We start from the raw sequence: 115,343 nt of genomic DNA on the forward strand, positions 1-115,343 counted from the left end.
GCTGGCGACAATAGCAAGAGTGAACCACCTGATCCCTTCCCGAACTCAGAAGTGAAACCTCTTAGCGCTGATGGTAGTGTGGGGTTACCCATGTGAGAGTAAGTCATCGCCAGCTCATTATTCGAAACACCCCCTGACTAGTCAGGGGGTGTTTTTTTATGTGTGGAGAAAAGGGGCGAAGGAAGAAAACAAAGAATTCTTCATTCATTTTTATGTGATTTTTAAATTAAAGGCTGAAAGGCGTATACTATCCTTGTCATTGATGGAAAGCTCATGTCTGATTTAGCCTCAAATTCTCCTTATATTGAATATGGCACACGGCCATTTCTTGCCATTTTATTTTCTTTATTTTTAGCAGGCTTCGCAATTTTTTCATCGTTGTATTGTGTACAACCGATGATGCCCATCCTTGCGGATTATTTTCATGTCAGTCCGACACATAGCAGTTTTCCTTTATCTTTTTCTACCATTGCCTTAGCAATAGGGCTGCTTTTCACCGGTTTGATTTCAGATCGATTCGGCCGCAAGCCTGTGATGGTCACTGCTTTATTTTTGGCGGCGTCACTTTCAATTATCAGTTCCATATTTCCGCTTTGGGAAATATTTTTATTGAATCGCGTGCTGATCGGATTAAGTGTGAGTGGCGTTGCTGCAGTTGCAATGACTTATATAGGTGAAGAAATTGCGCAAAAAGATATAGGCTTTGCAATGGGCCTGTATATTTCAGGTACCGCAATAGGCGGAATGGGTGGTCGTCTCATTGCAGGGGTATTGATTGACTATATTAGTTGGCAAAATGCCATGATGATTATCGGTATCATTAATCTATGTATAGCCACAGCGTTCTTTTTATTACTTCCAGCATCTCAACATTTTCAAGCTTATCCCATTCGTTTCAACCGATTTTATGAATCTTTCGTTAAAAATTTAGTAGATCCTAAGCTTAGAATCTTATTCCTTCAAGGTTTTATCCTCATGGGATGTTTTGTCTCTATATTTAATTATATGAGCTACCACCTATTAGAAGAACCTTATCAACTTTCTCAAACTTGGATTGGGCTAATCTCCATAGCATATTTGGCAGGAATATATAGTTCACCTCGTGCTGCAAGTTGGGGAAAACGCTTTGGACGGGCAAAAGTTTTACCTGCGATGCTGATCATGATGTTGTTGGGACTGTTGATTATGCTCATTCCGGCATTTTGGTCAGTCATTTTGGGGCTGATTGTATTCACTTTCGCTTTTTTTGCAGCGCATTCCACGGCAAGTAGTTGGGTTTCGGTTCAATCCCTGCAGTACCGTGCCGTAGGTTCATCTCTGTATTTATTTTGCTACTACTTAGGTTCTAGTATTTTGGGTAGTAGTAGTGGTTTGGTTTGGGAGATGTCTGGTTGGATTGGGTTGACGAGCTTTATTGCTGTTATCTTGATGATCGGTTTATTTTTAGCAATACAATTGAATAAATTAAAATAGAAATATGTGAATAAGCTATTATTTAATATTCGTTTTACATCTATTTTTTAATATAAATAACGCTATAAAAATGGCGGAATTTACTATTTTTATGATTATACAACTTTGGTCTAATATGCCTTTTAAAAGGTGCCTCATAATAATGAAACGCATCACAATATAATAAATAAAATATTTTTGGTTATCATTTTTTAAAATATAATATATTTTCAAGTTTTTGATATTTATCATTTATATATATTTTTCGTATTTTTTTTCATTTATTTTTAGTTGGAATTATATATAGATCATCATTGGTTTTAAACTGAAGGTGATTATGAGAAATATAACTATTTTAATGATGGCTTTGGTTTTTATCTTAATCTCAGCTTATGCAAATACCACGAATTTAGGGACAGCAGGTGCAGAGCGTAAACAGTTTTTTATCGTTCCTCAAAAGTTATTAACTAAACAGGCGGATAGATCGTATCAACAATTTATTCATCAAGCGAAAGACAAACAACTTTTGATCATTGATCCGAAATTGGATCAGGTTTTAAATAAACTCAAAAAAAATGCGGAGTTTTACCGTCAAGGTTCGAGTCAATGGGATTGGCAAGTCAGTGGGAATTTAAATAAAGATTTAAATGCACATGGTTTTCCAAGTGGGAAAATTGTCATTAACACGGGTTTGTATTGGAGTTTAAAGCTGAATGAAGATGAATTGGCATTTGTGATGGCGCATGAAATGGCACATGCTCTGCGTGATCATCATCGTGAGAAGATTTCCCTGCTGTTTGCAAGTCAGGTGGCGATGATTTCTTCAACTGCGGGTATCGGTACGCTTGCTACTGCGGCCAGTAGTGTGACTGGGCAAGCTGTTTTTTTGCCTAAAGTTTCAAATTTTGAACTAGAAGCTGATGTCCTTGCACTTGATCTGATGTCGAAAGCGGGCTTTGACCCAAATGCAGCATTGAGTTTTTGGCAAAAATATCAGCAGGAAATGACACGCCGTCAAATGCTTGATGTAAAACCATTGATGAATCAAGACAGTATAGATAAGCGTAAGATTTATATTGAAAAATATTTACCTGAAATGCACATTCAATTTCAACAGGTGCAGGCTTTAATGTTGAATAAAAATGCGATAACTCATGGCACATTCTAGGTTGATTTAAACTAAAGCAAAGTTACAAATGATTTATTTAAATCTTGTTTTATAGTCGTGCTACAGCACTATTACATCTGATGTCTATATAAAACAATTCAATGATTCTGTAGCTATTGTATAAATTATAATCAAGCATGATGAATGGAATTCATGGTAAAATGATCGGCTTTCATCTTCTTTGATCTTTTTTCAGATCATTCCATCTGCCAGCCGAGAATTGCTAGCCATGTCTACTGCTTATACTATGCAGACTGCGCCAAAAGCGTTGTTTGATTACGACAAATATTGGGCGTCTTGTTTTGACCCTGCGCCATTTTTGCCGATGTCACGCGAAGAAATGGATCAACTCGGTTGGGACAGCTGCGACTTTATTTTAGTTTGTGGTGATGCGTATATCGATCATCCATCATTCTGTTCAGGGATCATCGGCCGTACCCTTGAAGCACAAGGTTTCCGTGTCGGGATTATTGCTCAGCCAGACTGGACCAATGTAGAAGCCTTCCGTGTATTGGGTAAACCAAATATTGCTTGGGGCGTTACTGCCGGTAACATGGATTCAATGATCAACCGTTATACGGCTGACCGTAAAATCCGTTCAGATGATGCGTATTCTCCTGATAATCAACCGAATAAACGCCCAGACCGTGCAGCAACCGTGTACTGCCAACGTGTACGTGAAGCTTATCCTGATGTGCCGGTATTGCTCGGTGGTATTGAAGCATCACTACGTCGTATTGCACATTATGACTATTGGTCAGACAAAGTTCGCCGTTCCGTATTGATGGACTCAAAAGCTGATTTATTAATGTATGGTAACGGTGAGCGTTCGATCACTGAAATTATGCATCGTTTGGCGCGTGGCGAAAAAATTCACGAAATTACCGATGTTCGTGGTACAGCATTTATTGTGAATAAAAATAACCGGGCTTCAAAAGCGAAGTTTGTTGAAATTGCATCGAATGATGTCGATGCAATTGGCCGTGTCGATCCGATCATTAACCCTTATGTGATGACCGAAGACCTTGAAGGCTGTGAAATCGAAAAAGGCAAAGACAGCGTTACGCAATATCAAGGCTTCCAAAAAGAAGCGGTAGCAAATCCGATTGTTCGTGAAGGTGATAACTTAGACGCCGACACGCAAATCGTGCAGCTGCAGCCTGCATCAAAAGCCATTAAGCATAAATTGCCGCCGCGTGAATTGGCGGTGATTCGTTTGCCTGCCTATGAAGATGTGGCGAATGATCCTGTGCTGTATGCACATGCCAACCGTATTTTGCATTTGGAAACTAATCCGGGCAATGCGCGCGCGATGGTGCAAAAGCATGGTGAACGTGATGTTTGGCTGAATGCGCCGCCGATTCCCTTGACTACAGAAGAAATGGATTATGTGTTTGACTTGCCGTATGCACGTCTGCCACATCCTGCGTATGGTGAAGCGCGTTTTCCTGCTTTTGACATGATTAAGTTCTCTGTAAACATTATGCGTGGCTGTTTTGGCGGCTGTACCTTCTGCTCAATTACAGAGCATGAAGGGCGTATCATTCAAAACCGTTCTGAAGAATCGATTTTGCGTGAAGTTGAAAAAATTCGTGATACCGCACCGGGTTTTACTGGGATCATTTCTGACTTAGGCGGTCCAACGGCCAATATGTACCGTTTGGCATGTAAAGATCCTGAGATTGAAAAGAACTGCCGTAAGCCGTCGTGTGTATTCCCGGGTGTATGTCAAAACTTACATACCGATCATGCGCCTTTAACCCAGTTATACCGTAAAGCGCGTTCATTGCCGGGGATTAAAAAGATTCTGATCGGTTCTGGTTTACGCTATGACCTTGCCGTGTTAAACCCAGAATATGTCAAAGAATTGGTGACACATCACGTTGGTGGTTACCTGAAGATTGCGCCTGAACATACCGAAAAAGGTCCATTATCGAAGATGATGAAACCGGGGATCGGGACCTATGACCGTTTCAAACAAATGTTTGATCGTTTCAGTAAGGAAGCAGGGAAAGAGCAGTATCTCATTCCTTACTTTATTGCAGCGCATCCGGGTACGACTGACTATGACATGATGAACTTGGCGATTTGGCTGAAGAGGAATGGGTTCCGTGCCGATCAGGTGCAAACCTTCTATCCATCACCAATGGCGACCGCAACAACCATGTACTACACCGGTAAAAACCCGCTGGCTAAAGTGGCGCGTTATACCGAAAATGTCGATATCGTGAAAGGTGAAAAACGCCGCCGTTTGCATAAAGCCTTCTTGCGTTATCATGATCCAAACAACTGGCCATTGCTACGTGAAGCGCTCAAAGAAATGGGGCGTCAGGATCTGATCGGGAACTCCAAACAGCATTTGATTCCGACGTATCAGCCTGCGGGTAGTGCTGAGGGCCAATACCAATCTGCACGTAAAAAGAACTCAAGCATTGCGGGTGATTCACAAAAACGTACAGGCGAACAAGGTAATCGGACTAAGGCTGCTCAATCGCGTCCTTCAAATACCAAGAAGCGTCCTGAGCGCGGTCAAATCTTGACGCAGCATACTGGTCTGCCGCCGCGTGAAACGGGTGATGCGAAAAAACCTTTTGGCGGTCCGAAACCCAAAGGAAAATCGAAGCCTAAATCACGCGCTTAAAATGATTAAATAAAAAAAGACACTTCGGTGTCTTTTTTTATGGCTGATATGCTCGGCAGTCTCAGACAATTTGCATTTTTATATGTTGTTACAAGCTCAATGCTATCTGTGCGTCGGTTATCTCAATGAAATACGAGCAAAATTTGACAGCTTATCGGAATTGTCTGACAGTGAGAGGAAATGCACTTGCTGTCGTTTTAGCGAATGATCTAAAGTATCCGTATATAGCAATGGATGCTATTACTCTGAACGAAGTGGCATGTGATGTTTAACGCTTTAAGTTTGCAACTTTTGGTCAGTTTAAATACGTATTGTGTGAAAGTTAGAGTTATTTTTTTTAATAGGAAATTAAAAAAATAATACTGGTTGTATACTTCGTCTTCATAAGAAGTATGTCAAAAACCAAAAATATAAGAAATATAAAGGATTATGAGATGACTATATACATAGTAATAGGGAGTATTTTACTCTTCTGTGTGCTCATAATGGCTTGGAAAAGTTTAGAAGGTGATTCTAAGCAACAAGATAGCGCATTGAAACAACGTGCTATTTTCAACATTAATGAGCAATTAACCTACACGCGTTTAAAAGAAATTTTGCCTAAGCATACGATCCTCGCGCATGTGTCTTTTGATGCACTGTTGACCACGAAATATTATCGTACGCGGAACAAGTATCGAAATATGGTGGCGGACTTTGTCGTCTTAGATGAACAGCATCAGATCTTGGCGATCGTCGCTTTAGATGATCCGATGGTGCTAAAACGGATGCAGCAGTCGCAATATCAAGATGCTTTGCTCGCTTTGGCAGGCTATCGGGTCATTCGTTATGATGATGTGCCTGAGTACGTTCAATTACGCGAAGATTTCTTAAATGAGCAGCGTGTACAAGCGCCATTTGTACCGGTTAATGATCTGAAAAAATATCATTTATATTCAGATTTGGAACGTAAAAAGATCAAAATTATTGGATCTTAGGGATTCAAAGAGCAAAATCTTTTGCAAAAAAAGCATGTCTTTATACATGCTTTTTTTAATGATTATTCAGGCTTAACGGCTACGACGGTTAATTCTACCAGTACACGCGGGTCGTATAATTTGGCTTCAACACAAGTTCTGGGTAATGCTTCAATGTCTGACACCCACGTATCCCATACCTCATTGAATGCGGCATAATCCTGTTCAATATCTTTAAGATAAATGGTCACTGACATAATGTGGCTTTTATCTGTACCGGCATCTGCAAGAAATTGATCAATGATCTCAAATGTTTGCTGTGTTTGTCCTTTGATGTCTAAATCAAGGTCTGTTGCCAATTGACCTGCCAAATGAACCAAATGACCAGAAATAGCGATTTCGGAAAAGCGTTTTGAAACATGCAGGCGTTGGATGGTCATGCGGAATATCCTGAAAGCAAAAAGAGCACTTAATCTTGAGTTTTAGGCATCGTAGCTGCAACTAAGGCCGTCAATAAACAGCCGACAGCAAGGTAGATTGCCACATAATGCCATGAACCATCACCCCAAATCACCAAAGCTGCCGCAATCATTGGGGTAAAGCCACCACCGATAATACTGGCCACTTGATAGCCGACACCTGCGCCACTGTAGCGATAGGCGGTACCAAACAAGGAGGTAAAAATCGGTTGGTGTACACTCACCACCATATCATGGGCAATATTGGCAAGGAAAATTGCACCGACAATAATCAGCCAAGTATTTTGAGCATCAAGGGCCATGAAGAAGGGAAAGGCCGATAGCGCACCAATTAAGCCACCCAATACACACATCTTACGATGATCAAATCGATCTGCTAGCCACGCAAAGAGGGGAATGCTGAAGCAGCTAATGGCACCAACCATTAAGGTGATATTCAGGAAGAACTGTTTGTCCATGCCCAATTGAGCGGTGGAATAATTCAGTGCAAAGTTCGTCACCAAATACATGGTGAGTAACTCGGTCAGGCGCAGCGCAATAATGTAGAAAAAGGCTTTTGGGTGTTGGCTAATCGCTTGCAGAATCGGTAATTTTTGTGGCGTTTGTTGAGCTTTGACCACATGGTCGACAAATTCTTGAGATTCGTCTTGATCACGTCGAATCCACATTGCGATAGCCAGCAAGACAATACTGGCAATAAAGGGAATTCGCCACGCCCAATCAGCAAAAGCATCTTCACCCAAAGTGGCAATAATCAAAGACACAGCGCCTGTTGCCAGAACGAGTCCGACGCCATAGCCAATTTGTACACCACTGCTGTAAAAGGCTTTTTTGCCTTTCGGGGCATTTTCAACTGCCATCAGAGCAGCGCCGCCCCATTCTCCACCGACCGCAAAACCTTGTATTGCCCGAAGTGTCACGAGCAGGATCGGGGCCCACCAACCGATGGCCGCAAAATTGGGTAATAAACCAATGCCGATCGTCGAAATGCCCATCAGGATGACGGTGAGCACCAACATTTTCTTACGACCCAGCTTGTCACCAAAATGTCCAAACACAATGCCGCCTAAGGGGCGGAACAAGAAGCCAACGCCAAAGGTCGCCAAGGCTGCCAAGGTTCCCATATTGTTGCCAATACTGGGGAAAAACTGATCTTTGAAAATGAGTGCGGCAACAATGCCATAAAGTAAAAAATCGTACCAATCGACTACGGCACCAATGAAGCTACTTAATGCGGCTTTACGCGCACGTTGTTCTTGATTTTGTGAAATATTTTGAATATTTGGAGCAGTTTTTGCAGAAGGCATACAGCGGGGTATTCCATGATTGACAACAGAGTTGCCCTGTAATATTCGGATTTGATCGTCACGCCAATCACAGGACAGCATGCTGAAAGTAAAGGTGATTTTCAGCATCTCAGCGCATACACGGATAATGTAGTGCGCTGATAGAGTACTCTAATTTTAGGCTTTGTGAATAGCAAATTGCTTTAATTTTGTTCTTCTGCCTAAATCTTAAGCAAATACGATCTTCTTGAAGTTTTTAGAGCAGCGAAAGTTGTGCTTCTTGGTTTTGCGCACTTAATTGATAGACACCTACGCCAATCAGACGAAATTGATCGTCCTCAGAAATATGCATTTCATGAAGTAGTTGCTGCAACACCTGCGCAAGGTCTTCACGCTGATTCAGCGATGTTTTAAAACTTTTACTGTGCTGTAGCACTTGGAAATTCTTCAGTTTTAATTTGGCCGATACACCACGTGCGCTTAACTGCTTTTTTTCTAAACTAGACCAAACTTGGTCAATCAGTTTGGGCCAATAGGGCTGACATTGGCTCAGGGTGAGATCATCATCAAAAGTGGTTTCTTTGGAAATCTGCTGACGCTCGCGGCTAGATTGGACCGGTCGTTCATCAATCCCTTGTGCATACAGATAAAGTTGTCGTCCATATTTACCGAAATGATGAATCAGAACGGCTTCTTCAATTTGTTGTAAATCACCCAATGTATTGAGTTGCATGGCTTTTAATTTTTCTTGAGTCACTTTTCCCACACCAGGAATTTTTTTCAGTGCCAAGTCATGGATGAAATGCAGAACTTGTGAAGGTTTGATAATACAAATGCCATTGGGTTTGTTCCAATCAGAAGCGACTTTAGCCAAAAATTTATTGGGCGCGACACCTGCGGAGGCAGTTAGACCAGTGCTTTGTAAAATCTCTGCCTGAATTCGCATAGCGACTTCGGTGGCGCTCGGAATGTGTTGTAAATTTTCTGTGACATCCAAATAAGCTTCATCTAAAGATAGCGGTTCAATCAGCGACGTATAGCGTTGAAAAATGGCATGAATTTGCGCCGAAACGGCACGATATTTTTCAAAATTAGGTTCGATCACCACGACCTGTGGGCAGAGTTTACGGGCCTGTGCCATCGACATTGCTGAGCGTAAACCAAACTCACGTGCAGGATAGGATGCGGCACAGATGACTGCACGAGGGTGATGTGAAGACACAACAACAGGAAGCTGCTTGAGTTCTGGATGTTCCCGCAGCTCTACTGATGCAAAGAATGCATCCATGTCGATATGTATGATTTTCCTCATGCCTAGTTAGATCAGTGCCTGAAAATTGAATGTCAGTATCGCACAGTCAATCTAGCGCTTTCCTCAATTTTTTAACTCAAACGACACAGGTTGACTGAGTAAAACCACCTTGGTGTTTTGAGCTGCTGCCGACTGTATCAATAGATTTAGGCTTTGAGGGGTGTCATCGGCAAAGCGAGGTAAAAATTCGAGCTCTGGATTCAGTGGTTTGAAAAAATTATCCCAATGAATTGGAATCACGGTACTAGGTTGAAGAGTCGCTAAGGTTTCTTTGAAATATTGCTGTTGAAACGCTGCCGTTTGCTTGGAAAGCTGAGCGATGCCTAAAAATAAGGTATCGACTTTTAGTTTTTGCAACTGTTTGGGCACAGCACCTGTACTGGCTTTGACTAAACTGTAATGCGGCCCATGTTGGATGAGATAATCATATGATCCACCTTCTTTAAACTGATTAAAATGTGCAGGGAGTTGCAATGGCTGCGAAATTTCTTCCCCCAAATCATCATTAACGGCCGTTGGCGGAGTATGTTGCGAGGGGATCGCAGTAATGGTGAATTTACCGATTTGCATCGGTTGCCAAGCTTGAACTTCGTGCAATTGTGATTCAGCGATTGGCATCGCCCGTGCAATATTTAAGGTGCTTTTAGAGCCGACAATCATGGCCTTGGGGAGCTGGTGGGCCAACATTGGAATATCAAGCGCATGATCATAATGTGAATGAGTTACGAAAATAGCACGTGTGCGTTTTAAGTCGTATTGGTCGATATAGCTGTGTAATAAAGGTCGATCACTTTGAATCTGAGTGAATATGGTCCGACTGAGCGATGGACGAGTAAAGAAGCCATCGATGAGGATTTGCTCTTGGCCATCGTCAAACAGTAAAGTCGAAACGCCAAAGAATTTGACGTGATAGGGCGCCGCTGAGTGAGTATCTGCAGTGCTTTGTGCGGGAAGTTGATAATGCCATGTTTTAAACGCTGCCAAGGTCCCTGAAGGTTGGATCAAATATGCCAATATCCCGATGGCGAGGATCATAAAGACTGAAAATATAATAAGAAAAGTTTTTAAAATACGCATCCTTCGACTCAGTTTTCATGGATTATTTGCTTCGATGTTGTCCTGAGTCGGTGAATAAATCAACGGGGTTTGATCGGGGAAACGCCATTTTTGTCTAAAAAATCAGTCCATGCCTTGGCATCACCTGAAAATACATTTAAATCGACGGTGGTCGAGATGCCTTGAATTTGTCCTTGATTGGTATGTTGCCAAATCAGCCATTTCGGATTGTTTTTTAGATCGGGTAGGCCTTTATATTCGCGGACCCACAGCGGCGTCTGTTTAAACTCGCCAGCTAAGACAATATTATAAAAAGACTTCGAAGTATAAAAAATCGGTTGTTTGCCATAATGGCGGTGTAAGCGATCATGCATATAAGTGATTTCTTTGAGTAACTGCTCTTTGCTATAGGTGTTAATGCAGTTGGTGTCATATTCCAAATCAATCACGGGAGGAAGGGCATCGGCTTTTTTCGGCACGGAAGCAATAAAATTTTCCGCCTGAATCTTGCCATCACGGCACAGACGGTAAAAATGATAGGCCCCAACTAAAAAGCCGTTTTCCCGTGCTTGTAACCAGTTATCTTGAAATTTTCGATCTTTAAAATCACCACCCTCTGTGGCTTTAAGATAAACAAATTGGTATTTTTTAGGTGAAATTTTTGACCATTGAATATCTTTTTGATGATGGGAAACATCAAAGCCTTTGACGGGATATTCTTCTGCAGATGCAGGGCGATGCGGCATCACGGCTAAATAACCTAATCCAGCCACCACCATGACGCCGCTGATAGCGCTGAGTGCAATAATCGGGCTGTATTTTTTGAGTGAACTTTTAGAGGTACGTGATTTGGCTTTTTTAGGCATGAAAATGTATCCAAGTATCTATTTTATCATAACCCTTTAAGGGCTGATCTGTCATAGATTTGCCCGATGACACAGGTTTAGACATCCACATGTTTAGGAATCTGCCAAAAAATCGCTGCGGTAATCAGGTTAATACAGCCGAGTAAAATCAAGGTGCTATGGAATGCCGTTTCGATTTGTGCAGGACCATAATAGGCCGTAAACACGTTGACTAAAGTCCCTGCCAAAGCCACACCAATACTCATGGATACCATCATAATCATCGACAAGAAACTGTTGCCACTGCTGGCATCTTGTTGGGGTAAATCTTTGAGGGTTAAGGTATTCATCGAAACGAATTGCAGCGAGTTTAAAATACCAAAAATAAAAAAGTGTAAGGCACGTAACCAAGTGGGGGTTTCAGCCGTAGAGAGTGCAAAACTGCAAATACAGGCGCCGACCAAGAAAGTATTTACCAATAACACTTTGCGATAGCCAAAGCGTTGAATAATTTGACGAATAATCGGTTTTGATGCCAATGAACCGAGTACAGTCGGTATCATCAATAAACCTGTGATAAAGGGCTCAAAGCCAAAAGCCACTTGTAGCATTAAGGGAATCAAAAATGGCATGGCATTGCCGCCAAGGCGGGCAAAGAAGTTGCCGATAATGCCGATGGCATAGATCCGATTTTGAAATAATTTACTGCGAAACAGCGCATTGGCGTGGGTATGTGCATGAACGGCATAGATCAAACTGGCGATGATGCCTGCAGCGACCAAAAGCAGGCTCCACCATAGCGGAAGATGCGGGCTGGCAAAGTTTTCAATGCCTAACGATAAACCCACCATGGCGACGACCAATAAGAAAAAACCCATAAAGTCGAAGCGTTGTACGCTCGGTTCGGTCACATTGGGCATGGCTTTAAAGGTAATAAGAACCCCTAACAGCCCCATTGGAATGTTTATTAAAAAGATCCAATGCCATGTTGCGACTTCCACCATCCAACCGCCAAGGGTAGGGCCAATTAAGGGGCCCATCAAACCGGCAAGGCTCATCAGACTCATAGCCGATAAAAACTGTGTCCGAGGAATCACTTTGAGCATTGCCAAACGCCCAACAGGTAGCAGTAATGCGCCACCTATGCCTTGAATTACCCGATAAACCAGCAGCTCATTCAGGCTATTGGCCATGCCGCAGCCTAGCGATGCTAACGTAAAAATAATAATGGCTGTGAAATACGTATTTCGTACACCAAAGCGATCGGCCAACCAACCACTTAAGGGAATACACGCCGCAACGGACAAGACATAGGCCACGACCACACTATGCATTTGTAGCGGGTCTTCGCCCAAACTTCTTGCCATAGCAGGGATTGCTGTATTGACGATGGTCGTATCCAGGCCTTGCATAAAAAAGCCAATAGAGACCAATAGCACTAGAAGTCTAAATTCGGGTTGTAAAGCCTGATGCGTTGGCGTGCTATTCATAAGTCAATAAAGCTGAGATTTTTAAACAGTTTAAATGAATATTGCCATTCGGATGTAGTAAAAGCTTTGCATAATTGAGCCAAAAAATTGCAAGAAAAATGCAATGAAAGTTTAATCTCTATGCAATCTAATGTTTATAACTTGGTCATATTTTAATAAAAGACGAATGAAAACATGAAACTACAAATTTTGGCACTGATGTGGTTAAACAAGGCGATGTGGGACCTGAAGGTCTGATTTTTATTGCCGCCAAAGATTCGCCCAATGCTCAACCTTTGTTGGTGGTTGGAAATGAAGTGAACGGTAGCACTGCGGTTTATCAGATTAAATTGAAATAATTAAATTTTAAATTGTTGTTTTATCTAAATTTTTATTTTAATGTCGAGAAAAGCACGGCACAAAATTGTATGAACGCCAGATAAACTGTCATAATGCGCTCAAGTCCTTCATTTATTGGAGGGCTTTTTCTTTATGGCAAAGGTGTTTTGTTTTCATGACAATCGAAATTCTGATGGTCATAGGCTTCTGTCTCGCGGCCTATTCTATTGTCGGTAATGATGTGCCACAGACATTGGGAACCTTTATTTCATCCAATGCGCATCGCCCTTGGTGGCTGTTGTGGATCTATGTCAGCAGTATTTTAGCCATTGTATTGGTTTATGGTTGGTACAGTTCTGGTGTGGGGGATGCATCTTATGGTCGTTTAGAAACGATTCCATTTCCCGCAGAAGGGGTCACGTGGCTCTATATTGTGCCACCGATCTTACTGATCATTTTGACTCGCTACGGAATTCCGGTCAGCACCACATTCTTAGTGTTAACGATTTTCTCTCCGAGTAGTCTTGGGTCGATGTTAACTAAGTCGATGATGGGTTATGCGGTAGCTTTTGTTGTCGCGATTATTGTTTATCGTTTTGTGATTAAAGGCATCTCGGTTTATTTCAGTAAAACACGTGATGAAACCCCCTCGAATATTTGGGTGGGACTACAGTGGGTTTCGACTGCATTTCTATGGAGTCAGTGGCTGATTCAGGATTTGGCCAATATTTTTGTCTACGTCCCTCGTCAGGTGCCGCTGGAGTTCCTGATTTTTGCAATTGTGGTGTTTATCGTACTGCTTGGGATCATTTTGTACCAACGTGGCGGGGCGATTCAGGGCATTATCGACACCAAAACGGGTGTGGCTGATATCCGCTCGGCAACCATTATCGACTTTATGTATGCTTTGATTTTATTGGTGTTCAAAGAGTGGAGTAATATTCCAATGAGTACCACTTGGGTATTCTTGGGCTTACTTGCAGGACGTGAATTTGCTATGTCCATGCATTTACATGAAGTGAATAAATATCGAACTTCACGAAATGTCAGCAAAGATGCGATGAAGTTGATGCTTGGTTTACTGATGAGTATTTTCTTAGCGACAACCTTGCCATGGTTCTATCGTGTGGTGTCGGGTTAAGTCGGCACGATCTTGATTTGAAGTAGGACATCGAGTAATAAAAAAGGGGGAATGATTTATTCCCCTTTTTGACATCTAAAATACAGTTAGACCACGAAATTTTTCGGGCAATCTAAATTTTTCAGTGCACTAAAGATCTGCTTAGAAGAATTACATACGATCAATTTGGCACGATGCTGCGGCGGCAAGAAACCTTCAGCGACCGCATGGTCTAATTGTGCAATTAGTGCATCATAGAAGCCATTGACGTTATAAAGCATCATCGGTTTTTGGTGTTGATTCAACTGTCCCCAAGTAGCGATTTCTAGAATTTCTTCGAATGTACCGAGACCACCGGGCAGAGCAACAAAGGCACTTGCACGTTCTGCCATCATGGCTTTACGCTCATGCATACTGCGCACGACGTGTAGTTCAGTCAAATGATTATGTGCAATTTCATAATCCAACATAAACTCAGGAATCACACCCACGGCTTCGCCGCCATGTTCGACCACAGCGTCAGCAACTTGACCCATCAGGCCAATACTGGCGCCACCATAGACCAGACCAAAACCATGTTCAGCCAAGCCTTGCGCTAATGCGATGGCTTTTTCTTGATAAATTGGATTGTTACCAGAGCGGGAGCCGCAATACAGTGCGATTAAAGGTTGTGTTGTAGCAGGAGAAGGATTACCACGTTTTTCTGTCATTTTTAATCCGCTATTCATTACGTTTTAATTTTACCTTAGCATGTTATTTTTTATGACACTACATTGGCAGCTAAATATGACAATTTAATGTCATCACTGGGTTTAAATTCTTCCATACTGAGATTGTACTTTGGTAAAAAAGGGTGAATTTTTACCTTAACTTGCTATACTTAAAACTTCATTTCAAGCTAAAGAACCGTCATGGGTAGTGGTTGTTGTCACTCAGCACACATCAAAATATTAGAAAGAACGCCATTAAAAGCGTTTGCGCATGTCCAATGCATTTCATCTTCAAATCAGCATGATCTACGTGTGAATAACATTCAGGAGATACAATTATGATCTTTGAATGGATGTCCGACCCATCTGCATGGGTGGGTTTATTGACACTGGTGGTGCTTGAGATTGTTTTAGGTATCGATAACCTGGTATTTATTGCGATTCTTGCGGAAAAATTACCGCCAGAACAGCGTAATACTGCACGGATTGTCGGCTTATTGCTTGCATTGTGTATGCGATTGGTCTTACTGGCCTCGATTGCATGGGTGGTGACTCTAACCAATCCACTGTTCCATATTTTTGACCATCCATTTTCCGGTCGAGATCTAATTTTACTGTTTGGTGGGGTGTTCTTACTGTTTAAAGGCACCATGGAACTGCGTGAACGTCTTGAAAACAAGCCTATGCTAAAGGAAGAAAATCCTGTGCATGCGACGTTTTGGATGGTGATTGTGCAGATTGTGGTGCTCGATGCCGTGTTCTCGCTCGATAGCGTGATTACCGCTGTCGGGATGGTGAAACACCTTTCTGTCATGATGATGGCGGTCATTATTGCTGTCGGCATTATGCTGTGGGCATCTAAACCACTGATGAACTTCGTGAACCGTCACCCAACGGTGGTGATTCTGTGCCTGTGCTTCTTAATGATGATCGGTTTCTCGCTCTTGGTCGAAGGCTTTGGTTTCCATATTCCAAAAGGTTACTTATACGCGGCCATTGGTTTCTCTGTCATGATTGAGTTCTTGAACCAAACCATGCGTCATAATCAGGAAAAAATGGTGACAACCACAGACTTACGTTATCGCACAGCCTCAGCAGTGATGCGTATGCTCGGTGGGAAAAATGTTGCAGACAATCAAAATGAAAATGAAGATGTGCTTGCAACACGTGCTTTTGCTGATGAAGTCTTTGATGAAGACAATGGGGTTTACCACAGTGTCATGGTACAAGGGGTACTGGGTTTATCTGAGCGTCCAGTAAAGTCCGTGATGACACCTCGTCCTGAACTGGAATGGATTGATTTAGATGAAGAACCTGAGGCGATTCGTGCTCAATTACTCAGTACCACGCATTCACGTTTAATTGTGGCACATGGTGAGCTTGACAATATTGCGGGTGCGGTACTGACTCATAAAGTCATGAATGACTATATTGAAACGGGCGTACTCGATTTCGAAAAACATCTCCGTGAGCCAGTGGTGGTGCATGAAAATGCTCAAGTTTTGATGGTGATGGAACAGCTACGTCAAGCGCCGTTGCAAATGGCCTTGGTGTTAAACGAATACGGTTCAATTGAAGGGATTGCAACACCGATCGATGTCTTAGAAGCGATTGCAGGTGAGTTCCCTGATGAAGATGAACCAGAGACGGCAGCAGAAAGTCTCGATGATGGTTCATTGTTACTCGATGGCTCAACTGACATTCGTCACGTGTCTTTATTGTTGGGTCGTGATTTGGTGGATGATGCTGAACAGTATTCGACACTGTCTGGATATATCTTATTCCATTTGGGCCGTTTACCAGCCAATGGTGAAAAATTCAAAGCAGATGAACACATCTTTGAAGTGGTCACGATGGATGGCCATAAGATCGAAAAAGTGCATGTCATTCCCATCCCAACTGAAGATTAAGCTGAGGTCAAGAGAACATTCAGCTTAATCTATATAGATCAATATTGATTCACATACTGCTGATGAAAATTGTGTGGAAAGATCCGTTAAAATAGCCTGCATTGTCAGGCTATTTTTTATGGAAACAAATATGTCACAAGTCCAGTGTCCATGTGGCAAAGGTGAGTATGCTAGCTGTTGTCAGCCCTTACATGCGGGGCGTGAAAATGCACAAACTGCAGAGCAATTGATGCGTTCACGTTATAGTGCATTTGCACAACATGAGATTGATTATATTGTACAAACAACTGCGCTTGGACAGCAGCAAGCCTTGGATGTGAGTGCCATTGCAGCGTGGAGTCAGGCCAATCAATGGTTAAAGCTCGAGGTGGTACAGGCTCAAGAAAAGCTCGATAAAAATCATGCTCAAGTTGAATTTAAAGCCCATTATCACGATGGGCAGCAAGCGCAGGTACATCATGAAATTTCACACTTTGTGAAGTTCGAGCAGCGCTGGTATTTCCTTGATCCGACCGCAGAGATGCAAATCACCATGAAGCAGCCGTGTATTTGTGGTTCTGGACGAAAATTTAAACAATGTTGTGCGCAATTTTTATAACATTTGAGCAGATTTAGCTTAGAATAGCGCGCATCTCAACCCTCAGTGGAAGAAGGGCGATGTTACTTACCGTTATTTATATTATCGCAATCACGGCAGAAGCAATGACAGGTGCATTGTCTGCGGGTCGGCGGAGTATGGACTGGTTTGGGGTAACATTGATTGCCTGTGTCACGGCACTGGGGGGCGGTTCGGTTCGTGATGTGCTGCTTGGGCACTATCCACTGACGTGGGTTAAGCATCCTGAATATCTCATGCTGACCTGCTTTGCTGCATTTGTCACCATCCTGATTGCAAAGTGGATGCGTCATCTTCGTAATATTTTCTTGGTTCTCGATGCCTTGGGTCTCATTGGTTTTACCATTATTGGCTGTCAAATCGCTTTAGAAATGGGACATGGTTTTGTCGTTTCTGCGGTAGCAGGGGTGTTAACTGGGGTCTCTGGCGGTATTTTACGAGACATTCTATGTAACGATGTCCCGCTGGTGTTCCGTCGTGAACTTTATGCCAGTATTTCTTTTGTGTCCGTGATTTGTTATTGGCTCTGTATTGAGATTGGCTTATCGCTAGAATTAACCGTCATTGCGACGCTCATTTTCGGTTTCACCTTACGTCTGATCGCCATTTACTTTGGCTTAGAAATGCCTAAATTTATTTATAAAGATGATGATGATCAGTCAGTATCTTCAAAAGATTTGTCGTAGCCGCGTTGCTATAACATCACATTAAAATGCTAAAAAGACGGATCAATGGTCGGTCTTTTGCATGGATCTATACTAAAAAACGCAAAATCATACATCCTGTTGGGAAAGCAGTGTTCATCCTTCCACCAGTTCAGAGATCTTGTTATGGACTTAGTCTCACGTATACAACGCTTACCCATCGGTAAGTTTCACTACACTTTACTTTGGGTTATTGGCCTTGGCTGGATGTTTGACGCCATGGATACGGGACTCATTTCCTTCATCTTAGCGAAAATGGCTGAAGATTGGGCCATGACGCCAAATGATAAAAGTTGGGTGGTCTCGATTGGTTTTGTTGGGATGGCGATTGGTGCGGTGTTTTCTGGTGGACTAGCAGACCGCTTCGGTCGAAAAACAATCTTTGCATGGACATTGGTAATTTATAGCTTAGCTACCGCTGCATGTGCATTTGCACCTAATCTAACTTGGTTGTTGGTATTTCGTTTTATTGTTGGCCTAGGTTTAGGTGGACAACTCCCAGTCGCGGTGACTTTGGTCAGTGAATATATTCCGGCTCATGTACGTGGACGTTTTATTGTCTTACTAGAAAGTTTTTGGGGGCTGGGCTGGTTGGTTGCTGCATTGGTATCACGCTTTATTATTCCGGATTTTGGTTGGCATGCAGCGTTCCTGATTGGCGGTATTCCTGCGTTATATGCAATCGTGATTTGGAAAATGGTGCCCGAATCGGTGCCTTATTTAATCAACCGTGGACGTTTTGATGAAGCGCATGCATTGGTGAAAAAGATTGAAGCCAAATGTGGTGTGGAAGTTGTTGAAATCTTTGAAGTCAAACCGGTTGCAGAAAAGCACAACATCAGTTTTTCACAGTTATGGTCAGGGATTTTTGCACGTCGTACTTTAATGCTGTGGCTCATTTGGTTCGGTATCGTCTTTTCTTATTACGGTATTTTTACATGGTTACCAAGCTTATTGGTCAAAGAAGGCTACACCATTGTTCAATCCTTTGAATATGTTTTGGTCATGATTTTGGCACAATTACCGGGTTATATTGCAGCTGCATGGTTGGTCGAAAAATTAGGTCGTAAAGCTACGTTGGCGGGCTTCATTGGGATGTGTGCCATTTCGGCATATTTCTTCGGTCAGTCTGGCAGTGTGACAGAGATTGTGATTTGGGGCTGTTTAATGTCCTTCTTTAATCTCGGTGCTTGGGGCGTACTTTACACCTATACACCAGAACAATACCCGGCCAATATTCGTGCCTTTGGTTCGGGCTGGGCGGGTGCCATTGGTCGGATCGGGGGCATTGCCGCGCCTTTTGCTGTGACACATATGATGGATATGGATCATGGTTTTAGCTATGTATTTATGATGTTTACTGCAGTCTTAATTGCAGTTGCCGTGGTGATTCTGGTTTTAGGTGAAGAAACCAAGGGTAAAACTTTAGAATCCATCGGTCTATAGAGACTGTTGAATTTTTAGTTGATCATGGTGAATAAAATGGATATTTTTACGCCATAAGACACAATTTGTCGCAGAGTGTTAGATCATCCCCTTGTATAGGGGACACCTGCGACATAGCATAAGAACCCAATAAAGAACGAACAATTTAGGATTACAGGTTGTTATGACAAGCCTTGCGCATCATGCGACAGAAAACCGTTCCGTAGCAGAATTTACCGAACAAGCATATCTCAACTACGCCATGTACGTGATTATGGATCGTGCATTGCCACATATCAGTGATGGTCTAAAACCCGTTCAGCGTCGTATCGTCTATGCGATGAGCGAGCTCGGGTTAAAGCCAACGGGTAAGCCAAAAAAATCTGCACGTACGGTTGGTGATGTACTGGGTAAATACCATCCTCACGGTGACTCAGCTTGTTATGAAGCCATGGTCCTCATGGCGCAGCCGTTTAGTTATCGCTATCCATTTATTGAAGGTCAGGGAAACTGGGGCTCACCAGATGATCCGAAATCCTTCGCAGCGATGCGATATACCGAAGCAAAACTGTCTGCATATAGTGATTTATTATTGTCTGAGTTAGGACAAGGAACCTGTGATTGGCAGGATAACTTTGATGGTTCGATGAAAGAGCCAGTGAATTTACCAGCACGTGTTCCAAATATTTTACTCAACGGCACAACGGGTATTGCTGTGGGTATGGCAACGGATATTCCACCGCATAACTTACGTGAAGTGGTGAAGGGCACCATCGCCTTAATTCGCAATCCAAACTTAACCGATGAAAAAGTCGCAGAATATATTCCTGCACCTGATTTGCCTACACGTGCGGAAATTATTACTTCTCCAGAAGAATTACTCAAAATTCAAACCACGGGTCGCGGTAGTTATCGAACTCGTGCGGTGTACAGTATTGAGAAAAATGAAATCGTGATTACGGAGCTGCCGTATCAGGTTTCAGGTTCGAAAGTGATCACGCAGATTGCAGATCAAATGCAGGCGAAGAAGTTGCCATTGGTCACGGACTTACGTGATGAGTCAGATCATAAAAACCCAACACGTTTAGTGATTGTCCTGCGCTCAAACCGTATTGATGCTGAATCAGTGATGAGTCATCTATTTGCAACCACTGACTTAGAGTCGAGCTATCGTGTCAATATGAACATGATTGGCGCTGACGGTCGTCCGCAAGTGAAATCGATCCGCCGTATTTTGTTGGAATGGATTGAAATCCGTAAAAATACCGTAACACGTCGTTTGACTTATCATCTGAATAAAATTGAAAAACGATTACATATACTTGCAGGCTTGATCATTGCCTATCTGAATATTGATGAAGTGATTCGTATTATTCGCGAAGAAGATCAGCCTAAACCGGTGTTAATGACACATTTTAATATCGATGAAATTCAAGCCGAAGCCATTTTAGAACTCAAGTTACGTCATTTGGCAAAACTTGAAGAAATGGAAATGCGCCGTGAACAAGAAGAATTGGAAGCCAAAGCTGCCATTATTCGTGAACAATTGGCGAATCCTGAATCATTAAAAGCATTGATCATTAATGAACTTAAAGAAGATGCGAAGAAATTTGGTGATGACCGCCGTTCTCCAATTGTGAAACGTGCAGAAGCCCATGCGATTAATGAACAAGATATGCTTCCTGCAGATCCTGTGACTGTGGTGTTGTCTGAAGCGGGTTGGATTCGCTCGGCGAAAGGTCATGAAGTCGATGCTGAGAACTTAAATTTCCGTGCAGGTGACCAATATCTCAGCCATGCGCAAGGTAAATCAAATCAACGCGTTTATGTCTTAGATGATGCCGGTCGTAGCTATGCTTTGGGCATCAATACTTTACCATCCGCGCGTGGTTTAGGTGAGCCTCTGAGTTCTAAACTTGCACCTGCAAGTGGTGTCGGCTTTAAACAAGTATTTATTGCTGAAGATGAAACAGAAGTCTTGGCGATGAGTAGTAAAGGCTATGGCTTTAAAACCCAAGCCAAAAACCTCGATACCAATGCAAAAGCAGGTAAAGCCTTCCTTACCTTATCTGAAGGCGCGGCGGTCATGAATTTAACGGCGATTGAGAATGCAACACATCTTGCACTCCTCAGTTCTGCGGGTCGTTTGCTGTTGGTTGAACTTGATGAATTACCAGTATTGAATAAGGGTAAAGGTAATAAATTGATACAACTTGAGGCAAAAGATCAAATTGTATCCATGACAACTTTGAATTTAGATGAAATAATTCAAGTGCTTGCAGGAAATCAACAATTAAAGCTTAAAGGCGACGATCTGCAAAAATATGTGGGTAAACGTGCATCGAAAGGCGTGTTGTTACCACGTGGATATCAAAAAGCAAATAAACTGTTCATTCAAAGATAATACTAGCATCCATGGAACGAAATACGTTATATATGCTGTTATTCGTGAAATGGATGCAATATTAAGCACAAACAAGTTAAATAATGACCGCTTAATATTGAAAAAAAACAGTTGGATTATTAAGGATTACGACAGGAGAATTGGGCGTTATGGAAAAGATTTGGTTCGCTGAATACCAAAAGACAGGGATTCCACAAACTGTAGAATTACCCGCAGAAAATACCTCATTGGTCGATATTTTTGAGCGTAATTTCCAGAAGTTTGGCTCAAGAGATGCCTTTATCTTCATGGATAAAGTCTTAACTTTTAAAGAACTTGATGAAGCAAGCCGTAAATTTGCAACCTATTTGCAAAGTTTAGGTTTGGCACAAGGTTCACGCGTTGCAGTTATGATGCCGAACGTTCTTCAATATCCTGTTGTTGCATTAGGTGTATTCCGTGCTGGACTGGTATTGGTCAACGTGAATCCACTGTATACCTCTCGTGAGCTTGAACATCAATTAAATGACTCTGGTTCAGAGGCATTGGTTATCATTGAAAACTTTGCATCTGTTTACCAAGCGATTATTGGTAAAACCCCAGTAAAACACGTGATCGTGGCATCTGTGGGTGACATGCTCGGTACACTGAAAGGTACATTGGTTAACTTTGTATTACGTTCAGTACGTAAACAAATTCCAGCTTGGAACATTCCAGGTCATATTCGCTTTAATGCAGCAATGTCTAAAGTGAGTGCAAACAATTACAAACGTCCAAACTTAACTCTAAGTGATACTGCAGTACTTCAATATACTGGTGGTACAACTGGCGTATCTAAAGGCGCAGAATTGACACATCGTAACCTTGTGTCAAACATGTTGCAGTGTGATGGTATTTTCCAAAGTAAATTTGGTCAGCAAGATGGTCAGCCAGATGATCGTATCTTCTGTGCATTACCGCTGTATCACATCTTTGCATTTATGGTGTGTGCACTTTACGGCATGTACAAAGGTCAGGCGAACGTATTGATTCCTAACCCGCGTGACCTACCTGCGGTAATGAAAGAATTACGTAAATACCAACCTTCATTCTTTCCAGCAGTGAACACTTTGTTTAATGCTTTGGTGAACAATGAAGAGTTCAAGCAACTTGACCACAGCAAGCTAAAAATGGCGATGGGTGGTGGTATGGCAGTACTTCCTTCGACTGCAGAAGCGTGGAAGAAAGTTACCGGTACCAATATCATCGAAGGTTATGGTTTATCAGAAACTTCACCTGTTGCAACTGCAAACCCTCCAGCATCAATGGAATTCAGCGGTACGATTGGTATTCCATTACCACTGACTGAAGTTGCTATTTTAGATGATGATGGCAATGAAGTTGCTCAAGGTGAGCAAGGTGAAATTTCGATTCGCGGTCCTCAGGTTATGAAAGGCTATTGGAACCGTCCAGATGAAACTGCCAAAGTAATGACGGCGGACGGTTTCTTCCGTACTGGTGACATTGGTGTCATGGATCCACGCGGTTATGTGAAGATTGTAGACCGTAAAAAAGACATGATTTTGGTATCGGGTTTCAACGTTTATCCTTCTGAAATTGAAGAAGTTGTTGCAAAACATCCAAAAGTACTAGAAGTTGCTGCGATTGGTGTTCCTGATGAAAAATCAGGTGAAGTACCTAAATTATTCGTTGTGAAAAAAGATCCATCTTTAACGACTGAAGAAGTTTTGGCATTCGCAAAAGAAAACTTAACTGGCTATAAACGCCCACGTTATGTTGAATTTATGGATGAATTACCAAAATCGAATGTTGGTAAGATTCTACGTAAAGATTTGCGTAAAACAGCATAATATAATGCATAAAAAAAGCGCCTTCGGGCGCTTTTTTATCGCTTTTAATTTAGATCATTAAAGCTTGCCTTTATTCATCGACCAGCGATCAAAGTAGCGACGTCCTACACCAAAAACACCTAAGAAAATAAACATCGCGCCGAACTGACGACTAAAGCCAGATTGGTTATAGCTGCCATAGGTTAAAATATTGTCGACTAAACAATATAGTGCAATGACAATGACCCAATGCCAAAGGGGAAGTTGCTTGATGGAAACTGCATAGAATGCAATCCACATGATGACAAAGCTGAAAACAGTCGACCATACATTTAAGTTGGCACAAATCACAGCAAGTAAAAATGCAGTCACAGGAATGACAATTTTTAAAACACGATCGACGCGAAGCTGATGGCGTTTTTGCTCTTCAAGAACTTCAAATAATTGATCTTGATCAGAAGTGCTCATAGAGGATCCTTTCATCTGCCGATTATAAAAACACTATATTTAACAAAAATTATTCACGAAATGCCATGTTATTATAGCAGCCATAAAATCTTCCTGAGAAAAAACACATGCACAGCATCAGTGGGATCATCTATCTCATTTTGGCCGCTTGTTTATTGCCATATGTATTTACATTTATTGCGAAGCGAGCTGCAGGTTTTAAGTCGAGTGATAATCAAAATCCACGTGAAGTTTTAGCGCGCTCAACAGGATTGGCGAGCCGCGCACATGCAGTGCAGCAAAATAGTTTTGAAAGTTTACCTTTATTTATTGCGGCTATTCTAATGGCCGAATACATGGTGATTCATCAACAATACATCATGACCTTTGGGATTGCCTATCTCGTTTTACGTGTCATTTATGGGCTATGTTATTTAGCCAATTGGGCAACTTTACGTTCAATCATTTGGACCTTGTCGATGTTATGCCCAATTTGCCTGATGTTATTGGTCATTAAATTAAGCTAAATGTTCTGCTTGATGATTAAATTATCAGCATGATCGCTAAAATCACAAAAAAAGCGATAAAACCGTTATAATTGTGCCGGATTAAAAGATTTAACTTTGTTTAAAGAGTGATGCTATGAGCTACAGCAATATCCCAGCGGGTAAAGATGCACCAAACGACATCTATGTCATTATTGAAATTCCTGCAAATGCAGCACCAATCAAATACGAAATCGATAAAGATTCTGATGCGTTATTTGTAGACCGTTTCATGGGTACTGCAATGTTCTACCCAGCGAACTATGGTTATGTTCCAAATACATTATCTTTGGATGGTGACCCACTAGACGTACTTGTGGTTACTCCACATCCAGTAGAGCCAGGTTCTGTAATTCGTTGCCGTCCTGTTGGTAAATTGAACATGGAAGATGACGGTGGTGTTGACGCAAAACTCGTTGCTGTTCCACACGACAAATTGACTCCGCTTTATAAAGATGTTCAAGAATATACCGATCTTCCTGCATTATTGATCAATCAAATTGAACATTTCTTCCAACACTACAAAGACTTAGAACCTGGTAAATGGGTTAAGTTAAGTGGTTGGGAAGGTGCTGATGTTGCGAAACAAGAAGTACTTAGCTCAATTGAAGCTTACAAAGCTGCGAACAAATAATATTGTTTTAAGCTGAGCATCGTTGTTATATGAAAACGATGCTCATAAAAAAACCTGCACACTGTGCAGGTTTTTTTTTCGCTATCTTAGAGTAGCTGCGAAATTAAAATAATTTCACAGGAATGTCTAAGAATAAACGCCATTCGTTTGTATCACCGATATAAGCATTTGTTTGGTAATCATCGCTAGCACGGTAGTATGAGTGACGAACACGTAAGCTTGCATCTTTGGCAAAACCAGATTGAACAGTATATTTCACTTGGTTAAAGAATTCGCGTTCTTGTGCATCGTCAGTTAAGCCAGCAACTTTGATGTCCCAACCATATACAAATGCAGTTGTCCAAGTTAAACCAGGAACATTCATACCCGCAAAGTTATATGTGTATTGAACCTGAGCAGATTTTTCATCATTACCGATGAAGTCAGATAGATAAGAGTTTGGTAGGTAGATACTTTGACCGCCATCAGCATTTTCGCCATAGTCATAACCAGTGTTGCCACTGTTTTGTTGGTAAGCCAACATTACGTTATGGTTACCCGTGTTATACGTACCTGAAACCGCCCAAATCGAGTTTTGACGATCTGAGTCATCTGCAACGATTTGTGAATAAGTACTACCTTCTTTGTCCCATTCTGTATGGTAACCACTAAAGTCAAAAGTTAATGTATCTTTGTTTGCTAATGGGTAGGTATAGTTCACATTTGCATAATGGCGCTCAAGCGCTTCTTTGCTGTCTAAACCGTAGTATGACGCATTAAGCTGATCATTAAATTTGTATTTAGCACCCCAAACAATTGCGCGGTCTAATTTACGACCATCTGTATCAATTTGGTCTGAGTATTGGTTTTTAGTGAATTTACCAGCTGTCAGTTCTAAACCATTAATTTCACGGCTTGTTGCTAACACACCTTCAAAATATTCAGGAACCAAACGAGCTGTATTACTTGCAAGTACAGGTAGATCTAGAACTTGAGTACCATAAGTCACAGTTGTATTTGAAATACGTGCTTTTACGTTCGCGCCACCACGAGCCCAATGATCATAAGTATCACCAGAGTTTTCTTTGCCATTCAACGTTTCACGAGGAATCATGTTGTTGCCGGCATTGTTGTTGTCACCGATTTTAAATGAACCATCACCAACAACACCTACACCAAAGCCAACAACACCTTGAGTGAAGCCTGAATCTAATTTCACAATCGCAGTTTGTGCCAGTGAGCTAGTGTCATCTACACCATTTTTCTTATCACGTTTGATGTAACCTGTACGGAACAATACAGAGCCTTCGGCATCTTCCACAAAGCCTTTAGATTCACTTTGTTCGCTAGCAAAAGCAGTAGAAATAAGAGCAGCGTTTACTAAGACTGCAAGTGTTAGTTGTTGAGCTTTAAGCATTGGGAGAGAGCCTCATGCAAATTTGGTTAATATGTAGTGCGATTGTATATTTTTTCTTAAAAAAATCACTATTTTTAATGCGCTTATTACACTAAAGTTAGAAAACATTCAGATCATCGGTCAATCTGTAATAAGCAAATGTTTCGTATGTTATTGTTGTTTAACAAATAGTTTATTTAAATTGAATATATATTAAGCTAAAGAGAAGTTTATTCATTGCTTATCATAAAAAAATATAAAAAATGGTAAAAACTTTCATTTAACTTTCTGATTTATCATCATTCTTCGCGACAAATTGTGCTGAATCTAAATTCGTATTTTGATCAAAAAGTATAACAATGGCTGAGGTGCATGGCATCACTGTTCAGGCACAGTAAGCACCGTTGGCGTGTTTTTTGTAAATAGAGAATGACTTTTAGCGAAGTCGTCAGAAATTTTTCCTTAAAAAAACAGTTCAATAAAAGATGATAATATTCGTGATAAATACATATAAATGAATGCATTAAATCATTGTTAAAGACTAGAACAAGATAAAAGATATTTTATGAATCAAAAGCTTGGTTTTTACTGTTTTATATAATCTTACCTTTGTTTTTAAATGATTTAATTTATCAAAATAAGAAAAAAGGGGCTATACAGGGCGGTAAAATCGATTAAAATCGGCGCTAAATTTTACTCAACCCAATCCACGATCGATCCGATGTGGGGACTAAACATGATTCAATTTTATAAAAAAGCAATTTTAAGTATTTTAGTGATCCTAGCTACAGTCCCTGCATTTGCAGAACAAACTGAGCAAGCTACAACGGCACAAGGGAATTGGTCTGGAAGTCTGGGCGTGGTAAACAAATATGTGTACCGTGCGAGTGAAGAAAATGATCAAGCGGCTTTACAAGCCGGACTTGAATATGCACACAACAGTGGGCTGTTCGCGGGTTATTGGGGTTCTACACTCAACTATGACCCTACGGACGATAGTCAGTCACATGGTTTTGAACATGATTTCTATGTCGGATATGGACGTGAAGTGAATGAAGATTGGAGCTATAAGTCACAAGTGATGGCCTATGTCTATCAAGGTGGCGGTTCAGTTTATAACGATGACCGCTCTGAAAAGCGTCGCACAACGGGCGTCGAATTTATTCAGGACATAAGTTATAAAGATTTAACTGCAAGCATGGCTGTATTGTTGTCTGATGTTAATTATGGCAACGCAGGAGATGTATATCTGAATGCTGCTTATAGCTATGCATTACCTTATGATGTTTCATTAAATTCATCGCTCGGCGTTTCTGTTTTTAATGACAGTCGTGATGACAGCCTATTAACAACCACAGAAGATGTGGTGTTCACTGAAGCACGTTTAGGCTTGAGTAAGCCGATTGCTGATACTGGATTTGAAATTGCTGCTGACTATGTATGGGGCGGTAAAGATCGTGAAGGTGAGCAATTAGACGATAACGTTGTGGTTGGATTGACCTATTCTTTCTAACATTAACGAGTTGATCGTATTCGGTCATATTCTTGAAAGTGCATAATGGTGATTGTGCACTTTTTTTATGCATTTTTGAGATCGGTGTTGAAAAAATATACTCAAAAAAGCGCATTTTTAAAATCCTGTTACAACTATCAACCCGAAGATTTAAATAATCTGAATAGTTGACAATCTACATTCTAAAAAAATTGTAGAGAAAAAAGTTTAAATAGGATAATTAAAAAATAATTAATAAAAACAGTAATATATTGGTTTTTCATAAACCAAAATGGTGACTTTTATAAAAAAATATGCGCTTATTTTTTAAACATGGCACAGCGCTTGCTAATACCTCATTGAGTTCAACGAAATAACCAAAAAATACGTCGTCGCACGATGTGGGGGAACAAACCATGAAATTTGCACTTAAAGCTTTATCAATCGCTGTACTAGGAGCAGCATCGACGTTTACTTTTGCTGAAGCACCTGCTTCTGAGCATTCTGTATCCGGAAATATCGGCGTACTGTCTAGCTATAATTTACGTGGTATTACCAATGTGCCTGAAAATAGCGGCGCAACTATTCAAGGTGGTTTGGACTATAGCCATGCGTCAGGCTTCTATGCTGGGTACTGGGGTTCAACTTTAGATTATGCACTTGGTGAAGAAGGACGTGATTCTTTTGAACATGACTTTTATGCAGGTTATAACGGCAAAATTACTGAAGATTTAGGTTATACCGTCGGTGGTACGTATTATTACTACTATGAATCGGATGTTGATTCAGATGGTTTCGAAACACTCTTAGGATTGAACTACAAAGACTTTAGCGTAACTGCGCAAACCTTAACGCAAAATACGACTTGGGGTAACAAGGGCGATACGTATATCTTAGGTAGCTACAGCTATGCATTGCCAAAAGATTTCACCCTAAATACTTCATTGGGCCTATATGCATATGGTGATGATGACGAATTTGTAGAAACCACTGAAGACTTTGGCTTCCGTCATTTTACAGCAGGTTTAAGCCATCCATTGGGTGACACAGGCGCGAGCGTAAATATGGATTATATCGTGGGTGGTTATGACCGTCTGGATGAAAAACAAAAGAATAAAGTCGTATTTGGCTTGAAATACGAATTCTAATTTTAAAAAGCATTAAAAATGGCGACCTAGGGTCGCCATTTTTTTAAGTATTGAGCTGGCTTCGATAGGACAGTGCTTCAGAAACGTGTTGAGCTTGAATGTGTTCACTTTGAGCCAAGTCGGCAATGGTTCTAGCCACACGTAAGACGCGATGGTAAGCACGTGCAGATAAATTCATTCGCTGCTGGGCTAACTGTAAAATATTCTGTGCAGTAGCATCCAAAACTGCCTGTTGCTCCAATTGCGTCGGCGTGAGTGCCATATTGGATTTTTGCTGACGCTCTATTTGTAATTCATAGGCACGAATGACACGTTGCCTAACCGTACTTGAACTTTCAACCTCTTGTGAACTTTGTAATTCATGTGCTGCCAGTGGCGGGACATCTATATGTAAGTCAATACGATCTAATAATGGACCTGAAATACGGTTTTGATAGCGTTTAATACTTTCAGCACTACATTGACAGCGGCTGTCTTGGTTAAAGGCATAGCCGCATGGACAAGGATTCATTGCCGCAATCAGTTGAAAATTTGCAGGGAAGGTGATTTGACGAGAAGCCCGTGAAATCACAATTTCTTTGGATTCGAGTGGTTGCCGTAACACCTCCAATACCTTTCGATCAAATTCAGGCAGCTCATCTAAAAATAAAACTCCTAAATGTGCCAAGGTGATTTCACCCGGTTTAGGATTTGATCCGCCTCCGACGAGGGCGATCGCAGACGCAGTATGGTGCGGCGCACGAAATGGACGCTGCCCAAAATGATGATTTGCACCTGCAATGGAATAAATACTCGCGACTTGCAAATTTTCTTGCATATCTAAGGGCGGAAGAATGCTGGCTAAACGCGAGGCGAGTAGCGTTTTGCCTGTGCCCGGTGGGCCACGAAATAGTAGGGAATGACCGCCTGCAGCTGCAATTTCTAAAGCACGACGTGGTCTGAGTTGACCTTTCACATCAGATAAATCAAAAGGATAACTGTGTTGATTGGCTGACGATGTCGAGGGATGGCTACTGATTAAGGCTGAACGACTTAAATGTTCACACACATCCTTAAGATGCTGCGCAGGAAAGACTTGGAACTCCGGCAGTTGCGCCGCTTCATCGGCATTGAGTGCCGGTAGAATCAGATGATGCCCGATATGCTGACAGGCAATGGCTATACTTAAGATGCCACTGACAGGTCGTAAATAACCATCAAGTGCTAATTCTCCAATAAATTCAAAACCATCTGCTGCATTTTCAGGAAGTTGTCCCGACGCGATCAGAATCCCTAAAGCTATGGCTAGATCTAAACGTGAACCATCTTTCGGTAAATCTGCGGGTGCAAGATTAATGGTCAGACGTTTGGTTGGGAACTGAAAGCCGCTATTAATAATCGCAGAGCGAACACGGTCTTTACTTTCACGGACGGCGGCCTCAGGTAGGCCAACAATGGTCAATGAAGGCAGACCTTGGCTGACATGGACTTCAACTTCAATTTGGGGTGCATTTAAGCCGAGCAAACCCCGAGTATAGATTTTGGCAAAAGACATATTATTGTTCCGTTATGGTGCATTATTTTTAATCGTTATGCGTCTTTTGTTGCACTAAAAAGGTGCTTATTTTTTGTTCTGAATTTTTTGTTCGAGTTCTTCGACGTGTTTCAACAATTCATTTAAACGTAAATTGGCATTATTCAGTGCAGTACGTTGGCGTTCGATTTCTTCTTTCGACACGAGATCCATTTTGCTCACAGCTTCATTGAGTAAGCTGCGAAGATTATGTTCGACGTCTTTTTTCGGCTGATCGATTTGTTCTAATATCGCTTGTAATAAGGTTTCAATCATTGTTGTGACCATCCTCAGTGATTTGGTGGCAGCAGTTTAACATCGCCACATTCATGACCATAGTGCTTTCATTTAAATATGCGTTTAATCGATCAGTAAAATCGTAATTCTTCTAGTAAAAACGTCTATTTTTATAAGCATACGCAAGATTATCCGTATAAAATAGGTTATAAAGAAATCTCATGCTGGGCTGACTATTTTCCCCCGACTGTAGTCATATTGGCATGAAAATTGAACATAAAACCTTACAGGTGAAATAAGCCGAAGGAAAACAAAACATGAAGCTCGTAACTGCAATTGTAAAACCTTTTAAATTAGATGACGTGCGTGAAGCACTCTCTGAAAATGGTGTTCAAGGGATCACTGTCACTGAAGTTAAAGGCTTCGGTCGCCAGAAAGGTCACACTGAACTTTATCGTGGTGCTGAATATGTGGTTGATTTCTTACCAAAAGTAAAAATCGAAATCGCAATCAGTGATGAAATGGTCGATACCGTAATTGAATCAATTACTCGTGTTGCAAGCACAGGAAAAATTGGCGACGGTAAAATTTTTGTAAGCAATCTGGAACAAGTCATCCGTATCCGTACTGGTGAAACAGGTGCAGATGCCGTTTAAAAAATTGGCATGAAGTTTGCTGAGTAGCTAATAACTCAGAAAATCAGGTCGGGGGATACGAATGAAAAAGATGCTAATTGCACTCGGCTTGTCCAGTGCACTTTTAGGTGGTTCTGTTGCGTGGGCTGAAGAAAGCGCAACAGCACCTACAGAAGAAGTCACAGTAGTTGATACTGCAAATACAACAACGCTAAATACAATAGAAGCTGCAGTTCCAGTTGAAGCAGCGCCAGCACCTGCAGAAGAAGAGCCTAAGCTCGATACAGGTGATACAGCATGGATTTTAGTGTCCACTGCACTTGTTTTACTCATGACAATTCCCGGTTTAGCATTATTTTACGGTGGTATGGTCCGTAAGAAAAATGTACTCAGCACGATGGCACACAGTTTCGTTGCGGCAGGTGTCGTGAGCTTAACGTGGGTGATTGTGGGTTATACCTTAGCATTTGGTGAAGGTAATGCCTTTATCGGTAGCTTAGACAAATTTATGTTGTCGGGTATCACCACAGAAGCCTTGTCCGGTACGATTCCAGAAATTCTTTTTGTTATTTTCCAAATGACATTTGCCATCATTACCGTTGCCATTATTAGCGGTTCGATTGCAGAACGTATGAAATTCGGTGCTTTCGTTGCGTTCATCGCAATTTGGAGTGTTGTGGTTTATGCACCAATTACCCACTGGGTATGGGGCGGTGGTTGGTTAGGAAACGACGGTGCGCTTGATTTTGCGGGTGGTACGGTTGTTCACATCAACTCGGGTGTTGCGGGTCTTGTTGCAGCGTACATGCTTGGTAAACGTATGGGGCTTGGCCGTGAATCTATGGCGCCACATAACCTAACTTTAACTGTCATCGGTGCAAGCCTTGTATGGGTAGGTTGGTTCGGTTTCAACGGTGGTTCTGCACTGGGTGCAAATGGTTCAGCTGGTTATGCATTGGTGGTAACACAAGTTGCAGCAGCGGCAGCAGCAGTGGCATGGTTAATTACTGAAAAAGTGGTTCGTGGTAAAGCGTCTGTCTTGGGCGGTGCTTCTGGTGCGGTAGCTGGTCTTGTGGTGATTACACCTGCGGCAGGTTTCGTAACAGTTGGCGGCGCTCTAGCGATGGGTCTGATCGGTGGTGTGGTTTGCTTCTGGGGTATTACTGCGCTGAAACGTGCGTTGAAAGCGGATGACTCTTTGGATGCGTTTGGTTTACATGGTGTCGGTGGTATCGTGGGTGCGATCCTTACAGCATTCTTTGCCAGCGAATTCATCATGGGTGATAAAGCACCGAGCAACTTAATGCATCAATTATGGGTTCAAGTCGAAGGTGTACTAGCGACTATTGCTTACTCAGCTGTGATGACATTCATTATCTTGAAAGTGATTGATCTAGTGATTGGCATCCGTGTTGAAGCTGATGACGAACGTATGGGTCTAGACTTAAGTCAACATGGTGAACGTGTAGAATAATAAGATCACAGTAAATCAATATATTGTGTAAAACAGCCCGAAAGGGCTGTTTTTTTTCCATATCTAGCGTAAAGCTCTACAAATTTCAAAATTTTTGCTACACTCTAAATCCATTCGGATTTGTTCAATTTAACCGCTATGCATTGTCCATTTTGCAACGCTGAAGACAGTAAAGTGATTGACTCACGTCTTGCTGCTGAAGGCTGTCAGATACGCCGCCGCCGTGAATGTATTAGTTGCGGTGAACGTTTTACAACTTTTGAAAGCTATGAAGTGGTGATGCCGCGTGTCATCAAGTCGGATTCAAAGAGCGAACCTTTTGATGAAGCCAAGCTCCGCCGCTCGCTGATGCATGCCTTGCAAAAGCGTCCAGTAACGCAAGAGCAAATTGAAACAGTACTCAGTGATATTCAATTGCAAATTCGCCGTTTGGGTGAACGTGATGTGAAATCACGCACCATTGGTGAAATTGTCATGCAGTCATTGTTCGCTTTAGATCATGTGGCTTATGTACGTTTTGCTTCTGTGTATCAAGACTTTCAAGATGTAGAAGCTTTTCGTCGTCAAATTGAGCAAATGCAGCAGCGTGAGCACTAATGTACATCTGCTTCCATTTTTATCATGAGTGATTACATGTCTGAGTTAGATCAAGTGACTTTGCAGCAGCATCAACAGTGGATGCGGCGTGCAATTGCATTGGCACAGCAGGGGCAATACAGCACTCGTCCCAATCCCAATGTGGGCTGTGTAATTGTCAAAGATGGTCAATTGGTTGGTGAAGGCTTTCATCCCAAAGCGGGTCAGCCGCATGCAGAAGTCTTTGCAATGCGTGATGCAGGTGAGGCCGCACGTGGCGCAACCGCTTATGTGACTTTGGAGCCTTGTGCACACTATGGACGTACGCCACCTTGTGCCAAAGGTTTGGTGGAAGCAGGTGTTGCTCAAGTCGTTGTGGCCTGTCCTGATCCCAATCCATTGGTTGCGGGTAAAGGTGTACAAATCCTACGTGATGCTGGCATTGACGTGATCACAGGTATTTGTGAAGCAGAAGCGCATCAATTGAACTCGGGCTTTTTAAAAGCCATGGCGACGGGCATGCCTTATGTCCGCCTCAAAGTTGCATCAAGCCTTGATGGGCGTACGGCCATGGCCTCGGGTGAGTCTAAGTGGATTACTGGTGCAATGGCGCGACAAGATGTACAACATTGGCGTGCGATATCAGGTGCCGTAATCACTGGGATTGAGACTGTATTAGCCGATGATTGCTTACTCAACGTACGTCAGCTCGATGAGGCTGTTGACATGCATAACGTGGTTCAGCCGCAACGTATCGTGCTAGATCGCCAAGGCCGCTTGCCATTAACTGCAAAAATATTGCAGCAACCTGAAACCGTGATGGTCATGGGGCCATATCGTCAGGAACTTGCTGACTTGGGCGTGGTACAATTTGAAATTCAGCCATTGGCCGATCTGTTAGCAGTCTGTGTTCAACAGTTCCAAATTTATGATGTCCTTGTGGAAGCTGGTGCGACACTTTCGACCGCTTTCTTACAAGAACATTTGATCGATGAAATGATCAGTTATGTTGCACCGACCTTGTTGGGTCAGTCAGCACGTGCGATGTTTAATGCGGAATTTGACCGCATGGCAGAGCAGCTTCGATTTAAGCTGAAAGATGTCACTCAATTGGGTGATGACATCCGCTTAAGGTTAATCCCTTCTCAAGAGACGCTATGAATTCAGAGTCTACGGTTTATCACAAACGTCGTCATGCGGCTCGTACCACAGACGAATATCTTTTCCATCAGTTGGTTCCTTATTTGGGAAACAAACGCCGTCTATTACATCTGATTTTAGAAGCACTTGAGCAAACGGGAACCTTAAAACGCGAAGATGGTCGTGCGCCGATATTTGCTGACTTTTTTGCAGGTTCGGGTGTGGTGTCACGGTTGGCACGTCAAAACGGCTATCGTGTTATTGCCAATGACTGGGAACCCTACAGCCATGCCTTGAACAGCGCGATTCTCTCTTGTGTTGAAGCACCAGCGTTTAAAGAGTTGGGTGGCTATCAGAAAGCCATCGATTATCTGAACCGTTTGCCAGAAGTGAAAGGTTGGGTGACCCATAACTTGTGTCCACGTAATGATGAAATCTACGATCCGGCACGTGACCGTTTATTCTTTAAACGCCGTAACGGTATGCGTATCGATGCGATTCGTCAGCAAATTGCAACTTGGCAGGCTCAAGGCGCGATTGATGATGTGGAAATGAGTGCTTTATTAGCGCCGTTATTGTATTCAGCAAGTTTTGTCAGTAATACCAGCGGTGTATTTAAAAGCTTCCATCATGGTTGGGGCGGTAAAACCCAAGCGGCATTAGATCGTATCGGTTCTTTGTTATGGCTGACTCCAAGTCGTTTTTGTGAAATTGGTGATCCGAAAAAACCCGCCGCTGAAATGTGGTGTGTCGACGCACAGCATTTGGCTAATCAAATGAGTGGCTTTGAAGTGGATGTGGCTTATCTCGATCCACCATATAACCAGCACGCTTACAGCAGTAACTACCATGTGTTGAATGCTTTAACGTTATGGGATCAGGTGGATTTACCAACACCAGACACCAAGGGTTTTAAGAGCGGAATCGATCGTGCATGGCGTAAAGAACGTCCAAGTCCATATAATTCTTCGAAGCATGCGAAAGAAGCTTATGAAAAATTATTAGAAACCATCAATGCACGTTACATCCTGACGAGCTATTCAACCGATGGTAATATCAGCGCCACAGATTTGTTACAAGCCAATTTAAAACGTGGTCGAGTAAGCTTATTGACGCAAGATGTACCACGTTACCGTGTGAGCAAGCAGCGTCAGTCTGAACGTGCGCGCGTACTAGAGTTTATTGTCATCACGGATACGCATGCCAAATCAGGTCCACCAATCCGTCAGTTGTTGAGTCAATTGCACCATTTTGCAGAATTAGGTGGTGTCGATACCTCTGGCGTGAGCACGCAACTTGATTTGTGGTAAAAATCATCGCCCCATATTTTTCAGGGATTGAACATGTTTACAGGCATTATTGAAAGTCTAGGTAAAGTTGAAAGCATTCAAAACGTGGGTGGCGATGTCCGCTTGCGTATCCAGACAGATTTAGACATGTCGGATGTGCATTTGGGGGATTCTATTGCCACCAATGGCATTTGCTTAACCGTGATTGACTTTGGTAGCAATTGGTATGCAGCTGATGTATCACGTGAAAGTTTAAATCGGACCACTTTGGAACACTGGAAAGCAGGGCAGGCAGTAAATGTGGAAAAAGCCATGTTGCCGACCACGCGTTTTGGTGGACATATTGTCAGTGGTCATGTCGATGCAGTGGGTGAAATCACTCAAGTTCGTTCAGATGCACGTTCAATTTATTTTGAAGTGACCGCACCGAAAGAAATTGCACGCTATTTAGCAGAAAAAGGCTCTGTGACCGTAGACGGTATTAGCCTGACGATTAACCATTTACGTGGCAATGTGCTAAGCTTAAATTTAATTCCGCATACGGCGGAACGAACCAATATTGGCACATGGAAGGCTGGGGCTAAAGTGAACTTAGAAGTGGATGTTTTAGCACGTTATATTGAGCGTTTATTGCTCGGCGATAAAGCCGCTGAGACCACAGCGCAATCGAAAATTAGCTTAGATTTTCTCGCTGAAAATGGCTTCTTGAAATAAGTTGATACCGAAGAAAACCAAACAGTCTGATTGAAAAATTAGACTGTTTTTTTATTTTTGGTGATAATGCGTCGCGGAATGACATATATGATGAATAATCAGACAGGTGATAATGATTGATTTCTTACTGAATCTGGAACAGTGGTTACCCATGTTATTGGAAAATTATGGTGTGTGGATTTATGCCATTTTATTTCTGGTGATATTTTCAGAAACGGGTTCAGTATTTATGTTCTTCCTGCCAGGAGACAGCCTGTTGCTTGCCATCGGCGCATTATGCTCAACAACGGAAGTGGTGCATTTACACACCATGGGGCTGATGTTATTTGTCGCATCGGTCTTGGGCTACTGCGTCAATTACTATATGGGCAGCGTGTTAGGCATTAAGTACTTTAATAAGCACACACGTTACTTTAAGCCCGAATATATGGTCAAAACCAATAAATATTTTATGAAGCATGGCGGTAAAACGATTTTAGTCGCACGCTTTGTACCTTTTGTACGTTCTTTTGCGCCTTTTGCCGCTGGGTCTGCGCGCATGAGCCTCGGTACATTTATGTTCTATAACGTGCTGGGTGGTTTCATCTGGATTGGATTATTACTTGGTATTGGTTATTTCCTAGGACATACCGTTTCTGCAGTTGCAGATTTGGTCTAAGCCAAACTTAGACTGAGAAAAAGCCCACTGTTGTGGGCTTTTTTTATGGAGTCGATGACAACTTAGTGTTTTGTAACGGTCACCACATCAAGGGTTTGAAAAATCGAGCTGCGGGGCAGTTGCTGAATGCTAAAACCACCTTTTTCTGATTCACGGCTGAGATACACCGAAATACTATGAAAGTCTGAATGACTCAGCCAAAGATCTTTGGCACGAATGTCCCATTGTTCTCCAGCAGATAGAGAGGATATTTTCTGGGTAATCTGGTGAATGATGTCCATATTGAATTCCCATCTGGATGCATGATTATATCTTTAGGATGCCTGAAGCATTGTGTTTTGAGGGACAATGCTTCAGCCATATGAACATCATGTTGCAAATACATGTCAGTTTAATGACAGTGACCAGATTTCGATGGACGGCTTAAGATGCTTGGGACGATGTAGATTCTGTCGAAAAATTGGAGTTTTCTAAGATATAGTTAATTTCTTCTTGTGCAGCAGCTTTCAATTTTGCACGGAAATCACTGACGGCTATTTCGATTTGCGTTTCTGCCTCAAGTTCCAAACGCACGCGTACACTTTCAAGTTCTGACAACATTTGTCCTTCGCTAACCGATAAGCTTTGGCTTAATCCCGCTAAACCCGTTTCAGGGTTTTTATGATAGCGAGCGGCATAGTGTTGTACTTCACGATCAAGATTATGCTGCATCATGGTGAGCGCTTGCGTTTGTGCAGCAAAGCGTAACTCTTCGTCACGTTTCAGTTGTTCTGCATAGGCTTGTTCAGCTTCACGTTTTTCTTCTAAGGCTTTTTCTAAAGCCAATTGTTTACGAATGCGAGCATCTTCAATCAGCTGTGCTTTCAAATCTGCATAGGCAGACTCAATTTTGTCAAAAGACACTTGCTGCTGCTGTTGGTCATTGACCAGCCATTGTTGAATGTCTGTACTGGGATTGAGTACATCGCAAACGCGACCAAGGTCATCAATAAAGGTCTGACGAATAGCTTCAGGTACTTTTAACCAGCGCTGTTTAAAGTCTGGACCGACATTCAATGCCATGGTGCATCTCCTTGCAAATAGGGTAAAACCAATATCACGTTAAAGTTTGTGGGTCTGTGGTTGAACGCCCAAACGTCGATATTGTTTATATTTTTCACGCCCGATAATTTTAGCGGGTTCGTTATTTTCAATAATTTCGATAATGTGACTAAAACTTGCGAACTGTTCAAGTGCTTGATCGTTAAAATTAAACACAATCCAGTCGGCTTGCTCAGGCAATTGGGCAGAAATACAGACCGTTGCCTCGGCTTGATCGATACCATGGGGAATGAAACCTGTGTGATCGAAACTCCACAGGCGTTCATCAAGTTGTTGCTGTAAGTCTGGGTCAGCACAATGTAGCCAAATACGTACAGGCTGACGCAGAATCTTACGGCATAAACGACAAGTGCTTTCGACTTGTCGTTCAGGACTTTTTTCAAATAAATAAAAGCTAACTTTAGCCATTCGCTTGAGCACGATTCGCTAAGAATTGCATTAATAATGGCACAGGACGACCTGTTGCGCCTTTATTTGCACCTGAGTTCCATGCAGTCCCAGCAATGTCTAAATGCGCCCAACGATATTCACGCGTAAAGCGTTGAAGGAAACATGCAGCGGTCACAGAGCCTGCTTTTGGACCACCAATGTTGGCAATATCTGCAAATGGAGAATCAAGTTGTTCTTGATAATCTTCAATCACGGGCATACGCCATACGCGGTCAAAGCTGTGTTGACCCGCAGCAGTCAATTCAGCCGCAAGTTCATCATCCGGAGTGAACATACCAGTAAGGACTGAACCCAGTGCTACGACACATGCACCAGTGAGGGTTGCAATATCAATCACCAGTGCAGGATTAAAGCGTTTTACATAGGTCAAGGTATCGCACAGAACCAAACGACCTTCGGCATCAGTATTTAAAATTTCAACGGTTTGACCGCTCATGGTGGTTACGATGTCGCCCGGGCGAGTGGCATGACCAGACGGCATGTTTTCTGCAGCAGCAATTGCGCCGACCACATGAATCGGTAATTTCGCTTCACATAACGCACGGATAGTACCCAAAACTGATGCAGAGCCGCACATGTCGAATTTCATTTCGTCCATGCCCGCACCCGGTTTAAGTGAGATACCACCCGTATCAAAAGTCACGCCTTTACCAACAAGCACTACAGGGGCTTCTTCACGATTTGAAAGGTATTCGATGGTAATAATACGGCCTGGACGGTCAGAACCTTTGCTCACAGCAAGGAAAGCACCCATACCGAGATCAGCCATTTGCTGTTCATCGAGTACAGTCACTTTGAGTTGATCCGGAAATTCAGCTGCAAGCGCTTGAGCTTGTTCGGCTAAATATTCAGGGAAGCAGATATTGCCCGGACGGTTACCTAGGTCACGGGTAAAACTTTGACCTGATTGAACTGCAGAAATTAAGTCAAGCTGTGCAGTGGTTAATGGACTTTCAGCAGCGATTAAATGGATCTGCTCCAAAACAAATTCATTTTTCTTTGATTTGTATTCATCAAATGCATAAGCCGCTTGCGTCAGGCTAAGTGCGAATAAATAATGTTGTTCTTGTGGTAGGGCAGAGATATCCACACTGATCTGTTTGAATTTTTTTTGTGACGCTTTAATAATGGTTTGTGCAATTTTTGCAAATTTATTGACCTGTAATTCAGCAACTTTGCCAAGGCCTAAAAGAGCGCTATTGCGACAAGCGGCAATGTTCGCCACCAAAGGCAGGCTTTCATTGAGTGCTGCTTTAAATTGAGTCGCGTCAATTAAATTATCTAAATCATTGATTTGATATGAAGTAGCTGCATTTGTAACGTGCTCAGAATCTACTAATATCAACAAATATTGGCTGGACGCATTCGCTTGGAATGACGTATTAATAGAAAGTTTCATGTGCGGTATTTATGCCTTGTTAAATTTATAAACCATTAAACCATTGAAACATTTATATGAATAGAGTTTCAATGAGCAACAAGGGTATAGGTTTTATATTTTCTACATTCGGGTAAACTAACGCTAGTTTTTATTGGCCCTATTTTTGGAAGAATTAATTTGATTATTCGGCGTTATCTGGTCAAGCAAGTGGTGTCGACATCACTGGTTGTGATTGCCTTATTGACCTTGATCATGATGGGTGGTCGTTTGATCAAGTACTTTGGTGTGGCGGCGCAGGGTCGTTTAGATGCAAGTATTTTATTTAGCATCATTGGCTACCGTTTGCCTGAGTTTTTAACTTTAATTCTTCCGCTCGGTTTCTTTATTGGTCTGATGTTGGTCTTTGGTCGTCTGTATGTCGATCATGAAATGGCTGTGCTCAATGGTAGTGGTGTCAGTCGCAATCAATTGTCACGTTTATTGGTGCCGATGACCGTGGTTTTTATGGCTGTTCAAGCATTTTTGATGTTGTGGGCGTCGCCTTGGGGCATCCGTCAGTTTGAAGCATTAACGACTTCACAAGCTGTACGAACAGGCTTTGACTTGGTTCGACCGAAAGAGTTTATTTCCTCTGGGCCCTATACTATTTATGCAGGCGACTTGTCAGAAGACCGTAAAAACTTAAAAGATATTTTCTTCTATCAACGTGCAGAAAAAGAGGGTAAACCCGATGTCATTATTTTGGCGAAAGAAGCCACGCGTGTTGAAGTGCCCGATGACAATGCCAATGTGGTTGACCTAGTTGAAGGTCGCCGTTACGAAATTTATCCGGGGCAACCGCGTTATTCTCAAGCAGAATTCCAAAGTTATCGTTTACGTTTAGAAAATGATAAAGAAGCAAAATTTGAAAGTACTGAAGTAGAAGCTTTACCAACCTCGAAGTTATGGGATAACCGTCATGATCCTGTGGTTGCCAGTGAACTTGGTTGGCGAATCTTTGTGCCGTTCGCTATTTTGGTGGCGTTATTGCTTGCCACCGCTTTGTCTGAGGTCAGTCCTCGTCAAGGGCGTTACCTAAAACTGTTCCCCGCCTTACTTATTTTTGCCAGTTTAATCGTGGCTTTAATGGCGATCAAAACGCGGATCAGTAAAGATGAAATGGGTATCTGGGCTTATCCACTGGTCTTAGTGATTTACAGCATTGCAGCAGCATTGTTCTCGCGTAAACAAAAATTAGCGCCCAAAATTAAGAAACAAATTCAGCGAGTGAGGTCTTAAAATGTTGGCACGTCGTATAGTTGCAAAACATGTGACCAAAACTACTGCTTTAGCCATGCTTGGTGCGACCGCGGTATTGGCTGGCTTACAAGTGCTTTTTACTTATTTAGGTGAATTGGGCTCGCTGAAAGAAGGTTATAACGCATGGAATGCTTTGCAGTATGTGTTATGGAGTTCACCGAATTATTTATATGAAATTTTACCGATTTCAGCCTTGATTGGCGCGGTATTGGGTTTAGGGACTCTAGCTTCAAACAGTGAATTGATTGTCATGCGTTCGGTCGGCATCAGCCTTTGGCGGATTGTGGGCTGGGTGATTCGTTCGGCACTCATTTTGGTGGTTTTATCCTTTGCATTAAGCGAATGGGTCATTCCCTATACCAATGAACAAGCCAAAAGCGTCAAAAGTCACCGCACTGCGGCTGAGTTGGGTGAAGTCAAAGGCTATTGGTCGCGTGAAGGCCAGCGCTTTATTTATATTGACTATGCCAATTCGCAAGGTCAAATTAAAGATGTTCAGGTTATTGATTTTGATGAAAAATATCGTTTGCGAGGCACTTTGGATGCGGAGCAAGGGAATTTTGTCAAAAATGGCTCTTGGTCGCTACAAAATTCAACCCAAGTGGATCTATTAGCGACGGGTGATGCTGTAGCGAAGCAAAATGCTGAACAGCCGCTTTCATTGGCGTTGCAACCTAAATATGTGCATATGGTTACCATTGACCCTGAAGATTTATCACCGAGTCAATTGGTGAGCTTTATGAGCTATATGCATGAATATAGCCAAGTCCCGAAAACTTACCAATTGGCGTTTTGGCAAAAGTTTGGTTCGCCCTTTGCTTTAATTGCCTTGGTGGTAATTGCGTGTTCATTTATTTTTGGACCTTTACGTCAACAGTCGATGGGTTTCCGCTTGGTGATTGCCTTATTTGCTGGACTGGGCTTTTACTACTTACAAGATTTCTTGGGTTATGCAAGTTTGGTGTACGCTCCATCGCCTGCATGGTTCGTCTTTATACCAATTATTTTGATGTTTGTAGCGGGTGGCTATCTGCTGCACCGCGCACGTTAAGTGCATGCAAGATTGAGTAAAACAATGTTGATGACCTAGATAAACCATGGTTGTCACATAGAGTCTTCACCGAAAATTCGGTAAGATAGTATGATTAATTTATAAACGAAAGAGTGTTCATTATGACGGATGCAACTGCTGGCAAAATCCCACACGTATTGGTAATTATGGATGGTGTGGGTCATCGCGAAGCGGTCGAGGACAATGCCTTTTTAGCAGCAAAACGACCTAACTTGACTGCAATGCAGGAAAAGCATCCGCATGGATTGATTTCAGGCTCTGGCGAAGACGTTGGTTTACCTGATGGTCAAATGGGTAACTCTGAAGTGGGTCACATGAACCTTGGTGCAGGACGTGTGCTGTATCAAGACTTTACTCGTATTACCAAAGATATTCGTACCGGTGCCTTCTTTGAACATGACGTATTAGTCGATGCGGTTGAAAAAGCCAAAGCTGCAAACCGTGCTGTACATATTATGGGCTTGTTGTCTGAAGGTGGTGTGCATTCACATGAAGATCACATTGTGGCGATGGCTGAATTGGCATTAAAACGTGGTGCAAAAGTTTATCTTCATGCATTCCTTGATGGTCGTGATACGCCACCAAAAAGCGCACAACCTTCGCTTGAAAAATTAGATGCGCTGTTTGCTCAGTATCCGGGTCAAGGTCGTATTGCTACCATGATTGGTCGTTACTTTGCGATGGACCGTGACAACCGTTGGGATCGTGTTGAGCAAGCCTATCGTCTTTTAACTGAAGGTGAAGCGGTGCGCACTGCAGCGACCGCTGTTGAAGGTCTAGAGCAAGCTTATGCTGCTGAAGAATCAGATGAATTTGTGAAAGCGACGCGTATTGGTGATTTAGCACCGATCCAAGATGGTGATAGCGTTGTCTTTATGAACTTCCGTGCTGACCGTGCGCGTGAAATTACCAAAGCTTTTGTGGAAAAAGATTTTGCAGGTTTTGAACGTAAAGTGGTTCCCGCTTTATCAAAATTTGTCATGTTGACACGTTACCAAGCGACAATTGATGCACCTGTGGCTTATATGCCAGAAGCGTTGCATAACTCGATTGGTGAATACCTGTCTAATTTGGGTAAAACACAACTTCGTATTGCTGAAACTGAAAAATATGCACACGTGACCTTCTTCTTCAGTGGTGGTCGTGAAGATGAATATCCGGGTGAAAAACGTATTTTGATTCCATCACCAAACGTTGCGACCTATGATTTAAAACCAGAAATGAGCGCTTATGAAGTCACTGATGAATTGGTTGCCGCAATTAATTCAGGTGAGTACGACTTACTGGTTGTGAACTATGCCAATGGTGATATGGTTGGTCATACTGGTGTGTTTGATGCAGCAGTCAAAGCAGTAGAGGCCGTAGACACGTGCTTAGGTCGTGTATATGAAGCTGTGATGGCAAATAAAGGTCACATGCTCGTGACTGCCGATCATGGTAACGTAGAGCAAATGCAGGATTACCAAAGTGGTCAGGTGCATACTCAACATACCACTGAACTTGTACCGTTTATCTATGTTGGTCCGACCAATGCAACAATTGCAGAAGGTGGTGTTTTGGCTGACGTAGCGCCGACACTGTTAACGCTTATGCACATTCCTGTACCAACAGAAATGCAAGGTCGTAACTTGATTACTCTTGAAGCTTAAAATGTAAGGAAGCATGAATGACTAAAGCACACTGGACGTCAGTTGTAAGCCTTACAGCCTTGCTGCTGTGTTCTAGTCATTCGACATGGGGAGCCGACAAAGCAAAGTCGGCTTTCGATGAATTTGATGGCAGCTATGAACAAAGTTATGCCGAAGTACCTGTCGAATCGATCCAACAATTTGTTCAGATCTATGGCATTGTCAAAGAAAATTATGTAGTTGAAAAAAATGACGATGCATTATTCCAACAAGCCATCAAAGGCATGGTCAGTGGTTTAGACCGTTATTCACGATATCTTTCACCTGAAGACTATAAGCAGCTTTTGCAATACACCGAAGGGGATATTGCGAGTGTCGATTTCAATTTGCGCTTTGATGTAGGTTTGCAGCAATGGGTCATCACCAATTTAAAACCTGATGCCGATTCAGCAAAGCTAGGTCTGAAAAATGGCGCGGCGGTGTTTAAAATTGATGATCAAGAACTCAAAAAACTTAATCAAGATCAAGTACGACACCTGCTCACCGGCAGTATCGGCTCTACGCTGAATCTACAATTGATAACTGCAAGTCAACCGATTAATTTGGTCAGAAACACTAAAGTTGAAACAGATATTGAATCTAAATTATTAAATAATCAGGTTTTAGTTTTACACGTTAAAGTTTTTCAACAAGATACAGCCAATGAAATTAAGCGTTTAATTGAAAGTCATGGTTCACGTGTCAAAGCCGTATTGTTTGATTTAAGAAATAATCCCGGGGGGTTATTGTCCGCAGCAGTGGAGTCTGCCGATTTATTTTTGAATCAGGGCATTATTGTGTCGACTCGAAGTCGATCTGAGGGTGACCAACAGTTTCAGGCTTTACCGAGTTTTGAATTTCAAAATATGAAAGTCGGCATTTTAATCAACAATCGTTCCGCTTCTGCCGCAGAGGTCTTTACCGCAGCATTAAAAGAGCATAAACGTGCATGGGTAGCGGGTGAGAAAAGTTATGGTAAAGGTGTGGTTCAAAAGCTATTTCCATTGAGTAATGGTGCGGCTTTACAAATGACTGTGTCGCAATATCTGACCCCGAATGGCAAAATGATTGAAGGAATTGGGGTGCAGCCAGACTATAACTATCCGCTGCAACATGATGCACGTGAAGATCACTATGTCGATCATGTTGCAGAGTTATTGCTGAATCAAAAATAAATAGCAATACGCTGGAAAGCTTTTACTCTTCGTCTTCGGTATCTAAGCCGAATTTTTTCAAACGATAGCGCAATGAGCGGAATGACATGCCTAATTTTTTTGCGGCAAGGGTTCGGTTCCAGTGGGTGATGTTCAACGCATTCATGAGCACTTCTTTTTCGATATTTTCTAAAAAGAGTTCTAAACCTTCTTCAGGTATTTTACGAGGAACCACACTCTGTTCGTTGCTGTTTGCAGCAAGCTGTGCAGAATCATTCGTTGTTGGAGCGGAATTGAACTGAGCACTCGGTTGTCTTAATGGCGCACTTTGCAGATGTTGAAGATCAATTTGCTCATCATCGCAGAGGGTCATGGCACGTTCGATAATATTGCGGAGTTCACGGACATTACCCGGATAGTATTGGCTGAGTAGGAAGTTTTTCGCTCGTTCAGTCAGAGGCTTAGTGGCAATTTCCCATTCATGGCTAATTTTTTGAATAAAATGTTGTGCCAATAAGAGGATGTCGTCGCCACGTTCACGTAAGGCAGGCAACACTAAATCCATCACATGGATACGGAAGAATAAATCTTGGCGGAATCGACCTTGTTGGACAAGAGCTTCTAAGTCCTGATGACTGGCACTGATCACACGGAAATCAACATCAATTTCACAGTCTGAACCTACGGGGCGAATACGTTTTTCCTGTACCGCACGTAGCAGTTTAACTTGCATGGCTAAAGGTAATTCGGCAATTTCATCCAGAAATAAGCTACCACCATGTGCAGATTGAATCAGACCTTGCTTGTCTTGGGTGGCACCACTAAAGCTGCCTTTTTTATGGCCAAAAAGTTCACTTTCCATTAACTCTGTGGGAATTGCCCCACAGTTAATAGCAATAAAGGGCCCTTCATTACGGTTGCTTAAACGGTGAACCAGATTGGCCACGACCTCTTTACCCGTACCAGATTCACCCGTAATAAAAACAGGTGCTTGTGAACGTGCAATTTTCTTTAGAGTTCGACGCAATTGCTGGATTGGAAGCGATTCACCAATCAACATTTTATGTTCTAAAGCATCTTGCGAAGTAATGTCTTCGGCCAATGGCTTATTCAGGGCTTTTTGTAGCAGTTGTTCAAGATGTTTTGGATTGATCGGTTTGCTGACAAAATCGAATGCTCCCGCCTTTAATGCGGCAATGGCAATGTCCATGTTGCCATAGGCTGTGAGCACAGCAACGGGCAGGGCAGGACAGTGTTCATTCATCCAATCTAAGAGCTGTAGACCATTACCATCGGGTAAGTTGAGATCGGTTAGACAGGCATCGTAGCTATAGGTAGACAAGGCTTTTTTAGCTTCATCGAGGCGATGTGCAACATGCGTTTTAACCCCCATCCTTGATAAAGACATTTGCATTAGCATACATAAGTCTTCTTCGTCATCAACTAATAATACCAGTGGTTGTGAATCCACAGTTTTCCCCTAAAAACAATTAAATAACAGCTTGTAAGCACTCAATCCTAAAGCAAGCTCCCTGTTTTTGTTCTACATAGGAAAGCTGTGCTTGATTCGCTTCACAGAAGCTATGAGCAAGATATAATCCTAAACCAGTTCCGGTAATTTCGGTACTAAAAAATGGTTGAAATAACTGTGCGCGGTTTTGTAAAGCAACCCCATTACCGAAATCTCGGACATCGATCTGGACTTTTTTCTGATCCGTACGCGCCACCACTTCGATATACGACATGTCCGGATTGTTATGGCGAATCGCATTACGAATCAGGTTGATTAAAATTTGTCTGAATTGTGCCTCATCAAAATCGATCAAGGTTTTGGCTTGCACATTGAGCCGAATGTTCTGTTGAATGTCTGCCAGATCTTCTTGTAGGAACAGCGGTAAAAATTGTTCTAGATTCAGACGAGTAGGGTGGGTTTCCTTATTACGCACCATATTTAGGGTATCTTGAATAATTCGGTCAATCCGCACCGCTTGACGTGAAATCATATGATTCAACATGTGCTGTTGTTCGGTATCACTTTGCGGATATAAATCATTGGCATGCACAATTGCGGCTAAAGGATTGCGAATTTCATGTGCAATACTGGCGGAGAGTTGCCCTAAAGCAGCTAATTTTAATTGTTGCACTTGCTGATTGAGTTTTTGTGCATCTTGTAAAATCAGCAAGGTCAGCATTTGATGCGGCACAACGAGTTTTTGTACGAGTACCTGAATGTGGTATTGGCTTTGTTGGGATTCAAATTGGAATTTTTCACCGCTTTTTAAATCTTCAAATTTGAGTAATTCAAATAAGTCTGGCTGCGTGGTATACAGTGGATATTGGTCATGATGATAAGAATTCGGCATGCCGAGTAAATGACAAGCAGCAGGATTACTCAGTACCACATGACAGTTTTCATCTAACACCAAATAGCCCGTATCAATCTGCTCCAAGATATAGCGGTTAATGTTTTGTAGTCGATGGAGTTCTAAGGATTGCGAAAAATTCAGATTTTCTAGTAACTGAAAACGTTTCACGGCAATTTGCGCACTGCCATACACCACACAAAATAAAAAAGCCAAAATCGCACTGTTGGTTAAATTTTTGAGTGAAGTAAATTCAAGAATTGAACCTAAAAACAGTTGATACACCACGCAGATCACAGCGATGAGGGTGATGACCAAAGCTTTTTGGGCATCTAATAACAGGGATGCTGCAAAAATCGTAATCACAAACAGCAAACTCAAATGTAAATTGGGTCCATCGATGGCTAAGGTCAGTAAGCTCAGCGAAATCACATCTACGATGAATAACAGCAGTAGCTGGTTTGGAATACGGACTTTGAAGCGTCCAAGCGACATGAATTGAATGCTGGTAAACAGCAAATAAATCGTCAATACATATAGGTATAAACGTGGGTATTCATAATCTGAAGTGAATTGAGTGTAGGTCAGTAAAAAGACCAGTAACAGACAGGCACTGATGATAAAGCGATAAGCACTGTACCAAAGGCCTAAATGATACTGGTTCAATTCACTATGAATTGAACGCTGTGTCATAAGTAACAGGATGTACGTTGTGTTAAGGTTTGATTAACCCGTAGCGAATCGCCAAGTGAGTTAGTTTGACATCACTATCAATATTCAGTTTTTCAAAAATGCGGTAACGGTAGGTATTCACTGTTTTAACACTAACGAATAATTTATCAGAAATTTCTTGCGCACTAATACAATTGACCACCATCATGGCAACTTGCATTTCACGCTCAGACAGGGCGTCAAAAGGTGATTGTTGTGTATCAGACAAATATGAGCTGGCCAGTTGTTCTGCAATGTCTGCACTGAAATATTTGCCGCCTTGCATCACTTTATTAATCGCACGGACCATTTCAGTAACTGGTGCACCTTTGGTGATATAGCCTTTGGCACCTGCTTTTAACAATAAAGACGGGTAGGGTTCTTCAGCAAGTCCACTGACTGCGAGGACTTTTGTATCTGGCGCTGTTTGAAGTAGGCGACGTGTGGTTTCTACACCTCCGATCCCCGGCATATTGACATCTAATAAAACGACATTTGGATGGTGTTGGCGAACAAGTGTAATCGCATCTTCACCAGATTCGGCTTGTCCAATGACTTGGACATCTGCATGGTCTTCGAGCATACGGCAAATACCAGTACGGACTAATTCATGGTCATCTACCACCAAAACTGTGATCACCTACACTCTCCCTCAAATCAAAATCTGTTTTTTTTGTTACATAAAGCAAAATAAGCTTGCAATGAAACGACAAAATTAGCAATCCTATTCTTATATGAAATGAAAAACTTCATACACAATGTGTGAGCAAAAAATGTTCGTAGTTGTGACCAATGTACGGCATATTGCTGGTCTTGCGCAAATGTTTAGTATCCTGAGTTGAGTGAGCAATGGTGAAAAAATTAAATAAATCCTTCATGCACGTTTTGGGCATGTCAATTTTATTCAGTATGAGCAGTTTCAGTTCTGCTGAAATTGTGATGAATAGTGCTGCAAATCAGCAGTCAAATATTAGCTGGTCATCTGAAGATGCAAACCAGTTACTCAACGGTGACGTGTCTTATAGCGCTGAAGAGCCATCTCCTCAAGGGTCAACTAAAGTGACTACTTCTGTACGTAGTACAGGCGGTGTGGTACAGACAGCACCATCGAAAACGGTCCGTATCATTGATACCAATCAATACGCAGGTCAGCCTTCTGTAAATGCACGTGCGGCATTGGTTATGGATGGGCAAACCGGTGAGGTGCTGTATAGCAAAAATAGCAATACCGCTTTACCGATTGCATCGATTACCAAACTCATGACAGCAGTAGTGATTTCAGATGCCCGATTAAACATGTCTGAAAAGATTACCTTACAACAGTCTGATTTCTCATGTTCAGGTTGTAAAAGCTCAAGTTCAACACTTCGTGCTGGCGACAGTATGAACCGCGCAGAAGCATTGCTGTTTGCTTTAATGAAGTCTGAAAATCCAGCGGCTTCGGCATTAGCACGTACTTATCCAGGTGGTCGTTCTGCATTTATTGCAGCGATGAATGCGAAAGCACGCTCATTGGGGATGAACTCGACTCATTATATGGAATCGACTGGCTTGCATCCAGGCAATGTCGCTTCGGCACGTGACTTAGGTATTTTGGTGAATACCGCTTCGCAGTATGGTTTGATTCGTCAATTTTCAACCACACCAAGTTATGACTTTAATTTGGGCTACCGCGTATTGAAATCAAACAATACTAATGCTTTAGTGCGTAATGGTGGTTGGAATATTAATATTTCAAAAACTGGATTTATTAATGAAGCAGGGCGCTGTGTAGTGATGCATACCACATTGAATAACCGTCCAGCGGTAGTGGTGTTATTGGGTGCGGATTCTTCAGTTGCACGAACCAATGATGCGACACGTTTAATGAATTGGGCGAGCCAGTTACCAAAACGTATTTAATAAGATTTCAGATTTTTCATTCTTTCAGTATTTGGATTTACTCAACGTTTAAATGCTGAAGTGGATGCAAGATATAAAAAAGCCCTGCAAGAGCAGGGCTTTTTTATTTAGTCAGCATATGAATTACATATTTGACAGAATTGAATCGCGAACTTGATCCATAGTTGCATCAATCGACAACATCACGGCGTCTTGGCATTGCTTGATGGCAGTGTCAGGATCTTTTAAACCGTTACCTGTTACAGTACATACGATCACAGAACCTTCAGCAATTTTACCTGCTTTAATGTCACGAATCGCACCACCGATAGACGCTGCAGAAGCAGGTTCTACGAATACACCTTCGTACATAGACAGTAGACGCTGTGCTTCTAAGATTTCAGCATCTTGAAGTTCATCGAACCAGCCTTCTGAGTCGCGGACTACGGCTTTAGCATGGTTCCAGCTTTGTGGATTACCAATACGGATTGCAGTTGCTACTGTTTCAGGGTTTTCTACAGGTGCGCCGCGTAGGAATGGTGCCGCGCCAGCAGCTTGGTAACCCACCATTGTTGGTAGACCCGCAGGTTTTGGACCTGTGAATTGATCAGTTTCAGGATCATAAACGACTTGTACAAATTCTTCTTTAGGCTGATTCGCCACAGCTTCGGTATAACCCATCCAATGTGCTGTGATGTTACCCGCATTACCTACAGGTAGGCAGTGGTAATCTGGCGCACGACCTAATTCGTCAACGATTTCGTAAGCAATGGTTTTTTGACCTTGCAGACGGTATGGGTTGATTGAGTTTACAATCGTAACTGGTGCTTGATCTGCAACTTCTTTTACAAGACGCATACCGTCATCGAAGTTACCGTGGATTTGCATCGTTACCGCACCGTACATCATCGCTTGCGCCATTTTACCCATGGCAATTTTGCCTTCTGGGATGAGCACAAATGCTTTAATGCCTGCACGTGCAGCATAAGCAGCCGCTGCAGCAGATGTATTACCTGTAGATGCACAGATAATTGCTTTAGAGCCTTCTTCAACTGCTTTTGTTACAGCCATGGTCATACCACGGTCTTTAAATGAACCAGTCGGGTTTAAGCCCTCGTACTTCACATAAATTTCAACATTTTTGCCAATAATGCGTGGAATATTCTCAAGCTTAATCAGTGGCGTATTACCTTCGCCCAAAGAAATTGCGCGAGTAGTTGCAGATACGGGTAAACGGTCGCGATAGCGGTCAACTAAACCAGTATAACGATTGGCATTAGACATGATGATGTTCCAATTGTGTGTAGAGCTTGGCGAGAGGAACTGAAATATTCCCCTCGACCCGATTAATTATCAAGCGATTCTAAACGAATTCGTACAATTTCGCCATGAATGACAGGCAATGCTTGAATTTGTTGAAGGGCTTCATCCATTTTAGATTCTTTAACTGGATCAGTCAGAATCACGATAGGAATAAGGTCTTTTAAGCGCGGCTGTTGCATGATCGCATCGATGCTGATTCCTGCACGGCTTAAAATCGTAGTGACATCAGCAAGAACGCCAGTTTGATCTTCGGCATTAATACGGATGTAGTATCCAGTGGTCATTTCTTCACGTGGAAGAATTGGTAAATCAGTTAGAGCTTCAAACGCAAGCTGTGGAATTGTACCTGCACCATCTTCGGTATATGAGATGTCACGGACAATATCGACAACGTCGGCAACCACTGCTGATGCTGTCGGGCCTGCACCTGCACCTGCGCCATAGTAAAGCGTTGGACCAACGGCATTGGCTTGAACCAACACAGCATTTTTAACGCCATTTACATTGGCAATCAGTTGGTCTTCAGGGATCAGCGTTGGATGAACACGAAGTTCAATGCCCGTTGCAGCACGACGTGCAATACCTAAATGTTTAATACGGAAACCAAGGTCTTCAGCATATTTCACATCTTGCGCAGTAACTTTGCTGATGCCTTCAGTGAATACTTTGTCAAACTGGAGTGGGATACCAAAAGCAATAGAAGCCAGCAATGTTAACTTGTGCGCTGCATCGATCCCTTCGACGTCGAAGGTTGGATCTGCTTCGGCATAACCGAGTTCTTGCGCTTCTTTGAGAACATCTGCAAAGGCACGACCTTTTTCACGCATTTCAGTCAGGATAAAGTTCCCTGTACCGTTAATAATACCAGCCAGCCAGTCAATTTTATTGGCTGCCAAACCCTCACGGAGGACTTTAATAATTGGGATACCACCTGCGACAGCTGCTTCATAAGCAATCTGAACGTGATGATCATCGGCCAATTTAAATAATTCATTACCGTGTTCAGCTAATAACGCCTTGTTGGCGGTCACTACTTGTTTGCCATGAACGATTGCTTCACGAATCACTTCATACGCAGGGTGAATGCCGCCCATAACTTCAACCACAACGTCTACATCGGGTTGACGGACGATATCCAATAAATCAGCACTTTGCTTCACTGAAGCAGGCAGTTCTAAATCAGGACGAGGGCGACGCGTACCCACATGGGTAATTTCAATTTCACGACCGGTGCGACGTTTAATCTCAGCAGCATTTTCTTTTAGTAGTTTAAGGGCACCACCACCCACAGTACCAAGACCGAGGATTGCCAGACGAACTGGTTTCACGTCACACTCCATTTATTTCATCATTGCTTTAAGTGAGTTTAGATCATAGCTAAAAAAACGTTCGGACTCTAGGGTAGAAATCACTTTATTCCCACCCATAAAAAACATTCATTTAGCCTATAAAAATTAGTTATTTAAGCGCACTTTCAAGTTCGGAAGCCGACATGTAAGCACCGATGTGTTTGCCTTCTGCGTTATAGATCGCTGGCGTACCATTCACACCAATATTTAGACCCATTTCATACATGCTGCGCACAGGGTTTTGACATGATGCAGGCTCGATTTGCTCACCGGCAATGGCTTTATCAAATGCGGCACGACGGTCTTTGCTACACCAGATAGTTTCCATCATTGGCATGTGTTGTTCACCACGTGGCCAAGCGATATAACGGACTTCAATGCCACGGGCATTAATATCATCCATTTGTTCATGTAATTTATGGCAATAAGGACAGCTAACATCGGTAAACACATAAACCACGTGTTTGGTTTTACCTTTGGCTTTATAGATCAGTAGGTCTTCAGTTTTTAATTGATCAAATAATTTTTTGTTGGCTGCTGCTTGTAGGGTATCGCCTACATTAAAGAGTTGCTTTTCACCTAAACGAACCACGTCGCCTTGGAAAATGTATTTACCATCAGATGTAGCATAGACCGCAGGCATGCCTTCAAAGCTTACCCAAAACAAATTAGGAACTTCAGTCGCTTTCACCCCAGTGACTTTGGCATTGATATTGGCTTTTTGCAGATTAGATTGCAAAGTATCAATTAAACGCTGCTGAGCATTACGTTCAGATAAATTCGAAGCTTCACCAGTTGCAGGCGTACTTGCCGTTAATGTCGCATCTTTCTTTTCGTCATTATTTGAATTAGAACAAGCCACTAACGCCATACTGGCAACAAGTGTCGATGCGAGAAAAATTTTTGAACGGGTAAATAACATAAACAACCCTTTTCTTTTAGCTTTATCAAACAGGTGAGTAAGCATAGCAAAAAATATCGGGCACAATAGAACTTCTTGGTCTGATATTTCCTGCCGTTAAGCTCTCGGATGATAGTCTGCATGTAATTTTTGCATACGAATCTGCGCGACATGGGTATAAATTTGCGTGGTAGACAAGTCACTGTGGCCGAGCAGCATCTGCACGACACGTAAGTCGGCACCGTGGTTGAGCAAATGCGTGGCAAAGGCGTGGCGTAAGGTATGTGGTGATAATTCGGCTTGAATGCCTGCAATGAGCGCATAGCGTTTAATCGCGTACCAAAAGTTTTGGCGACTCATCATTCCACCGAGTTGAGTGAGAAATAAAGCATCGGTTGCGCTTTTGTATAAGACGGGACGTGCTTCAGCTAAATACTTCTCGATCCATTCCACCGCCATTTGACCTAAAGGAACTAAGCGTTCTTTATTGCCTTTACCGGTAATTCGTAAATAGCCTTGTTTAAGATTGATCAGTTCTAATCTTAAATTTAATAACTCAGAGACACGTAAACCACAGGCATACAGCACTTCGAGCATGGCACGATCACGTAGACCCAATGCGGTGTTGAGGTCTGGGGCATTAATCAGGGCTTCGACATCTGCTTCAGATAAATCCTTTGGTAGGGCACGACCCAATTTGGGTGTTTTATGGATTGCAACAGGATTGTCACTGCGTATTTTTTGTTCACGCAAGAACTTGAAAAATGAACGCAGTGCAGAAAGTGAGCGGGCGATCGAGCGAGGGCTTTTTCCTTGTTTAGTCAGACTAAGCAAGACATCTGAAATGTCGTCACTGCTCCAATCAGTCATGACATGCGTATGACACTCACTGCATTGAATTAAATCAGATAAATATGCATTTCGAGTGTGTGGACTGACGGTTTGAGCTATTAAATGATCACGATATCCGTGTAAAAAACTGAGTGATTCTGGAATTTGGACTGGGGTTGGAATACGTGGTTTTTTATTTAACATGTGCCGCTCATTTTCGAAATTAAACCAAGAAATCACAATGGTTTAATGCAATGTAATTTAAAAAAATAGTCGTGTCGATGCTAGATTGTTAAATGAGAATTGAAATCGAATCCGATTTGTTAATTATTCTCATTTGTTTGTATAATGTTCAAAATTTTTTAGGGTTAGTTGCGTGCGATTATCTGATTTGAAAGTGAAACAAAGCGCAGTCATTCATAAGGTACATCGTAACCAGAATGGCAACAATGCTCCGGCTGATTTAGTCGCTAGCCGTTTAGAGACTTTGGGTTTTGTTCCCGGAACAAAAGTACAGGTGATTACCAAAGGTATTTTTGGTGGTGACCCGATTTTAATTCAAGTTGGGTTTACTCGTTTCGCACTGCGAAAAGTAGAAGCTGAAAAAGTGGAAATAGCAATGGAAGGGGCATCAGCATGAGTGATGCGTTACGTATTGCCCTCGTTGGTAATCCAAACTGTGGTAAAACTTCATTATTCAATCATTTAACGGGCACACGTCAGAAAGTTGCAAACTATGCTGGGGTAACGGTTGAGCGTAAAGTTGGTCAATTTACGTTGCCATCGGGTAAATCTGTTCGAGTTTTGGATTTGCCGGGGACATATAGCTTAGAAGCGACGAGTCCTGATGAAGCCATTACGCGTGATGTTGTGCAAGGTAAAATTGCAGAAGAAGGGCATCAAGATGTCTTTTTATGTGTAGTTGATGCGACAAACTTAAAATTGCACCTCGGTTTGGTCATGGAAATGATCGATTTGGGTCGTCCAATTTTACTTGTCCTCAATATGATGGATGAAGCACGTCGTCGTGGCATGCAAATCAATACCCAAAAGCTGTCTCAGCGTTTGGGGGTGCCTGTCGTAGAAACCGTTGCTGTACGTAATGCAGGTATTGAAAACTTAATGGGCGCTTTGGATGCCGAAGGCTTCAGAAAACCAGATGCGTCATTAAGTGATACCAATCTTTCTGGGACTAACCACGAAAAAATTGAACAAATTTTAAAAGACGTGGTGGTGTTTGTTGATCATGAAGATAAACGCTCAGACTTCCTCGATAAAATTTTTCTACATCCAGTCTTTGGTTTAATTACCTTAGCGGTGATGATGTTTATTATCTTCCAAGCGGTGTTTGCGTGGGCTGCGCCGTTTATGGATGGTATTGAAACCTTCTTCGGTTGGTTCGGTGAATTAGTCGGTGAACACATTTCACATCCACTCCTGAACAGCTTGGTGGTTGATGGGATCATTGCGGGTGCAGGCGGTGTGGTGGTGTTCTTGCCGCAGATTTTAATTTTATTCTTCTTTATCTTGGTTTTAGAAGAATCAGGTTATTTACCACGTGCAGCATTCTTGCTAGATAAGCTGATGTTTAAAGCGGGTTTGAGTGGACGTGCTTTTATTCCTTTGCTGTCGAGCTTTGCCTGTGCTGTACCGGGCATTATGGCAACCCGGAGTATTCAAGACCCTCGAGATCGTCTGGTAACGATTTTAGTTGCGCCGTTGATGACGTGTTCGGCACGTTTACCGGTTTATGCCTTGCTGATCTCAGCATTTATTCCACAGCAAATGGTCTGGGGCGTCTTTAACTTACAAGGCTTGGTGTTATTTGCATTATATGCAGCAGGGATTGTGAGTGCCTTAATTGTGGCAACAGTGCTGAAATTCTTCCAAAAAGATAAATCACAGCATGCCTTATTGATGGAACTTCCAAGCTACCGTTTCCCAGATATTAAGAGTGTTTGGATTGGTTTACTGGACCGTGCCAAGATCTTCTTGAAACGTGTCGGTGGCATCATCTTCGCTTTATCGATTTTGTTATGGTTCTTGTGTACTTTCCCGCAACCGCCAGAAGGCGCAACTTTGCCGGATATTGATTATTCATTGGCAGGTATGCTTGGGCATGTATTACAACCGATTTTTGCACCATTAGGTTTTAACTGGCAGATCTGTATTGCCTTAATTCCAGCGATGGCTGCACGTGAAGTCGTTGTAGCGGCATTGGGTACGGTGTATGCCTTGTCTGCAACAGATGAAGATGCCATGTCTCAAGGTCTGGCAAATTTAATTAGTAGCGATGGGTCATTGGGTTGGTCATTGGCAACCGGTCTATCATTATTGGTATGGTTTATTTATGCGCCACATTGCTTGGCGACATTGGCGACAGTTAAACGTGAAACTGGCTCCTTGAAAACGGTGAGTTTCATGACTATCTATTTATTTGGTTTGGCTTATCTAATGGCATTCATCACGTATCAAATTGCAACACGCTATTTTGGATCGTGAATTGTGAATGGCAAAAGCTGAACAAAGGAGAGAGACATGCTTGAATCAATAATTATTGCGGTATTGGTGATTTGGAGTGCTGTCGTGGTGTTTAAGAAGGTATTTCCAAAAACATCAAACTCAGTCTTCACAACTTTATCTGAGCACTGTGCAAACCGTGGTTGGAACAGTTTGGCCAAATGGTTAAAGCCCAAAATGGTCGCAGGCTGTGCGGGCGGTTGTGGATGTTCAGCTTCGGATAATCCATCTGCAAAAAAAGCTGAAGTACAAGCGGTGAAATGGAAATAAACTCACCGTCAATTGCTTGAAGAAACCGCCCAAGATGGGCGGTTTTTTTACGAGCGGACACAAAAAAACTGCGAGAAAGTGAAAACATAAAAAGCATTCAAAACAGCAAAATGCTAACATTTTGTCAGATTTAAAAACTGACCAAAAAATGGGGCGAAAATGTTAATACAGCGTGGTGGATTGAAGGTTGTTGCCGGATTAGGGATTTCTGGTGTTTCCGCAGTGAATTTCTTACATAGCCATGGCTACCGCGTTGCAGTCACCGATTCACGAGCAGTCCCACCGGGTCATGATCAAATTCCAAGTGATGTACAAACCAGTTTTGGTCAGTTGGATCAAGATTTATTACTTCAAGCAGAAGAAATTATTATCAGCCCGGGGCTAGATCCAAAATTACCGCAAATTCAGGCGGCCATTGCAGCCAACATTCCTGTGGTTTCAGAAATTCAAATTTTACGTCGTGCGACAGTTAAGCCGATTGTCGCGATTACAGGTTCGAATGCGAAAAGTACCGTAACGACTTTATTTGGTCTTATGGCAGCAGATGCAGGCAAAAAAGTGGCAGTGGGTGGCAACTTGGGTCGTCCAGCTTTGGATCTCACCAAAGATGATCCTGAACTTTATGTTTTAGAGCTTTCAAGTTTTCAATTAGAAACCACGTCGAACTTGGCCGCAGAAGTGGCTGTGGTGTTGAACATGAGTGAAGACCATTTGGACCGTCATGGCGATATGATGGGCTATCACACTGCGAAGCATCGTATTTTCCAAGCGGTGAAAAAAGTGGTGTATAACCGTGATGACTCATTAACACGTCCATTGGTTCCAGATGTCACCCCAATGCAAAGCTTTGGCTTAAATGCACCAGATATGAATCAGTTCGGTATTTTACGTGATACTGATGGCACAATTTGGTTGGCACGTGGTCGTGAGCGTTTACTGAAAAGTGCAGATATGTATATCCAAGGGACACATAATGTGGCAAACGCCTTGGCATGTTTAGCTTTGGGTGAAGCGATTGGTTTGCCACTAGAGGGCATGTTGGAAACTTTGAAAACATTTAAAGGTTTAGAGCACCGCTGTGAATTTGTCAAAGAAGTGCATGGTGTTCGTTATTATAATGACTCTAAAGGCACCAATATTGGTGCGACTTTAGCTGCGATTGATGGCCTAGGTGCTGCGATTGAAGCCAAAGGCGGTAAAGTGGCGATTATTTTAGGTGGTCAAGGCAAAGGGCAGGACTTTACTGCGCTGCGTGATTCACTTTCAAAATATGCCAAAGTTGCGGTATTGATTGGTGAAGATCGTCCAATTATTGAAAAAGCGATTGAAGGGACAACCACGCTGATTCATGCTGAAAGTTTGAAACAAGCGGTTGAGCTGTGCCAACAAAATGCGGTAGCCAATGATGTGGTGTTATTGTCTCCAGCGTGCGCAAGTTTTGATATGTTTAAAGGCTACAGTGAGCGTGGACACCAATTTGTTGATTGTGTGAATGCACTCGTTTAAAAGAATGATAAGGAAAGTTGTATGGCTGGGTTAGCTCAGGCGACCATAAATAGAATAAATGAAGTTGTAGAGCGTTGGATTCCTCGGTTACCTGCCGAGGTCAACGTGCGCAATGTTTTAATGTTCTGTGTTTTGGCATTGTTGTGTATTGGGTCGATCATGGTGGCATCTGCTTCGATGCCTTATGCAGAGCGCATGCATGAAAATGCCTTCCATTACATTTCACGACACGGGATTTCGATTGCCGCTGCCGCCATGGCTGCGTATATCGCCTATAAAGTGCCGTTAAATGTCTGGTTTAACAACACCTTCTTTTTATGGATTGTGACCATTGTCCTGTTAGCTGCCGTTTTGGCGGTAGGTACTGAAGTCAACGGTTCTAAGCGTTGGATTCGGATCGCTGGTTTTACCTTACAGGCTTCGGAAGTCGCCAAAGTCATGATGGCGATATTTACCGCAGACTATGTGGTACGGCGTGCCGAAGAAGTCCGTAATAACATCAAAGGCTTGGTGCGATTGGCAGTGATTATGGCTGCAACTGTCGGTTTGGTCATGGCTGAGCCCGATTTAGGGGCGACGGTGGTGATTGCCTTAACCATGCTAGGGGTATTCTTCCTCGCAGGAGCACCGTTGATTCAGTTCGCAATTGCCTTTGGTGCGATCATCATGGCTTTTGTGTTCTTGATTTTATTTGAACCCTACCGTTTAGAACGTTTGATGTCGTTCTCAAATCCGTGGAATGATCCATTAGGTGCAGGCTACCAGTTGTCTAATGCATTAATGGCTTTTGGTCGTGGTGAATGGTTTGGTGTCGGCTTAGGTCATAGTATTCAAAAAATGTCGTATTTACCTGAGGCACATACCGACTTCATGTTGGCGGTTTTGGGTGAAGAATTTGGCTTCTTTGGGATTTTGACGGTATTGACACTGTCATTTGTGATGTTGGTCTGCTGTATTCGCATTGGTCATCGTGCATTACGTCATCAGTATTTACGTGCAGGCTACTTGGCTTATGGCATCAGTATTATTTTCTTGCTGCAAATTTTGGTGAATGCCGGCATGAACATGGGCATGCTTCCAACCAAGGGTTTGACCTTACCGTTTATTAGTTATGGGGGATCTTCTCTGATTATCTGTGCGGTAATGGTGAGTCTGATCTTAAAGATCGATGCGACGACCAAAGAAGTAAACCCAAGTAAAGAAGAATCAAGCTTCTAAATTCGTATCTCGTTGCGGATCAGGAGATGCATGGTGGAGTACACTGGCCGGCATCTCTGTTCCACAATGGAGACATTTGACCAAGCTCGCCTTGGCTTTAGATAGTGGAATCAATGGAATAAAAAATAAAGAAAAATAATTACGTTGCTGTTTCAACTCATACTGAGTTCTGCTGCGGCAGACAGGGCAAGTAAATTGGCTCTTTTCAATGACTTTGGTTTTCGGACCAACTCCAAAAATAAAAAACATTAGGCTCTCCAATGGTCGATTGATCACTTTATTAAAGCATAATTCAATTGAATATCGAGTGATTGGCTCAGATAGGGATGTGGGTTTATTGATAGATTTGAGGCAATGCTGTGCCATGGGGAATATGTTGAATATCCCACTGCGCAATCGCCTGTTGCAGCATAATACGCGGCGTGTCTAAGTCGACTGGCGGTTGGTGTAGGGCCTGCAATGCTTGTTGCAATAAAGGTGCTGCTTGGTTTAAATCAAGAGCTTGAGCCATATTCTGTTTTGACAGTTTTTGTCCCTGATTATTCATTGCCAATGGCAAGTGCATGTATTCAAGGCGTGGATAACCCAAAACCTGTCCGAGCCAAATTTGACGTTCGGTATTGTCCAAAAGATCAGCTCCACGTACGACATGGGTCATCCCTTGTAGGTAGTCATCCACCACGACAGCAAGTTGATAATTGATAATGCCATCACGGCGTTTTAAGACGAAGTCGCCCAAATCTTGTTGCAGATTGGAGCAATGCGTCCCTTGTAAGCGGTCGGTAAAACAAATGTTCTGTGCATCGACTTTGATTCGAATGGCCTGATCCTGAAGGGGAAGGCCCAGATTGCGACATGTACCTTGATAGATATGATTCGAACCGAGCATTTTTCGGGTGCATTGACAAGCATAGACCAAGTCTTGGGCATGCAAATGCGCAATGACTTGCTCATAGATTTCGAGGCGGTCTTTTTGGAAAATGATCTCGGTATCTGGTTCGAATTGAAATGCATCAATACAACGTAAGATGTGTTCTTCGCTGCCGGGGAATATACGTGGAATGTCGGTATCTTCGATACGAACGACCCATTGCCCCTGATGGGCACGGGCATCGCAGTAGCTTGCGACTGCTGTAATTAAAGAGCCAAAATGCAAAGGGCCGGTTGGCGATGGCGCAAACCGACCCACGTAATGCTCTGCAACTTTCCCTCCCTTTTTTAAAGGGAGGGCTAGAGAGGAATTACTCAACACAGAATTAACCGTTATTTTGCTTCTCTTTGATCTCTGCAAGTGTTTTGCAGTCGATACATAAAGTTGCTGTTGGACGTGCTTCTAGGCGACGTAAGCCAATTTCGATACCACACGTTTCACAGAAGCCGTAGTCATCATTTTTGATCGCTTCAATTGATTGTTCAATTTTACGGATCAGTTTACGTTCACGGTCACGTGTACGAAGTTCAATCGCAAATTCTTCTTCTTGCGTTGCACGGTCGTTCACATCTGGAAGCGCAGTATTTTCGTCTTGCATGGTATTCAAAGTACGGTCTACTTCAGACATTAACTCAGCTTTCCACGCCAATAAGATGTGACGGAAATGCTCAAGTTGCCCTTCAGACATGTATTCTTCATTCTTTTTAGGCTGATAAGGTTCAATACCAAATAAGCTTGCAGTAGAACCACCTTCAGTCGCCTTTGGCTTTGATTTGCGCACGCGTTTGGTAGACTTTTCGTCTACTACATCAGTTTGTTCGTCTAAGACTTGATTTTGGTTGTCATTCGCCATGTAGGGCATTCCTCATCATATGCATATATCTATACGCAAAAAATATGGTGATATGCAAGTTTTTTATCCACCCAACACAGAGTTTCCTTCTGTGGGGGTCGTCATCATATAGACTTTTTCTGCTTATTGATAGTCTTTGATGTTTGGATTCTAACTATCACTTTTCCTTTAGATGCCATAAAGTAAAGCAAAAAAATCAAATTGAAAAGTTAATAACCTGAAATTTCAACATTAATTTGAGGTTGTTTCAATTTGACCCGAACAACTTCAGTTTTAAATTCACCATTATCATTCAGATAGAGTGCACGATACCCTGGTAAAGCCTCATCTAAGGCAAAATTTTCACTATGTGGTTTGAACTGAACACTGGTCGAAGGCGTCGATAAAAACTGAATATTGCGCCATTGATTAGACGAGTCTTGATGTACGTGTCCGCATAGTACAATTTTGACATTGTCATGGCGTGAAAGCACATCTATGAGATGTTCAGCGTTCTTTAGTTTATGCTGATCTATCCAATGCGATTGCATGGCAAAAGGGTGGTGGTGGCATGCCACAATGATGTGTTGCTGTGGGTGTGCTGTGAGTAACTGATCTAATTGTTCCAACTGCTGTTGTGATACCCAACCATCCACTTTTCCTTTAACCGCACTGTTCAGTAAAATCAGACACCAATTGCCTAATGCGATGCAGTGAGCACGATCTTCCTGTTGATGAAATGGGAAGCAAGACGCTTCGTCATGGTTCCCCGGAATCTGATAAAACGGAAACGGCTGCTGTTGCATATATTCGAGATAACGCGCATAGGTACGCTCTACCGGCACTTGTGCAAGATCGCCAGTATGGACAAGCGTATCGATGTGATGATGGTTCAACTGAATTTGTTGAATCACATCGTGAAAACTCTGTTCTGGATTCATGCGGACAAATTCAAGATCTTCCTGATCCATTAAATGTGTGTCCGAGATCTGGATCAGTGTCCAGTCGTATTGTGGTGTATCCCTTAAAGTCATGTCCTTCCCCTTAGACATTCCTTGTAGTATGTATTTGTTGTTGTAACCATTGCAAGGCCATAATGACAGGTGCGTTTTTTAGCCGACCATTGGTTAATAATTCAGGAATATCAGCATAATCTAAGATATGCAATTGAATATTCTCTCCTTCATCAGGCATGCCAAAGACTCCGCCATGTTCAGGAAGTTCAGCTTCAGCACTATAAAGGTGGAATAATTCCGCGCAGGCACCCGCAGAGGGATAAAAACTAAATAAATGCTGTAGTGCATCTAATTCACAGCCTGATTCTTCCAAACTTTCACGGCGGATGCAGCTTTCAGCAGATTCATCACCATCGAGCACGCCGGCAATAATCTCTAGTTGCCATGGCGAAGTTTCATCATCAATCGCCCCAATGCGGAATTGTTCAATTAAGGCAAATTTTTGTTGTTGATGACTATAGATCAGCACACCTGCTGCTTCAGGACGATGAATCAATTCACGCTGAATGGTTGGAATCATGCTGTCTTGATGGAATAAGCGGTGTCGAAGCTGAACTTTTTCAACTTGAATAAAGCCTTTATAAAGATGTTCACGCCCTTCAATGCTGTAATCTTTTTTGTTATATGTGGCCTGTTTAATAATATTCATAAGCGCTAATTAGGATGAAATCTTCCATTTCATCCTAACCGAGATTTTGTTGAATACAAAAGATTTTTTTTAAGCTTTACACTTTGTGGTACAACTTTTGACCATGTTCATGATAGGCCGCTTTCATGCTTTGTAAACCTGTTTCAATTTCAGGATTAGATTCTGAAGAAAGCTGCATATCTTGCTGATTTTTTGCATAATCTCTCACATTTTGTGTGATTTTCATCGAGCAAAATTTAGGTCCACACATCGAACAAAAATGGGCTGATTTATGTGCTTCTTTCGGCATAGTTTCATCATGCATGCTACGCGCTGTATCAGGGTCTAAGCTCAGATTAAATTGGTCTTCCCAGCGGAATTCAAAGCGTGCTTTGGATAATGCATTATCACGAGCCTGCGCACCGGGATGACCTTTGGCAAGGTCTGCGGCATGGGCTGCAATTTTGTAGGTGATAATGCCATCTTTGACGTCTTTTTTATCTGGTAGACCAAGGTGCTCTTTCGGGGTCACATAACACAGCATGGCGGTGCCATACCAACCAATCATTGCCGCACCAATGGCAGAGGTAATGTGGTCATAGCCCGGGGCAATATCGGTGGTGAGTGGTCCAAGGGTATAGAAAGGTGCTTCTTTGCAAACCTCGAGTTGTAGATCCATATTTTCTTTGATCATGTGCATTGGTACATGGCCTGGGCCTTCAATCATGACTTGTACATCATGCTCCCATGCCCGGTGAGTCAATTCACCTAAGGTGCGTAATTCACTAAATTGGGCTTCATCGTTGGCATCTTGAATACATCCCGGACGTAAACCATCACCTAAACTGAATGACACATCATAGGCTTTCATGATTTCGCAGATTTCATCAAAATGCGTATACAGGAAGTTTTCTTCATGATGCGCTAAGCACCACTGCGCCATGATGGATCCGCCACGTGACACAATACCAGTTAAACGGTTGGCGGTGAGTGGAACATAACGAAGCAACACGCCTGCGTGAATCGTAAAGTAATCGACACCTTGCTCGGCTTGTTCAATCAGTGTGTCTTTGAAAATTTCCCAGGTTAAGTCCTCTGCGACACCATCAACTTTTTCTAAAGCTTGGTAAATCGGCACGGTGCCAATCGGTACAGGGGAGTTGCGAATAATCCATTCGCGGGTTTCATGGATATTTTTACCTGTCGATAAATCCATAATGGTGTCAGCGCCCCAACGAGTTGCCCACGTCATTTTTGCCACTTCTTCATCAATGCTTGAACCAAGTGCTGAGTTACCAATATTGGCATTGATTTTCACCAAGAAGTTACGACCAATAATCATCGGTTCACATTCAGGGTGGTTAATGTTGGCAGGGATAATGGCACGACCTTCAGCCACTTCTTGACGTACAAATTCGGGGGTGATTTCAGTTAAATTACGTGCGCCAAAATTTTGACCGGCATGTTGGCGCATATCGACACCTTCACGCTGACGCTGATTTTCACGAATCGCAATGTATTCCATTTCAGGGGTGATGATGCCTTGTTTGGCATAGTGCATTTGAGAGACATTGTGCCCACGACGAGCGCGACGGGGTTTTGAAATATGCGCAAAACGAATCTCTGCAGTACGAATATCTCGAAGACGCTCTTGTCCAAATTTTGAAGTTAAGGTATCGAGTATTTCCGTATCATTTCGAGACTCGATCCAAGATTCACGGACATTAGGTAGACCTTGATTCAGGTCAATTTGAATATTGGGGTCTGTATAAGCACCAGAGGTGTCATAAACCATGATCGGCAGATTTTTTTCTCCACCCATACCTGTAGGCGTATCTGTAAGGCTAATTTCACGCATTGGTACACGAATATCTGGACGTGAGCCTTGGATATAGACTTTTTTTGACGCGGGGAGAATACGAGTGAGATCTTTAGCATCTTGTTCATGTTGAGCAGCGCGATCTGAAGCGGTGAGATTCGTTAATTGGTTCATTGCAATGATCCTTATGAATGACATCAACGAATCAAGCACGACCAAAAACGTGGCAGTTTATCTGATGGATTCACCTGATAATAAAGGCGTAAAACCAAGAGATAAGAAGGGCTTAAGTTTTTAGATGGCTTGATTCCTACGCAGGTATTAACCTGATCAGGTTCAACGGTACTCATCCTTAAATTTAGCGAACTAAATTTAGATGATCTCAGCAGGAAATTACCTGCGCTCCGTCAAGCTTTGTACGGATATTAGCATGAAGGCTGTTTTAAAACAGTGTTATTTTTCATCGATTTTGCAGTGCAGAATTTTGGCTAGGCCCGTGTGCAATTGAACTTGCATTGGCTAAGTAGAGGACTGATTTACACAGATGGCGTCACTAAAACAGTCTTTCTTATAATGCGGATCAGGATTGCGGACACCAATGAAATTCAACAGCTGCGCTTCTGATCGCTGATTAGATGCAGCAGTATTTTGATCTAATAATTTTAAAAATAAACGCGCCTGATCTGCCAATATGGAGTTTTTTAATTGAGCCAAGCGTTCAATTTCTTCTAAAGAACTGGCTTGAATACTGAGGCGGTCTGAAAAGTCATTGGAAACTGGGCTATGCGCTGAACCAATAAATAACAACTGGCTATATTGATATAGCAATTGTTGTGCATCTTTTTTGTATGGGCTATCTGGATATTGTTTGAGATAGTCTTCCCAAAAAATTGCACGTGTCGCAATCTCTTGTGGCTCAATGGCTAAACTTTGTTGCAGCAAGGCAGGTTGTGCATTTTGTTCAGCCAGTTTTTCAATAAAGATTTGCTCAGATTCTTCCATATAAGGCGCAAAAATTTTGGCTAAATATTCAGGACTGCGGCGATAGCGTAATTGTCCTTCACCTGCATCGAACAACTCCACATAAGCTTGGCCTTTATGTTTCAGTAAATACTGATCTCGGGGAGTGAGCTGCTCATAATGATTTTGTTGAATGGTGGGATGCTGAGCCATATCAAAGGCAAATTGTTCGAACGCCATTTGCTGTTGAGCTGTACGTTCAACATGTAAAAAGTTGCGATACATTTGATTGGACAAACGCAGTAATTTTTTTTGTTCGTCCGCTTTTAACAGCGGTAAGCAGACTTTGAGATCTTGGTTGATTTGTTCTAAAGCGAAAGTTGTTCGTTGATCGTCTATTTCCAGCATGTTTTTTTCAAGTTTTTTGCACAGCAAAGACAAATCGACTGCTTCTTTTTGAACAGTCTTATTGTTGGGAAACTCTGGTGCAGGTTGAGGTTCAGGCTGTTGTTGGCATCCATTTAACATACTGAAACATAAAAACATTGCACTAAACTTTGCAGGCAGCTGAAAAAATTTTGACACAGGAACTCGATGCGCTATAGAAGTGGTATTGTCCGATGGAATGTCGACTATTTTATAGATGAAACACGTGCAATATGTGTACTATTGTACAGTTCTTTGTTATAGCGTTGTGAGTAGTGTCTGAAAACGACTGAAATTATCCGGTTTTGTCGCATTTGATATAAAAAATTAATAAAAATCATACGGAAATTTGCAAGGATATGATTAGTATTTGCTTAGTTTTAGGCTTGAATATTCAATCTCGGGTATTTGAATATTAGGAATTTACAAAAAAAATGAACAAAAAAGTTGTGGTGGGTCTTTGTTTGCTTTTCACGAGTCAATGGGCGTGTGCGCTAGATCTTGTGCAAGCTTATGAACGTGCAAAACAAGAAGACCCCAATTGGCAAGCCAATAAACTACAATATGAAGCGGATAAATTGAATTTGGGGATTGCCAATGGGAACTTACTCCCGACGGTAACAATCTCCGGAAATGTGACCCGAAAAAATCAAAATTCCAACCAAAGCGGCGCTCAAGCCGGGCTGATCATGCCAGACAGCACCACAACAAGACAAATTGCGCTCACTGCCCGTCAGCCCATTTTTCGTTGGGATGCATGGGAAGGGCTGAAGCAAGTCAAGACCTCGATTAATTTAAGTGAAATTAATCTGCGGATTCAAAAACAAGATCATATTTTAAATGTCTCTGAAGCTTATTTTAATGTCCTACGTCAGCAAGCATTGACGGTTGCCAACTTACAAGAAGAACAGGCGCTATCTGAACAGCTGCGCATGATGAATGCTAAATTAAAAGAAGGCTTGGTGGCAAAAAGTGATGTCAGCGAAGCCAATGCTCAATATCAAAATGCTCGGGCCAACCGCATGGCAACCAATGTTCAATTGGTTTTGGCGCAGGAACAATTACAACAGTTGATTGGGCCATATCGAGAAAATTTGGCGGTGTTACGTGAAGATTTTCAGTTTGAAAAACCGATTCCAAACAATGTACAAGCGTGGGAAGAACTGGCTCAGGAGCAGAACCTAGGCATTTTACAAGCGCGTATGCAACAACGTTATGCGGAAGATGGTAAACGTGTCGAAAAAGCCGCCTTATATCCTCAGATTGAAGCGGTAGGGACCTATGGGTATAACAAGCAAAGTCCACAATCCATCATGTCGCAAGATGGTCAATTTGATCAGGTGGGGATTGAAATGAACTGGAATGTGTTTAATGGCGGACGGACACAGAAATCCATTAAGCAAGCGTCGATCAATGTTGAGAAAAGCCAAGCTCAGGTGGATGCAGCAATTCGAAAAGCACAAACCGATGTAAAAAAATCTTATATGCAAGTCGAAACGGATCAAAGTAAATTACAGGCACGTAAAGCCGCGATGGATTCTTCCGCGCAAGTGTCTTTGGCCTCACAAGCCCAGTACCAAGAAGGTCTGAAAACTATGGTTGATGTGCTACTGGCACAGCGTAATGCCTTTTCAGCCCGTCAAGATTATCTGAATTCTAAGTACGATTATTTAATACATGTACTGCAACTCAAAGCCTCAGTTGGGAAATTAACGGAAGCTGATTTAGTGGAAATGAATGCGTGGTTGGTCGATCAGAAAAATCAGCCATCGATCTTACTAAAGAAATAGGCCATGGTCATAAAAGTTTCACAATCAATATGCTTTAATATGGCACTAAAATCTGCCGATTCACGTTGTAGTGGAGACTCGCTTTGCCTAATAATCCTGTTTTAAACCATCACATTTCTTCGCAATTCAATGAAGAGTTGCAGGATGTGCATACCAAATTTATGACCATGGGTGGTTTGGTGGAGCAGCAGGTTGCAAATGCCATTCATGCCTTATTGGATACGGATGCAACGATGGCGATCGATGTTCAATTTCAAGACAATACGGTGAACCGTATGGAAACTGAAATTGATGAAGCGCTTACCCTAATTTTGGCGCGTCGTCATCCTGCTGCGATTGATCTACGCATGGTGATTGCGATGTCGAAAGCCAACACCGATTTAGAACGGATTGGTGATGAAGCGGCAAAAATTGCCCGTATTGCACAAAGCTTGTGTGAAGAGGGTGGTTCACCGCGGGGTTATATGGAAACACGTCATATTGGCAACCAAGTCCGCGTGATGATTCATGATGCGCTTGATGCCTTTGCACGTTTGGATGTAGATCAGGCTTTACGTGTCCTTTTGGCCGATGCTGATATTGACCGCGAGTACCAATCGGCAACCCGTACCCTCATGACGTATATGATAGAAGATCCACGGCACATTACTCGGGTCATGAATGTACTTTGGGTGCTGCGTTCACTTGAACGTATTGGTGACCATGCTCGAAATATCTCTGAACAAGTGATTTATATGGTGAAAGGTCTAGATGTCCGTCACACCAGTGTTGAAGAAATTGAGCAAAAAGTTCAGCGTTAATTGAATAAAACAAATATGAACGAAGCCCATCAAACGATGGGCTTTTTTCGGTCTAAAATTAACTATGTGTTTCTTCGTCTTCCTCAAAAGTACGGGCAATTTTGTCAATATTTAAACTTTTCGCCATCGCATCGAAGATTTGCTTATAAGCACCTTCTTGATGGTACAAATCATGATGCTCCCCGTGTTCTACGATTTGTCCATCTTTCATGACGTAGGTGTAATCGGCATCGATAATTTGCGACAAACTATGCGAAATCATGATGACGGTACGCCCTTGCTTAATTTGATCCAGACTATTTTTAATTTGTTCAGCAGCGATCGCATCTAAACTAGCCGTCGGTTCGTCCAAGAAAATAATCGGCGGATTTTTTAGAAACATGCGTGCCAAGGCAATGCGCTGTTGCTGTCCACCTGAGAGCAGTAAAGCATCGGCTTCATAGGCATGCGGAAGTTTTAAGATCTGATCATGGATCGAGGCTTTCCGTGCTGCATCAAAGACTTCTTGCTCTGTAGCTGTACTTTTGCCATAGCGAATATTTTCAAAAATTGAACCTGGGAAAATATGATTTTTTTGCAATACCAAACCAATATTTTCACGTAAATACTGTGTATCAATCTGTTCTAAATCGATGCCATCGAGTTTGATATTGCCCGCTTGAGGATGATAAAACTTATCCAGTAAGCTAATTAATGTCGATTTTCCAGCCCCAGATAAACCAACCAAGGCGGTGATTTTGTTCGGTTGGATGGTCATGTTGATGCGGTGCAATGCCTGAAAACCATTGGGATAGCTAAAGTCGACATTGCTTAATTCAAACTGACCTTGAATCGGAGGCTGGGCAGTGCCACTGGTTTCAATTTCATGATCCGCTTCTAAGATGTTAAAGAAGCTTTCCGAATAAATCATCGCAGAGTTAATTTCATCATAGATACGATGTAGCGAGCGAATCGGGGCAGAGACATTATTAAATAACAACACGTGATACATAATCATCCCGATACTCATTTGCCCATCCAAAACAAAATAGGCTGTCAGAATGATGATCAGTACCACACCGACCTGTTCAATAAAGGTTTTGAGTCCGTCAAAGATATAACTGGTTTGCCGTGTCTGCATCTGGTTTTCAGTCAGCGACTTTTGCAGATTTAATTGTTTTTTCGATTCGACGGCTTCTTTGTTAAAAGATTTAATGACCGTTATCGAATTGATAATACTCAGAATACCCTGATTTTTCTTTTCAAAATTATCGCGTAGGGCACGGCGTTTGCCTGCTAGTTTTTGTGATTGTTTAAAGGTCAGCCAAAAATAAATCGGCACGATAATTGTGGCCACCACGCCAACCCAAACATTGGCATAATACATTAAGCCCAGTGCAATAATCGCACTGGTAAAAAGCGGTAAAATATCAATAAAAAAGATTTGAACCAGTCGTGTGAGCGAGCTGACACCCCGATCAATTCGAGTTTGGAGCTTACCTGCTTGGTTGTCTTGTTGATCGAAGAATGCCAATCGATAGGTGATAAATTTTTCAATAATGCCTTGGGACAAATCCTGAGAAATTAAAATACGTAACTTTTCACCAAACGATTTTTGTCCAAATTGCACTATGGCATTGATGACTTCTTTTCCCAGTAAGACCACGCTGATGGTGATTAATATATGCCAACCATTGGCTAGACCGAGACCTTGTTGCAAAAGCTGATTGATGCTGTCTACGGCATATTTGAGTGTCAGGGCATTCACCTGTGCTGTAAGTGAGCCAATTAAGGTCAAGATCAGCGTCACGACCACCAGCCAGCGGTATGGCTGTACGAATGGACGTAATTTTTGGAAAAGCTGCCACAGGTTCATAAGCAATTATTTTTATTGTGAATATGAGCTTTAGTCTAAGACTGAAAATTCTATGCGACAAGTAATGACAATGTTTTGATTTGTGACGAGAGTTTTTCGGCTAAGATATTTTTTAAATGTGCTCACGACATCAGCATCACGCTGCTGTGCCAAACAGTGTTGAGTTGAACCGATGAATTTTGAATTATTTACGCCTGAACCGCATGCAAATCTGTTGCCCTATGATGGTGAAGTTGAAGATTATGGATTGATCTTCAATGCTGAAGACAGTGAAAAATATTTACGCTATTTCCTCACGCAGTTGGCTTGGCAGCATGATGAAGTCATTTTGCATGGACAGTATTTTCAAACGGAACGAAAAGTGGTTTGGTATGGAGATGCTCATTATGAGTATCACTATTCAGGCATGCAAAAGCAGGCATTGATCTGGAATCCAGCTTTACTGCGCTTAAAGCAACATATTGAGCAACGGGTGGGTCAGACGTTTAATTCCTGTTTGGCCAATTTATACGAAAATGGTACGCAAGCGGTGGGGTGGCATAGTGATGATGAGCCATCTTTGCTTTCACCCACACAGCAGGTGGTGATCGCATCTTTGAGTTTTGGCGCAAGCCGAAAGTTTTGCTTTAAACATAAAAGCACTCAAGAGAAAGTACAGCTTTTACTGCAAAGTGGACAGTTGATTGTGATGCGTGGGAAAACCCAACGGTATTGGAAACATGCCCTAATGAAGTCGATGAAAGTGACCGAGCCGAGGGTGAATTTAACCTTTCGTTATTTCTATGATCAACAGCCGTAAAAAAAGCCCATATCTAGATGAGCTTTTTTCTTTCTCTGAGGAAGAGTATAGCGCCAATCAACTGAAATCATGGAACACATGATTGAGATGACTGCTAAAGAACAATAATCATATTATGATAATCTATCTGGAATTTATAATTAATAAATTCAATTAATAATATAAATTTATCAGATTAATTAAATATCATCTTTACAACATCGCATCAGTTGTGCGCAAACTGATCAGATTTAAATGGCGTCCGATTCTTCCATCATACTGCTGTATTTTTTCTCAATACGCGCTGTACAGTCTTGCATCATTTCTACGACTTTTTGAAAATTCATAAATTCAAAACGATTTTTAGACGCCAATAGGGTCAAAGCAAGTGGGGGTTCTTTACTGGAAAATTTAATCGGAATCGATAGGCTCGACATATTCGGGTCAACTTCACCATTGGAAAAATAATAACCCTGCTTTTTAATCTTTTTCATTTGCAGCATAAATTCTTCTTCATTATGCGCAAAACCAACTTGAGATAACTCGTCCGCAAAACGGTGGTAATAATCTAAAATCCGTTGCTTAGGTAACTGCGACAAAATCACTTTAGACGATGAGCCTTTGTACATCGGACGCGGGCTACCTCGACCATAAGCCAAGGCTGCATAGTCTTTATAAAGTTCATGATGTACATCAATACATGAGTCGATATTCAGATGCGTCAATAAGCAACAAGACTCTGTGCGTTCCACAATTTCTTTCATGAAGGGAATGCTAATTTGCACCAATGGATCGGTGGTGCGAGAAATAAAATCAAGCACAGCAATTTTTGAACCCAGTGTGTAGTCGCCAGAAGTCCCACTAAGGCGCTGCAATAATTCAGCAGAAACCAGTTCTTTTAAATAGCGATAGCTCGTTGGTTTAGATAAGCCTAATTCTTCACTAATAATGTCGACATTGATGATGGGACGAGCAACTGAAAATAAGTCGAGTACGGTGAGAATTTTACCAAAACTGGAAAGCGCCATAAGAACCTGCTTGGTCACAATAAAAATGAATCGTTAAGTTACTTTATAACAAATTGCTCGGCCTGATGTTGCGCTTTTCTACATTGAAAATGAAACAAATCTGAAATATCACAGGGTTTCTTGGGTTATTCTGATAAAAGCATAATAAAAAATTGAAATACGCATTTAAAATATAGGTAAATTATCAAAATAAGATATTAATATTGACTTTAATTTGTTTTTTTAGCAAAATTGTTGTGAAAATATCCTATATTGAATAAATATTGCCCATTCTTTCGATGCGCAGGCAATGTTGCACATTACTTTTTGTATTCAAATGGTTTGAAACACGATTTGAATCGCTTCTTTACTTATTGAAATTTCTAGTCATTCCTGTGCCGTGATACAGGTTGTACTGTCGAATGTTTAAGCATTCGATACGAGGCCGTTTTCACTAAAAAGAAGCAAACCGACGAGATCAATCATGTTGCTGACGAAACAAATACTCGCTTTTCGGCTCAATAAAATGGACTGGATTTTTGCGACCAAAACGTTCATCGCGGGCATGTTGGCATTGTATGTGGCCTTTGTACTGAATTTAGCTTATCCGATTTGGGCGATTGGCACAGTATTCGTGATCGCGAATCCATATTCAGGCATGACGTCTTCAAAAAGTTTGTATCGTGTATTAGGGACGTTCTTAGGGGCGGCAGTGTCGGTGGTGGCACTGCCACATCTCATCCATATGCCAGTACTGTTTACAGTGTTTTTGGCGGTTTGGGTTGGGTTTTGTCTGTATTTGTCACTACTAGACCGTACGCCTCGTAGTTATGTTTCCATGTTGGCGGGTTATACCACGGTCATCATCTGTTTTAACGTGGTGTATTTTATTGATACCGCTTCGATTTTTGATATGGCCTTGGGGCGTTTTCTCGAAATTACGGTGGGTGTGGTCTGTAGTGCCATCGTGACCACGACGTTATTTCCAATGCATATTGGTCCTGCGGTTGAAACACGCGTGAGCAAAACCTTTGCCGATACCAAAGAAATATTTGATCAGATTTTATTAGAGCCTGCCGAACTAGAAAATTATTCAAAAAATCTCGGCAATATTGCACGAGATATCGCGGATATACATGTCATGGCGGTGCATTTGTCATATGAAAAATCCACCTTAAAAGGCATGACACGTCCGTTGCAGGAAATCTTGCATCAGTTGAGTTTGTTGGTCAGTAACTTGGTGGCCATGTCTGAACGGATGAAACAATTAGACGCTCTGGACACACATTATCGGACGGCACTCAAGCAAGCCCATGAACATATTGCCGCGTTTTTATTAGATCAACATCAGATTGAGGAAAGTAAACTTAATCAATTGCCTGAACAGTTTGAGCAAGATTTTCAACACATTCAGACACAGGCATTGCCAACACAGCAGGTGATTTTGGGTAGTCTAAAAATGGATATTCGCCATTTTATTCAGAATATCCGTGCGATTCGCTTGCTTTGGCAGCGGGTACAGCAAGGCGACTCCACTTTACCAACCACACTGACCGCCTTGAGCAATAGTCATTATCCGACTTTGCACCGAGATGCGGGGGTTGCTATTCGTGGCGGAGTGTCTGCGTGTCTGATTATTTTAATTTCCACGGGTTTTTGGATCGTTAGTGGGTGGAAAGCTGGATTTATGATGGCTGAAATGGCTGCGATCAGTGCTTGTATTTTAACGGCAATGGATAATCCTGTTCCTGCATTGAAAATGTTTATTCGCGCCAATATGTATGCGGCGTTCATGGTGTTCATCTACGCCTATGGCATTTTCCCGCATGTGACCGCTTTTTGGCAGTTGATCGTGGTATTAGCACCGTTTGTGATGTTCTGTCTGATGCTATTTTTACATCCGCCTTTGATTGGGATCAGCTTGCCGCTTTTGATGGGGACCATCATGGGGCTGAATTTTCAAAACCGCTTTAGCCTTGATCAGGTGTTTTTCTTTGATGCATCGATTGGGACGGTTTTGGGACCCATTATTTCGGTGTTTATTATTCATTTAGTGCGTGCGATGTCACCAGATATGACGGCCCAACGCATACTTTCACAGCATTACAAGGCACTGCGTCAGGCTTTATATCTGCCGTACGGCTTACCGTTTCGGGTGCATTTACGCAGTATGTTGGACCGAATCGGCATCCTAAATAGCAAAATGGTGCAATCAGGGAACTTGAAACAACAGATCGAGTGGGCTTTGGTGGAAGCCAGTGCGGTGATTGATTTGACCCGCTTGCAAGAACTCATGAATAAACTCGATCCGAATGATGCACTAGTCAGCGAACTCGAAGAGTTACAACAAGATTTAGATGACTATTTTCGTGCCATGGAACAAGGGCAAAATAATGTGTATATGAGCTTGAAACAGCAAATTGTAGAACGAATTCAACGATTGAATCAGGCCGTTCAGGGTGTGGAAAACGACGATGTTATGCATCGAATTCAGTATTCACTGAACAATATTCAAAGCAGTTTGTGTCATGTTCTAACACAGCAGACTCCAAATCATTTACAGATCGAGGCACAACATGGGTGAGCTAAATATATATGGCGTCTATGTGCCCATTCTATTGATTCAAGCGGTATTGGCCTATCTGTTATTGCGGATCATCGTGCGTTTGCTTGACCGATGGATGGCGCAAGATTGGGTGCCGATGCCCAATATTTTTTATTTGGGTGTATTTGTGATGTTGCTTTGGCTGGTGCATGAAATCTTTATTTTCTGCCAGTTCTAAGCCCCTAAAAAATGAAATGATTGAGGTAATCGTATGACCAATTTGAATGTCCGAAAATATGTTCGGCCTGTATTGTTGATAATCGTGCTATGCGGCGCATTACTTGCGCTGAAACATATTTGGGACTATTACAATTCGGAACCATGGACGCGAGATGGACGGGTACGTGGTGACGTGATTCAAGTGTCATCGGATGTTTCGGGTTTAGTCACAGACGTTTTGGTTCAAGACAACCAACAAGTGAAAAAAGGCCAAGTGTTATTTCGTATAGATGTGGCACGTCAAGCGTTGGATGTTGAGCAAGCCAAATCTGACTTGGCGAAAGCCAAAGCAGGACTAGCAGGGGCTGAAGCACAGCTTTCTGAAGCCAAAGCAAATCTAGTGAAGTCACAAGCCAATATCAATCTTGCAGATAAAAATGCAAATCGTTATGCAAGTTTGATGGACGGTGCGATTTCAAAACAAGAACAAGATCAAATGTTTGCAGTACGTGATCAATCACATGCAGAACATGAGCAAACTCAGGCCGCGATTGAACAAGCCAAAGCCAGTGTGGTGCAGCAAAAAGCCCTAATTGAAGCAGCGAATAGCAGTTTGCATTTGGCTGAGTTGAATTTAAAACGTTCGGAAGTGGTTGCCCCAACAGATGGAACTTTGTCTAACTTTGAACTCAAAGCGGGGAATTATGTCAAAGTAGGCCAAGCCGTAGCGGCCTTAATTGACCGTCAACAATTGTATGTTGTGGGATATTTTGAAGAAACCAAACTGGATAAAATCTATGTTGGCGCACCTACAACAATCCAACTGATGGGAAGTTCTGAAGTTTATAAAGGCCATGTACAAGGCGTTGCAACAGGGATTGAAGACCGTGAACGTACATCGACTGATGGTTTGCTTGCTAATGTTAATCCAACCTTTAGTTGGGTCCGTTTGGCACAGCGTGTACCAGTGAAAATTGTACTGGATGAAGTGCCGCATGATCAGTTGGCTTTTGTCGCGGGTCGAACCACCACGATTCATATTGTGGATAAAAACTAAGTTATCCCCAATCATTTCATTTGCGCAGCATTGAGTGATCAATCTTGCGCATAAAAAAGCATCCTCTTTTGGATGCTTTTTTATTTGCCTGTTTGTTGAAAGCGCTTAAGGTTTTAGCCCGACTGGATTTCGATACCAACTTTCAATAAACAATGCTGCAGCAAGGCTGTCGGCAGAAAGATTCTTCGCACGGCCTTGGGCTTGATAATGATCTAATTCATCACGCGCTTCACGTGTCGTTAAGCGTTCATCGACCATCAAGGTTTCAATATTGGTTTGGTGGCGAAGGCGTCGTGCAAATTTACGCGCACGTGTGGAGAGTTCAGACTCGCTATCATCCATATTGAGCGGTAGACCCACGATGAACAAATCCGGCTGATACTGTTTCACAATATTGAGTAGATTATCCCAATTGGGAATGCCATCTTTCATGGGAAAGAGTGGCAGGGGATTTGCACTTTCAATCAAGGCTTGTCCCACAGCCATTCCTGTTTTTTGTGTGCCAAAGTCAAAGGCCATAATCATTTGATATTGTGGTAAATCAGGCATGTCCAATCTCAGATGATAACCACGCGCGGTCTACGCCCATTTTTTTATAGGCAGCGTCCCAGCGGTCGTCATAAGGTAAGTTAAATATTAAATCCATGTCTGAGTCACAAATGAGCCAATCACCCCGAGCAATTTCTTCTTCTAATTGGCTTTTACCCCAACTGGCATAGCCTAGAGCCACCTGATAACGACCCACACCTTCATTGTGTGCAATCGCATCTAAAATATCTTTAGACGTGGTAATACAGACATTTTCACCTACAGCAATAGACGAATGCCATGTCGGTTGACCAGTATGAAGAACAAAACCTGCCTCTGGGCGCAAAGGTCCACCTTGCAACACTTCATGAGGATGCACATTATCTGCCTCAATTTCCAAATCATTCAAGAGTTCTTTGATCTGCAAGCCCGAAGGACGATTAATAATGATGCCTTGAGCGCCATCTTCATCATGTCGCGCTAAATAAATCACCGTATTGGCAAAGAATTCATCGTTCATTTCGGGTGGAGCAATCAGGCAGCGGTGTGTGAGGTATTGTTTAGTCACCTAATGGCTTCTCCTTATTGGGGTAAGTTTCATTCTTGGGGTGAATTGCATTCGAATAACGTTGTATTTATCAACATACTAGACTCACAAGTTTTCAACAATGAGTTTTTCTGCAAATTCAATATTTGTCATGCTCGACCAGTGAGGGACATGCTAAAAATGTTCATCGTGCAGGCAGGTCTACAGTACGGTGAATTGTAAAGCGATGATTGGTGATTTGAACAACAGCAGTACAAAAGTGAGGAGAAGATATACGTGATGGATGACTGAGATTGCTTAAAATAGCAGGATAAACTGAGGGTAAAACAATGACACATTATTCAAAAATAATAGGGATGGCACTCTGTGCAAGCCTACCTATTTCAGGCTTTGCAGGAAGCGCTGACTTACAAAAACATGAATCTCAGGTGATTAAAAAATATAAAAACTTAAATTTTTATGAGGTCAATGAAGCGATAGAACGTGAAATTGTGGATGTCATTGCGGCAGATCCGAGCAGTTTTCACTACGGATTTACGCAACTCGAAAAGCAAGGTTTTGTTCATGTGCAATATTCACCAGATAAAAAACTTAAATTTTATAGTTTTGATGTGTCTGGCGGAGGCACCATGGGGGAGTGGAGCAGCTATGTGCAATATGCAACGGGAAAAACGCAACATTTAGATCAATTTGACTCAGGCTATATCAATCAAATTTTGCCGGTCAACATCCAAAATAAAACCGTATATTTGGTGAAGAGTTATTATAAAGGTGATAATTGCAGTGGACTACATCATCTAAGAGCTGTTGAAGTTGGACCAAAACAGTTACTTAAATCTTATGTATTTCAAACTAAGCAAAAGAAACTAGATCAAATCTCGGTAGATTATGACTGCCATTATGAAACCGATCGTCGTAGCGGTAATGAATATCTCAAAATCAGTCCGAAACACGTGGATGTTATGTTACTCAATCAACAACATCAGCCGCAGTATAAATATTTACGCTATAGCTTAGGCTCGAAAGCCTTTGTGTATCAGGGGATTGTCAAATAGTGTATTTAAGAAAAAAGCCTGTCTACTTTGAATACACAGGCTTTTTTGAAAGCATCAAAAATTAACTATGTTGAAATTTTAATTGTCGTAATTGTTTTGCGTGTTGTAAGGTCGTTTGACTAATCTCCACACCACCGGTCATTCGAGCCAGCTCTTGAATCCGATCATCTTCTTCGAGCTCGATAATCGTACTGCTAGCAGGGTCGGTTTGACGTTTTTTTACCAACAAGTGCTGATCCGATTGTGCTGCAACTTGCGCTTGATGCGTGATACATAGAATTTGCACATGTTGCGCAAGGTCTGCCAATAAACGCCCGACAATTTCTGCCGTTCCGCCACTGATCCCGACATCAATTTCATCAAAGACTAACACTTCGGATTCGGTTTTTTCAGCATTCATCACTTGCATGACTAAGGCAATACGTGACAATTCCCCCCCCGATGCCACGCGTGCTAGAGGCTGAGCAGGAATCCCTTTGTTGGCTGTGAATAACAGCTGAATAAAGCTTAAACCTTCACTCGAAACATGTTCAAGCGGTTCAAATTTAAATTCAAAATGCGCTTCAGGCAGAGCCAGTTGTTTGACTTGTTCAGTTAATTGTTTAGCCAATGGCGTAGCAGCATCTCGGCGTATTTGATCCAAGTGCTCGGCTTTGGAAATGAAGTCTTGATGAGAAACCTCAACTTGTTCTGCCAACGTTTCAGGATCTTCCAGCTGATGCAGTTGCTCTAACTCAAGTTGCCACGCTTCGTATTCTTGTTTTAAATCTTCAGGCTGAGTACGATATTTACGCGCTAAGCGATGAAAAACTTCCAGTTTGGTATTTAATTCGTCCATACGTTCAGGATCAAAACTTTGACGATCAATAAACTGACGTAAATTTGTGGTGGCATCTTCAATTTCACTTTGAGCGTTCAGTAGCGACGTATAAATTTCAGAAAGTTGTTCACTACGTCCTGCATGCGATTCAATTCGACGAATGATCGCGCCCATTTCTTGATTGATATTTTGCTCGGCATCATCGAGGGCATTTAGACCATAGCTACAATCCTGCATGATATGTTCATGATGACTGAGACGGTCAAATTCTTGCTCGATTTCTTTGTAGTCCGTTTGCACAACGTCTTCAAGTTCTTCTAATTGAAGTTCAAGCGTTTCTATCCGTTGCTTACGTGTGGCTTGGGCATCGAGTGCTGCTTGGTGCTGTCGAATATCCTTTTGCCACTTGCTATAGGCATCACGAACGGCTTGAGCCGGCTGATAGAAATTATAATAACGATCCAGCCAATGCTTTGGGTAGGGTGGTTCTAAAAGTTGTTGTTGGCTGTGTTGGCTATAGAGTTGAACCAATAAGCGGCCAATTTCTTTTAATTCGGATAAGCTGCTCGGACGTCCATTAATCCATGCCTTACTACGACCTGTTGCAAAAATCACGCGACGTAAATGGATTTCGCCAGACTCATCATCTAGTTCGTGTTCTTTGAGCCAAAGCGCTTCAGGGCTGTGCTCTTGATAGCTAAAGGTCGCTGTCACATCGGCTTTGTCTGATCCATAGCGCACGTAGTTGGTGTCTGTACGTTCACCTAAGCAAGCTGATAATGCGTCTAGAAGTAAAGATTTACCTGCACCCGTTTCACCCGTCAGGACATTAAAGCCTTGTTCAATGTCGATGGCTAAATGGTCGGCTAATGCAAAATTGATCAGAGTTAAATGTGTCAGCATAAACGCATCCGAGCTGCGAAAAGTTCTAGTTAAAGATAATTAAGTTTTGTTTTGGTCACAAGACAAGTTTTATTTTAAGATGACGAAAAACCTCATAATTCTATCTTAAATTTCAGTTTAACAAGAAATTAGTTTCTTATCCGCTGTATCCATGCAGTGTTGTGATGTTAAAGAGTAGGTGATCTTGCATAACGTGAGCTGAAACCATCAAATGTCCTGCCAAGTCCTCACAAAACACGTTTGTGTATGTATTCTTGTATTTAATCTAGCGTGTTATTGCCATAAAACGTCATGATTTGGTCACTCAAATCCACCAATATGATTCATCACGCTGCTATTTTTTTGAAATGAGTTTGCAGCGTTTCAATTAACCCTAACTAGGACTTTAGTGGATGAAACAAAAAAGTATTTTGTACAACAGCACAGCTTGTTTTAGACTCTAAATGTTGAGGTGGTGGGATGAAATAGGGGCACATCCAGTACTCAGATTTTTGTAATTATCTATCGCACAGTTTTCAACACAGATTGATTAGTTTTTGCAGCACAATTAAACTACATCGATCAAAATATTATAAATATGCTTTATCTGGAGAAAACGCATGTCAGCACAGTTTGATCATGTATCGGTAATCAAAAAATCAAATGTTTATTTTGGCGGTCTATGCATCAGCCATACTGTGCAATTTGAAGATGGAACAAAGAAAACACTGGGTGTGTTGCTTCCAACTGAACAAGCGCTGACTTTTGAAACCCATGTACCTGAACGTATGGAAATTATTTCAGGTGAATGTCGTGTTCAAATTGCAGATAGCGAAGAAAGCGAATTATTCCGTGCGGGTCAATCATTCTACGTGCCAGGTAATAGCCGATTTAAAATTGAAACAGACGAAGTGTTGGATTATGTGTGCCACTTAGAAGGCTAATGATTCAATCAATTTAGGCACAGTTTTTTAACCTCAAATCGGTTAAACTATGTGTCATAGCATAAATCCTGTAAAGCTTGCTTTGCAGGATTTTTCTTTTTGATAACCTAAGCTGTGCGCTGGGTGATCATACCCTGTTTAAAAGTTTATCGAAGTTTGCAAATTAGAGGTCGTTCATGGCGAAACAGGAATATTATTATGGCGTTCATTCAGTGGAGTCATTACTGGAACTTGAGCCAGAACGCGTATTAACTTTATTTGCGTTAAAAGGACGTGATGATCAGCGTTTAAAACGTATTTTTGAGTTGGCAGAACCGTTTGGTGTCAGCATTCAAAAAGCTAGCCGTGATAGTTTGGAAAAACTTGCGGGACAACCGTTCCATCAAGGTGTGGTCGCGGCTGTACGCCCCCATCCAGTCTTAAACGAAAAAGATTTAGAGGCTTTATTACAAGCCAATCCCAATGCGTTGCTATTGGCTTTAGATCATATTACAGACCCACATAACCTTGGTGCATGTATCCGTACAGCGGCAGCTATGGGCGTTGAAGCCGTGATTGCACCGCGTGATCGTTCAGCGACACTTACCCCAACAGCCCGTAAAGTTGCTGCTGGTGGTGCTGAAAAAGTGAAGTTTATTCAGGTGACCAACTTGGCACGTACATTGGCTCAAATCAAAGAAGATTTTAACGTGCGTGTGATCGGCACCATGCTAGATGAAAAAGCGTTGCCGATTCAAAAATTTGACTTCACTGGTACGGGTGTATGTGTGGTGATGGGCGCTGAAGATACAGGTTTGCGTCCTATTACGCAGGCGCAATGTGATCAAACTGTTTATATTCCAATGGCTGGTAACTTGCAAAGCTTAAATGTCAGTGTCGCAACCGGTATGGCATTGTATGAAGCATGTCGTCAACGTAATAATGAATTGAAATAGAAGTGATGATGTCTCCCCAAAAGCAAGGTTATTTATATGTTTTCATTACCATGTGTATTTGGGGGGGATTCACCTTAACGGCGCGTTTAAGCGCCAATTGGGGAATCAGTGCTTGGGACATTACCGCACTTCGGTTTGCTTTGGCATTTTGTATATTAATGCCAATTTTGATTTATAAAAAAGATACGGCTTTTTTATGGAAGAAAGAGCCTTTTATCCTTGCCATGCTCGGCGGGATGACCTATTGCTTAACGGCCTATAGTGCGTTTCATTATGCTCCTGCGGCCCATGCTGCAATTTTTCTCAATGGTTGTATTCCCTTATGTACAGCCATAGCCGCGTTTCTGATCTTCAAACAGCCGATCGATAAGCATACATGGATTAGTGTGGTCATTATGGTTTCTGCTATTAGCTTAATGAGCTATTTAATGTACGTCGAGACTGGTGTGGCGTTTGGTTTAGGTGATTTGCTGTTTTTTATCAGTGCCATTTGGTGGGGAATATTTACGGTATTGCTTAAGCAATGGAAGCTCTCTGCTTGGCATGCCATGGCGGGGGTTGCGGTTTGGTCTGCCGTGGTATTCGTGCCTATTTATCTACTATTTTTCCCTAAACATTGGTCTGACCCAAAGCCATTGCAACTCATTGGACAAGTTATCTTTCACGGTATTTTTGTGGTGATTATTGCGACTTTAACGTATGTAGAGGCGATCAAGCGTCTGGGTGCATTTAAAGCCGGAAGTATTGTAACTTTGGCACCTTTTATTGCTGCAATTTTAGCGGTACCGCTGCTGAATGAACCATTAAGTTTTGCAATTGTGTGTGGATTGGTCGGGATGGGGATTGGAGCGATTCAACCGTGGAAATGGTTCGGACGAAAGGACAGTCTAGAGCAGCAACTCGAACAACAAAAAAAGCTGTCTGAGTAAGACTGCTTTTTTATTTAGCTTTTTTCAGCGTGCGCTAAGTACTTGAGATGCAACGGCCGAAGCTGTGCATAAAGATGATCTAAATGACCATCATTCAGCACGATATCATCTGCAATTTTTTGCTTTTCCTGACGCGACATTTGCACTTGAATGATTTTTTGGATTTGCTCGATATTTTGACCATCGCGCTGTGATGCACGCTGAATTTGCAATTGTTCCGTGGCATCAATAAGCAAGGTGTGATTGGTTAATTCATGTTGATTGGTTTCAAATAACAGCGGCGAAACCAAGATGACATAGGGGCTGGTGGCTTCATTTAACTGTTGGATAATGGACTGACGTATTGCAGGATGGGTAATGGCTTCAAGTGTTTGACGTGCTGTAGGATCTTTAAAGATATATTCACGTAAAGCGCGCCGATTTAACTCACCATTCGCAAGTAAAACCCAATCACCAAATTGTTGTTGAATCTGAATCAGTGCGGGTTGGCCCGGTTCGACAACCTCGCGAGCAACGATATCAGCATCGACGACTTGAATGCCTTGGAGTTCAAACCAATTGCTTGCAGCAGATTTTCCGCTACCGATACCACCTGTTAAACCCAAGACAAATGTCATACAACGACCTTACTGACCCAAATAAATTTTCATAATTTGATCACCCCATAAAAAGGCGATCCATCCAGCGATGGCAATATAGGGACCAAATGCAAAAGGTTGGTTTTCTTTACGAACTTTGAGCAAAATAATGCCAATGATTGCACCTACCAGTGAAGAGAGTAATACAATCAGTGGGAGCAGGAAAGGGCCCATCCATGCACCCAACGCAGCTAAAAGTTTAAAGTCACCATAGCCCATGCCTTCTTTGCCAGTGATGATTTTAAATAAATAGTAAACAATCCATAGGCATAAGAACCCGATGATATACCCCCAAATGGCTGAGGTTGCAGAGGTATAAATGGCATAGCTATTCACGCCAAGCCCGAGTGCAGCCAAAGGAAGGGTATAGCGGTCAGGTAAAAGTTGGGTGTCAAAGTCAATAAATGTTAAGGCAATCAATACATAAGTCAGCACTAGACCAAACAGCATTTGGATAGTTGGACCAAAAACTGCAACAACAATCAGCGCACAGATCATGGTGAGTAATTCGATCAGTGGATAACGGCTACTGATTGGATTTTGGCAACTTCCACATTTTCCGCGTAACACGATCCAACTGATGACTGGAATGTTTTGATACCAACGAATTGGCGTTTTACATTTTGGACAGGTTGAAGCAGGGGTACTCAGGGTAATCTTTGTTTCATCAATAATCGGTTGGTCTGGATGTAAAAACAGTTGGCAATCCGTGCGCCATTCTTGTTCCATCATCTTCGGCGTGCGGTAAATCACCACATTTAAAAAACTACCGATACAAAGACTAAAAATCCCAATTGCGATATACATCGCAATTGGGGTATTGATTAAATAAGTAAAAAAATCAGTAAACAAAATATTTCCTTTTATTGGTTTTAACCAACCACTGAACCCATTTGGAAAATAGGAAGATACATTGCAATCACAAGACCACCGACGAGGACACCCAATACTGCCATGATTAAGGGCTCCATCATCGCGGTTAATCCATCTACGGCATTATCTACCTCGTTTTCATAATGCGTCGCCACTTTGTCTAGCATGGCATCTAATGCACCGGACTCCTCACCAATAGCGACCATTTGAATCGCCATGGATGGAAATTTATCGGTGACACGCATGGCGAATTGCAATTGCTGACCAGTCGCCACATCTTCACGAATTTTCATGACCGCTGTTTCATAAACTACGTTATTGGTTGCACCTGCAGTCGATTCAAGTGCATCAATTAAGGGTACGCCGGCTGCAAATGTAGTTGCTAAAGTACGGCTATAGCGGGCAATAATCGCTTTATAAACCAAATCACCAAAAATTGGTGCTTTCAGAGCAGCTTTGTCTAAAAAGTCTCTGAAAGCTTTGCTACGCTTTTTGACTTCTAAAAATAAGGCGATTATTGCTCCTACTATAATAATGAAAATAAACCAATAGCTTTGAAACCAATTAGACATATTGACCACCATTTGCGTAAATGCTGGTAAGTCTGCTCCAAAGGAACTAAATAGCTCTTGGAATACTGGAACAACCCTTACCATCAAAATAATCGTGACAATTACGGCAACAACAATCACAGTTGCTGGGTATTTCATGGCCTTTTTGATTTTTTGCTTAAGCAATTCGCTTTTTTCTTTGTATATGGCAACACGGTCTAGCATGGTTTCCAATGCACCCGACTGTTCGCCAGATTCAACCAAGGAGCAGAATAGGTTGTCAAAATACTGCGGATATTTGCGTAGCGCACCAGCGAAAGTATTACCACCTTCAACTTCACCTTTAATACCGAGTACAACTTCGCGCATTGATGGGTTTTCTAAGCCTTCAGCTACGATTTCAAACCCCTGAACGAGCGGTACCCCGGCTTTCATCATAGTCGCAAGTTGGCGTGTGAAAATCGTAATATCTAGAGTTGAAACCTTCTTTTTAGTTAGGCCTTCAAAAATATTTTTTCGTTTTTCACGAATGGTTTTAATGGTGATGCCTTGCTTACGTAAAGTGACTTTAGCTAAAGCCATATTGCGCGAAGGCAACTCTCCTTTAATTTTCGCCCCTTTGCGATCCACGCCTTCATAACTGAAGGTTGGCATCATCTGCGCTTTTTTTACAGCCATGAATTTATCCTTATTTTTAAATACTAATTCACTTACTCACTGGTCACACGATTGACTTCTTGAAGTGAAGTCACCCCCTGCATGACCTTAATTAAGCCTGAACGGCGTAAATTGTTAAAACCTGCTTGATTTGAAGCTTCGGCAATTTGTAAGGCATTGCCATCTTCCATAATAATTCTTGAAATTTCAGGTGTCACTTTCATGACTTCGTAAATACCCACACGACCTTTATAGCCTTCACGGCATTCGGCACAACCTACAGGCTGGTATATTTGGAATTCTGGTGTATTTAAATCATCTTCGGTAAAACCAAGCTCCAATAGACTTTGTTTTGGTACGTCTACTGTTTCTTTACATTGTGAACATAGGCGACGTGCAAGTCGCTGCGCAATGACAAGGTTCACGGATGTCGCGATGTTAAATGAAGGCACGCCCATATTGCGTAAGCGTGTCAGTGTTTCAGGTGCACTATTGGTATGCAGTGTAGACATCACCATGTGACCTGTTTGAGCCGCTTTAATTGCAATTTCAGCCGTTTCTAAATCTCGAATCTCACCGACCATCACAATATCAGGGTCTTGACGTAAGAATGATTTTAAGGCTGCAGAGAAGGTGAGCCCGACTTTATTATTTACGTTGACCTGATTGATCCCTTCTAAGTTAATTTCCACAGGATCCTCGGCCGTTGAAATGTTGGTATCTTCACGGTTGAGAATATTTAAACCTGTATATAGAGATACGGTTTTACCGGAACCCGTTGGACCGGTAATGAGCAGCATGCCTTGTGGTTTTTCTAAAGCCTGCATGAACAGTTCTTTTTGATCAGGTTCATAACCCAACGCATCAATTCCTAGCATCGCACTAGATGGATCAAGGATACGTAGAACAAGTTTTTCACCAAACAATGTCGGTAAAGAGTTCACACGGAAGTCGATAGCTTTGTTCTTTGACAGCTTTAACTTGATACGACCGTCTTGAGGTATACGTTTTTCCGAGATGTCCATTTGTGACATGACTTTTAAACGCGAAGCAAGTCGAGTCGCGAGCTGCAAGGGCGGATTAGTAATTGTTCTTAACACGCCATCAACACGGTAGCGGACGCGGTAAGACTTTTCATAGGGTTCGAAATGTAAGTCGGATGCACCCATGCGAATGGCGTCGACTAGTAGTTTATTGATGTACTTAACAATCGGCGCTTCATCACCCGTTACCTCATCTTCATCTTCTTGAGATGGATCGGGTGTTTCACTGTCTAAATCAAGATCAAAGTCATCATCAAACTCAAAAGTACTTTCTTCAGCAAAGTTCTGTTCAATTAACTTTTCAAGTTTGTCATGTTCAACAATAATTGTTTCAGTATTCAGCTTACTACCAAATCGAATGGCATCCACTGCTTCAATATTGGTGGGATTACTGATCGCAACGAATAATAAATTGCCATGTTTAAAAATAGGCAAAATACGATGCTTGGTAATGAGTTTATCTTCAAATTCATCACGTATAATTAAAGACGTATCATAAGTTGAAATATCAAAAACCGGTTCACCGAACTCTATCGAGATGGTTTCTGCGATCAGGCGTGCTGAAAGGTGATATTCCTGAATCAAATGCGGCACGATATCTTGATGAGCCTTTTTTGAATTTTGCAGCGCTGCTTGCATTTTTTCGGCAGACAGATGCCCTTCGTCAACTAAGCGACGAATAAACCCCGTAAATCTTGAAGAACCTTGAACTGCTGTCATGCTTTTACTTGCCTATGCTTCAGTCTGTTTATAATTGGTATAGCAAAATTATACTTTTGTTGCACAAAAATACCATATCTTAAAGTGTTGTCACTAGCTAAGAATTGGTAAAAAGCATGAACCAGTCCTTAAATCTGCTTAATTTTTTTACAGAAAAGTGAAGATCTTGGAATGACTGGTGTGCTTCGAAGATGCAAATGTGTTGAAATTTATCTTCAAAATTATGAATTACGTGTAGAATGTGCCCGATTTCATCTTTGTCATGTGGGATAAATATGTCGGGTTCGACGATTACGCCTTGGGTAGTGGGTAACTGGAAAATGAACCCATTGCAAGCCGATGCTGGTGCACTTCTTAAGAATTTTAAGCAATTATTAGATGAACAAAATATTGCTGAAGCGGCATGCCATATTGGGGTTGCACCAACAGCTATTGCTTTGACCACGGTGCAAAATGAATTAGCACAAGCAAGCCGTAACATCATAACCGTTGCACAAGACGTTTCTCGCGTCGCGGGTACAGGCGCATATACGGGTGAGCTCAGTGCAGAGCTATTAAAAGATTATGGTGTTGAGTTTGTACTGATTGGTCATTCGGAACGCCGTGAAATATTCGCTGATCAACCGCATATCATTAATGAAAAAGTAAAAAATGCATTAAACGCAGGTTTGACTGTGATTTATTGTGTGGGTGAAAGCTTAGAACAACGTGAAAGCGGCCAAGCAGAACAGATTGTGTTACAACAAATATGTGATATTGCTGCTGTTGTACAAGCAGAGCAGTGGAAACAAATTGTGGTAGCTTATGAGCCAATTTGGGCTATTGGCACAGGTAAAACAGCGTCACCTGAAGATGCGCAAGCGATGCACGCTAAAATTCGTGAAGGTTTAAGCCAAATCACCCCAATGGGACTTCATACTGCGATTCTTTATGGTGGTAGTGTAAAACCTGAAAATGCAGTAGAGTTGGCAGCCTGTCCGGATATCAATGGTGCGCTGGTCGGTGGTGCATCATTAAATGCAGAGTCGTTTTATAAAATTGCTCAAGCATTTGCAAATACAAAATAATTAGGAGTTCAGCATGCATACGTTTGTGCTGGTGGTACATATTATCTTAGCGATTTTAATGATCGTGCTGATTTTAGTTCAGCATGGTAAAGGCGCAGATGCGGGTGCATCTTTTGGTGGCGGCGGTGCTGCAACTGTATTTGGTGCATCGGGTTCGGGTAACTTTATGACCCGTTTGACTGCGATTTTAACGGCTTTGTTCTTCGTTACGAGCTTGACACTTGCTGTGTTTGCAAAGAAACAAACGACAAATGCTTATAGTCTGAATGCGATTTCTTCAGTACCGACTGCGCCTGCAAAATCGGCTGAAACTTCGCCAACTGCACCAAAAAGCGCTGAATAATTTATTTAGCACTTTCTTTTTTGACGTGTTGCGACTAGAATGCGTCACAGCTGCGGTGGTGGTGGAATTGGTAGACACGCTACCTTGAGGTGGTAGTGCTTTCGGGCGTGGGGGTTCAAGTCCCCCCTTCCGCACCAACTTATAATCCAGAACATAAGTTGGTGTATGCAGCAAAACTCTGTTGATGCGGGATGGAGCAGTCTGGTAGCTCGTCGGGCTCATAACCCGAAGGTCGTTGGTTCAAATCCAGCTCCCGCTACCAATCAATTCTATTTTTAAGATGCAAGCTTTTAAATGGACAGCTTTTAAAGCTGAGAAAACTATTTGCATATTGATGCGGGGTGGAGCAGTCTGGTAGCTCGTCGGGCTCATAACCCGAAGGTCGTTGGTTCAAATCCAGCCCCCGCTACCAATCTTATATAGCACACAATCTATATAAGCAGTTTATCTGAAAGTCATTGTGATGTTGATGCGGGATGGAGCAGTCTGGTAGCTCGTCGGGCTCATAACCCGAAGGTCGTTGGTTCAAATCCAGCTCCCGCTACCAATCCTCTGAGATGCAACTCAGTAGGGCAATTCTTCAGGTTGTTTTAGATTGAAAATGACCAAGAAATTGTATATAATTTTTGCATGTTGATGCGGGATGGAGCAGTCTGGTAGCTCGTCGGGCTCATAACCCGAAGGTCGTTGGTTCAAATCCAGCTCCCGCTACCAAGTTTCTAAAAGAGGCTCACAACTAGGTGGGCCTTTTTGCACAGTGGACTATGGTTTTCTGTGTAATAATGGGGCGATTTACGCCCTTTTTTATTGGCTATCGTGTAGTGTCGACAGTATTTTGGTCAAACCGTCATGTTTCACTACTACTATAGTTTCGCATTGGTCTGTAGTGGTCATTTCGACCATCGAATCGCACAAATTTGACGAGAGTAAATGAAGCTATCAAATAAAACTCAAGCACTTCAGGACTTAATTGCCCCAGCGGTGCAAGCATGTGATGTAGAACTTTGGGGGATTGATTTCCAACCTCAAGGAAAACGTTCACTGTTACGTATTTATATCGACCGTGAAGTTGATGAAAATGCAGAACCTGTCATCAATGAAGATGGCGAAGTTGAGCAAGGCCGTGGTATCGGCGTGCAGGACTGTGTTCGTGTCACTCAGCAAGTGGGTGCGATGTTGGATGTACATGATCCAATTTCAGGCGAATATGCATTAGAAGTGTCATCTCCAGGTTGGGATCGTCAGTTCTTTAAATTGGAACAAATGACGGCATACATTGGTCAGCAAGTCGCTTTGCGTTTGATCAGTGCTGTAGATAATCGTCGTAAATTCCAAGCCAAACTTGTTAACGTAGACCTTGAGAACGAAATGATTCAGGTTGAAGTTGAAAAGCAACAAGTGTTGGATATTGACAGCCACAATATTGATAAAGCAAATCTGGTTTTCCAAGATTAATTTAATAAATAAGAATCTGAACGAATAGGTGACTTATGGCTCGTGAAATTCTTACCGTAGTAGAAACGGTTAGTAACGAAAAAGGTGTAAGTCGTGATGCAATTTTTGAAGCGCTTGAACAAGCTTTAGTTGCAGCGACTAAGAAGAAATTCTACGAGGGAACTCACTCGGAAGAAGCTCGTCTACGTGTAGAAATCGACCGTCGTACTGGTGATTACCGTACTTTCCGTCAATGGGAAGTGGTTGCCGACGAAGATCACGAAATGCCAGCATGCCAAGATGCGATCTCTGATGTAGATCCTGCAAAATGGGCAATTGGGGATATCCGTGAACTTGAAGTTGAATCGATTGATTTCGGTCGTATTGCGGCACAAATTGCGAAACAAGTAATTGTTCAAAAAATTCGTGAAGCAGAGCGTGCGCTAATTGCAGATGCTTACGAATCTAAAGTTGGTGAACTCATCTACGGTGAAGTGAAAAAACAAACCAAAGATGGCTTTATCATTGATTTAGGTGACAATGCAGAAGCATATCTTGCGCGTGAAGAAATGATCGCTAAAGAAATTCTACGTCCTAAACAACGTGTAAACGCGATTTTGTTTAACGTAAACCGTGAAGGCCGTGGTGCTCAGTTATTACTTTCTCGTTCTAAACCAGAAATGCTCATTGCATTGATGAAGAAAGAAATTCCTGAAATTGCTGAAGAAATCATTGAGATTAAGGCTGCTGCACGCCAACCTGGCGTTCGTGCTAAAATCGCTGTGAAAACAAACGATCACCGTATTGATCCTGTAGGTGCATGTATTGGTATGCGTGGTACACGTATCCAAGCAGTTCAATCAGAGTTAAATGGTGAGCGTATTGATGTAGTCGTTTGGTCTGATGACGCGGCACAGTACATTGCAAGTGCTCTAGAGCCTGCTGATGTATCAGGTATCGTGATTGATGAAGAAGAACGTACTGCAGATATTATTTTTGCAACGAGTGATCAGTTAGCACGTGCAATTGGGTCTCAAGGTCAAAACGTACGCTTAGCATCTGAATTGACTGGTTACAAGCTCAATATGATGCTTGAAGAAGAATATCACGCACGCCAACAAAACGAAGCGCAACAATATTTAGATATGTTTGTTACACGTCTAGATATTGATGAAGACTTAGCGATGGCGTTAGTTGAAATGGGTTTCACGTCATTAGAAGAAATCGCGTATGTTCCTGCGGAAACATTCGATGAGATCGAACTTGATGCTGAAACTGTTGAAATGCTACAAGGTCGTGCAAAAGAAATTGCATTGGCTGATGCATTGAAGCAACAAGAAAACATCCAAGAGCCAAGCGAAGAGCTTGCTGCAATGGAAGGCGTGACTAAAGAAATCGCATATGCGCTTGCCGCTCGCGGTGTGGTAACTGTAGATGATCTTGCAGATCAAGCCACTGACGATATCTCTGATATCGAAGGTTTAGGTGCTGAAAAAGCAGGTCAACTTATTATGAAAGCGCGCGAATCATGGTTTAACTAGGAGGTAATATATGACGGACAAGTCGATTAAGGAGTTAGCTCTCAGCGTGGGTCGTCCAGTTGAGAAGCTGCTGGAACAGGTTCGTGATGCGGGTTTACCACAAACTAAACCTGACGATATTATCTCCACTGAACAACAAAATGCCCTCGTTAACCATTTGAAAAAAGTTCATGGTCAGGATGCGGGCAATGCAGGACAAATCACGTTGAAACGTAAAACTACCAGTACTGCTAAAGTGGCGAGTACATCGGGCAAGGCAAAAACGATTAATGTAGAAGTTCGTAAGAAACATACATTTGTTAAACCGGATCCTGAGCAAATTAAAGCTGAAGCATTAGCGAAAGCACAAGCTGACCAACAAGCACGTAAACAGGAACCTAAGGTTGAAGCGAAAGCTGAAGAACCGAAGCAACAACCAGTATCTAAAGCGAAACAAGCTTTAGAAGCAATGCGTGCTGCTGCGAAGCAAGAACATGCGAAGCAAGAAACACCGAAAGCTGCGGTTGTTGTAAAACGTAAGTCAAACAACAAGCCAATTACAAAACCTGTTGAAACTCTAGAACAGAAAAAAGCACGTGAAGCTCAAGCAGCACAATTGAAAGCTGTAGAAGAAGCGGCGCGTCGTAAAGCCGCTGAAGAAGCGCAACAACGTACGCTTGAGCAAATGCGTCAAATGGCGTCTAAGTATTCTAACGAAGACACTACTGCGACCATTCGTGTTGTAGATGATTCTCCGCTTGCTGCCGGCCTTGTAGGTCAGGCATATGAAGATTCATTTGCGAAAGAAGACCGTGAAATTAAACGTGGTACCAATACCAACAATTCACGTTCACCTAAAAAAGGTGGTCGTCGTGGCGAAGAGCAATCTTTCCGTGATAACTCACATAAACGTGGTTTAAAAACAAGTCAAGCGAACAAGCATGGCTTTGAAAAACCAGTTAAAAAACAAGTTTATGATGTTGAAATTGGTGAAACAATTGTTGTTGCTGACTTGGCTGCGAAAATGGCGGTTAAAGTTCGCGAAGTTATCAAATCACTCATGAAAATGGGCGAATTGGTTACTCAAAACCAAGCGATTGATCAAGAAATTGCAGCACTTGTTGTTGAAGAAATGGGTCACAATCCAGTACTTGTTTCGGATACACAAGCAGAAGACAACTTACTTGAAGCAGCTGAAGAAGCGCGTGGTGTCCAAACCACTCGTCCGCCAGTTGTGACAATTATGGGTCACGTTGACCATGGTAAAACATCACTTCTTGACCGTATTCGTCGCTCTAAAGTGGCTGCAGGTGAAGCAGGTGGTATCACACAGCATATTGGTGCTTACCATGTGAAAACTGAAAAAGGTATTATTACTTTCTTAGATACACCGGGACACGCAGCATTTACTGCAATGCGTTCACGTGGTGCGAAATCTACAGATATCGTAGTGTTGGTTGTTGCAGCAGATGATGGTGTTATGCCACAAACTGCGGAAGCGATTGACCATGCACGTGCAGCAGGTACGCCAATTATTGTTGCTATCAACAAAATGGATAAAGAGTCTGCTGATCCAGATCGCGTATTGAATGAGTTGACGACGAAAGAAATCGTACCTGAGCAATGGGGCGGTGACGTTCCAGTAGCAATGGTTTCTGCGCACAGCGGTGCAGGTATCGACGAGCTTCTAGACTTGATCTCAATTCAAGCCGAACTTCTTGAGCTTAAAGCATCTGAAGAGGGTGCAGCACAAGGTGTTGTAATTGAAGCACGTGTAGACAAAGGGCGTGGTGCGGTAACATCGATTCTTGTTCAAAACGGTACATTGAAAGTGGGTGACCTTGTTCTTGCAGGTTCGTCATACGGTCGTGTACGTGCGATGACAGATGAAAATGGTCAACGTATTAAATCTGCTGGTCCTTCGATTCCTGTGGAAATCTTGGGTCTACCAGAAGCGCCAATGGCAGGTGATGAAGTTCTTGTTGTAAATGACGAGAAAAAAGCACGTGAAGTTGCTGATGCGCGTATGGATCGTGAACGTCAAAAACGTCTTGAACGTCAATCTGCGATGCGTCTTGAAAATATCATGGCGTCTATGGGCAAGAAAGATGTGCCTATTGTCAACGTGGTATTGAAAACAGACGTACGTGGTACTTTGGAAGCATTACACGTTGCACTTGCTGAACTTGCAACTGATGAAGTGAAAGTACGTATTATTGGTTCAGGTGTTGGTGCGATCACTGAGTCTGACGTAACACTTGCTGAATCTTCAGAAGCGGTTCTTCTCGGCTTTAACGTACGTGCTGATAATACTGCACGTCAAAAAGCTGATGCTGATGGTATCGACATTCGTTACTACTCGATCATCTATCAATTAATTGATGATGTGAAAGATGCGATGAGCGGTAAATTGGCGCCTGAACACCGTGAAACAATTCTGGGTGTTGCTGAAGTACGTGAAGTGTTCCACTCAAGTAAATTCGGTGCTGCTGCAGGTTGTATGGTACTTGAAGGTACATTACACCGTAATAAACCGATTCGCGTATTACGTGATGACGTGGTGGTATTCCAAGGCGAGCTTGAATCTCTTCGTCGCTACAAAGATGTGGTTGAAGAAGTTCGTGCCGGTATGGAATGTGGTCTTGCGGTGAAAGGCTATAAAGACATCAAAGCACAAGATAAGATTGAAGTGTACGATGTTCAATTAATTAAACGGAGTCTTTAATGGCGGGTAGTCAACGTCTGAAGCGTATGGCGGATACAGTACAACGTGAGTTGTCAGAACTGATCCGTCAGGAGCTGAAAGATCCACGCTTAGGTGGTCTCGTGACCATCTCTGCCGTGAAGGTGAGCCCAGACTTAGGATATGCCGAAGTTTATGTGACTGTAATGGGTCGTGAGCTAGGCGATGAGCAAAGTGAAGCCGCAAATAAAGAGACTTTAGATGTCTTGAATAAAGCATCTGGTTTCTTGCGTCATGAACTAAGCCGTCGTATCAAAACACGTATTACGCCACGTTTGCGTTTCCATTACGACAAAACAAATGCTTATGGCAACTATATGTTTGGTCTAATTGCGGAAGCAGTCAAGGACTTACCTCCTACTGACGAAGCAAAAAAAGATGATGAATAATTCAGTTTGCTGAATGAAAAAAGCCACCTTTGGGTGGCTTTTTTATGTTTGAATAACGGTAATTTAAAAACTCAATCACTTTAAAATTATAATATGCCAATGAAAGACAGGTCGAACATGATATTTAATCCGCCAATCTGTAAAATAATGAATTGAAAAAAATAATCCTTTTGAGTAGCGCATTATTTATTACTATGCCAAGTTGGGCATGTTTAAATACCTATGTAGAAGATTTTTATACATCTGATTCAGAAAAAGAAAATCAACGCGAAGAACATCATGATGAAAAATTGAATAACTTTGTCTCAAGGCATCCTAGCCCAATAGACTATCAGGCAGAAAATGATTATGCCGTACATCAGATCTACGCAGGCCGTTACGATTTAGCCATTAAGATTTTACGTGCAATTGAAAATGAGCATCCAGGTTTACCGAAGACGGCAGTGAATTTAGGCACAGCTTATGAGTTGATCGGCAATATTTCACTAGCCAAAAAATGGATTGCTGAAGGTATGAAACGTGATCCAACGATTCACCTTGGAAGTGAATGGATTCATCTGAATATTTTAACAGCCAAAGAAAAAGTGCGACAGCAAAATATTTTCATGAATATCCATTGTTAAATGTACATTATGGAACAGGCTATGTTCCTGATGGACATTGGAGTGATCAGCGCAAACCCACAACAGCGGAATACGATGCCATACGAGAACAGGTCAGCTTACAAATCAGTGAGCGGAAGAATTTTGTTTCAAGACAGGATGCCGTGATGGCACAGCTGTTTTATGAATTGGCGAATCTTGAGATGAGCCAGAATCAGCCTGGCTGGTATAACAATTTTCAAAGTAGTTTTGAGACTAACTTACTGATTGATTTAGCTAGGCAGTATGGTTTAAAAAAAACACCTTATAACCAAAAACGTTTGCAATATATGGCTCAAGGGAATGTAATTGAGAAATTATGGATGAAAATTAAAGAATTTTTTAGCTCGAACGCATAATCAAACTGGATCTAGATTTAATCCAGATCCCTTGGTTTTGAATGGAGTTTAGAGTGAAATGCACGGCGCCGAGTTCGCTGCCAAGGAAGAGGGCGATTCAGAGCTTCTGGTGCCTCACCACTCATCGAGCGCAGTCGTAAATGTAATGCCGCTTGTGCCATGAGGTTTGCAGAAACCGGTGCAGTGATAAAAGCAAAAAGCGTGATCAGGATTTCTGCAAATCCAAAACGGCCTTGAAATGCTGCATAAATAATTGCAGCAATTAGAAAACTTCCTAAGCCTAAGGTGCTCGATTTGGTCGGTGCGTGCAGTCGCATAAATAAGTCGGGTAGGCGAACCATGCCAATACCGCCGACCAACATGAAAAAAGCGCCAATCACCAAAAAAATCGAGACCAAAATTTCCATGACTAATTGCATATTAAAGGACTCCTAGTCGATGACGTGGCCAGTAGTGAAATAACGCGCTAAAGCAGCTGTAGATACAAACCCCAGCATGGCAACCAATAAAGCCCCTTCAAACATTGATGTACTTGCCCAATAAATACCTAAAATGACGATTAAGCAGGTGGCATTTAAGAACAAAGTATCTAAAGCAAGTAATCGGTCCACAACTGAGGGTCCCATCACCAAGCGGATGAGGCACAGTAACATTGAGATCGTCACCGCAACTAAACAAATGCCAAGCGCATAAGGTAAAATTGTCATGCAGACTCTCCTGTATCAGCGCCAAAAATAAGGATGAGAGGGCGCTCATAGCGCTCTTTAATGGTTTGAATTTCTGCTTCAGGATCATCCGTGCTCAGAGCATGGACCAAAATATCACCACGGTCTTGGTCAATCCCAGCAGACACCGTACCGGGTGTAGTGGTGATGATCATCGCAAGCAGAGAATTGACTTCTTCATGCTGTGTATCGAGAGGAACACGGAACCATTTCGGATGCAATTTATGTGTCGGACCAAGGACGAGTTTTGCAACATGGATATTACTGACAATAATATCCCATAACACCACAAAGAATAATTTACATGCCGCCAGCCAGTTGATATTCGGCGTTCGGTCAATAAAAGGGCGAACCAATCGCGGAATAACAATGGCTAAAACCAAGGCCATACAGAGTGTGGCCGCATCTAAACTGTGCGCTAACATCACCCAGCTCAGACCAACCATGACTGATACCAATGGATGCGGAAACCAGCGATTAAATAAAGATAGTGTCGCCATGTTAAGGTACCTCCATCGGTTTCAGCTGGGTCTCTTCAGGCAATTTTTCTTCTTGTTGCTGTCCCTGAATTTGGCGTTGCTTATATTCAGAAATATGTTCGCCATTTAGGGTTTCAGGCGCAATCAATGCAGGGATGAGGTGTGCATTTGGATCCGCTGATTCGCCACCATATTTGGTTTCAGGTAAATTTTCAGGATCATAAGGTTGAACACTGATAATTTGACCTTCTTTATCCTTTTTCAATAGCAACGATTCATATAATGGGTTGTCTTGAATTTGCTGCGCAGTCTTGTAGGTATAGTCATAGATTGGTGCAGCAAAGACCATATATCCCACAAGCGCTGTTAATAGTAGATAAATGGTCTTGTCATTACGTAGCGGAGCCTTATTCGGCAAAGCCTGATAGCGTTGATATTCTTCAGTATCACTATCATCTTCTGGACGAGATGAACGCCAGAAAAGTACAAAACCAGCGCGGGTAAATGCCATGATACTGAGTAAACTCACCAACAAAACAATTAAAATAATCATGATTTGGTAAGGTGAATTGGCTGTGGCTTGTAAGATAAATACTTTACCCAAAAAGCCGCTAAAGGGTGGTAGACCAGCCATCATCAACGCAATGATGAAATAGCAGACAGCAACTGTATTATGCTGTTTCATGCGGGGCGCAATTTTAAAATGATCTTTAAATTCGCCGCGTTGTGAGGTAATCCAACCCGATAGAATATAAAAAGCTGCACCAATAATGGTACTGTGAATCAGGTAATAAAGTCCTGCAGCCCATGCATCCGTATTAAAGAGTGAAATCGCAACCAATATTGTGCCGATAGAAGACAAAATCATAAAACCGACAAAACGACGTAAACGATCCGTTCCGATAGCACCATAGGCACCATAGAGCGAGGTTACTAAGCCAATCGGTAACAGCCACTGTTGTAAGATTTCACGGCTAATCCCATCGTCAAACACAGTGCCATTAACACGGAGAATGGCATAGATGCCGACCTTGGTCATAATGGTGAACAAGGCTGCGACAGGAGTGGTTGCCACAGCATAGGTCTTCGGTAACCAGAACCCTACAGGCAGCATTGCTGCCTTGATGCCAAAGACGGTAAACAGTAACAATGCACCAGCTACAGCAATTCGATGTTGATCCGCTTCAAGCAAAGGCATAAGTCGTGCAACATCTGCCATATTTAAGCTACCTACACTGCCATAAATCATCCCGAGTCCAATCAGGAAGAGGGCAGAGGCAAATAGGTTAATGGTGACGTAATGAATACCCAATTGAAAACGTGCTTTGCCTTGGCCGTGTAAGAGCAAAACGTACGATGCCATCAACAGGATTTCAAAGAACACAAATAGGTTAAATAAATCGCCTGTTAGGAACGCACCACACAAACCCATCAGTAAGAAATGGCACATGGAATGGAAATAACGACCACGCTCATCCCATTCTTTGCTGGCAAACCACATCACTGGCACAGCAAGACCATAAGTCAGCACCAACATGAATGCTGAGAGTCGATCTAGAACTAAGACAATCCCAAACGGTGCGGCCCATTCACTCAGGTTATAAACCAAGACTTGGCCAGAGCTGGCGATCATCAAATAACTGATAGATGTGATCAGCCCAAGGATGCCAGAAACATAGCTGATTCCACGACGCCAAGGTTGTCGCCAGTCATGTGCCAACGAGCCAGAGCCGGGGTTGCCCAACAGGACTAAAATAAATGCAGTAATTGCAGGAATTAAAATACTGAAAATCGGGCTGTGGGTAGTCCAAAATTGGATGAAATCATGCATTATGGCTCATCCTCCCGCGGGTCAATTTGCGGTATTTCTTCTTTGGAGTCCACATGATCTGTTCCGGTTTCATAGCGGCTACGCAGAGCCAATTGTACGATAAACGCAGTGGTCGCAAAGCCAATCACAATGGCGGTCAGGACCAAGGCTTGCGGTAAAGGATCGGTTGCTTTGGTGGTTTCAGTTAACACAGCTGGTGCGTTGACATGAATACGCCCCATGACAAATAAAAATAAGTTCACGGCATAGCCAATCATGGCTAAACCCAACACGACAGGAAAGGTACGTGCTCGCAAAATCAGGTATACCCCTGTTGCGGTCAGTAAGCCAATGGCTGAAGCGAGTAAAAATTCTAAACTAATCATCTTATTCGTCTCTTGGAACTGGACCAGACATACTCGAGTGACGCGAGTCGCCTAAGACGGAAATCATTAACATCGTCGCGCCCACAACAGTGATGTAGACACCTGTGTCGAAGAGGGCAGCGGAGGCAAGGTGCATTTCACCTAAAATGGGTGGTGAGACATAGATATGAGCACTGGTCAGGAATGGGCGGCCCCATAGCCAAGCGGCGATCCCTGTCAAACCCGCAATGGTTAAACCAATACCAATCCACACTTCATATAAGCGACCTGATTTTGCACCAATCAATTGTTCAGCACGGTCTTGACCGAGCGCGATATATTGAATCACTAAGGCTAAAGAGGTAATTAAACCTGCAATAAAGCCACCGCCAGGTAAGTTATGACCCCGTAGGAAAATATACAGACTGATCACCAAGGCCAAAGGCAAAATCCAAGATGAGGTAATACGGAACATCAGTGGCGACGGATTAAAACGATAGGTCAGACCTTGCGTAATGGTGGTGCCATGAGCACGCATACCATCCATCATGCATAGCGTACCAATTGCAGCAATTCCCAGTACGGTAATTTCACCAAAGGTATCGAAACCACGGAAGTCCACCAAGATCACGTTGACCACATTGGTACCACCACCAAGTGGGATAGACTGCTGCATGAAGAACCATGAAATGGAGTTATGATCACGGGTCATGATCAACCATGAAATCCATGCAATCCCTAGACCTGCAATAATCGCAATCAATGCATCTCGCCAACGACGTGACACGCTCGACTCATAAGGGGTGAGCTGTGGTAATAACGATAGGCTCATGAGTAAGAGCACGGTGGTCACCACGTCAACAGTAATCTGTGTTAACGCCAAATCGGGAGCGGAGAAACAGATAAACACCATGGTCACAACCAGACCGACTGCACCACTGATGAGGACGGCTTTAATCCTTTCATGGTGGAACCAAAGCATCATCCAACATGCAGAGAATAATAATAGCCACAGAACGATCGCGATGACCGGTGCATGTACCAGTTCACGACTGCCTGTGCCGATGCCTTGCAGCCAAAATGGAACGATGACGATGGCTACACTAAAGATTAAAATCCACAATACATAGCTTTGTAATTTGCCGTTTTCAGTAAAGCGACGAAATTTTCTTGAGCTGAGTAAAAGATATTTTAAAAATAAGTCGAACAGCACTTTACCTTGCAAACGACCCAAAAATGGATCTAAGTCGATCCGGCGTAATTTGCCGCCCTTTGCCAATGCGAAGTAGAAAATTAAACCACCCAAGAGTGCTATTACACTCATCAAAAGCGGTGCATTTAAACCATGCCAAATCGCTAAATGTGCACCTTCAAACGTTAGGTTTTGAATACTCGCACGTGCTGTGCTGTTGACTATATGCTCAACTAATAGGGCAGGGAATAATCCAACTAAAATACATAAAGCAGCCAGTAATGTTGCTGGTGCGCGCATACCAAACGGTGGTTCATGTGCTTCTTTATTGGGAATTTCTTTCCCCAGTGGACCATCAAAAAACACCCCGTGAACTAAACGTACTGAATACGCGACAGCAAAGATACCGGCAAAGGTGGCAATGATGGCTGATACGATCATCACAGGCCCAGTCAGATTGGCTAAAAGCTCAGTAAAGAACATCTCTTTAGAGAGGAAACCATTGGTTAATGGGACACCTGCCATAGAGGCCGCAGTGATCATGGTTAGCGTTGCGGTAAACGGAAGTAATTGCCATAAACCAGAGAGTTTTCGTAAATCACGTGTGCCTGATTCGTGGTCAATAATCCCCGCGATCATAAATAGGGCTGCTTTGAAGGTCGCATGATTAATGATATGGAAAATGGCAGCCGCAACTGCAAGGGGAGAACCGATCCCCAGTAAGCAAACGATCAGACCTAAATGGCTGATGGTGGAATAGGCCAAAAGCCCTTTTAAATCTTCTTTGAAAATGGCAAAGAATGCTGCCATACATAAGGTAAATAAGCCAATAAAGGTGACCAAGTTGTGATACAACGCAGCGCCTGCAAAAATCGGTAATAAGCGTGCAAGCAGGAAAATTCCGGCTTTTACCATCGTGGCAGAGTGTAAATAGGCCGAGACGGGGGTCGGTGCCGCCATAGCATTTGGCAACCAAAAATGGAAAGGGAACTGCGCACTTTTAGTAAATGCTCCCATTAATATTAATAGCAGTGTGGGTACAAAAAGCGAGTGCTGCTGAATTTGGCTACTCATCGTTAGGATTTGATCAATCTGATAGGTGCCCGTGATTTGCGCCAACAGAACAAAACCACCCAGCATACATAAACCACCCATACCTGTAATGGTCAAAGCCATTCGAGAGCCACGCTGAGCTGCGTCGTAATTGCTCCAATAACCAACCAAAAGGAAAGATGAAATGCTGGTAAGTTCCCAGAAAATAAGCAATAAAATTAAATTATTAGACAATGAAATGCCGAGCATGGCAGCCATGAACAGCATCAATAAAAAATACAGTTTACTGAGCGAATTCTTTGGACTTAAATAATAGTAGGCATAGATATAAATTAAGGTGCCGATCCCGGTAATGAGCAGGGAAAACAATAAGCCCAGTGCATCGAGACGGAAACTGAAATCAATGCCAACTTGAGTGAGCCATGGCCATGTTTGAATGATGGTTTTGCCATTAAATACATCTTGAGCCTGACTCAATAATAAAACTAAACTGCTGAGGCTGACGCCAATCGCCCCTAAAGCTGTTACCCCGCGAGAGAATTGCTTCAACCACGAGACAAGTGTTGTGCCTAGTATTAACGGTAACAATATAATAATCGGTAGCACACTCGTATCCATTGTCTTGATTAGGCGGTGAAACCTAGGTGTATTTCATCTTTCAAGGATTACAGGACAGCAAAGAGCAGTCCAAAAATTCAATCTTGAAAGCCATGTGTGTCAAAAAAAATTAAAAACAAGCTGTGTTGCGCAACTCGTGAAGCGATAGCAATTTCCGATGTTACTATGAAAATTGCAAATAAAACCGATCATATTACATGCGTAAAACAACATCAATCTTTTTTATGAACCACTTACACATTATACGCCTGACGAAACTGTCTAGACATCTATTGCGGCCTTATTGCTGAATATTTAAACATCGAGTCGGTGTATTATACTCAGCCAATCAGCCTCAGTATTTTTAACTCAGTGGTTGGATTGTAACGTCCTGATCACCTCGCTGTGATAAAGCCCTAACCAATTCTTGTTGCTGCTGCTCGGTCAGTTGTGTCTGAATTAATTGTAACAAGTGCTGGATGGTATCCTGATTGTTTAGCGGCTCATTTAATTCAGTCTCTTCAGTTTTAGGTGGAAGCGATGGTTTAGATCCGAGTTGCAACTGCTGATAAATTTGATCATAGGTTTCTTGTAGTTTTTCAGGCTGAATTTCACTGAGCTTTTTATTCTGTAATTGTAAGCACTGAAAGCGAGAAGCCTGTTCCATCAGTTCAGGACGGTTGCCGCTGGCAATGATTTGGAGTCGTGGAAACGCTTGATTTAAACGGGTTAAAATCACTTGAGTCATGTTTTGATCGAGTTGGTGGTCTATGGCGTCGATCAATAAAATACCGTCACCTTCTTGGCACGGATATAAGCTATGAGGATTGAGCAGACAGAGGCGACGCACAATATCACCAATTAAGGCCACAAGGTTGCGTACACTATTTGATAGCTGTTGGAACAACATATCTTTGCCTTGATAGCAGACCATTAACTGTAATTTGGGGTGATATTGCAGATAAATATTGGTCACCTCGGGCAACACGGTCTCTAAGGCTTGTTTTAATGATCTGAGTGACGGCGCGTGTAGATCGGCCTGAGCTTGTGCTAGTTTATGCCCAAAAAGAGGCGTGTCTGATGCGTTGGGTATATCTGCTTGGGTTTTAGGATGTAATAAATTTTGAATTAATTCGGCACTTTGTGCATTTTCAATGTCGGATATTTCTCGAAACCACTCAAAAAAACGAATAAACGTGGTAAAGGGAATGGCCGATATTTCATAAGCATGCGAAGGCTGAAAAATAGCAGGATTATTTTTATTGAGAATATTCACATCGTTGACGAAACGTTCAGCAGGGTAATAGGCAATGAGTGGCAACCCTTGTAACGGATCGGCTTTGAGGGCTTTTTGATACAGCGCAACCATCGATTCTAATTGCTGTGTTTCGGCCTTACTGAGGCCGACGCCTTGACTGTTTAAGGTTTTGTACAATTGCCATGAACAACATTGTGGGTCTTGGTCTTGTTGATCACTTGAAAGCTGAAATGAGCCAATCTCTTCGGGAAAACTGACTTGAATATCAAGTTTCGATTGCAAGCGATTTAACATGATGTCTTGATCGAGCATTACCACGCCTGCGGTGCGTAAATCTTTATAACGTGCAGCGAACCAAGTGAGGGCCTGATAACTAAAGCGTAGTAGGGAGGTTTTTCCAGAACTTTGATCACCCAAAATTAAAGTGATCGGCAGATCGTGGTAATTAAAATTGAGGGTGATATCAGTAAAATGAAGGGTGTGCTTGAGTTGGATCGATTGTAATTTCATGGTGCACCTTTTACTGATTTATTGTTTATTCACCTTTTTCATCATACTAGCTGACCGCTTGTGCCAAAGATTTGGGCATTTGACGTTTTAAGTGCTGCATCAAGTCATAAATATGATGGATATTTAAACTTACTTTAGCACGTGTGCAAGCCACGTAAAGTAACCGTAACTCTTCGTCACTAATTTTATAATCTTTATCGTTGAGCTTAAATTGGTAGTCATCTTCAATATGTACCCGATCCCATTCTAAACCTTTGGCTTTATGGGCAGTCGAGATGATGTAGTCGGCTTGATCAATCGGGGTGATTTTAGCCAGCGCCTTTTTCAGTGGGTCAGTACCGTGGTCATCGACCAACTTCACTAGCGGTTTAATATCGCTGCCGTCATTGGTTTCACAATATTCATGCACATCATGCCATGAGTTAAACCACGCAAGCTCTGGGACATCGACTACGCGTTTGCCTTGCTTGAGCATGGCTGCAGCATCTACAAAACGATTGAGTCGCGCATGATCTGCTTGCAGGCTAACTTTTTCGCCCTTAACCAAACCCGCCAATAACAGTTCCATCGCACGTGCATTGGTACGACATAAAATGGCATCGCGCATCTTGGTATGTGGTTTATTGACCACTTTAGAGTTGAGCTGCGGATTACCCAATAAAGGCACGGTTTCGTTCAATGCGCCCAGTAGAGCATTGGCGTTCAAGGCAATTTCTTCACCAAAACGGAAAGACGTGGTTAAACGGGATTCGGGTAAAGGGAGTTGCTGCATGGCATTGACTGCGCCACGCCATGCATAAATTTGTTGATGCGCATCGCCAACATAGATGACTTGGGTATTCCGCTGTTTCAGTAAAATCCCTAGCATTAGTGGGTCAGCATCCTGAGCTTCATCAAACAACACGTAGTCGGCAGGAATATTCGGTTCAGACAGAGCCCAGAGTTTTAAATAAATATCGTGTCCAATTCCTGCTGCATGGTTCGGATCAATCGACTCTAACCAACGACGTTCAATGGCAGGATACAAATGCTTTTGTAAGCTTTCGATATCGTCCGGATGCAGCCAACTCGGTGCTTGTAGATGTCGTGGGGCAGGGTATTGCGAACTGGTCGAACAGAAATAACTGACAGCGTTTGCCACCAGACTTGCCAAACGCGAAGGCATGAGTACATATTTTTCATAACGACCGCCCATCATACGACGTAAGGTGATCGGTTCTAGTCGATATTCTTTAGCAATAAAGCTCGGACTTAAACGTGGTAGACGCAGTTTGTCAGTCACTCCACGTGGAACACTACGATAAGCCAATGAGTGGAAGGTTCGACAGTCGACATTTTGATGAAAACGATTCTGTGCTTCGGTGGCAATGGCTTTGTTAAAGGCCAAGTACATGCCACGCCGCTGAGGCATGGCATCACTGATCATTTGCAGTGTGGTTGTTTTACCTGTGCCAGCATAGGCAATCACTTTAAATGATTTACCAAGACGTGCGTTATCTATGGCAGTGGCCTGCTCATAGGTCGCGGTCGGTTTTTTAAGATCTGGCACGGTTGCGTCTTAGTGCTGACGGTTGGCTTTTTCAACCAAACCGGAAAGGCCTTGACGACGAGCGAGTTCGTTAAGTACCAATTGAGGATCAATATCGAAATAACCCAACATCACAATGGTATGGAACCAAAGGTCTGCTACTTCGTAAATCAAATCGTTTTTGTTGTCTTCATTGGCTTCGATTTTGAAATCTTTAGCGGCAATGATGGTTTCAACACTTTCTTCACCGATTTTTTCTAAAATTTTGTTGAGGCCTTTATGGTAAAGCTTTGCCACATAAGAGGACTCAGGATCAGCTTGTTTGCGTTCAGCCATCATTTTACCTAAGTAGTCGAGTACTTCGACTTGCTCAGATTGCGCATTGGATGCATTCATCGCAAGAGTATGTGGATTTGCTGATTTTGCACCATAAATTGCAGCCGGATCTTTTAATTGCGCATCGACAATTTCCCAGCCATTGGCAGTAAGCTTGCGGTAGAAGCATGACTCACGGCCGGTATGGCAGGCAATGCCGCCATGCTGTTCAATTTGTAGCACAATCACGTCAGCATCACAGTCCAAACGGATTTCATGTACGGTTTGGAAATGGCCAGATTCTTCACCTTTATGCCATAGCTTATTGCGTGAACGTGAAAAGTACACCGCTTGATTTTTTTCTGCAGTTTGCGCCAAGGCTTCACGGTTCATCCATGCCACCATCAATACGCGCCCGCTTTGATGATGCTGTGCAATAGCAGGCACTAAGCCTTGTTCGTTAAATTTTACTTCATCGAGCCATTGCAGGTTGTTCATGAGGATTTCACCAATTCAAAAATCAAAAAATAAATGCCGCAGCATTTGAGCAGCACTATAGTGTAAGCCATCAAGAGAATGATGGGGAGTTAATTCTTAATCAAATTTTAAATTGCGCAGTTCAGCCGCAGAATCATCTGCAGGCTTTCGGGCAATGTCAGCATAATTCATGTGCCCAAATGCACCCGTTTTTAAGCCGGAAATCGTAATCGCCATTTCTTTGCGGAAAAACGGCAGCTGATACATAGCACGAAATGAAAAATCACGGAGCGGTGCTGTCCAGCGATGATGTGATTGATAAAAAGGAGTCAGCAAGCGACTAAAAAATTGGTAAAATCGCACGGAGGACAACCGTAGCTGATGATACTCCTGCCAGAGGTTTTGCAGTGAGGAGTCCTGTTGATATTGAAGCAGAGCTTGACTGATGGCCCATGCATCGAGCAAAGCCATGTTGGCGCCTTGTCCAAGCTGTGGACTCATGGCATGAGCAGCATCGCCTAATATGCCGATACGACCTTCACCAAGTTTGCTCAGCACCACATCACGATAATTGGCAGATAGCCATTGCTGCGGATCATCTGGATGTGGAATCACATGCGCTAACCATTCTGCAATACTCGGCCAGCGTTTTGAAACTTCAAGCAACCATTGCTGCTGTGCGTTCTTTGTTTTTAAGAATTCCTCTAAATCTTCTGTAGGCAAACTCCAGAAAATGCTCGAAAGGCGCTGTTCAGGCTGTGTTGGAATTGCTCCCGTAGGCATCACACCCATCATGATGTTGGAGCGGTCATAGAATTGGTGCAAGATTTGTGGATTGAGCACTTCGCATTCAGGCACGATGATCCACTTTGCACCCCAAGGATAGGCTTGGTTGAGCTTTTCCCACGCTTTAGGGCGTAAATGGCTGCGTGCGCCATTGGCGATCAACACGAGATCAAACTGACGTTGAAAAGATTGATCTGCGGACTGCCCAATCACGTTTATACCCTCACTGGACTCTTGAAGTTCATGTACCTCATGCGCCATGCACCACTCAACGTGTTGAGGATATTCACGGACTTTGGATGCGAGGACATGACAGAGCGCGGCACGGTGAATGCCGAGTCCATATGAACGTTCATCAGCTTGTCGATAATGACTGTTAATCAGCAAGTCGCCGCCAGCCAGTTGACCTTCCAGACCTGTTACCACAGCACCTAGGCTTAAGGCATGTTCCAAAATGCCTAAATGTTCGAAAACCGCAAGCCCGGCGGGTTGTAATAATAATCCTGCGCCCACAGGTTCAAGTTGTGAGACTTTTTCATATAAGCTGATTTGATGGCCTTGATTAGCAAGCATTGCTGCAGCAGCCAATCCTGCCGTACCTGCACCGACGATGGCAATGTTTTGAGTTTTCATTGTTATAAAAGTTGATTTTATCTCAGCCCAATGTAGCAAAATTGCCGCATAAAACCCAATAAAAAAAGCCCTCAAAAGGGCTTTTTAAAGGGTGAGTCAGGTCTTACCAATGTTCACCTGGGAATAGGCGAGCATATGCTTTTTGTACCCAATTGAGTTTTTCTTGCTTACCAATAGACGCTGAAGAGCTTGGGAACAGGTTATAACCAATCGACATGAGTTTATTGTTAATGTCAGGAGCAATGGAGTAGGTGATCGAAGCCAAACGGCCCAAATTGGTTGCGACTTTCTTCGGACGTTTCACGATGGCATAGGCAATCAGGTCAGTTGCTTGTTCTGGAGAAAGCGTTGGAACATATTTATAAATTTTGGTTGGGGCGATCATTGGCGTGCGCACCAATGGCATGTAGACCGACGTGATGGCAATATTATGCGAGTGAACTTCAGCACTTAGGCAACGGCTGAAAGCATCTAATGCGGCTTTAGATGCAACATACGCAGAGAAGCGCGTTGCATTGGCCAATACACCAATCGAACTGATGTTGATGATATGACCTTCACGGCGAATCATCATTTTCGGCAGTAAATTCATCACCAAACGTACCGCGCCAAAATAGTTCAACTGCATAGTACGTTCAAAATCATGGAAACGATCAGTTGATTCATGCACGGCACGGCGAATAGAACGGCCAGCGTTATTAATTAAGATATCAATATGATCGACGGAAGCGAGGATTTGTTGTGCCACAGCATCAATGGATTCCATATCATTGAGGTCACATGGGAAAACATCGGCTTTACCGCCAGTGGCTTCAATTTCAGCTTTTACGGCATCAAGCGTTTCTTTGGTACGTGCAACCAGTAGAACATGTGCGCCTGCATTGGCAAGGCGATGCGCTGTGGTTAAACCGATACCACTTGATGCACCGGTGATTAAAATGGTCTTGCCGTTGACACGGTCAACGAAACGTTTCTCAAGTCTTGAATTCACGATGAGGTTCCCTGTTAAATCAGTTTTATTGTATTCATTTATCGGCCCGACAATGCTATGTGCAGGGCTGTTTTAAGTCAGCGGTATGATAGCGTTTTATTAAAAAAAAGCCATATATAAGTAATTGATAATAAAATAATATTTAGAGTTTTTACTCTAAATTAAAATCCCTATTTACTCAATTTTTAACACATAAATATGTGAAAGAGAAGTGCTTTTATCCACATCGTTGCAACCTAAAAAAGTCGATTTTCAAGATAAATAAAATTGTAAATAAATATAGAAGCAGGGCCATAGATGCGCAAAATTGAAAGGCAGATAATGTGGGGGTGATTATTTAAATGAAATGGAAATAAAAACAGGCCTTAAAAATAAGACCTGTGGATTGTGCACTTGTGGTTTAAACAGCAGCTAAGGCTTGCTCTAAGTCGGCAATCAAGTCATCTGCATGCTCGATCCCAATCGATAAACGAACCATATCAATGCTGACACCGGCTGCTTTGAGTTCATCTTCATTGAGCTGACGATGTGTCGTGGTCGCAGGATGGCAAGCTAAACTTTTGGCATCACCAATATTCACAAGGCGAGTAAATAACTGCAACGAATCGATGAAACGCGTGCCGCCTGCAAGGCCATCTTGAACCCCAAAGGAAAGAATCGCAGATGGTTTGCCTTTGACATATTTTTGCGCCAAAGCATGCTGAGGATGGTCTTTTAGGCCAGCGTAGTTGACCCATTTTACTTTTGGATGCGCTTGTAAATATTCCGCCACTTTTTGCGCATTTTCAGTATGACGCTCCATGCGCAGGCTTAAGGTTTCCAAACCTTGTAAGATCAAAAACACATTGTGCGGGCTGATCGCAGCGCCTGTATTACGCAGCGGGACCACGCGCGCACGGGCAATGTAGGCTGCGTCACCTAAGGCTTCGACATAATTGACCCCGTGGTAGCTTGGATCAGGGATGTTGAGTGATTTAAAGCGTTCAGGGTATTTGCCCCAAGGAAATTTGCCGCTATCGACGATGATGCCACCGATCGAATTACCATGACCGCCAATATATTTTGTGAGTGAGTGCACCACGATGTCGGCACCAAATTCAAATGATTTTTGCAGAACAGGTGTGGCAACAGTATTGTCTACGACTACAGGTATGCCAAATTCATGCGCAATTTTCGAAATTGCTTCGAGGTCAATAATATTGCCCAATGGGTTACCAATAGATTCGACAAAGACCAACTTGGTTTTGTCATCGATGAGGCTACGCAGCGCTTCAGGGTTTTGATAATCAAAGAAGCGAACTTCAATGCCTTGTTTCGGCAGGGTGTGGGCAAACAGGTTATATGTGCCGCCGTACAGGGTCGAAACTGAAGCGATATTGTCGCCTGCTTCAGCAATGGTTTGAATCGCATATGTAATGGCCGCCATACCAGAGGCTAAGGCCAAAGCGCCAATACCGCCTTCGAGCGCTGCAACACGCTGTTCAAGTACCGCCGTGGTTGGATTCATAATGCGGGTATAAATATTACCCTGAACTTTTAAGTCAAATAAATCAGCACCATGCTGCGTGTTATCAAAGGAATATGAGGTGGTTTGATAAATCGGCACCGCAACCGCTTTGGTGGTTGGCTCCGGTGTATACCCCGCGTGAATTGCTAAAGTTTCGTCTTTATAGGTCATGATTACTTCATCTAAGAGAGCTAGTTTTTAAACAGTCTATCACTTATATATATGAATAAAAGTGCTTTATTTATAAAATGAATATCATAATTATTCATATTATTGAAAAATTTTCAGCTAAAGATGAGCGAAATCATGCCTAAAACCGCATGTTTAAATTTTGTTCGCCATTAAACTTGTAACAATGCATTGAAGCCGTGTGCGAAACCTTATTTTTTCACGACTTTATGCGTATAATAGCCGATTATTTTTTCGCTCAATTGAGCAGGGGCAACTTTGTGTTGTTCCGTATATGTTTTGACTATTGAGGAGTCCTAAGTGGCCCAATATATTTACACGATGAACCGTGTGTCGAAGATGGTTCCGCCTAAGCGCGAAATCCTGAAAGACATCTCTTTATCATTTTTCCCAGGCGCAAAAATTGGTGTGCTTGGTCTAAACGGTGCAGGTAAATCTACCTTGCTTCGTATTATGGCGGGCGTAGATAAAGATTTCTCAGGTGAAGCACGTGCTCAACCGGGTATCAAAATTGGTTACCTTGAACAAGAGCCGCCATTGGATGAAAGCAAAGACGTTCGTGGTAACGTTGAAGACGGTTTACGTGAACCGTTGGATGCTTTGGCGCGTCTTGATGAAGTATTTGCAGAATATGCAGCAGAAGATGCTGACTTTGATGCACTTGCAAAAGAACAAGAGAAGTTAGAAGCAATTATCCATTCATGGGATGCACATAACATTGTCAACCAAATGGATCAGGCTGCTGCTGCGTTGAACCTTCCAGCTTGGGATGCAGATGTATCTAAGTTGTCTGGTGGTGAGCGCCGTCGTGTTGCACTTTGCCGTTTGTTATTGTCTAAACCAGACATGCTGCTTCTAGACGAACCGACGAACCATTTGGATGCTTCATCAGTCTCTTGGTTAGAACGTTTCTTGAAAGACTTCCCAGGCACCATCGTTGCGATTACCCATGACCGTTACTTCTTGGATAACGTGGCAGAGTGGATTCTTGAGCTTGACCGCGGCATGGGTATTCCATACCAAGGCAACTATTCTTCTTGGTTAGAGCAGAAAAATGCTCGTTTAGAGCAAGAACAGAAGCAAGAAGAATCTTTTGCTAAAGCATTGAAAAAAGAGCTTGAATGGGTTCGTTCAAATGCTAAAGGTCAGCAAAAGAAAAACAAAGCGCGTATGGAGCGTTTTGAAGAGCTTAACTCACGCGAATTCCAACAGCGTAATGAAACGTCTGAAATCTACATTCCACCTGGTCCACGTCTAGGCAACAAGGTTGTAGAAGTTGAAGGCATCAGCAAATCGTTTGGTGATCGTACGCTTTATAAAGACTTATCATTCGTTGTACCACCTTGTGCCATTGTGGGTATCGTGGGTGAGAACGGTGCGGGTAAAACCACATTGTTCCGTATGATGACAGGCGAGCAACAACCAGATACAGGTACTGTGGTACTGGGTGAATCGGTTAAAGTGGCTTATGTCGGCCAGATTCGTGACACCTTAGATGACAACAAAACTGTTTGGGAAGAAGTTTCTGGCGGTTTAGACATCTTGAAGATTGGTGAATACGAAATCGCATCTCGTGCGTATATCGGTCGCTTTAACTTCAAAGGTCAAGATCAGCAAAAACGTGTAGGTCAATTGTCAGGTGGTGAACGTAACCGTTTACAACTTGCAAAAATCTTGCAAATGGGTGCCAACGTTATCCTGCTAGATGAACCATCAAACGACTTGGATATCGAAACTTTACGTGCGCTTGAGGATGCAATTCTGGTATTCCCAGGTACTGTCATGGTGATCTCGCATGACCGTTGGTTCCTCGACCGTATTGCAACGCACATCTTGTCATTTGAAGGTGAAACCCCTGAATTCTTCACGGGTAACTACCATGAATTTGAAGAATACCGTCGTAAACGTGACGGTGATGACTTGGTAACGAAACGTCAAAAATACCGCAAAATTGGTGGCTAATTCCTTCCTGATTTTGAAATAAAAAACCAGCCTGCGGGCTGGTTTTTTATTGCTTAAGATTCAATGACTACATAACAATATCTTCAAAGGCATGATGTAAGACGTAGTCTGCACGTTCATGACCTTGTGCAGCGGCTTTACTGAGCCAAAGCTGTGCAAGTTCATAATTGCGGTCTAAGCCGAGTTCTCCATGTAAATAACCGAGACCTAAGCGATATTGGGCATCTTTATGACCTTTTAATGCGGCACTTAAAAAATTCCACATGGCATTGCGATAGTCGGTAGGGGATTGGTCTGCTAAATCCATAGTATGGTGATTGAGAAAGTCTCGATGGTGTTGAGCCGCAAGAATTTCAAAATAAGTCCCTTGGGCGTAATCACCCTCGGCTTCTGGAACCAAAAGATGCATTCCTTGCAACTTTGGATTCATCTGTTGTGACAACAGTGCATAGATTTTTTTCAGAGCTTGTATCATCATTGTTAAACTCCTTGTTGCTAAGCATAACCACTTGATTAATAAAAATATTAACAGTAGCCATTCGTGCGCTGCGATGAATGATTTAATTGTTTTAAACAGATCACACTTAAGATGAAAATTAGCATGCTTGTCATGATATGTGAATAGGTATTAAAAAAATATTTATAAGTAATTTCAGTTATCTAGATCGAGAAAATTAATTTGAATAAACTGAAAGAGGATGCTGAAAAAGCAGTTTTTAAGCTTGAAAGTAAAACGTAATACTGAAGGTTGAATGATGTAATTTTATTACGTTTACTGCACCTGTTAAGCTCAAGGCTGAAGAACATATAATTTATAAAGGTCAGAAAATAATGAGTGAGCATTATGGGCATGACCACAGCCATGCCGTTGTCACAGAAGGGAATGTCAAAAAATTAAGTTTTGCTTTAGCACTGACCAGTACTTTTTTGATTATTGAAGTTATTGCTGGCTTTATGACGCAAAGTTTGGCGCTATTGTCAGATGCGGCACATATGTTCACCGATGCTGCAGCCCTTGCCATAGCATTGGTCGCGATCAAAATTGGCAAGCTTCCTGCTGACAATAAACGCACCTTTGGCTATCAGCGTTTTGAGATTTTGGCTGCCTTGTTTAATGCCTTGATGCTATTTGTGGTTGCGATTTATATTTTGTATGAGGCCTATCAGCGCTTTTCAACGCCGCCGGAAATTCAAAGCATGGGCATGATGATTGTGGCGGTTATTGGTTTGATCATTAATTTAATCTCGATGCGTATTTTATTTTCCAGTTCGCAAGAAAGCTTGAATGTGAAAGGAGCGTATCTAGAGGTGTTGAGTGATGCCTTAGGTTCGGTGGGTGTGATTATTGGCGCGGCGATTATTTATTTTACGGGCTGGATGTGGGTCGATACCCTTATAGCGGTGCTCATTGGTTTTTGGGTCTTACCAAGGACTTGGATTTTATTAAAACAAAGTATCAATATTTTATTGGAAGGCGTGCCTGAAGAAATCGACATAGAAAAGTTACGCAATGATTTATTGGCACTCAAAGGGGTGGAGAGCATTCACCAGTTAAAGGTCTGGGCAATAACGTCAAAGAATGTGCATTTGACGGTTCATCTCTTTGCACCTGAAGCCGATCGTAATGCCTTGTATTTTGAGGCGATTGAAATGTTGCAACATGAGCACGGAATCACAGAGATGACATTACAAATCGAAGAAGATGAATGTGTGGTGCACCAACACACCCAAAAGTCTGATCATGAACATCATCAAGATGATCATGCGCATTCTCATGATGAATCACATCAGCACTAATGCTAATGTGATTTAAATGGCTTGCTTAGATTTCCCACTCATGATTACATTCGCGGCATTTCCATTTTTTCTGTGATTGCATAAAACCTTGCATTGAGATTTTAAAATCTGGCAGGTCGCGATAGAACATGAAGCCAGCAATCAAGCAAGCAATAAATACAACAACAGTCGCAGTTTGTAATGTAGTACCTGCACCGTCACCAAAAATCCACATTGCGATGCTGATAATCACCAACAGTAAAAGAATAAATACCGCAGGGATGAGGATAATCAGG

At 42.4% G+C, this 115,343-nt stretch carries 105 protein-coding genes, 5 tRNA genes, 1 rRNA gene and 1 riboswitch (1 of these 112 running past the window's edge); of the genes, 59 read left to right on the forward strand and 52 right to left on the reverse strand.

What is annotated here, in order from left to right:
* From rrf to FTU80_RS05900, 5 genes are all read left to right on the forward strand, one after another.
* Positions 1-115 (forward strand): 5S ribosomal RNA (gene rrf / locus FTU80_RS05880).
* Between the two features lie 158 nt (positions 116-273).
* Positions 274-1,473, forward strand: coding sequence for an MFS transporter (locus tag FTU80_RS05885; RefSeq protein ID WP_180084498.1), 1,200 nt, complete (start codon positions 274-276; stop codon positions 1,471-1,473).
* 316 nt (positions 1,474-1,789) lie between these two features.
* Positions 1,790-2,620, forward strand: a complete 831-nt coding sequence (locus FTU80_RS05890; protein WP_180084499.1) for a M48 family metallopeptidase — start codon at positions 1,790-1,792, stop codon at positions 2,618-2,620.
* A 229-nt stretch (positions 2,621-2,849) separates the two neighbouring features.
* A complete protein-coding gene (locus tag FTU80_RS05895) occupies positions 2,850-5,261 on the forward strand; it encodes a YgiQ family radical SAM protein (protein ID WP_180084500.1) in 2,412 nt (803 codons plus the stop codon).
* A gap of 434 nt (positions 5,262-5,695) precedes the next feature.
* Positions 5,696-6,238 carry a DUF2726 domain-containing protein gene (locus tag FTU80_RS05900; protein ID WP_078189487.1) on the forward strand — a complete coding sequence of 181 codons (543 nt, stop codon included), beginning with the start codon at positions 5,696-5,698 and terminating at the stop codon, positions 6,236-6,238.
* Positions 6,239-6,300: 62 nt separating this feature from the next.
* Here the strand turns inward: FTU80_RS05900 and FTU80_RS05905 are convergent, their stop codons facing one another.
* From FTU80_RS05905 to mdtD, 6 genes are all read right to left on the reverse strand, one after another.
* On the reverse strand, positions 6,301-6,657 hold the full coding sequence (locus tag FTU80_RS05905; RefSeq protein ID WP_180084501.1) for a RidA family protein: 357 nt from the start codon (positions 6,655-6,657) through the stop codon (positions 6,301-6,303).
* 29 nt (positions 6,658-6,686) lie between these two features.
* On the reverse strand, positions 6,687-8,003 hold the full coding sequence (gene shiA, locus FTU80_RS05910) for a shikimate transporter (RefSeq protein ID WP_180084631.1): 1,317 nt from the start codon (positions 8,001-8,003) through the stop codon (positions 6,687-6,689).
* Between the two features lie 235 nt (positions 8,004-8,238).
* Positions 8,239-9,294: a DNA polymerase IV gene (gene dinB, locus FTU80_RS05915; RefSeq protein WP_180084502.1), complete on the reverse strand. Its 1,056-nt coding sequence runs from the start codon at positions 9,292-9,294 to the stop codon at positions 8,239-8,241.
* A 63-nt stretch (positions 9,295-9,357) separates the two neighbouring features.
* Positions 9,358-10,371 carry an MBL fold metallo-hydrolase gene (locus tag FTU80_RS05920; protein ID WP_180008099.1) on the reverse strand — a complete coding sequence of 338 codons (1,014 nt, stop codon included), beginning with the start codon at positions 10,369-10,371 and terminating at the stop codon, positions 9,358-9,360.
* A 59-nt stretch (positions 10,372-10,430) separates the two neighbouring features.
* Positions 10,431-11,216, reverse strand: coding sequence for a GH25 family lysozyme (locus FTU80_RS05925; RefSeq protein ID WP_180084503.1), 786 nt, complete (start codon positions 11,214-11,216; stop codon positions 10,431-10,433).
* Between the two features lie 77 nt (positions 11,217-11,293).
* Complete coding sequence (mdtD, locus tag FTU80_RS05930) at positions 11,294-12,685, reverse strand: multidrug transporter subunit MdtD (protein WP_180084504.1); 1,392 nt, start codon at positions 12,683-12,685, stop codon at positions 11,294-11,296.
* Positions 12,686-12,885: 200 nt separating this feature from the next.
* On the opposite strand from mdtD, the gene FTU80_RS05935 reads away from it, so the two are divergent.
* Complete coding sequence (locus FTU80_RS05935; RefSeq protein WP_180008096.1) at positions 12,886-13,023, forward strand: hypothetical protein; 138 nt, start codon at positions 12,886-12,888, stop codon at positions 13,021-13,023.
* A gap of 155 nt (positions 13,024-13,178) precedes the next feature.
* Positions 13,179-14,144: a hypothetical protein gene (locus FTU80_RS05940; RefSeq protein WP_078189479.1), complete on the forward strand. Its 966-nt coding sequence runs from the start codon at positions 13,179-13,181 to the stop codon at positions 14,142-14,144.
* An 86-nt stretch (positions 14,145-14,230) separates the two neighbouring features.
* On the opposite strand, the gene FTU80_RS05945 is transcribed toward FTU80_RS05940, so the two are convergent.
* Positions 14,231-14,851, reverse strand: coding sequence for a TIGR00730 family Rossman fold protein (locus FTU80_RS05945; protein ID WP_078189478.1), 621 nt, complete (start codon positions 14,849-14,851; stop codon positions 14,231-14,233).
* A 320-nt stretch (positions 14,852-15,171) separates the two neighbouring features.
* Between FTU80_RS05945 and FTU80_RS05950 the strand changes: the two genes are divergently transcribed.
* From FTU80_RS05950 to FTU80_RS05975, 6 genes are all read left to right on the forward strand, one after another.
* Entirely contained in the window at positions 15,172-16,743 is a 1,572-nt protein-coding gene (locus tag FTU80_RS05950; protein ID WP_180084505.1) for a TerC family protein, read from the forward strand.
* Positions 16,744-16,873: 130 nt separating this feature from the next.
* A complete protein-coding gene (locus FTU80_RS05955; protein WP_180084506.1) occupies positions 16,874-17,341 on the forward strand; it encodes a YchJ family protein in 468 nt (155 codons plus the stop codon).
* Positions 17,342-17,400: 59 nt separating this feature from the next.
* Positions 17,401-18,045, forward strand: a complete 645-nt coding sequence (locus tag FTU80_RS05960) for a trimeric intracellular cation channel family protein (RefSeq protein ID WP_078189475.1) — start codon at positions 17,401-17,403, stop codon at positions 18,043-18,045.
* Positions 18,046-18,189: 144 nt separating this feature from the next.
* Entirely contained in the window at positions 18,190-19,509 is a 1,320-nt protein-coding gene (locus FTU80_RS05965) for an MFS transporter (RefSeq protein ID WP_180084507.1), read from the forward strand.
* Between the two features lie 163 nt (positions 19,510-19,672).
* Positions 19,673-21,892 carry a DNA topoisomerase IV subunit A gene (parC, locus tag FTU80_RS05970; RefSeq protein WP_078189473.1) on the forward strand — a complete coding sequence of 740 codons (2,220 nt, stop codon included), beginning with the start codon at positions 19,673-19,675 and terminating at the stop codon, positions 21,890-21,892.
* Between the two features lie 149 nt (positions 21,893-22,041).
* A complete protein-coding gene (locus tag FTU80_RS05975) occupies positions 22,042-23,721 on the forward strand; it encodes a long-chain-fatty-acid--CoA ligase (protein WP_180084508.1) in 1,680 nt (559 codons plus the stop codon).
* 57 nt (positions 23,722-23,778) lie between these two features.
* On the opposite strand, the gene FTU80_RS05980 is transcribed toward FTU80_RS05975, so the two are convergent.
* Entirely contained in the window at positions 23,779-24,168 is a 390-nt protein-coding gene (locus FTU80_RS05980; protein ID WP_078189471.1) for a hypothetical protein, read from the reverse strand.
* Between the two features lie 107 nt (positions 24,169-24,275).
* Here FTU80_RS05980 and FTU80_RS05985 point away from each other — a divergent pair, with 107 nt between their 5' ends.
* A complete protein-coding gene (locus tag FTU80_RS05985; protein WP_078189470.1) occupies positions 24,276-24,674 on the forward strand; it encodes an MAPEG family protein in 399 nt (132 codons plus the stop codon).
* 115 nt (positions 24,675-24,789) lie between these two features.
* On the forward strand, positions 24,790-25,326 hold the full coding sequence (gene ppa, locus FTU80_RS05990) for an inorganic diphosphatase (RefSeq protein ID WP_078189469.1): 537 nt from the start codon (positions 24,790-24,792) through the stop codon (positions 25,324-25,326).
* Between the two features lie 103 nt (positions 25,327-25,429).
* On the opposite strand, the gene FTU80_RS05995 is transcribed toward ppa, so the two are convergent.
* Positions 25,430-26,722 carry an OprD family outer membrane porin gene (locus FTU80_RS05995; protein WP_180084509.1) on the reverse strand — a complete coding sequence of 431 codons (1,293 nt, stop codon included), beginning with the start codon at positions 26,720-26,722 and terminating at the stop codon, positions 25,430-25,432.
* Between the two features lie 715 nt (positions 26,723-27,437).
* On the opposite strand from FTU80_RS05995, the gene FTU80_RS06000 reads away from it, so the two are divergent.
* Together FTU80_RS06000 and FTU80_RS06005 are read left to right on the forward strand one after the other, a co-directional pair.
* Complete coding sequence (locus FTU80_RS06000; RefSeq protein WP_180084510.1) at positions 27,438-28,214, forward strand: TorF family putative porin; 777 nt, start codon at positions 27,438-27,440, stop codon at positions 28,212-28,214.
* 395 nt (positions 28,215-28,609) lie between these two features.
* Positions 28,610-29,341 (forward strand): TorF family putative porin, encoded by a 732-nt coding sequence (locus FTU80_RS06005; protein WP_180024227.1) that lies wholly within the window; start codon positions 28,610-28,612, stop codon positions 29,339-29,341.
* A 43-nt stretch (positions 29,342-29,384) separates the two neighbouring features.
* On the opposite strand, the gene FTU80_RS06010 is transcribed toward FTU80_RS06005, so the two are convergent.
* Together FTU80_RS06010 and FTU80_RS06015 are read right to left on the reverse strand one after the other, a co-directional pair.
* On the reverse strand, positions 29,385-30,875 hold the full coding sequence (locus FTU80_RS06010) for a YifB family Mg chelatase-like AAA ATPase (protein ID WP_180084511.1): 1,491 nt from the start codon (positions 30,873-30,875) through the stop codon (positions 29,385-29,387).
* Positions 30,876-30,941: 66 nt separating this feature from the next.
* The gene (locus tag FTU80_RS06015) at positions 30,942-31,169 is read right to left on the reverse strand and encodes an accessory factor UbiK family protein (RefSeq protein ID WP_078189551.1); all 228 of its coding nucleotides are present in this window, start codon (positions 31,167-31,169) and stop codon (positions 30,942-30,944) included.
* Between the two features lie 278 nt (positions 31,170-31,447).
* Between FTU80_RS06015 and glnK the strand changes: the two genes are divergently transcribed.
* From glnK to FTU80_RS06050, 7 genes are all read left to right on the forward strand, one after another.
* Positions 31,448-31,786 carry a P-II family nitrogen regulator gene (gene glnK, locus FTU80_RS06020; protein WP_067763174.1) on the forward strand — a complete coding sequence of 113 codons (339 nt, stop codon included), beginning with the start codon at positions 31,448-31,450 and terminating at the stop codon, positions 31,784-31,786.
* A gap of 61 nt (positions 31,787-31,847) precedes the next feature.
* On the forward strand, positions 31,848-33,239 hold the full coding sequence (locus tag FTU80_RS06025) for an ammonium transporter (RefSeq protein ID WP_078192599.1): 1,392 nt from the start codon (positions 31,848-31,850) through the stop codon (positions 33,237-33,239).
* Between the two features lie 138 nt (positions 33,240-33,377).
* A complete protein-coding gene (nrdR, locus tag FTU80_RS06030) occupies positions 33,378-33,836 on the forward strand; it encodes a transcriptional regulator NrdR (RefSeq protein ID WP_067763170.1) in 459 nt (152 codons plus the stop codon).
* Between the two features lie 36 nt (positions 33,837-33,872).
* On the forward strand, positions 33,873-34,976 hold the full coding sequence (ribD, locus tag FTU80_RS06035; RefSeq protein ID WP_180084512.1) for a bifunctional diaminohydroxyphosphoribosylaminopyrimidine deaminase/5-amino-6-(5-phosphoribosylamino)uracil reductase RibD: 1,104 nt from the start codon (positions 33,873-33,875) through the stop codon (positions 34,974-34,976).
* Positions 34,973-36,265: a DNA adenine methylase gene (locus tag FTU80_RS06040; protein ID WP_078189462.1), complete on the forward strand. Its 1,293-nt coding sequence runs from the start codon at positions 34,973-34,975 to the stop codon at positions 36,263-36,265. Before ribD ends, FTU80_RS06040 begins: the two co-directional genes overlap by 4 nt.
* Before the next feature lie 33 nt (positions 36,266-36,298).
* A complete protein-coding gene (locus FTU80_RS06045; RefSeq protein ID WP_078192598.1) occupies positions 36,299-36,958 on the forward strand; it encodes a riboflavin synthase in 660 nt (219 codons plus the stop codon).
* Between the two features lie 112 nt (positions 36,959-37,070).
* Positions 37,071-37,616 carry a VTT domain-containing protein gene (locus FTU80_RS06050; RefSeq protein WP_180084513.1) on the forward strand — a complete coding sequence of 182 codons (546 nt, stop codon included), beginning with the start codon at positions 37,071-37,073 and terminating at the stop codon, positions 37,614-37,616.
* 62 nt (positions 37,617-37,678) lie between these two features.
* Here the strand turns inward: FTU80_RS06050 and FTU80_RS06055 are convergent, their stop codons facing one another.
* The 4 genes from FTU80_RS06055 to FTU80_RS06070 form a co-directional block, all read right to left on the reverse strand.
* Positions 37,679-37,897: a hypothetical protein gene (locus FTU80_RS06055; protein WP_180035948.1), complete on the reverse strand. Its 219-nt coding sequence runs from the start codon at positions 37,895-37,897 to the stop codon at positions 37,679-37,681.
* Positions 37,898-38,039: 142 nt separating this feature from the next.
* Positions 38,040-38,678, reverse strand: coding sequence for a hypothetical protein (locus FTU80_RS06060; protein ID WP_180084514.1), 639 nt, complete (start codon positions 38,676-38,678; stop codon positions 38,040-38,042).
* A 39-nt stretch (positions 38,679-38,717) separates the two neighbouring features.
* A complete protein-coding gene (locus FTU80_RS06065) occupies positions 38,718-39,125 on the reverse strand; it encodes a DNA polymerase III subunit chi (protein ID WP_078189457.1) in 408 nt (135 codons plus the stop codon).
* Positions 39,118-40,566 carry a leucyl aminopeptidase gene (locus FTU80_RS06070; protein ID WP_180084515.1) on the reverse strand — a complete coding sequence of 483 codons (1,449 nt, stop codon included), beginning with the start codon at positions 40,564-40,566 and terminating at the stop codon, positions 39,118-39,120. Before FTU80_RS06070 ends, FTU80_RS06065 begins: the two co-directional genes overlap by 8 nt.
* Before the next feature lie 159 nt (positions 40,567-40,725).
* Here FTU80_RS06070 and lptF point away from each other — a divergent pair, with 159 nt between their 5' ends.
* The 4 genes from lptF to FTU80_RS06090 all read left to right on the forward strand — a co-directional run bounded on the left by lptF (position 40,726) and on the right by FTU80_RS06090 (position 45,761).
* Positions 40,726-41,826, forward strand: a complete 1,101-nt coding sequence (gene lptF / locus FTU80_RS06075; RefSeq protein ID WP_180084516.1) for an LPS export ABC transporter permease LptF — start codon at positions 40,726-40,728, stop codon at positions 41,824-41,826.
* A gap of 1 nt (position 41,827) precedes the next feature.
* On the forward strand, positions 41,828-42,898 hold the full coding sequence (gene lptG / locus FTU80_RS06080; RefSeq protein WP_078192591.1) for an LPS export ABC transporter permease LptG: 1,071 nt from the start codon (positions 41,828-41,830) through the stop codon (positions 42,896-42,898).
* 122 nt (positions 42,899-43,020) lie between these two features.
* Positions 43,021-44,568, forward strand: coding sequence for a 2,3-bisphosphoglycerate-independent phosphoglycerate mutase (gene gpmI / locus FTU80_RS06085; protein WP_180084517.1), 1,548 nt, complete (start codon positions 43,021-43,023; stop codon positions 44,566-44,568).
* 17 nt (positions 44,569-44,585) lie between these two features.
* Entirely contained in the window at positions 44,586-45,761 is a 1,176-nt protein-coding gene (locus FTU80_RS06090) for a S41 family peptidase (protein WP_180035951.1), read from the forward strand.
* 22 nt (positions 45,762-45,783) lie between these two features.
* Here the strand turns inward: FTU80_RS06090 and FTU80_RS06095 are convergent, their stop codons facing one another.
* From FTU80_RS06095 to FTU80_RS06105, 3 genes are read right to left on the reverse strand one after another with little or no spacing between them, the layout of a single operon-like run.
* On the reverse strand, positions 45,784-47,211 hold the full coding sequence (locus FTU80_RS06095; RefSeq protein ID WP_180084518.1) for a sigma-54 dependent transcriptional regulator: 1,428 nt from the start codon (positions 47,209-47,211) through the stop codon (positions 45,784-45,786).
* 19 nt (positions 47,212-47,230) lie between these two features.
* Complete coding sequence (locus tag FTU80_RS06100; RefSeq protein WP_180084519.1) at positions 47,231-48,796, reverse strand: PAS domain-containing sensor histidine kinase; 1,566 nt, start codon at positions 48,794-48,796, stop codon at positions 47,231-47,233.
* A gap of 22 nt (positions 48,797-48,818) precedes the next feature.
* Entirely contained in the window at positions 48,819-49,454 is a 636-nt protein-coding gene (locus FTU80_RS06105; protein ID WP_078189449.1) for a response regulator, read from the reverse strand.
* A gap of 212 nt (positions 49,455-49,666) precedes the next feature.
* Here FTU80_RS06105 and FTU80_RS06110 point away from each other — a divergent pair, with 212 nt between their 5' ends.
* Complete coding sequence (locus tag FTU80_RS06110; protein ID WP_180084632.1) at positions 49,667-50,716, forward strand: serine hydrolase; 1,050 nt, start codon at positions 49,667-49,669, stop codon at positions 50,714-50,716.
* Positions 50,717-50,839: 123 nt separating this feature from the next.
* Here FTU80_RS06110 and thrC read toward each other — a convergent pair whose 3' ends face one another.
* From thrC to xerD, 4 genes are all read right to left on the reverse strand, one after another.
* Positions 50,840-51,979, reverse strand: a complete 1,140-nt coding sequence (thrC, locus tag FTU80_RS06115) for a threonine synthase (RefSeq protein ID WP_078192584.1) — start codon at positions 51,977-51,979, stop codon at positions 50,840-50,842.
* Between the two features lie 62 nt (positions 51,980-52,041).
* A complete protein-coding gene (locus FTU80_RS06120) occupies positions 52,042-53,346 on the reverse strand; it encodes a homoserine dehydrogenase (RefSeq protein WP_078192857.1) in 1,305 nt (434 codons plus the stop codon).
* Between the two features lie 130 nt (positions 53,347-53,476).
* Positions 53,477-54,289: a DsbC family protein gene (locus FTU80_RS06125; RefSeq protein WP_180084520.1), complete on the reverse strand. Its 813-nt coding sequence runs from the start codon at positions 54,287-54,289 to the stop codon at positions 53,477-53,479.
* Between the two features lie 96 nt (positions 54,290-54,385).
* Positions 54,386-55,303, reverse strand: a complete 918-nt coding sequence (xerD, locus tag FTU80_RS06130) for a site-specific tyrosine recombinase XerD (protein WP_180084521.1) — start codon at positions 55,301-55,303, stop codon at positions 54,386-54,388.
* A gap of 172 nt (positions 55,304-55,475) precedes the next feature.
* Between xerD and FTU80_RS06135 the strand changes: the two genes are divergently transcribed.
* The 5 genes from FTU80_RS06135 to ftsW all read left to right on the forward strand — a co-directional run bounded on the left by FTU80_RS06135 (position 55,476) and on the right by ftsW (position 60,613).
* The gene (locus tag FTU80_RS06135) at positions 55,476-55,739 is read left to right on the forward strand and encodes a FeoA family protein (RefSeq protein ID WP_078189444.1); all 264 of its coding nucleotides are present in this window, start codon (positions 55,476-55,478) and stop codon (positions 55,737-55,739) included.
* Complete coding sequence (gene feoB, locus FTU80_RS06140) at positions 55,736-57,601, forward strand: ferrous iron transport protein B (RefSeq protein WP_180049853.1); 1,866 nt, start codon at positions 55,736-55,738, stop codon at positions 57,599-57,601. The genes FTU80_RS06135 and feoB overlap by 4 nt, the downstream gene beginning before the upstream one ends.
* 36 nt (positions 57,602-57,637) lie before the next feature.
* Positions 57,638-57,889, forward strand: coding sequence for a DUF6587 family protein (locus FTU80_RS06145; protein ID WP_180039944.1), 252 nt, complete (start codon positions 57,638-57,640; stop codon positions 57,887-57,889).
* 159 nt (positions 57,890-58,048) lie between these two features.
* On the forward strand, positions 58,049-59,395 hold the full coding sequence (murD, locus tag FTU80_RS06150; protein WP_180084522.1) for a UDP-N-acetylmuramoyl-L-alanine--D-glutamate ligase: 1,347 nt from the start codon (positions 58,049-58,051) through the stop codon (positions 59,393-59,395).
* A 21-nt stretch (positions 59,396-59,416) separates the two neighbouring features.
* Entirely contained in the window at positions 59,417-60,613 is a 1,197-nt protein-coding gene (ftsW, locus tag FTU80_RS06155; protein ID WP_180084523.1) for a putative lipid II flippase FtsW, read from the forward strand.
* Here the strand turns inward: ftsW and FTU80_RS06160 are convergent.
* The 7 genes from FTU80_RS06160 to FTU80_RS06190 all read right to left on the reverse strand — a co-directional run bounded on the left by FTU80_RS06160 (position 60,602) and on the right by FTU80_RS06190 (position 67,345).
* Positions 60,602-60,862 carry a zinc-ribbon domain-containing protein gene (locus FTU80_RS06160; RefSeq protein ID WP_078189439.1) on the reverse strand — a complete coding sequence of 87 codons (261 nt, stop codon included), beginning with the start codon at positions 60,860-60,862 and terminating at the stop codon, positions 60,602-60,604. The genes ftsW and FTU80_RS06160 overlap by 12 nt on opposite strands.
* Positions 60,863-60,947: 85 nt before the next feature.
* On the reverse strand, positions 60,948-61,865 hold the full coding sequence (gene gluQRS / locus FTU80_RS06165; RefSeq protein WP_373684222.1) for a tRNA glutamyl-Q(34) synthetase GluQRS: 918 nt from the start codon (positions 61,863-61,865) through the stop codon (positions 60,948-60,950).
* Between the two features lie 4 nt (positions 61,866-61,869).
* Positions 61,870-62,397 (reverse strand): RNA polymerase-binding protein DksA, encoded by a 528-nt coding sequence (dksA, locus tag FTU80_RS06170; protein WP_078189438.1) that lies wholly within the window; start codon positions 62,395-62,397, stop codon positions 61,870-61,872.
* A gap of 209 nt (positions 62,398-62,606) precedes the next feature.
* On the reverse strand, positions 62,607-63,410 hold the full coding sequence (gene cpdA, locus FTU80_RS06175; RefSeq protein ID WP_078192576.1) for a 3',5'-cyclic-AMP phosphodiesterase: 804 nt from the start codon (positions 63,408-63,410) through the stop codon (positions 62,607-62,609).
* Positions 63,411-63,420: 10 nt separating this feature from the next.
* Positions 63,421-64,041 carry an NUDIX domain-containing protein gene (locus FTU80_RS06180; protein ID WP_078192575.1) on the reverse strand — a complete coding sequence of 207 codons (621 nt, stop codon included), beginning with the start codon at positions 64,039-64,041 and terminating at the stop codon, positions 63,421-63,423.
* Between the two features lie 76 nt (positions 64,042-64,117).
* Entirely contained in the window at positions 64,118-66,013 is a 1,896-nt protein-coding gene (thiC, locus tag FTU80_RS06185; protein ID WP_180084525.1) for a phosphomethylpyrimidine synthase ThiC, read from the reverse strand.
* A gap of 116 nt (positions 66,014-66,129) precedes the next feature.
* Positions 66,130-66,256, reverse strand: a riboswitch (TPP riboswitch).
* Between the two features lie 102 nt (positions 66,257-66,358).
* On the reverse strand, positions 66,359-67,345 hold the full coding sequence (locus FTU80_RS06190; RefSeq protein WP_180084633.1) for a hypothetical protein: 987 nt from the start codon (positions 67,343-67,345) through the stop codon (positions 66,359-66,361).
* Between the two features lie 314 nt (positions 67,346-67,659).
* On the opposite strand from FTU80_RS06190, the gene FTU80_RS06195 reads away from it, so the two are divergent.
* Both FTU80_RS06195 and phoU read left to right on the forward strand, forming a co-directional pair.
* Positions 67,660-69,015, forward strand: coding sequence for a TolC family outer membrane protein (locus FTU80_RS06195; RefSeq protein WP_180084526.1), 1,356 nt, complete (start codon positions 67,660-67,662; stop codon positions 69,013-69,015).
* A gap of 83 nt (positions 69,016-69,098) precedes the next feature.
* On the forward strand, positions 69,099-69,815 hold the full coding sequence (gene phoU, locus FTU80_RS06200) for a phosphate signaling complex protein PhoU (protein WP_078189433.1): 717 nt from the start codon (positions 69,099-69,101) through the stop codon (positions 69,813-69,815).
* A 58-nt stretch (positions 69,816-69,873) separates the two neighbouring features.
* On the opposite strand, the gene FTU80_RS06205 is transcribed toward phoU, so the two are convergent.
* Positions 69,874-71,670 (reverse strand): ABC transporter ATP-binding protein, encoded by a 1,797-nt coding sequence (locus FTU80_RS06205; RefSeq protein ID WP_180022056.1) that lies wholly within the window; start codon positions 71,668-71,670, stop codon positions 69,874-69,876.
* 172 nt (positions 71,671-71,842) lie between these two features.
* On the opposite strand from FTU80_RS06205, the gene FTU80_RS06210 reads away from it, so the two are divergent.
* Positions 71,843-72,469: an alpha-ketoglutarate-dependent dioxygenase AlkB gene (locus tag FTU80_RS06210; protein ID WP_180008049.1), complete on the forward strand. Its 627-nt coding sequence runs from the start codon at positions 71,843-71,845 to the stop codon at positions 72,467-72,469.
* A gap of 230 nt (positions 72,470-72,699) precedes the next feature.
* Here the strand turns inward: FTU80_RS06210 and FTU80_RS06215 are convergent, their stop codons facing one another.
* Positions 72,700-73,476: an IclR family transcriptional regulator gene (locus tag FTU80_RS06215; RefSeq protein WP_180026532.1), complete on the reverse strand. Its 777-nt coding sequence runs from the start codon at positions 73,474-73,476 to the stop codon at positions 72,700-72,702.
* A gap of 463 nt (positions 73,477-73,939) precedes the next feature.
* On the opposite strand from FTU80_RS06215, the gene FTU80_RS06220 reads away from it, so the two are divergent.
* The 3 genes from FTU80_RS06220 to FTU80_RS06230 are packed head-to-tail and all read left to right on the forward strand — an operon-like array spanning position 73,940 to position 77,276.
* Positions 73,940-76,039, forward strand: a complete 2,100-nt coding sequence (locus FTU80_RS06220; RefSeq protein WP_180084527.1) for an FUSC family protein — start codon at positions 73,940-73,942, stop codon at positions 76,037-76,039.
* Positions 76,032-76,238 carry a DUF1656 domain-containing protein gene (locus FTU80_RS06225; protein ID WP_180084528.1) on the forward strand — a complete coding sequence of 69 codons (207 nt, stop codon included), beginning with the start codon at positions 76,032-76,034 and terminating at the stop codon, positions 76,236-76,238. The genes FTU80_RS06220 and FTU80_RS06225 overlap by 8 nt, the downstream gene beginning before the upstream one ends.
* 33 nt (positions 76,239-76,271) lie before the next feature.
* Positions 76,272-77,276: an HlyD family secretion protein gene (locus FTU80_RS06230; protein ID WP_180084529.1), complete on the forward strand. Its 1,005-nt coding sequence runs from the start codon at positions 76,272-76,274 to the stop codon at positions 77,274-77,276.
* 105 nt (positions 77,277-77,381) lie between these two features.
* On the opposite strand, the gene ruvX is transcribed toward FTU80_RS06230, so the two are convergent.
* Entirely contained in the window at positions 77,382-77,825 is a 444-nt protein-coding gene (gene ruvX, locus FTU80_RS06235) for a Holliday junction resolvase RuvX (RefSeq protein WP_180084530.1), read from the reverse strand.
* Positions 77,818-78,372 (reverse strand): YqgE/AlgH family protein, encoded by a 555-nt coding sequence (locus FTU80_RS06240; RefSeq protein WP_111884875.1) that lies wholly within the window; start codon positions 78,370-78,372, stop codon positions 77,818-77,820. Before FTU80_RS06240 ends, ruvX begins: the two co-directional genes overlap by 8 nt.
* A 308-nt stretch (positions 78,373-78,680) precedes the next feature.
* Between FTU80_RS06240 and FTU80_RS06245 the strand changes: the two genes are divergently transcribed.
* Complete coding sequence (locus tag FTU80_RS06245; RefSeq protein WP_180084531.1) at positions 78,681-79,406, forward strand: hypothetical protein; 726 nt, start codon at positions 78,681-78,683, stop codon at positions 79,404-79,406.
* Positions 79,407-79,467: 61 nt separating this feature from the next.
* On the opposite strand, the gene recN is transcribed toward FTU80_RS06245, so the two are convergent.
* Entirely contained in the window at positions 79,468-81,129 is a 1,662-nt protein-coding gene (gene recN / locus FTU80_RS06250; RefSeq protein WP_180084532.1) for a DNA repair protein RecN, read from the reverse strand.
* Positions 81,130-81,728: 599 nt separating this feature from the next.
* On the opposite strand from recN, the gene FTU80_RS06255 reads away from it, so the two are divergent.
* The 3 genes from FTU80_RS06255 (at position 81,729) to FTU80_RS06265 (ending at position 83,916) form a co-directional block, all read left to right on the forward strand.
* On the forward strand, positions 81,729-82,052 hold the full coding sequence (locus FTU80_RS06255) for a pyrimidine/purine nucleoside phosphorylase (RefSeq protein WP_067763086.1): 324 nt from the start codon (positions 81,729-81,731) through the stop codon (positions 82,050-82,052).
* Between the two features lie 176 nt (positions 82,053-82,228).
* Positions 82,229-82,987, forward strand: a complete 759-nt coding sequence (gene rlmB, locus FTU80_RS06260) for a 23S rRNA (guanosine(2251)-2'-O)-methyltransferase RlmB (protein ID WP_180084533.1) — start codon at positions 82,229-82,231, stop codon at positions 82,985-82,987.
* Positions 82,988-82,992: 5 nt separating this feature from the next.
* Entirely contained in the window at positions 82,993-83,916 is a 924-nt protein-coding gene (locus FTU80_RS06265; RefSeq protein ID WP_180084534.1) for a DMT family transporter, read from the forward strand.
* 14 nt (positions 83,917-83,930) lie between these two features.
* On the opposite strand, the gene coaE is transcribed toward FTU80_RS06265, so the two are convergent.
* From coaE to pilB, 4 genes are all read right to left on the reverse strand, one after another.
* Positions 83,931-84,533, reverse strand: a complete 603-nt coding sequence (gene coaE / locus FTU80_RS06270) for a dephospho-CoA kinase (RefSeq protein ID WP_180084535.1) — start codon at positions 84,531-84,533, stop codon at positions 83,931-83,933.
* Positions 84,534-84,542: 9 nt separating this feature from the next.
* Positions 84,543-85,361 (reverse strand): A24 family peptidase, encoded by an 819-nt coding sequence (locus FTU80_RS06275; protein ID WP_180084634.1) that lies wholly within the window; start codon positions 85,359-85,361, stop codon positions 84,543-84,545.
* Between the two features lie 65 nt (positions 85,362-85,426).
* Positions 85,427-86,656 (reverse strand): type II secretion system F family protein, encoded by a 1,230-nt coding sequence (locus FTU80_RS06280; RefSeq protein WP_180084536.1) that lies wholly within the window; start codon positions 86,654-86,656, stop codon positions 85,427-85,429.
* Between the two features lie 32 nt (positions 86,657-86,688).
* Positions 86,689-88,398, reverse strand: a complete 1,710-nt coding sequence (gene pilB / locus FTU80_RS06285; RefSeq protein WP_180084537.1) for a type IV-A pilus assembly ATPase PilB — start codon at positions 88,396-88,398, stop codon at positions 86,689-86,691.
* A 275-nt stretch (positions 88,399-88,673) separates the two neighbouring features.
* Here pilB and tpiA point away from each other — a divergent pair, with 275 nt between their 5' ends.
* The 13 genes from tpiA to FTU80_RS06350 all read left to right on the forward strand — a co-directional run bounded on the left by tpiA (position 88,674) and on the right by FTU80_RS06350 (position 96,894).
* Positions 88,674-89,465: a triose-phosphate isomerase gene (gene tpiA, locus FTU80_RS06290; protein WP_180084538.1), complete on the forward strand. Its 792-nt coding sequence runs from the start codon at positions 88,674-88,676 to the stop codon at positions 89,463-89,465.
* A gap of 13 nt (positions 89,466-89,478) precedes the next feature.
* A complete protein-coding gene (gene secG / locus FTU80_RS06295; RefSeq protein WP_180084539.1) occupies positions 89,479-89,808 on the forward strand; it encodes a preprotein translocase subunit SecG in 330 nt (109 codons plus the stop codon).
* 52 nt (positions 89,809-89,860) lie between these two features.
* Positions 89,861-89,945: transfer RNA gene (locus FTU80_RS06300), tRNA-Leu, on the forward strand.
* A gap of 48 nt (positions 89,946-89,993) precedes the next feature.
* Positions 89,994-90,070: transfer RNA gene (locus FTU80_RS06305), tRNA-Met, on the forward strand.
* Between the two features lie 73 nt (positions 90,071-90,143).
* Positions 90,144-90,220, forward strand: a tRNA-Met gene (locus FTU80_RS06310).
* A 58-nt stretch (positions 90,221-90,278) separates the two neighbouring features.
* Positions 90,279-90,355 (forward strand) — tRNA-Met (locus tag FTU80_RS06315).
* A 90-nt stretch (positions 90,356-90,445) separates the two neighbouring features.
* Positions 90,446-90,522, forward strand: a tRNA-Met gene (locus tag FTU80_RS06320).
* 216 nt (positions 90,523-90,738) lie between these two features.
* Positions 90,739-91,263, forward strand: coding sequence for a ribosome maturation factor RimP (gene rimP / locus FTU80_RS06325; RefSeq protein ID WP_078192559.1), 525 nt, complete (start codon positions 90,739-90,741; stop codon positions 91,261-91,263).
* Between the two features lie 35 nt (positions 91,264-91,298).
* On the forward strand, positions 91,299-92,783 hold the full coding sequence (gene nusA / locus FTU80_RS06330) for a transcription termination factor NusA (protein WP_078192558.1): 1,485 nt from the start codon (positions 91,299-91,301) through the stop codon (positions 92,781-92,783).
* Between the two features lie 10 nt (positions 92,784-92,793).
* Positions 92,794-95,487 (forward strand): translation initiation factor IF-2, encoded by a 2,694-nt coding sequence (gene infB / locus FTU80_RS06335; RefSeq protein WP_111884116.1) that lies wholly within the window; start codon positions 92,794-92,796, stop codon positions 95,485-95,487.
* Positions 95,487-95,894, forward strand: a complete 408-nt coding sequence (locus FTU80_RS06340) for a ribosome-binding factor A (protein ID WP_078189413.1) — start codon at positions 95,487-95,489, stop codon at positions 95,892-95,894. Before infB ends, FTU80_RS06340 begins: the two co-directional genes overlap by 1 nt.
* Before the next feature lie 170 nt (positions 95,895-96,064).
* Positions 96,065-96,517: a tetratricopeptide repeat protein gene (locus tag FTU80_RS06345; protein WP_180084540.1), complete on the forward strand. Its 453-nt coding sequence runs from the start codon at positions 96,065-96,067 to the stop codon at positions 96,515-96,517.
* Positions 96,511-96,894, forward strand: a complete 384-nt coding sequence (locus FTU80_RS06350; RefSeq protein ID WP_180084541.1) for a hypothetical protein — start codon at positions 96,511-96,513, stop codon at positions 96,892-96,894. The genes FTU80_RS06345 and FTU80_RS06350 overlap by 7 nt, the downstream gene beginning before the upstream one ends.
* A 17-nt stretch (positions 96,895-96,911) precedes the next feature.
* Here the strand turns inward: FTU80_RS06350 and FTU80_RS06355 are convergent, their stop codons facing one another.
* The 12 genes from FTU80_RS06355 to FTU80_RS06410 form a co-directional block, all read right to left on the reverse strand.
* Positions 96,912-97,313: a Na+/H+ antiporter subunit G gene (locus tag FTU80_RS06355; RefSeq protein WP_180084542.1), complete on the reverse strand. Its 402-nt coding sequence runs from the start codon at positions 97,311-97,313 to the stop codon at positions 96,912-96,914.
* Positions 97,314-97,325: 12 nt separating this feature from the next.
* A complete protein-coding gene (locus FTU80_RS06360; RefSeq protein ID WP_078192553.1) occupies positions 97,326-97,601 on the reverse strand; it encodes a monovalent cation/H+ antiporter subunit F in 276 nt (91 codons plus the stop codon).
* The gene (locus FTU80_RS06365; RefSeq protein WP_180084543.1) at positions 97,598-98,119 is read right to left on the reverse strand and encodes a Na+/H+ antiporter subunit E; all 522 of its coding nucleotides are present in this window, start codon (positions 98,117-98,119) and stop codon (positions 97,598-97,600) included. Before FTU80_RS06365 ends, FTU80_RS06360 begins: the two co-directional genes overlap by 4 nt.
* Position 98,120: 1 nt before the next feature.
* Positions 98,121-99,929, reverse strand: coding sequence for a monovalent cation/H+ antiporter subunit D (locus FTU80_RS06370; RefSeq protein WP_180084544.1), 1,809 nt, complete (start codon positions 99,927-99,929; stop codon positions 98,121-98,123).
* Complete coding sequence (locus tag FTU80_RS06375) at positions 99,929-100,294, reverse strand: Na+/H+ antiporter subunit C (protein WP_078189407.1); 366 nt, start codon at positions 100,292-100,294, stop codon at positions 99,929-99,931. Before FTU80_RS06375 ends, FTU80_RS06370 begins: the two co-directional genes overlap by 1 nt.
* A 1-nt stretch (position 100,295) precedes the next feature.
* Complete coding sequence (locus FTU80_RS06380) at positions 100,296-103,136, reverse strand: monovalent cation/H+ antiporter subunit A (RefSeq protein WP_180084545.1); 2,841 nt, start codon at positions 103,134-103,136, stop codon at positions 100,296-100,298.
* Between the two features lie 343 nt (positions 103,137-103,479).
* Positions 103,480-104,883, reverse strand: a complete 1,404-nt coding sequence (locus FTU80_RS06385; protein ID WP_180084546.1) for an AAA family ATPase — start codon at positions 104,881-104,883, stop codon at positions 103,480-103,482.
* 46 nt (positions 104,884-104,929) lie between these two features.
* Positions 104,930-106,432 (reverse strand): UvrD-helicase domain-containing protein, encoded by a 1,503-nt coding sequence (locus FTU80_RS06390; protein ID WP_111884125.1) that lies wholly within the window; start codon positions 106,430-106,432, stop codon positions 104,930-104,932.
* 9 nt (positions 106,433-106,441) lie between these two features.
* Positions 106,442-107,224, reverse strand: a complete 783-nt coding sequence (gene hisIE, locus FTU80_RS06395; protein WP_078189402.1) for a bifunctional phosphoribosyl-AMP cyclohydrolase/phosphoribosyl-ATP diphosphatase HisIE — start codon at positions 107,222-107,224, stop codon at positions 106,442-106,444.
* Between the two features lie 96 nt (positions 107,225-107,320).
* Positions 107,321-108,622, reverse strand: a complete 1,302-nt coding sequence (locus FTU80_RS06400; protein WP_180084547.1) for an NAD(P)/FAD-dependent oxidoreductase — start codon at positions 108,620-108,622, stop codon at positions 107,321-107,323.
* A 103-nt stretch (positions 108,623-108,725) separates the two neighbouring features.
* Entirely contained in the window at positions 108,726-109,613 is an 888-nt protein-coding gene (locus FTU80_RS06405; protein ID WP_180024275.1) for an SDR family NAD(P)-dependent oxidoreductase, read from the reverse strand.
* A 400-nt stretch (positions 109,614-110,013) separates the two neighbouring features.
* Entirely contained in the window at positions 110,014-111,291 is a 1,278-nt protein-coding gene (locus FTU80_RS06410) for an O-acetylhomoserine aminocarboxypropyltransferase/cysteine synthase family protein (RefSeq protein ID WP_180026119.1), read from the reverse strand.
* Positions 111,292-111,609: 318 nt separating this feature from the next.
* Between FTU80_RS06410 and ettA the strand changes: the two genes are divergently transcribed.
* The gene (ettA, locus tag FTU80_RS06415) at positions 111,610-113,271 is read left to right on the forward strand and encodes an energy-dependent translational throttle protein EttA (RefSeq protein ID WP_180021489.1); all 1,662 of its coding nucleotides are present in this window, start codon (positions 111,610-111,612) and stop codon (positions 113,269-113,271) included.
* Between the two features lie 67 nt (positions 113,272-113,338).
* On the opposite strand, the gene FTU80_RS06420 is transcribed toward ettA, so the two are convergent.
* On the reverse strand, positions 113,339-113,749 hold the full coding sequence (locus FTU80_RS06420; RefSeq protein WP_180084548.1) for an SEL1-like repeat protein: 411 nt from the start codon (positions 113,747-113,749) through the stop codon (positions 113,339-113,341).
* Positions 113,750-114,102: 353 nt separating this feature from the next.
* On the opposite strand from FTU80_RS06420, the gene FTU80_RS06425 reads away from it, so the two are divergent.
* Positions 114,103-115,068 carry a cation diffusion facilitator family transporter gene (locus FTU80_RS06425; RefSeq protein ID WP_180084549.1) on the forward strand — a complete coding sequence of 322 codons (966 nt, stop codon included), beginning with the start codon at positions 114,103-114,105 and terminating at the stop codon, positions 115,066-115,068.
* A gap of 25 nt (positions 115,069-115,093) precedes the next feature.
* Here the strand turns inward: FTU80_RS06425 and FTU80_RS06430 are convergent, their stop codons facing one another.
* Positions 115,094-115,343, reverse strand: partial view of a hypothetical protein gene (locus tag FTU80_RS06430; protein WP_078189395.1) — the 3' portion only. Its footprint extends 92 nt past the window's final position; the window shows 250 of its 342 coding nt (coding positions 93-342); the start codon falls outside the window, past its right edge — the gene reads right to left on this strand; the stop codon is at positions 115,094-115,096.

The sequence above is a fragment of the Acinetobacter sp. YH12145 genome (assembly GCF_013418335.1).
Lineage (GTDB): Bacteria > Pseudomonadota > Gammaproteobacteria > Pseudomonadales > Moraxellaceae > Acinetobacter > Acinetobacter amyesii.

Excerpts from the sequence above, each read along its gene's own strand:
- FTU80_RS05885 (WP_180084498.1), top strand. The coding sequence starts at position 274 with ATGTCTGATTTAGCCTCAAATTCTCCTTATATTGAATATGGCACACGG.
- FTU80_RS05890 (WP_180084499.1), top strand. The coding sequence starts at position 1,790 with ATGAGAAATATAACTATTTTAATGATGGCTTTGGTTTTTATCTTAATC.
- FTU80_RS05895 (WP_180084500.1), top strand. The coding sequence starts at position 2,850 with ATGTCTACTGCTTATACTATGCAGACTGCGCCAAAAGCGTTGTTTGAT.
- FTU80_RS05900 (WP_078189487.1), top strand. The coding sequence starts at position 5,696 with ATGACTATATACATAGTAATAGGGAGTATTTTACTCTTCTGTGTGCTC.
- FTU80_RS05905 (WP_180084501.1), bottom strand. The coding sequence starts at position 6,657 with ATGACCATCCAACGCCTGCATGTTTCAAAACGCTTTTCCGAAATCGCT.
- shiA (WP_180084631.1), bottom strand. The coding sequence starts at position 8,003 with ATGCCTTCTGCAAAAACTGCTCCAAATATTCAAAATATTTCACAAAAT.
- dinB (WP_180084502.1), bottom strand. The coding sequence starts at position 9,294 with ATGAGGAAAATCATACATATCGACATGGATGCATTCTTTGCATCAGTA.
- FTU80_RS05920 (WP_180008099.1), bottom strand. The coding sequence starts at position 10,371 with ATGCGTATTTTAAAAACTTTTCTTATTATATTTTCAGTCTTTATGATC.
- FTU80_RS05925 (WP_180084503.1), bottom strand. The coding sequence starts at position 11,216 with ATGCCTAAAAAAGCCAAATCACGTACCTCTAAAAGTTCACTCAAAAAA.
- mdtD (WP_180084504.1), bottom strand. The coding sequence starts at position 12,685 with ATGAATAGCACGCCAACGCATCAGGCTTTACAACCCGAATTTAGACTT.
- FTU80_RS05940 (WP_078189479.1), top strand. The coding sequence starts at position 13,179 with ATGACAATCGAAATTCTGATGGTCATAGGCTTCTGTCTCGCGGCCTAT.
- FTU80_RS05945 (WP_078189478.1), bottom strand. The coding sequence starts at position 14,851 with ATGAATAGCGGATTAAAAATGACAGAAAAACGTGGTAATCCTTCTCCT.
- FTU80_RS05950 (WP_180084505.1), top strand. The coding sequence starts at position 15,172 with ATGATCTTTGAATGGATGTCCGACCCATCTGCATGGGTGGGTTTATTG.
- FTU80_RS05955 (WP_180084506.1), top strand. The coding sequence starts at position 16,874 with ATGTCACAAGTCCAGTGTCCATGTGGCAAAGGTGAGTATGCTAGCTGT.
- FTU80_RS05960 (WP_078189475.1), top strand. The coding sequence starts at position 17,401 with ATGTTACTTACCGTTATTTATATTATCGCAATCACGGCAGAAGCAATG.
- FTU80_RS05965 (WP_180084507.1), top strand. The coding sequence starts at position 18,190 with ATGGACTTAGTCTCACGTATACAACGCTTACCCATCGGTAAGTTTCAC.
- parC (WP_078189473.1), top strand. The coding sequence starts at position 19,673 with ATGACAAGCCTTGCGCATCATGCGACAGAAAACCGTTCCGTAGCAGAA.
- FTU80_RS05975 (WP_180084508.1), top strand. The coding sequence starts at position 22,042 with ATGGAAAAGATTTGGTTCGCTGAATACCAAAAGACAGGGATTCCACAA.
- FTU80_RS05980 (WP_078189471.1), bottom strand. The coding sequence starts at position 24,168 with ATGAGCACTTCTGATCAAGATCAATTATTTGAAGTTCTTGAAGAGCAA.
- FTU80_RS05985 (WP_078189470.1), top strand. The coding sequence starts at position 24,276 with ATGCACAGCATCAGTGGGATCATCTATCTCATTTTGGCCGCTTGTTTA.
- ppa (WP_078189469.1), top strand. The coding sequence starts at position 24,790 with ATGAGCTACAGCAATATCCCAGCGGGTAAAGATGCACCAAACGACATC.
- FTU80_RS05995 (WP_180084509.1), bottom strand. The coding sequence starts at position 26,722 with ATGCTTAAAGCTCAACAACTAACACTTGCAGTCTTAGTAAACGCTGCT.
- FTU80_RS06000 (WP_180084510.1), top strand. The coding sequence starts at position 27,438 with ATGATTCAATTTTATAAAAAAGCAATTTTAAGTATTTTAGTGATCCTA.
- FTU80_RS06005 (WP_180024227.1), top strand. The coding sequence starts at position 28,610 with ATGAAATTTGCACTTAAAGCTTTATCAATCGCTGTACTAGGAGCAGCA.
- FTU80_RS06010 (WP_180084511.1), bottom strand. The coding sequence starts at position 30,875 with ATGTCTTTTGCCAAAATCTATACTCGGGGTTTGCTCGGCTTAAATGCA.
- FTU80_RS06015 (WP_078189551.1), bottom strand. The coding sequence starts at position 31,169 with ATGATTGAAACCTTATTACAAGCGATATTAGAACAAATCGATCAGCCG.
- glnK (WP_067763174.1), top strand. The coding sequence starts at position 31,448 with ATGAAGCTCGTAACTGCAATTGTAAAACCTTTTAAATTAGATGACGTG.
- FTU80_RS06025 (WP_078192599.1), top strand. The coding sequence starts at position 31,848 with ATGAAAAAGATGCTAATTGCACTCGGCTTGTCCAGTGCACTTTTAGGT.
- nrdR (WP_067763170.1), top strand. The coding sequence starts at position 33,378 with ATGCATTGTCCATTTTGCAACGCTGAAGACAGTAAAGTGATTGACTCA.
- ribD (WP_180084512.1), top strand. The coding sequence starts at position 33,873 with ATGTCTGAGTTAGATCAAGTGACTTTGCAGCAGCATCAACAGTGGATG.
- FTU80_RS06040 (WP_078189462.1), top strand. The coding sequence starts at position 34,973 with ATGAATTCAGAGTCTACGGTTTATCACAAACGTCGTCATGCGGCTCGT.
- FTU80_RS06045 (WP_078192598.1), top strand. The coding sequence starts at position 36,299 with ATGTTTACAGGCATTATTGAAAGTCTAGGTAAAGTTGAAAGCATTCAA.
- FTU80_RS06050 (WP_180084513.1), top strand. The coding sequence starts at position 37,071 with ATGATTGATTTCTTACTGAATCTGGAACAGTGGTTACCCATGTTATTG.
- FTU80_RS06055 (WP_180035948.1), bottom strand. The coding sequence starts at position 37,897 with ATGGACATCATTCACCAGATTACCCAGAAAATATCCTCTCTATCTGCT.
- FTU80_RS06060 (WP_180084514.1), bottom strand. The coding sequence starts at position 38,678 with ATGGCATTGAATGTCGGTCCAGACTTTAAACAGCGCTGGTTAAAAGTA.
- FTU80_RS06065 (WP_078189457.1), bottom strand. The coding sequence starts at position 39,125 with ATGGCTAAAGTTAGCTTTTATTTATTTGAAAAAAGTCCTGAACGACAA.
- FTU80_RS06070 (WP_180084515.1), bottom strand. The coding sequence starts at position 40,566 with ATGAAACTTTCTATTAATACGTCATTCCAAGCGAATGCGTCCAGCCAA.
- lptG (WP_078192591.1), top strand. The coding sequence starts at position 41,828 with ATGTTGGCACGTCGTATAGTTGCAAAACATGTGACCAAAACTACTGCT.
- gpmI (WP_180084517.1), top strand. The coding sequence starts at position 43,021 with ATGACGGATGCAACTGCTGGCAAAATCCCACACGTATTGGTAATTATG.
- FTU80_RS06090 (WP_180035951.1), top strand. The coding sequence starts at position 44,586 with ATGACTAAAGCACACTGGACGTCAGTTGTAAGCCTTACAGCCTTGCTG.
- FTU80_RS06100 (WP_180084519.1), bottom strand. The coding sequence starts at position 48,796 with ATGACACAGCGTTCAATTCATAGTGAATTGAACCAGTATCATTTAGGC.
- thrC (WP_078192584.1), bottom strand. The coding sequence starts at position 51,979 with ATGTCTAATGCCAATCGTTATACTGGTTTAGTTGACCGCTATCGCGAC.
- FTU80_RS06125 (WP_180084520.1), bottom strand. The coding sequence starts at position 54,289 with ATGTTATTTACCCGTTCAAAAATTTTTCTCGCATCGACACTTGTTGCC.
- xerD (WP_180084521.1), bottom strand. The coding sequence starts at position 55,303 with ATGTTAAATAAAAAACCACGTATTCCAACCCCAGTCCAAATTCCAGAA.
- feoB (WP_180049853.1), top strand. The coding sequence starts at position 55,736 with ATGAGTGATGCGTTACGTATTGCCCTCGTTGGTAATCCAAACTGTGGT.
- FTU80_RS06145 (WP_180039944.1), top strand. The coding sequence starts at position 57,638 with ATGCTTGAATCAATAATTATTGCGGTATTGGTGATTTGGAGTGCTGTC.
- murD (WP_180084522.1), top strand. The coding sequence starts at position 58,049 with ATGTTAATACAGCGTGGTGGATTGAAGGTTGTTGCCGGATTAGGGATT.
- ftsW (WP_180084523.1), top strand. The coding sequence starts at position 59,417 with ATGGCTGGGTTAGCTCAGGCGACCATAAATAGAATAAATGAAGTTGTA.
- FTU80_RS06160 (WP_078189439.1), bottom strand. The coding sequence starts at position 60,862 with ATGTTTTTTATTTTTGGAGTTGGTCCGAAAACCAAAGTCATTGAAAAG.
- dksA (WP_078189438.1), bottom strand. The coding sequence starts at position 62,397 with ATGGCGAATGACAACCAAAATCAAGTCTTAGACGAACAAACTGATGTA.
- cpdA (WP_078192576.1), bottom strand. The coding sequence starts at position 63,410 with ATGACTTTAAGGGATACACCACAATACGACTGGACACTGATCCAGATC.
- FTU80_RS06180 (WP_078192575.1), bottom strand. The coding sequence starts at position 64,041 with ATGAATATTATTAAACAGGCCACATATAACAAAAAAGATTACAGCATT.
- thiC (WP_180084525.1), bottom strand. The coding sequence starts at position 66,013 with ATGAACCAATTAACGAATCTCACCGCTTCAGATCGCGCTGCTCAACAT.
- FTU80_RS06190 (WP_180084633.1), bottom strand. The coding sequence starts at position 67,345 with ATGTTTTTATGTTTCAGTATGTTAAATGGATGCCAACAACAGCCTGAA.
- FTU80_RS06195 (WP_180084526.1), top strand. The coding sequence starts at position 67,660 with ATGAACAAAAAAGTTGTGGTGGGTCTTTGTTTGCTTTTCACGAGTCAA.
- FTU80_RS06205 (WP_180022056.1), bottom strand. The coding sequence starts at position 71,670 with ATGAACCTGTGGCAGCTTTTCCAAAAATTACGTCCATTCGTACAGCCA.
- FTU80_RS06210 (WP_180008049.1), top strand. The coding sequence starts at position 71,843 with ATGAATTTTGAATTATTTACGCCTGAACCGCATGCAAATCTGTTGCCC.
- FTU80_RS06215 (WP_180026532.1), bottom strand. The coding sequence starts at position 73,476 with ATGGCGCTTTCCAGTTTTGGTAAAATTCTCACCGTACTCGACTTATTT.
- FTU80_RS06220 (WP_180084527.1), top strand. The coding sequence starts at position 73,940 with ATGTTGCTGACGAAACAAATACTCGCTTTTCGGCTCAATAAAATGGAC.
- FTU80_RS06225 (WP_180084528.1), top strand. The coding sequence starts at position 76,032 with ATGGGTGAGCTAAATATATATGGCGTCTATGTGCCCATTCTATTGATT.
- FTU80_RS06230 (WP_180084529.1), top strand. The coding sequence starts at position 76,272 with ATGACCAATTTGAATGTCCGAAAATATGTTCGGCCTGTATTGTTGATA.
- ruvX (WP_180084530.1), bottom strand. The coding sequence starts at position 77,825 with ATGCCTGATTTACCACAATATCAAATGATTATGGCCTTTGACTTTGGC.
- FTU80_RS06245 (WP_180084531.1), top strand. The coding sequence starts at position 78,681 with ATGACACATTATTCAAAAATAATAGGGATGGCACTCTGTGCAAGCCTA.
- recN (WP_180084532.1), bottom strand. The coding sequence starts at position 81,129 with ATGCTGACACATTTAACTCTGATCAATTTTGCATTAGCCGACCATTTA.
- FTU80_RS06255 (WP_067763086.1), top strand. The coding sequence starts at position 81,729 with ATGTCAGCACAGTTTGATCATGTATCGGTAATCAAAAAATCAAATGTT.
- rlmB (WP_180084533.1), top strand. The coding sequence starts at position 82,229 with ATGGCGAAACAGGAATATTATTATGGCGTTCATTCAGTGGAGTCATTA.
- FTU80_RS06265 (WP_180084534.1), top strand. The coding sequence starts at position 82,993 with ATGATGTCTCCCCAAAAGCAAGGTTATTTATATGTTTTCATTACCATG.
- coaE (WP_180084535.1), bottom strand. The coding sequence starts at position 84,533 with ATGACATTTGTCTTGGGTTTAACAGGTGGTATCGGTAGCGGAAAATCT.
- FTU80_RS06275 (WP_180084634.1), bottom strand. The coding sequence starts at position 85,361 with ATGTATATCGCAATTGGGATTTTTAGTCTTTGTATCGGTAGTTTTTTA.
- FTU80_RS06280 (WP_180084536.1), bottom strand. The coding sequence starts at position 86,656 with ATGGCTGTAAAAAAAGCGCAGATGATGCCAACCTTCAGTTATGAAGGC.
- pilB (WP_180084537.1), bottom strand. The coding sequence starts at position 88,398 with ATGACAGCAGTTCAAGGTTCTTCAAGATTTACGGGGTTTATTCGTCGC.
- tpiA (WP_180084538.1), top strand. The coding sequence starts at position 88,674 with ATGTCGGGTTCGACGATTACGCCTTGGGTAGTGGGTAACTGGAAAATG.
- secG (WP_180084539.1), top strand. The coding sequence starts at position 89,479 with ATGCATACGTTTGTGCTGGTGGTACATATTATCTTAGCGATTTTAATG.
- rimP (WP_078192559.1), top strand. The coding sequence starts at position 90,739 with ATGAAGCTATCAAATAAAACTCAAGCACTTCAGGACTTAATTGCCCCA.
- nusA (WP_078192558.1), top strand. The coding sequence starts at position 91,299 with ATGGCTCGTGAAATTCTTACCGTAGTAGAAACGGTTAGTAACGAAAAA.
- infB (WP_111884116.1), top strand. The coding sequence starts at position 92,794 with ATGACGGACAAGTCGATTAAGGAGTTAGCTCTCAGCGTGGGTCGTCCA.
- FTU80_RS06340 (WP_078189413.1), top strand. The coding sequence starts at position 95,487 with ATGGCGGGTAGTCAACGTCTGAAGCGTATGGCGGATACAGTACAACGT.
- FTU80_RS06355 (WP_180084542.1), bottom strand. The coding sequence starts at position 97,313 with ATGCAATTAGTCATGGAAATTTTGGTCTCGATTTTTTTGGTGATTGGC.
- FTU80_RS06360 (WP_078192553.1), bottom strand. The coding sequence starts at position 97,601 with ATGACAATTTTACCTTATGCGCTTGGCATTTGTTTAGTTGCGGTGACG.
- FTU80_RS06365 (WP_180084543.1), bottom strand. The coding sequence starts at position 98,119 with ATGGCGACACTATCTTTATTTAATCGCTGGTTTCCGCATCCATTGGTA.
- FTU80_RS06370 (WP_180084544.1), bottom strand. The coding sequence starts at position 99,929 with ATGCATGATTTCATCCAATTTTGGACTACCCACAGCCCGATTTTCAGT.
- FTU80_RS06375 (WP_078189407.1), bottom strand. The coding sequence starts at position 100,294 with ATGATTAGTTTAGAATTTTTACTCGCTTCAGCCATTGGCTTACTGACC.
- FTU80_RS06380 (WP_180084545.1), bottom strand. The coding sequence starts at position 103,136 with ATGGATACGAGTGTGCTACCGATTATTATATTGTTACCGTTAATACTA.
- FTU80_RS06385 (WP_180084546.1), bottom strand. The coding sequence starts at position 104,883 with ATGAAATTACAATCGATCCAACTCAAGCACACCCTTCATTTTACTGAT.
- hisIE (WP_078189402.1), bottom strand. The coding sequence starts at position 107,224 with ATGAACAACCTGCAATGGCTCGATGAAGTAAAATTTAACGAACAAGGC.
- FTU80_RS06400 (WP_180084547.1), bottom strand. The coding sequence starts at position 108,622 with ATGAAAACTCAAAACATTGCCATCGTCGGTGCAGGTACGGCAGGATTG.
- FTU80_RS06410 (WP_180026119.1), bottom strand. The coding sequence starts at position 111,291 with ATGACCTATAAAGACGAAACTTTAGCAATTCACGCGGGGTATACACCG.
- FTU80_RS06420 (WP_180084548.1), bottom strand. The coding sequence starts at position 113,749 with ATGATGATACAAGCTCTGAAAAAAATCTATGCACTGTTGTCACAACAG.
- FTU80_RS06425 (WP_180084549.1), top strand. The coding sequence starts at position 114,103 with ATGAGTGAGCATTATGGGCATGACCACAGCCATGCCGTTGTCACAGAA.